This window comes from Klebsiella sp. 141161 (genome assembly GCF_050600815.1).
Lineage (GTDB): Bacteria > Pseudomonadota > Gammaproteobacteria > Enterobacterales > Enterobacteriaceae > Klebsiella > Klebsiella aerogenes.
On sequence record NZ_JAQIRN010000006.1, the window covers coordinates 1 to 112,958 of the forward strand.

The 112,958-nt window shown below is 56.7% G+C and carries 115 protein-coding genes, 3 tRNA genes and 1 rRNA gene (1 of these 119 running past the window's edge); 47 read left to right on the forward strand and 72 right to left on the reverse strand.

The annotated features are described in order from the left end of the window. The 3 genes from rrf to PGR79_RS16030 all read left to right on the forward strand — a co-directional run. Positions 1-86, forward strand: a 5S ribosomal RNA gene (gene rrf / locus PGR79_RS16020); the annotation flags it as partial. A 354-nt stretch (positions 87-440) separates the two neighbouring features. Continuing rightward, a complete protein-coding gene (locus PGR79_RS16025) occupies positions 441-716 on the forward strand; it encodes a DUF2574 family protein (protein ID WP_020079736.1) in 276 nt (91 codons plus the stop codon). A 324-nt stretch (positions 717-1,040) separates the two neighbouring features. Then, a complete protein-coding gene (locus tag PGR79_RS16030) occupies positions 1,041-1,358 on the forward strand; it encodes a hypothetical protein (RefSeq protein ID WP_020079735.1) in 318 nt (105 codons plus the stop codon). A gap of 28 nt (positions 1,359-1,386) precedes the next feature. On the opposite strand, the gene PGR79_RS16035 is transcribed toward PGR79_RS16030, so the two are convergent. From PGR79_RS16035 to PGR79_RS16045, 3 genes are read right to left on the reverse strand one after another with little or no spacing between them, the layout of a single operon-like run. Continuing rightward, the gene (locus PGR79_RS16035; protein WP_430922027.1) at positions 1,387-2,511 is read right to left on the reverse strand and encodes an ABC transporter permease; all 1,125 of its coding nucleotides are present in this window, start codon (positions 2,509-2,511) and stop codon (positions 1,387-1,389) included. Beyond that, positions 2,511-5,270, reverse strand: a complete 2,760-nt coding sequence (rbbA, locus tag PGR79_RS16040; RefSeq protein ID WP_430922029.1) for a ribosome-associated ATPase/putative transporter RbbA — start codon at positions 5,268-5,270, stop codon at positions 2,511-2,513. Before rbbA ends, PGR79_RS16035 begins: the two co-directional genes overlap by 1 nt. Then, positions 5,267-6,331: an HlyD family secretion protein gene (locus tag PGR79_RS16045; RefSeq protein WP_113374576.1), complete on the reverse strand. Its 1,065-nt coding sequence runs from the start codon at positions 6,329-6,331 to the stop codon at positions 5,267-5,269. The genes rbbA and PGR79_RS16045 overlap by 4 nt, the downstream gene beginning before the upstream one ends. A gap of 372 nt (positions 6,332-6,703) precedes the next feature. Here PGR79_RS16045 and PGR79_RS16050 point away from each other — a divergent pair, with 372 nt between their 5' ends. Then, positions 6,704-8,098, forward strand: coding sequence for a diguanylate cyclase (locus tag PGR79_RS16050; RefSeq protein ID WP_113374513.1), 1,395 nt, complete (start codon positions 6,704-6,706; stop codon positions 8,096-8,098). 46 nt (positions 8,099-8,144) lie between these two features. Here the strand turns inward: PGR79_RS16050 and trpS are convergent, their stop codons facing one another. The 24 genes from trpS to dagR form a co-directional block, all read right to left on the reverse strand. After that, on the reverse strand, positions 8,145-9,152 hold the full coding sequence (gene trpS / locus PGR79_RS16055) for a tryptophan--tRNA ligase (RefSeq protein ID WP_430922031.1): 1,008 nt from the start codon (positions 9,150-9,152) through the stop codon (positions 8,145-8,147). A gap of 200 nt (positions 9,153-9,352) precedes the next feature. Next, on the reverse strand, positions 9,353-9,682 hold the full coding sequence (locus PGR79_RS16060; protein ID WP_004204123.1) for a DMT family transporter: 330 nt from the start codon (positions 9,680-9,682) through the stop codon (positions 9,353-9,355). Between the two features lie 17 nt (positions 9,683-9,699). Further along, on the reverse strand, positions 9,700-10,113 hold the full coding sequence (locus PGR79_RS16065; protein ID WP_087859652.1) for a DMT family transporter: 414 nt from the start codon (positions 10,111-10,113) through the stop codon (positions 9,700-9,702). A gap of 31 nt (positions 10,114-10,144) precedes the next feature. Next, entirely contained in the window at positions 10,145-10,813 is a 669-nt protein-coding gene (locus PGR79_RS16070; RefSeq protein WP_430922033.1) for a hypothetical protein, read from the reverse strand. A gap of 12 nt (positions 10,814-10,825) precedes the next feature. Continuing rightward, entirely contained in the window at positions 10,826-11,446 is a 621-nt protein-coding gene (locus tag PGR79_RS16075; RefSeq protein WP_430922035.1) for a phosphate propanoyltransferase, read from the reverse strand. Further along, on the reverse strand, positions 11,443-11,841 hold the full coding sequence (locus PGR79_RS16080; RefSeq protein WP_213317787.1) for a BMC domain-containing protein: 399 nt from the start codon (positions 11,839-11,841) through the stop codon (positions 11,443-11,445). Before PGR79_RS16080 ends, PGR79_RS16075 begins: the two co-directional genes overlap by 4 nt. Positions 11,842-11,853: 12 nt before the next feature. Further along, entirely contained in the window at positions 11,854-12,801 is a 948-nt protein-coding gene (cutD, locus tag PGR79_RS16085; protein ID WP_045395444.1) for a choline TMA-lyase-activating enzyme, read from the reverse strand. A gap of 85 nt (positions 12,802-12,886) precedes the next feature. Next, complete coding sequence (cutC, locus tag PGR79_RS16090) at positions 12,887-16,273, reverse strand: choline trimethylamine-lyase (protein WP_430922037.1); 3,387 nt, start codon at positions 16,271-16,273, stop codon at positions 12,887-12,889. Between the two features lie 25 nt (positions 16,274-16,298). Further along, entirely contained in the window at positions 16,299-17,453 is a 1,155-nt protein-coding gene (locus PGR79_RS16095) for a 1-propanol dehydrogenase PduQ (protein ID WP_430922039.1), read from the reverse strand. A gap of 17 nt (positions 17,454-17,470) precedes the next feature. Next, complete coding sequence (locus PGR79_RS16100) at positions 17,471-17,728, reverse strand: EutN/CcmL family microcompartment protein (RefSeq protein ID WP_015368471.1); 258 nt, start codon at positions 17,726-17,728, stop codon at positions 17,471-17,473. Positions 17,729-17,752: 24 nt separating this feature from the next. Beyond that, positions 17,753-19,354 carry an acetaldehyde dehydrogenase (acetylating) gene (locus PGR79_RS16105; RefSeq protein ID WP_126027705.1) on the reverse strand — a complete coding sequence of 534 codons (1,602 nt, stop codon included), beginning with the start codon at positions 19,352-19,354 and terminating at the stop codon, positions 17,753-17,755. 53 nt (positions 19,355-19,407) lie between these two features. After that, complete coding sequence (locus PGR79_RS16110) at positions 19,408-19,686, reverse strand: BMC domain-containing protein (protein WP_004146125.1); 279 nt, start codon at positions 19,684-19,686, stop codon at positions 19,408-19,410. 12 nt (positions 19,687-19,698) lie between these two features. Next, complete coding sequence (locus PGR79_RS16115) at positions 19,699-19,983, reverse strand: BMC domain-containing protein (protein WP_002442227.1); 285 nt, start codon at positions 19,981-19,983, stop codon at positions 19,699-19,701. Between the two features lie 17 nt (positions 19,984-20,000). After that, positions 20,001-20,279, reverse strand: coding sequence for a BMC domain-containing protein (locus tag PGR79_RS16120; RefSeq protein ID WP_012542984.1), 279 nt, complete (start codon positions 20,277-20,279; stop codon positions 20,001-20,003). A gap of 446 nt (positions 20,280-20,725) precedes the next feature. Beyond that, the gene (locus PGR79_RS16125; protein ID WP_015368469.1) at positions 20,726-21,244 is read right to left on the reverse strand and encodes a FidL-like protein; all 519 of its coding nucleotides are present in this window, start codon (positions 21,242-21,244) and stop codon (positions 20,726-20,728) included. Further along, positions 21,241-22,044, reverse strand: a complete 804-nt coding sequence (locus PGR79_RS16130; RefSeq protein WP_430922042.1) for a winged helix-turn-helix domain-containing protein — start codon at positions 22,042-22,044, stop codon at positions 21,241-21,243. The genes PGR79_RS16125 and PGR79_RS16130 overlap by 4 nt, the downstream gene beginning before the upstream one ends. A 21-nt stretch (positions 22,045-22,065) precedes the next feature. After that, positions 22,066-22,650, reverse strand: a complete 585-nt coding sequence (locus tag PGR79_RS16135) for a TetR/AcrR family transcriptional regulator (protein WP_015704263.1) — start codon at positions 22,648-22,650, stop codon at positions 22,066-22,068. 167 nt (positions 22,651-22,817) lie between these two features. Then, entirely contained in the window at positions 22,818-23,564 is a 747-nt protein-coding gene (gene dagF, locus PGR79_RS16140; protein WP_430922044.1) for a 2-dehydro-3-deoxy-phosphogluconate aldolase, read from the reverse strand. After that, positions 23,551-24,660, reverse strand: a complete 1,110-nt coding sequence (dgaE, locus tag PGR79_RS16145) for a D-glucosaminate-6-phosphate ammonia lyase (protein ID WP_049060889.1) — start codon at positions 24,658-24,660, stop codon at positions 23,551-23,553. The genes dagF and dgaE overlap by 14 nt, the downstream gene beginning before the upstream one ends. A 3-nt stretch (positions 24,661-24,663) precedes the next feature. Then, positions 24,664-25,524 carry a PTS system mannose/fructose/sorbose family transporter subunit IID gene (locus PGR79_RS16150; protein WP_161799897.1) on the reverse strand — a complete coding sequence of 287 codons (861 nt, stop codon included), beginning with the start codon at positions 25,522-25,524 and terminating at the stop codon, positions 24,664-24,666. Next, on the reverse strand, positions 25,521-26,270 hold the full coding sequence (locus tag PGR79_RS16155) for a PTS mannose/fructose/sorbose/N-acetylgalactosamine transporter subunit IIC (RefSeq protein ID WP_015368463.1): 750 nt from the start codon (positions 26,268-26,270) through the stop codon (positions 25,521-25,523). Before PGR79_RS16155 ends, PGR79_RS16150 begins: the two co-directional genes overlap by 4 nt. Before the next feature lie 25 nt (positions 26,271-26,295). Further along, the gene (locus PGR79_RS16160) at positions 26,296-26,781 is read right to left on the reverse strand and encodes a PTS system mannose/fructose/N-acetylgalactosamine-transporter subunit IIB (RefSeq protein ID WP_015368462.1); all 486 of its coding nucleotides are present in this window, start codon (positions 26,779-26,781) and stop codon (positions 26,296-26,298) included. A 10-nt stretch (positions 26,782-26,791) separates the two neighbouring features. Beyond that, a complete protein-coding gene (locus PGR79_RS16165) occupies positions 26,792-27,220 on the reverse strand; it encodes a PTS sugar transporter subunit IIA (RefSeq protein ID WP_015368461.1) in 429 nt (142 codons plus the stop codon). A 119-nt stretch (positions 27,221-27,339) separates the two neighbouring features. Further along, the gene (gene dagR / locus PGR79_RS16170; RefSeq protein WP_430922159.1) at positions 27,340-30,141 is read right to left on the reverse strand and encodes a transcriptional regulator DagR; all 2,802 of its coding nucleotides are present in this window, start codon (positions 30,139-30,141) and stop codon (positions 27,340-27,342) included. Between the two features lie 177 nt (positions 30,142-30,318). Between dagR and PGR79_RS16175 the strand changes: the two genes are divergently transcribed. After that, on the forward strand, positions 30,319-30,738 hold the full coding sequence (locus PGR79_RS16175) for a FosA family fosfomycin resistance glutathione transferase (protein WP_271031606.1): 420 nt from the start codon (positions 30,319-30,321) through the stop codon (positions 30,736-30,738). 77 nt (positions 30,739-30,815) lie between these two features. Here the strand turns inward: PGR79_RS16175 and PGR79_RS16180 are convergent, their stop codons facing one another. Beyond that, the gene (locus tag PGR79_RS16180; RefSeq protein WP_430922046.1) at positions 30,816-32,228 is read right to left on the reverse strand and encodes a PLP-dependent aminotransferase family protein; all 1,413 of its coding nucleotides are present in this window, start codon (positions 32,226-32,228) and stop codon (positions 30,816-30,818) included. Positions 32,229-32,405: 177 nt separating this feature from the next. On the opposite strand from PGR79_RS16180, the gene PGR79_RS16185 reads away from it, so the two are divergent. From PGR79_RS16185 to PGR79_RS16200, 4 genes are all read left to right on the forward strand, one after another. Then, positions 32,406-32,570, forward strand: a complete 165-nt coding sequence (locus tag PGR79_RS16185; protein ID WP_015704272.1) for a DUF1127 domain-containing protein — start codon at positions 32,406-32,408, stop codon at positions 32,568-32,570. Positions 32,571-32,718: 148 nt separating this feature from the next. Next, a complete protein-coding gene (locus PGR79_RS16190; RefSeq protein WP_049047305.1) occupies positions 32,719-33,183 on the forward strand; it encodes a MarR family winged helix-turn-helix transcriptional regulator in 465 nt (154 codons plus the stop codon). Positions 33,184-33,189: 6 nt separating this feature from the next. Then, positions 33,190-34,257 carry an HlyD family secretion protein gene (locus PGR79_RS16195; protein ID WP_015368453.1) on the forward strand — a complete coding sequence of 356 codons (1,068 nt, stop codon included), beginning with the start codon at positions 33,190-33,192 and terminating at the stop codon, positions 34,255-34,257. Then, positions 34,247-35,311 carry a DUF2955 domain-containing protein gene (locus PGR79_RS16200; protein ID WP_213317802.1) on the forward strand — a complete coding sequence of 355 codons (1,065 nt, stop codon included), beginning with the start codon at positions 34,247-34,249 and terminating at the stop codon, positions 35,309-35,311. The genes PGR79_RS16195 and PGR79_RS16200 overlap by 11 nt, the downstream gene beginning before the upstream one ends. Here PGR79_RS16200 and PGR79_RS16205 read toward each other — a convergent pair. The 6 genes from PGR79_RS16205 to PGR79_RS16230 all read right to left on the reverse strand — a co-directional run bounded on the left by PGR79_RS16205 (position 35,308) and on the right by PGR79_RS16230 (position 40,442). After that, the gene (locus tag PGR79_RS16205; protein ID WP_213317803.1) at positions 35,308-35,562 is read right to left on the reverse strand and encodes a DUF3343 domain-containing protein; all 255 of its coding nucleotides are present in this window, start codon (positions 35,560-35,562) and stop codon (positions 35,308-35,310) included. The two genes, PGR79_RS16200 and PGR79_RS16205, sit on opposite strands and share 4 nt — an antisense overlap. Then, entirely contained in the window at positions 35,559-36,326 is a 768-nt protein-coding gene (gene yjiL, locus PGR79_RS16210) for a putative 2-hydroxyacyl-CoA dehydratase activator YjiL (RefSeq protein WP_087858260.1), read from the reverse strand. Before yjiL ends, PGR79_RS16205 begins: the two co-directional genes overlap by 4 nt. 9 nt (positions 36,327-36,335) lie before the next feature. Continuing rightward, positions 36,336-37,487 (reverse strand): double-cubane-cluster-containing anaerobic reductase, encoded by a 1,152-nt coding sequence (locus tag PGR79_RS16215; protein WP_213317805.1) that lies wholly within the window; start codon positions 37,485-37,487, stop codon positions 36,336-36,338. Positions 37,488-37,584: 97 nt separating this feature from the next. After that, entirely contained in the window at positions 37,585-37,824 is a 240-nt protein-coding gene (locus PGR79_RS16220) for a DUF2164 domain-containing protein (RefSeq protein ID WP_430922049.1), read from the reverse strand. A gap of 24 nt (positions 37,825-37,848) precedes the next feature. Then, complete coding sequence (gene mdtM / locus PGR79_RS16225) at positions 37,849-39,093, reverse strand: multidrug efflux MFS transporter MdtM (protein WP_411325771.1); 1,245 nt, start codon at positions 39,091-39,093, stop codon at positions 37,849-37,851. A 56-nt stretch (positions 39,094-39,149) separates the two neighbouring features. Continuing rightward, a complete protein-coding gene (locus PGR79_RS16230; RefSeq protein WP_430922161.1) occupies positions 39,150-40,442 on the reverse strand; it encodes a DUF445 domain-containing protein in 1,293 nt (430 codons plus the stop codon). Positions 40,443-40,647: 205 nt separating this feature from the next. On the opposite strand from PGR79_RS16230, the gene PGR79_RS16235 reads away from it, so the two are divergent. After that, positions 40,648-41,598: an Rpn family recombination-promoting nuclease/putative transposase gene (locus PGR79_RS16235; protein WP_430922051.1), complete on the forward strand. Its 951-nt coding sequence runs from the start codon at positions 40,648-40,650 to the stop codon at positions 41,596-41,598. Between the two features lie 167 nt (positions 41,599-41,765). Continuing rightward, positions 41,766-43,136, forward strand: coding sequence for an NAD-dependent succinate-semialdehyde dehydrogenase (locus tag PGR79_RS16240; protein ID WP_430922053.1), 1,371 nt, complete (start codon positions 41,766-41,768; stop codon positions 43,134-43,136). A 57-nt stretch (positions 43,137-43,193) separates the two neighbouring features. On the opposite strand, the gene yjiA is transcribed toward PGR79_RS16240, so the two are convergent. The 14 genes from yjiA to PGR79_RS16310 form a co-directional block, all read right to left on the reverse strand. Then, a complete protein-coding gene (yjiA, locus tag PGR79_RS16245; RefSeq protein WP_015368442.1) occupies positions 43,194-44,150 on the reverse strand; it encodes a GTPase in 957 nt (318 codons plus the stop codon). Positions 44,151-44,161: 11 nt separating this feature from the next. Next, a complete protein-coding gene (locus tag PGR79_RS16250; RefSeq protein WP_002887451.1) occupies positions 44,162-44,365 on the reverse strand; it encodes a YbdD/YjiX family protein in 204 nt (67 codons plus the stop codon). 109 nt (positions 44,366-44,474) lie between these two features. Further along, positions 44,475-46,625 (reverse strand): carbon starvation CstA family protein, encoded by a 2,151-nt coding sequence (locus tag PGR79_RS16255; RefSeq protein ID WP_430922055.1) that lies wholly within the window; start codon positions 46,623-46,625, stop codon positions 44,475-44,477. 300 nt (positions 46,626-46,925) lie between these two features. Beyond that, positions 46,926-47,438 carry a 4-hydroxyphenylacetate 3-monooxygenase reductase subunit gene (locus tag PGR79_RS16260; RefSeq protein ID WP_002887467.1) on the reverse strand — a complete coding sequence of 171 codons (513 nt, stop codon included), beginning with the start codon at positions 47,436-47,438 and terminating at the stop codon, positions 46,926-46,928. Between the two features lie 19 nt (positions 47,439-47,457). After that, a complete protein-coding gene (hpaB, locus tag PGR79_RS16265; RefSeq protein ID WP_002887473.1) occupies positions 47,458-49,020 on the reverse strand; it encodes a 4-hydroxyphenylacetate 3-monooxygenase, oxygenase component in 1,563 nt (520 codons plus the stop codon). A gap of 225 nt (positions 49,021-49,245) precedes the next feature. Next, positions 49,246-50,136, reverse strand: a complete 891-nt coding sequence (gene hpaA / locus PGR79_RS16270) for a 4-hydroxyphenylacetate catabolism regulatory protein HpaA (protein ID WP_004182836.1) — start codon at positions 50,134-50,136, stop codon at positions 49,246-49,248. A gap of 9 nt (positions 50,137-50,145) precedes the next feature. Then, the gene (gene hpaX, locus PGR79_RS16275; protein ID WP_411325768.1) at positions 50,146-51,504 is read right to left on the reverse strand and encodes a 4-hydroxyphenylacetate permease; all 1,359 of its coding nucleotides are present in this window, start codon (positions 51,502-51,504) and stop codon (positions 50,146-50,148) included. 21 nt (positions 51,505-51,525) lie between these two features. Further along, the gene (gene hpaI, locus PGR79_RS16280; protein WP_213759903.1) at positions 51,526-52,323 is read right to left on the reverse strand and encodes a 4-hydroxy-2-oxoheptanedioate aldolase; all 798 of its coding nucleotides are present in this window, start codon (positions 52,321-52,323) and stop codon (positions 51,526-51,528) included. Positions 52,324-52,333: 10 nt separating this feature from the next. Continuing rightward, complete coding sequence (hpaH, locus tag PGR79_RS16285) at positions 52,334-53,137, reverse strand: 2-oxo-hept-4-ene-1,7-dioate hydratase (protein WP_002887487.1); 804 nt, start codon at positions 53,135-53,137, stop codon at positions 52,334-52,336. 137 nt (positions 53,138-53,274) lie between these two features. Beyond that, complete coding sequence (locus PGR79_RS16290) at positions 53,275-53,655, reverse strand: 5-carboxymethyl-2-hydroxymuconate Delta-isomerase (RefSeq protein WP_015368431.1); 381 nt, start codon at positions 53,653-53,655, stop codon at positions 53,275-53,277. Between the two features lie 9 nt (positions 53,656-53,664). Further along, positions 53,665-54,522 (reverse strand): 3,4-dihydroxyphenylacetate 2,3-dioxygenase, encoded by an 858-nt coding sequence (gene hpaD, locus PGR79_RS16295; RefSeq protein WP_009485358.1) that lies wholly within the window; start codon positions 54,520-54,522, stop codon positions 53,665-53,667. Between the two features lies 1 nt (position 54,523). After that, a complete protein-coding gene (hpaE, locus tag PGR79_RS16300; protein WP_430922058.1) occupies positions 54,524-55,990 on the reverse strand; it encodes a 5-carboxymethyl-2-hydroxymuconate semialdehyde dehydrogenase in 1,467 nt (488 codons plus the stop codon). Further along, on the reverse strand, positions 55,987-56,751 hold the full coding sequence (locus tag PGR79_RS16305; protein ID WP_020079698.1) for a fumarylacetoacetate hydrolase family protein: 765 nt from the start codon (positions 56,749-56,751) through the stop codon (positions 55,987-55,989). Before PGR79_RS16305 ends, hpaE begins: the two co-directional genes overlap by 4 nt. Then, the gene (locus PGR79_RS16310; RefSeq protein ID WP_015704295.1) at positions 56,748-57,380 is read right to left on the reverse strand and encodes a fumarylacetoacetate hydrolase family protein; all 633 of its coding nucleotides are present in this window, start codon (positions 57,378-57,380) and stop codon (positions 56,748-56,750) included. The genes PGR79_RS16305 and PGR79_RS16310 overlap by 4 nt, the downstream gene beginning before the upstream one ends. A 287-nt stretch (positions 57,381-57,667) precedes the next feature. Between PGR79_RS16310 and hpaR the strand changes: the two genes are divergently transcribed. Then, on the forward strand, positions 57,668-58,102 hold the full coding sequence (gene hpaR, locus PGR79_RS16315; RefSeq protein WP_271031600.1) for a homoprotocatechuate degradation operon regulator HpaR: 435 nt from the start codon (positions 57,668-57,670) through the stop codon (positions 58,100-58,102). Between the two features lie 104 nt (positions 58,103-58,206). Here hpaR and PGR79_RS16320 read toward each other — a convergent pair whose 3' ends face one another. Beyond that, a complete protein-coding gene (locus PGR79_RS16320) occupies positions 58,207-59,568 on the reverse strand; it encodes an MFS transporter (RefSeq protein ID WP_113374537.1) in 1,362 nt (453 codons plus the stop codon). 179 nt (positions 59,569-59,747) lie between these two features. Further along, positions 59,748-60,662 (reverse strand): GntR family transcriptional regulator, encoded by a 915-nt coding sequence (locus PGR79_RS16325; protein WP_113374538.1) that lies wholly within the window; start codon positions 60,660-60,662, stop codon positions 59,748-59,750. A gap of 139 nt (positions 60,663-60,801) precedes the next feature. Here PGR79_RS16325 and PGR79_RS16330 point away from each other — a divergent pair, with 139 nt between their 5' ends. Further along, positions 60,802-61,824 (forward strand): zinc-binding alcohol dehydrogenase family protein, encoded by a 1,023-nt coding sequence (locus tag PGR79_RS16330; RefSeq protein ID WP_113374577.1) that lies wholly within the window; start codon positions 60,802-60,804, stop codon positions 61,822-61,824. Between the two features lie 11 nt (positions 61,825-61,835). After that, entirely contained in the window at positions 61,836-63,281 is a 1,446-nt protein-coding gene (locus PGR79_RS16335; RefSeq protein ID WP_113374539.1) for a tagaturonate reductase, read from the forward strand. A gap of 258 nt (positions 63,282-63,539) precedes the next feature. Here the strand turns inward: PGR79_RS16335 and PGR79_RS16340 are convergent, their stop codons facing one another. Beyond that, entirely contained in the window at positions 63,540-64,760 is a 1,221-nt protein-coding gene (locus PGR79_RS16340) for an amino acid deaminase (protein ID WP_113374540.1), read from the reverse strand. Between the two features lie 43 nt (positions 64,761-64,803). Next, positions 64,804-64,983, reverse strand: coding sequence for a hypothetical protein (locus tag PGR79_RS16345; RefSeq protein ID WP_113374541.1), 180 nt, complete (start codon positions 64,981-64,983; stop codon positions 64,804-64,806). On the opposite strand from PGR79_RS16345, the gene PGR79_RS16350 reads away from it, so the two are divergent. The 5 genes from PGR79_RS16350 (at position 64,961) to PGR79_RS16370 (ending at position 69,945) form a co-directional block, all read left to right on the forward strand. Further along, the gene (locus PGR79_RS16350; RefSeq protein WP_113374542.1) at positions 64,961-66,400 is read left to right on the forward strand and encodes a D-aminoacylase; all 1,440 of its coding nucleotides are present in this window, start codon (positions 64,961-64,963) and stop codon (positions 66,398-66,400) included. The two genes, PGR79_RS16345 and PGR79_RS16350, sit on opposite strands and share 23 nt — an antisense overlap. Positions 66,401-66,410: 10 nt before the next feature. Continuing rightward, positions 66,411-66,803, forward strand: a complete 393-nt coding sequence (locus PGR79_RS16355) for a RidA family protein (protein ID WP_015368415.1) — start codon at positions 66,411-66,413, stop codon at positions 66,801-66,803. Between the two features lie 186 nt (positions 66,804-66,989). After that, a complete protein-coding gene (locus tag PGR79_RS16360; RefSeq protein ID WP_045358907.1) occupies positions 66,990-68,477 on the forward strand; it encodes a sodium:solute symporter family protein in 1,488 nt (495 codons plus the stop codon). A gap of 9 nt (positions 68,478-68,486) precedes the next feature. Further along, positions 68,487-69,359: a 2-dehydro-3-deoxygalactonokinase gene (locus PGR79_RS16365; protein WP_308958516.1), complete on the forward strand. Its 873-nt coding sequence runs from the start codon at positions 68,487-68,489 to the stop codon at positions 69,357-69,359. Beyond that, a complete protein-coding gene (locus tag PGR79_RS16370) occupies positions 69,346-69,945 on the forward strand; it encodes a 2-dehydro-3-deoxy-6-phosphogalactonate aldolase (RefSeq protein ID WP_032713256.1) in 600 nt (199 codons plus the stop codon). Before PGR79_RS16365 ends, PGR79_RS16370 begins: the two co-directional genes overlap by 14 nt. Here PGR79_RS16370 and PGR79_RS16375 read toward each other — a convergent pair. Then, positions 69,942-70,805: a MurR/RpiR family transcriptional regulator gene (locus tag PGR79_RS16375; protein ID WP_015368411.1), complete on the reverse strand. Its 864-nt coding sequence runs from the start codon at positions 70,803-70,805 to the stop codon at positions 69,942-69,944. The two genes, PGR79_RS16370 and PGR79_RS16375, sit on opposite strands and share 4 nt — an antisense overlap. Before the next feature lie 81 nt (positions 70,806-70,886). Beyond that, positions 70,887-71,420 carry a GNAT family N-acetyltransferase gene (locus tag PGR79_RS16380; protein ID WP_113374543.1) on the reverse strand — a complete coding sequence of 178 codons (534 nt, stop codon included), beginning with the start codon at positions 71,418-71,420 and terminating at the stop codon, positions 70,887-70,889. A 32-nt stretch (positions 71,421-71,452) separates the two neighbouring features. Between PGR79_RS16380 and PGR79_RS16385 the strand changes: the two genes are divergently transcribed. Continuing rightward, positions 71,453-72,268 (forward strand): GNAT family N-acetyltransferase, encoded by an 816-nt coding sequence (locus PGR79_RS16385; RefSeq protein ID WP_430922063.1) that lies wholly within the window; start codon positions 71,453-71,455, stop codon positions 72,266-72,268. A 27-nt stretch (positions 72,269-72,295) separates the two neighbouring features. Here the strand turns inward: PGR79_RS16385 and opgB are convergent, their stop codons facing one another. The 6 genes from opgB to PGR79_RS16415 form a co-directional block, all read right to left on the reverse strand. Continuing rightward, positions 72,296-74,587 carry a phosphatidylglycerol--membrane-oligosaccharide glycerophosphotransferase gene (gene opgB, locus PGR79_RS16390; protein WP_430922065.1) on the reverse strand — a complete coding sequence of 764 codons (2,292 nt, stop codon included), beginning with the start codon at positions 74,585-74,587 and terminating at the stop codon, positions 72,296-72,298. 256 nt (positions 74,588-74,843) lie between these two features. Then, positions 74,844-75,335, reverse strand: coding sequence for a DUF2501 domain-containing protein (locus tag PGR79_RS16395; protein ID WP_015368407.1), 492 nt, complete (start codon positions 75,333-75,335; stop codon positions 74,844-74,846). Positions 75,336-75,400: 65 nt separating this feature from the next. Continuing rightward, a complete protein-coding gene (gene dnaC, locus PGR79_RS16400) occupies positions 75,401-76,138 on the reverse strand; it encodes a DNA replication protein DnaC (RefSeq protein ID WP_026612409.1) in 738 nt (245 codons plus the stop codon). Positions 76,139-76,140: 2 nt separating this feature from the next. Beyond that, entirely contained in the window at positions 76,141-76,680 is a 540-nt protein-coding gene (dnaT, locus tag PGR79_RS16405) for a primosomal protein DnaT (protein ID WP_087858226.1), read from the reverse strand. 85 nt (positions 76,681-76,765) lie between these two features. Then, complete coding sequence (locus tag PGR79_RS16410) at positions 76,766-77,239, reverse strand: threonine/serine exporter (protein WP_015704312.1); 474 nt, start codon at positions 77,237-77,239, stop codon at positions 76,766-76,768. After that, positions 77,230-78,006 carry a threonine/serine ThrE exporter family protein gene (locus tag PGR79_RS16415; protein WP_087858225.1) on the reverse strand — a complete coding sequence of 259 codons (777 nt, stop codon included), beginning with the start codon at positions 78,004-78,006 and terminating at the stop codon, positions 77,230-77,232. The genes PGR79_RS16410 and PGR79_RS16415 overlap by 10 nt, the downstream gene beginning before the upstream one ends. A 270-nt stretch (positions 78,007-78,276) precedes the next feature. On the opposite strand from PGR79_RS16415, the gene pobA reads away from it, so the two are divergent. The 4 genes from pobA to bglJ all read left to right on the forward strand — a co-directional run bounded on the left by pobA (position 78,277) and on the right by bglJ (position 81,978). Further along, positions 78,277-79,461 carry a 4-hydroxybenzoate 3-monooxygenase gene (gene pobA, locus PGR79_RS16420; RefSeq protein WP_113374546.1) on the forward strand — a complete coding sequence of 395 codons (1,185 nt, stop codon included), beginning with the start codon at positions 78,277-78,279 and terminating at the stop codon, positions 79,459-79,461. Positions 79,462-79,485: 24 nt separating this feature from the next. Further along, a complete protein-coding gene (locus PGR79_RS16425) occupies positions 79,486-80,355 on the forward strand; it encodes a helix-turn-helix domain-containing protein (RefSeq protein ID WP_087858223.1) in 870 nt (289 codons plus the stop codon). 259 nt (positions 80,356-80,614) lie between these two features. Beyond that, a complete protein-coding gene (locus tag PGR79_RS16430) occupies positions 80,615-81,337 on the forward strand; it encodes a helix-turn-helix transcriptional regulator (protein ID WP_087858222.1) in 723 nt (240 codons plus the stop codon). Further along, on the forward strand, positions 81,298-81,978 hold the full coding sequence (gene bglJ, locus PGR79_RS16435) for a DNA-binding transcriptional activator BglJ (protein ID WP_228306553.1): 681 nt from the start codon (positions 81,298-81,300) through the stop codon (positions 81,976-81,978). The genes PGR79_RS16430 and bglJ overlap by 40 nt, the downstream gene beginning before the upstream one ends. 8 nt (positions 81,979-81,986) lie before the next feature. Here bglJ and PGR79_RS16440 read toward each other — a convergent pair whose 3' ends face one another. Then, positions 81,987-82,445, reverse strand: a complete 459-nt coding sequence (locus PGR79_RS16440) for a YbaK/EbsC family protein (RefSeq protein ID WP_430922067.1) — start codon at positions 82,443-82,445, stop codon at positions 81,987-81,989. 336 nt (positions 82,446-82,781) lie between these two features. Between PGR79_RS16440 and PGR79_RS16445 the strand changes: the two genes are divergently transcribed. Continuing rightward, entirely contained in the window at positions 82,782-84,125 is a 1,344-nt protein-coding gene (locus tag PGR79_RS16445; protein ID WP_213317829.1) for a PTS sugar transporter subunit IIC, read from the forward strand. 37 nt (positions 84,126-84,162) lie between these two features. On the opposite strand, the gene fhuF is transcribed toward PGR79_RS16445, so the two are convergent. Next, a complete protein-coding gene (gene fhuF / locus PGR79_RS16450) occupies positions 84,163-84,951 on the reverse strand; it encodes a siderophore-iron reductase FhuF (RefSeq protein WP_087858218.1) in 789 nt (262 codons plus the stop codon). 112 nt (positions 84,952-85,063) lie between these two features. Beyond that, positions 85,064-86,110, reverse strand: a complete 1,047-nt coding sequence (locus PGR79_RS16455) for a GGDEF domain-containing protein (RefSeq protein ID WP_113374549.1) — start codon at positions 86,108-86,110, stop codon at positions 85,064-85,066. Between the two features lie 265 nt (positions 86,111-86,375). Between PGR79_RS16455 and PGR79_RS16460 the strand changes: the two genes are divergently transcribed. Next, on the forward strand, positions 86,376-86,615 hold the full coding sequence (locus PGR79_RS16460; RefSeq protein WP_123273287.1) for a DUF1435 domain-containing protein: 240 nt from the start codon (positions 86,376-86,378) through the stop codon (positions 86,613-86,615). Positions 86,616-86,636: 21 nt separating this feature from the next. On the opposite strand, the gene PGR79_RS16465 is transcribed toward PGR79_RS16460, so the two are convergent. The 4 genes from PGR79_RS16465 to rsmC all read right to left on the reverse strand — a co-directional run bounded on the left by PGR79_RS16465 (position 86,637) and on the right by rsmC (position 88,154). Next, a tRNA-Leu gene (locus PGR79_RS16465) sits at positions 86,637-86,723 on the reverse strand. A gap of 29 nt (positions 86,724-86,752) precedes the next feature. Continuing rightward, a tRNA-Leu gene (locus PGR79_RS16470) sits at positions 86,753-86,839 on the reverse strand. A 28-nt stretch (positions 86,840-86,867) separates the two neighbouring features. Further along, positions 86,868-86,954, reverse strand: a tRNA-Leu gene (locus tag PGR79_RS16475). A gap of 171 nt (positions 86,955-87,125) precedes the next feature. Beyond that, on the reverse strand, positions 87,126-88,154 hold the full coding sequence (rsmC, locus tag PGR79_RS16480; protein ID WP_430922069.1) for a 16S rRNA (guanine(1207)-N(2))-methyltransferase RsmC: 1,029 nt from the start codon (positions 88,152-88,154) through the stop codon (positions 87,126-87,128). Positions 88,155-88,256: 102 nt separating this feature from the next. Here rsmC and PGR79_RS16485 point away from each other — a divergent pair, with 102 nt between their 5' ends. The 12 genes from PGR79_RS16485 to deoD all read left to right on the forward strand — a co-directional run bounded on the left by PGR79_RS16485 (position 88,257) and on the right by deoD (position 99,396). After that, a complete protein-coding gene (locus PGR79_RS16485) occupies positions 88,257-88,670 on the forward strand; it encodes a DNA polymerase III subunit psi (RefSeq protein ID WP_430922071.1) in 414 nt (137 codons plus the stop codon). Continuing rightward, complete coding sequence (gene rimI / locus PGR79_RS16490; RefSeq protein WP_087858214.1) at positions 88,639-89,085, forward strand: ribosomal protein S18-alanine N-acetyltransferase; 447 nt, start codon at positions 88,639-88,641, stop codon at positions 89,083-89,085. Before PGR79_RS16485 ends, rimI begins: the two co-directional genes overlap by 32 nt. 14 nt (positions 89,086-89,099) lie before the next feature. After that, the gene (gene yjjG / locus PGR79_RS16495; RefSeq protein ID WP_045395924.1) at positions 89,100-89,777 is read left to right on the forward strand and encodes a pyrimidine 5'-nucleotidase; all 678 of its coding nucleotides are present in this window, start codon (positions 89,100-89,102) and stop codon (positions 89,775-89,777) included. A 91-nt stretch (positions 89,778-89,868) separates the two neighbouring features. Next, a complete protein-coding gene (prfC, locus tag PGR79_RS16500) occupies positions 89,869-91,458 on the forward strand; it encodes a peptide chain release factor 3 (RefSeq protein ID WP_045395922.1) in 1,590 nt (529 codons plus the stop codon). A 217-nt stretch (positions 91,459-91,675) separates the two neighbouring features. After that, positions 91,676-92,287 (forward strand): molecular chaperone OsmY, encoded by a 612-nt coding sequence (gene osmY, locus PGR79_RS16505; protein WP_020079668.1) that lies wholly within the window; start codon positions 91,676-91,678, stop codon positions 92,285-92,287. Between the two features lie 123 nt (positions 92,288-92,410). After that, the gene (locus PGR79_RS16510) at positions 92,411-92,572 is read left to right on the forward strand and encodes a DUF1328 domain-containing protein (protein WP_015368384.1); all 162 of its coding nucleotides are present in this window, start codon (positions 92,411-92,413) and stop codon (positions 92,570-92,572) included. 151 nt (positions 92,573-92,723) lie between these two features. Beyond that, on the forward strand, positions 92,724-93,797 hold the full coding sequence (locus tag PGR79_RS16515; RefSeq protein ID WP_047065126.1) for a patatin-like phospholipase family protein: 1,074 nt from the start codon (positions 92,724-92,726) through the stop codon (positions 93,795-93,797). Beyond that, on the forward strand, positions 93,794-94,579 hold the full coding sequence (locus PGR79_RS16520) for a TatD family hydrolase (protein WP_213795019.1): 786 nt from the start codon (positions 93,794-93,796) through the stop codon (positions 94,577-94,579). The genes PGR79_RS16515 and PGR79_RS16520 overlap by 4 nt, the downstream gene beginning before the upstream one ends. 408 nt (positions 94,580-94,987) lie before the next feature. After that, positions 94,988-95,767 carry a deoxyribose-phosphate aldolase gene (gene deoC, locus PGR79_RS16525; protein WP_015368381.1) on the forward strand — a complete coding sequence of 260 codons (780 nt, stop codon included), beginning with the start codon at positions 94,988-94,990 and terminating at the stop codon, positions 95,765-95,767. Positions 95,768-95,880: 113 nt separating this feature from the next. Then, complete coding sequence (gene deoA, locus PGR79_RS16530) at positions 95,881-97,203, forward strand: thymidine phosphorylase (protein WP_087858282.1); 1,323 nt, start codon at positions 95,881-95,883, stop codon at positions 97,201-97,203. 52 nt (positions 97,204-97,255) lie between these two features. Continuing rightward, entirely contained in the window at positions 97,256-98,479 is a 1,224-nt protein-coding gene (gene deoB / locus PGR79_RS16535) for a phosphopentomutase (protein WP_045395913.1), read from the forward strand. A 197-nt stretch (positions 98,480-98,676) separates the two neighbouring features. Continuing rightward, positions 98,677-99,396, forward strand: a complete 720-nt coding sequence (gene deoD, locus PGR79_RS16540) for a purine-nucleoside phosphorylase (protein ID WP_002887789.1) — start codon at positions 98,677-98,679, stop codon at positions 99,394-99,396. Between the two features lie 79 nt (positions 99,397-99,475). On the opposite strand, the gene lplA is transcribed toward deoD, so the two are convergent. Together lplA and PGR79_RS16550 are read right to left on the reverse strand one after the other, a co-directional pair. Then, positions 99,476-100,492, reverse strand: coding sequence for a lipoate--protein ligase LplA (gene lplA / locus PGR79_RS16545; RefSeq protein WP_316425158.1), 1,017 nt, complete (start codon positions 100,490-100,492; stop codon positions 99,476-99,478). A 17-nt stretch (positions 100,493-100,509) separates the two neighbouring features. After that, positions 100,510-101,142, reverse strand: a complete 633-nt coding sequence (locus PGR79_RS16550) for a YtjB family periplasmic protein (RefSeq protein WP_015368377.1) — start codon at positions 101,140-101,142, stop codon at positions 100,510-100,512. A gap of 104 nt (positions 101,143-101,246) precedes the next feature. Here PGR79_RS16550 and serB point away from each other — a divergent pair, with 104 nt between their 5' ends. The 3 genes from serB (at position 101,247) to nadR (ending at position 104,910) form a co-directional block, all read left to right on the forward strand. Further along, entirely contained in the window at positions 101,247-102,218 is a 972-nt protein-coding gene (gene serB / locus PGR79_RS16555) for a phosphoserine phosphatase (protein ID WP_430922074.1), read from the forward strand. 9 nt (positions 102,219-102,227) lie between these two features. Beyond that, positions 102,228-103,610 (forward strand): DNA repair protein RadA, encoded by a 1,383-nt coding sequence (radA, locus tag PGR79_RS16560; protein WP_015368375.1) that lies wholly within the window; start codon positions 102,228-102,230, stop codon positions 103,608-103,610. 67 nt (positions 103,611-103,677) lie between these two features. Then, positions 103,678-104,910: a multifunctional transcriptional regulator/nicotinamide-nucleotide adenylyltransferase/ribosylnicotinamide kinase NadR gene (gene nadR / locus PGR79_RS16565; RefSeq protein ID WP_020079664.1), complete on the forward strand. Its 1,233-nt coding sequence runs from the start codon at positions 103,678-103,680 to the stop codon at positions 104,908-104,910. Between the two features lie 97 nt (positions 104,911-105,007). On the opposite strand, the gene ettA is transcribed toward nadR, so the two are convergent. Then, positions 105,008-106,675, reverse strand: a complete 1,668-nt coding sequence (gene ettA, locus PGR79_RS16570; protein WP_015704325.1) for an energy-dependent translational throttle protein EttA — start codon at positions 106,673-106,675, stop codon at positions 105,008-105,010. Between the two features lie 219 nt (positions 106,676-106,894). Here ettA and sltY point away from each other — a divergent pair, with 219 nt between their 5' ends. Together sltY and trpR are read left to right on the forward strand one after the other, a co-directional pair. Continuing rightward, entirely contained in the window at positions 106,895-108,832 is a 1,938-nt protein-coding gene (sltY, locus tag PGR79_RS16575) for a murein transglycosylase (protein ID WP_308958249.1), read from the forward strand. Positions 108,833-108,919: 87 nt separating this feature from the next. After that, complete coding sequence (trpR, locus tag PGR79_RS16580) at positions 108,920-109,246, forward strand: trp operon repressor (protein ID WP_015368371.1); 327 nt, start codon at positions 108,920-108,922, stop codon at positions 109,244-109,246. On the opposite strand, the gene yjjX is transcribed toward trpR, so the two are convergent. Continuing rightward, positions 109,233-109,748 carry an inosine/xanthosine triphosphatase gene (gene yjjX, locus PGR79_RS16585; RefSeq protein WP_113374555.1) on the reverse strand — a complete coding sequence of 172 codons (516 nt, stop codon included), beginning with the start codon at positions 109,746-109,748 and terminating at the stop codon, positions 109,233-109,235. The genes trpR and yjjX overlap by 14 nt on opposite strands. A gap of 113 nt (positions 109,749-109,861) precedes the next feature. Between yjjX and gpmB the strand changes: the two genes are divergently transcribed. Next, entirely contained in the window at positions 109,862-110,509 is a 648-nt protein-coding gene (gene gpmB, locus PGR79_RS16590; protein ID WP_015368369.1) for a 2,3-diphosphoglycerate-dependent phosphoglycerate mutase GpmB, read from the forward strand. Here the strand turns inward: gpmB and robA are convergent. Next, entirely contained in the window at positions 110,506-111,375 is an 870-nt protein-coding gene (robA, locus tag PGR79_RS16595) for an MDR efflux pump AcrAB transcriptional activator RobA (protein ID WP_087858208.1), read from the reverse strand. The two genes, gpmB and robA, sit on opposite strands and share 4 nt — an antisense overlap. 208 nt (positions 111,376-111,583) lie before the next feature. On the opposite strand from robA, the gene creA reads away from it, so the two are divergent. The 3 genes in view from creA to creC are tightly spaced (at most 12 nt apart) and all read left to right on the forward strand, a layout consistent with a single transcriptional unit that may run on beyond the window. Then, on the forward strand, positions 111,584-112,057 hold the full coding sequence (gene creA / locus PGR79_RS16600; RefSeq protein WP_045378970.1) for a protein CreA: 474 nt from the start codon (positions 111,584-111,586) through the stop codon (positions 112,055-112,057). Between the two features lie 12 nt (positions 112,058-112,069). Further along, positions 112,070-112,759, forward strand: a complete 690-nt coding sequence (creB, locus tag PGR79_RS16605; RefSeq protein ID WP_213317874.1) for a two-component system response regulator CreB — start codon at positions 112,070-112,072, stop codon at positions 112,757-112,759. Next, positions 112,759-112,958: the 5' portion of a two-component system sensor histidine kinase CreC gene (creC, locus tag PGR79_RS16610; protein WP_113374557.1), read on the forward strand. It continues 1,225 nt past the right edge of the window; the window shows 200 of its 1,425 coding nt (coding positions 1-200); its start codon is at positions 112,759-112,761; its stop codon lies off the right edge, out of view. Before creB ends, creC begins: the two co-directional genes overlap by 1 nt.

Here is a 112,958-nt window from a genome sequence, read left to right on the forward strand (position 1 = left end):
GACCCCATGCCGAACTCAGAAGTGAAACGCCGTAGCGCCGATGGTAGTGTGGGGTCTCCCCATGTGAGAGTAGGGAACTGCCAGGCATCAAATAAAACGAAAGGCTCAGTCGGAAGACTGGGCCTTTTGTTTTTGTGTTTTGCGGCCAGACGCGCCGCCATTCCCCCGGTGGCGCTGCGCTTACCGGGGCTACAGACCGCGTAGCAACCCGTAGCCCGGGAAAGGCGCCTCGCGCCGCCCCCGGGAAAATACCCGACCCGGCCGCCTGGTTCGTTAACATCAGTAATACCTATCGCACTAATAGCTCTCAGTATAATTGTCCTTATTAATTATATGGATTATCTTTCCTGCGTGATGACATCAACGCATCACCTCTCCTGAGGGAGAAAAATAGAAAGCAAATCGCTTATTTCTCATCCTGTTAACTGGTTATAAATTCAATGAAAAAACCGCTAATTGGGATTCTGACATTAGCTTATGGATTGAGCTTGCCTGCATTCGCTGCTGATACCGCTACATTAACGATCTCCGGGCGTGTGGCGACACCTACCTGCAGCACCAATATCATTAACGAAAAGGCTCAACAGCGTTGTGGGCAAAATACTTACCTCATTAACACGCAAAATATGGCAGTCCCTTCTCATGGGGTGGTTACCCAAACGGTGAATTTACCGAATGATGCGAACAGGAAAATAATTATCAGTAGCTACGATTAATCACCCACTTATATTTCCGCGCCATTATATTGCCCAGCGGCGAAATAATGGCGCGCTGCTATCAGCTATAAAAATCAGCCACTTGTAGACTTGAAAATTTATTCCCACCGCTTAATACTTCTCTCCCCACTTATTTCCACGATCGACAGGTGTTATCCACTCTTTTGGCGGTAATGAGAGACATCATTAACACTTTGTTAACTTGATCTGGTTTAAGTGACGGTAAATTTGATATACAAATAGGGTAGATTGCCTGTATGGATGCTGCCCGAAGTGCCTTGCGATGAATGTTGCAGGTCATCGGCTGGCAATATGAGAATATAAATGAAAATCCTGCTTAACTGGCCGCCGTTGCGCCAGATCGTTACTTACATTCAGGAGCGCTTTACCTTTCTGGTTCTGCTCTGCTGGCCGGCGATTATCTGGCTGTTCTGCCGGGTTGGCGTGTGGCTTACCGATAGCGCCTATCAACTGCTGGGGAAATCGCCTGCCCACTCTTTCACCGTTTATCTTCAGCCATTTATGACGCCCGGCACGTTGCTGCGCATTTCTATCAGCTGGATTGTGCTGTTATTCATTCTTTTCAGTATGGCGATGGCCTTCACCTGGGGTCTGCGCCGCTTTATGAATCGTCAAAAATAAGCCATCGGCGCAGCGCCAGCTCCAGGTTTTATGCCATCTCACCAATTGTCTTGCGAAAACGCAGCAGCGCAATGGTAAAGAAAGCGCTGCCGATAGCGAACAAGATTAAAAACTGCGGCCAGACGATGGCAAAGCTGGCGCCACGGTAAAGTATCGCCTGCGCGAGGCTGACGAAATGGGTGGTCGGCATGGTCAACATAATGTCCTGAACCAGCTGCGGCATACTCTCCCGTGGCGTGGATCCGCCGGAGAGCATCTGCAGCGGCAGCAGCACCAGGATCATTAGTAGCCCCAGTTGCGGCATAGAACGGGCGAGCGTGCCCATAAAAATGCCAATGGAGGTGGTGGCGAACAGGCTGAGCGCAACTCCCAGCATAAACAGCGGAATCGACCCCTCAATCGGTACCTGCAAAATTCCCTGCACCATCAGCAGTAGCGACAGCCCGGAGACAACCAGTACCACTAGCCCCATCGACCAGATCTTGGCCATCATTATCTCAAACGGCGTTACCGGCATCACCAGCAGGTGCTCAATGGTGCCGTGCTCTCGCTCGCGGATAAGCGCTGAGCCGGTGAGGACAATTGCCAGCATGGTGATGTTGTTAATAATCGCCATCACCGCGCCGAAGCGCTCTTGTTCAAGGTTAGGGTTAAAGCGCATCCTCACCGCCAGCTCTACCGGCAGCGAACTGTTGTCGCGATAGCGGGCGACAAAACTGTTCACTTCACCGCTGATAATATTCTGGATATAGCCGTTGCCGGTAAAGGCCTGGCTCATTCGCGTGGCGTCGACGTTAACCTGTACCTCCGGCTGACGACCGGCCAGCACATCGCGCTGGAAGTTTGGCGGAATATTGATGGCGAATGTGTATCGTCCCGCATCCAGCCCGGCATCCATTTCATCGGCGCTGATCAACTCCGGCGTTAAAAACCACGGCCGATAAAAGCCGTTAATGATCCGCGATGAGAGCTGTGATTTATCCATATCGGCAATGGCGATAGGCGCCAGGTGCAGAGAGCCGGGCATTACCGTGGCCGAGGAGTAAACCGACACGGTAAAAGCAAACACAATCAGCGCCAGCATCGCTTTATCGCCGAGCAGGCTGCGCAGCTCTTTGATGCCGAGGTTATAGATATTGCGTAATCCGCGCATCATCCCTCCTGTTTCTTCAACAGAAACAGGCTCAGCCCGAGCACCAACGGCACCGCAATCAATAGTGGAATGAACGAAACCCACAAATCGCTAATATTCAGCGCCTTGGAGAAGGTGCCACGGGCGATGGTCAGGAAATGGCTGGTCGGGTAGATTTGCCCGATCCAGCGACCTGGCCCTTCCAGAGATGCCACCGGATCGATCATCCCGGAGAATTGGGTGGCCGGAATCAGCGTAATAATCGCGGTACCGAAAATAGCGGCGATTTGGCTCTTCATAAATGTCGAAATCAGCAAACCCAGCCCGGTGGCGATGGTGACATACAGCAGCGCCGCCAGGGAGAGGGTCAGGAAACTCCCCTTATGCGCGACACCAAATACGAAGACCGATAAAGCGCACAGTAGAAAGAAGTTAAACATCCCCAACACGATGTAAGGCAGCTGTTTTCCGAGCAAGAATTCGCTGCGGGTGGTCGGCGTCACGTACAGGTTGATGATCGAACCGAGCTCTTTTTCACGCACTACGCTCAGCGCGCTGAGCATCGCCGGGATCATCATCAGCAGCAGCGGGATCACCGCCGGGACGATGGCCGGCAGGCTTTTCACGTCCGGGTTATAGCGATAGCGGGTCTCGATGGAAATGAGCGAGGTCTCACGATTCGGGCTACTTTGCCGCCCGGCCATCTCCTGCAGCCAAGCCAGATGCATCGCCTGCACGTATCCGCGCACCGTTTCCGCGCGATTCGGCATTGCGCCGTCCACCCACACGCCAATCTGCACCGGCGTACCGCGAGCGATATCGCGGCCAAAGTTTGGCGGGATTTCTATTGCCACCGCCAGCTCGCCGTTACGCATTCGACGATCCAATTCGTCATAACTCTGCAGTGGCGCCTGCTCGATAAAGTAGCGTGAGCCCGCGATATTCTGCGACCAGTTCTGGCTGCTGATCGTTTGATCGCGGTCGAGGACGGCAAAGCGCAGATCCTCGACATCCATGCTGATCCCATACCCCATGATAAACATCAGGATCACCGTCCCCAGCAGCGCCAGCGTCGATCGCACCGGATCGCGGCGCAATTCCAGCGCTTCGCGGCGGCTATAGCTAAACAGGCGGCGCAGGCTGAATGACTGGCGTGGGGACGCATTCTTCTGCTGTGATGCGGCAGCAGGCGGCGCGGGCGTTGTAGAGACAGAAACGGTCGGTTGCGCGGCATCCGCCGCTTCCTGCAGCCAGGCGATAAACGCCTCTTCGAGGCTGGCGGAGCCACGTTGCTCAACCAGCACCTGCGGCGTATCGCTGGCCAGCACCTTTCCGGCGTGCATCAGCGAGATACGATCGCAGCGTTCCGCCTCATTCATAAAGTGGGTAGAAATGAAGATGGTGACGCGATCCTGCCGCGCCAGGTCGACCATCAGCTGCCAGAACATGTCGCGTGCCACCGGGTCAACGCCGGAGGTGGGTTCATCCAGGATCAGCATCTCCGGGCGATGGATTACCGCTACCGCTAATGACAGACGCTGGCGGATCCCCAGCGGTAAGTCAGCGGGAAGCGCGTCTTCAACCTCGGTCAGCATAAAGCGTTTGCTCATTTCTGCGACCCGGCCAGCTATTTCATGGTCCGGAATGTGAAACAAGCGGGCGTGCAGCTCCAGGTTTTGCCGTACGCTCAGTTCGCTATAGAGCGAGAAGGCCTGCGACATATAACCCACTCGCTGTCGGGTGGCGATATCTTTCGGATCGACCGGTTGGCCAAACAGCCAGGCCTCGCCTTCGCTGGCGGGCAACAGGCCGGTTAGCATCTTCATGGTGGTGGATTTGCCGCAGCCGTTAGAGCCGAGGAAGCCAAAAATTTCGCCACGGGCGATACGAAAGTTAACGTGGTCGACGGCGACAAAGTTGCCGAAGCGCATGGTCAGGCCGCGCGCTTCAATGGCAATCTCTTCCTCACTGCTGTCGCGCGGCGGGATGACCACGTCTTTATGCGCCAGGCGCTGCGCTTCCGGCAGCAGGGCGATAAATGCCTGCTCCAGGGTCTGGCTGCCGGTCTGTTTTTTGAGCGCCGCCGCGCTACCGGTCGCCAGTATTTCGCCGGCGTTCATCGCCACCAGCCAGTCGAAGCGCTCGGCCTCTTCCATGTAGGCGGTGGCGACCAGCACGCTCATTTCCGGCTGGCGCTGGCGAATGCTGTCGATTAGATCCCAGAACTGCGCGCGGGAGAGCGGGTCGACGCCGGTAGTGGGTTCATCAAGGATGAGTAGCTGCGGGTCGTGGATCAGCGCACAGCACAGCCCAAGTTTTTGTTTCATTCCACCGGAGAGTTTACCGGCGGGGCGATCGCGAAACGGTGCCAGCCCGGTGCTCTGCAGCAGTTCGTTGATACGAAGTTCACGCTCGGCTTTATCGTGACCAAACAGGCGAGCGAAGAAGTCGACGTTTTCATAGACCGATAGCGTATGGTAGAGGTTTTTCCCCAGGCCCTGCGGCATCCAGGCGATTTTCGGGCATACCTGCTGGCGGTGACGAACGTCGCGCATATTGCCGCCGAGCACCATCACGTTACCCTGCTCGATGGCCCGCGCCCCGGCGATAAGCGAGAGCAGGCTTGATTTGCCGACCCCATCCGGGCCAATCAGGCCAACCATGCGCCGCGCCGGAATCGCCAGGTTGATATCGCGCAACGCGATGGTAGCGCCAAACTTCTGGCCAACGTTTTCCAGCAGGGCGACGGGGGGCGAAGTATCCTGCGGCGTCAGTTTCATTGCGGCAACCTCACCGTCAGCGCTTCAGGCCAGCTTTTCTGCTTATCCAGTCGTACCCAGGCCATCCCAGGCAGGCCGGTTTTGACATATTCCAGATGCTGCTCCAGTAGTTCTGGCGGAATGCGCGCCTTGACACGGAACATCAGCTTGAGCCGCTCGTCGCTGGTTTCTACCGTTTTCGGCGTAAATTGCGCGACGCTGGCGACAAAGCTGATATTTGCCGGGATCACTAGCTCTGGCGCGGCATCCAGGATCAAGCGCGCTTCACTGCCGAGCGCCAGGAGACCCGCCTGTTCCGTTGGCAGGAAGAAGGTCATATAGACGTCAGCCAGGTCGACCATGTTCAATACCCGCCCCCCGGCGGCCAGCACTTCGCCTGGTTCAGCAACGCGATACTGGATGCGGCCGTCGCGCGGCGCTTTCAGCTGGCTATCGTCGATATCGGCGAGGATCCGCCGCTCGGTGGCTTCGGCGGCTTCAACGCGGGTTTTGGCCTGAATGATGCTGGTACGGGCGGCTTCAATGGCGGCGCGGGCGGCAGAGACCTGCGCTTTCGCCGATTCCAGCGCCGCGCGGGCGCTTTCAGCGGCCGCGCGATCGTCATCCAGCTGCTGAGCGGAGACGGCGCCACGCTGTGAAAGGGTGCTGGAACGGACGTGGCGTTTAGCGGTGGAGTCTAGCTCCGCCTGGCGTTGCTTCACCACCGCTTCGGTGGCGCGCATTTCGCTCTGCCGCTGGTCGAGTAACGCGTTGGCGGCGGCAACCGCGCTTTGCGCTTCTTTGATTTGCGCGGCGGCTTCGAGGCGCTGCTCGTTAAGTACCCGCGTATCCATCCGCGCCAGCACATCGCCTTTATGGACGAACTGCCCCTCTTTGACCAGAATCGTCTCGATACGCCCGGCAATTTTGGTGGCGATATCGACTTCCGTCGCCTCGATGCGGCCATTACTGGCGGCGAAGCCCGGCGGTAGCCCGGCCGGGCGCAACATCCACCATGCTGCGGCGATGATTACCGCTGCAACTACGATATACCCGGTCCAACGTCGTTTGTTCTTGTCCATACGCGACTCGCTCTGTTCCATATTGCTGAGTGGTGCGCGTTTCGCTATTTCGCCCGGCGGGACGATAAAAAAAGAAGAGATAAGGCCCGTCCGGCGCAAAATCCTGTTACGTTGCCAACCGGTGGGGAAGATGTGCTTTTAGAGTGGTCATCATCAGCAATCCTGGCCTTAAATGAAACACGCATATTTATAATCTGGATACTAACATCGGTTGCGCCAAAGTCCATATATAAACTATGGAATTGCGAGCCCCTCACTGTAATGGCTGAGAACTACGCTATCCCTATGATTTTCTTCGTCTGGTTGACCTGCGGCAACTCATGTATGATCGGCAACCCCGAAATAGACTAACGCCCGGCGAGCGCTTTATTCATGAACGATGAAAGCAAAAAATATATCTCTGTTATTTTTAAGGAGTGGCTACCTCTGTATGACAGCCTGACGCCAGCCGTTAAGGAGGTACTTAAAAATATCGCAGAGGAGCAATCGGAAGCGTTAGCGGCCCGGTTTTATGATTTTATTTTTCAGGATCCGGATATTGCCCGCCACCTGACTTATGATTTAGTTCAGGAGCGTCTGAGCCGCTCGCTGGCGCTATGGGTGAAGGAGATCCTGACCAGCGATAAAGCGCAGTTGCCGGCGTTGGCGGAACGGCAATATCAGATTGGCAGCATCCACGCGCGGATCGGCATCCCGGCGGAGGCGGTTCTGCGCGGCGCCCGGCAGATTAAGGCCGGGCTTATCGAGTATATCCGCGGCCACGTTAGCGACCGCCAGATTGCCGTCGATGCCATTTATTACGCTATTATGGCGATTAATATGGCCGTTGAGATGATGTGCCACGCCTATACCTTATCGCACTATCGGGCGACCAAAAACGAAGAGGCTTATCGCCTGTATAGTTTGATGGACAATGTCCCGATGGAATATGGCAAACAGCAGGCGGCGCTTTCCGGTTGGGAAAATACGGCGATTTTTAATATTGTTAGCGAAAATAAAGCACATACTAACGCTACGTTATTATCTGAGTCGGAATTTGGCCTATGGTTCCGCCATAAGTGCGTGCGCTATTTTAACAAAAATAGCCAGATGGACGAAATCGCCGCATTAATTTCGCAGGTCGACGACTTATTAATAGGATGGCGGGCATCCGCCTCTGCCATGGATTATAAAAATACACAAAACCTGATTCAGGGGATACATATTCATTGCCAGCAAATAGGCAGCCAACTGGGCGTAATTTTTAGCAGCCTGTCGCAGATGCAAAATGGCAAAGATGCGTTAACCAGCCTGCTTAACCGCCGCTATTTGCCGGTGGTGCTGAAGCATGAAGTGACGCTGGCGATGGAGCATGAGTTGCCGATGACGGTGGCGATCGTCGACATCGATCATTTCAAAGGCATTAACGATAACTGGGGCCATATGGTCGGCGACCGGGCGATTAAACATGTCGCGGAACTGCTCAGCGATAATATCCGTTCCAGCGACTATATCTTCCGCTACGGCGGGGAAGAGTTTCTGCTGGTGCTGGTGGAGACCGGCGTGTCAGAAGCGTTTACCATCCTCGACCGCCTGCGCAAGAAAATTAGCCAACTGGCGTTTAACGTTGGCGGCGATACGCAGATCCCGATCACCGCCAGCATTGGCTATGCCGTGCACTCCGGCCATCCCGATTACAACCTGCTATTGCGCGATGCCGATAATGCGCTGTACGCCGCCAAACGCGAGGGGCGCAACTGCGTGAAGATGCATAAAGGCAGGGTGTAAAACGAGCCCCGGTAAACGTAGCGCGACCGGGGCAGGGCTCTGAAGCTCAGAACAGTACCGGCAGCCCCAGCCCGCGCTTCACTTCATGCAGCGTCCGCTGCGTGAGCTGGTGGGCGCGTTCGCTGCCCTGGCGCAACAATTCCAGTAGCATTCCTTTATCCTGACTGTAAGTGGCCCGGCGTTCACGGATCGGCGCCAGTAGCTCCTGCAAGCAGGTTTCCAGTTCATTCTTACACTGGCGATCGCCCAGCCCGCCGCGTTGATAGTGGGCTTTCATCTCAGCAACCAGCGCCTTATCGCTATGGAAAGCGTCGAGATAGGTGAACACTACGTTGCCGTCGACATGCCCCGGATCGCAGACTCTCAGGTGTGTCGGGTCGGTATACATCGCGCTGACCGCGCGGTGAATCTCCTCTTCACTGGCCGATAACGTCAGCGTATTGCCCAGCGATTTCGACATTTTGGCATTACCGTCGACGCCCGGCAGGCGGCTCACTTCGCTGAGTAGCGCTTTGCAGTGGCGCAGCACCGGTTCGCCGGTGAGGCTATTCATTTTGTGGACGATTTCGTTGGTCTGCTCAATCATCGGTAGCTGATCGTCGCCCACCGGCACCAGCTCGGCCTTGAAGGCGGTGATATCGGCGGCCTGGCTAATCGGATAGGCGAGAAAGCCAACCGGCAGCGAGCGGGCGAATCCCTTCTGGGCAATCTCATTTTTTACCGTCGGATTACGTTCCACGCGAGCGACGGTGACGATATTCATATACAGCGCGCTGAGCTCAGCCAGCGCGGGCAGAGCGGACTGCAGGCAAATAGTGGTGAGCCTGGGGTCGATGCCGACGGCCAGATAATCGGCCATGACTTCGAGGATATGGTGGCTGATTTTTTGCGGGTTGCTGCCGTTATCGGTGAGCCCTTGCAGGTCGGCGATCAGGATAAACTGCTGGTGGTCGTGCTGCAGCGCGACGCGCTGGCGCAGCGAGCCGACGTAGTGGCCAAGATGTAGTTGGCCGGTCGGGCGGTCGCCAGTGAGGATGGTTTGTGGATGGTTCATCAGGGACTCCTTATCAGACTGTTCAGCCGAAAGACGTCCTGAAAATAACAAAGCCGCCTTCCGGCGGCTTTGAAAATGGAAACGTGTATCGTGCCGCCTGTTATGCAGGCAGCCACCAACGACGGGGGTAGGTAACGATAACGTTTCTGTTCATCTTTTTATCCTGCCACGAAATCACGGCGGGGTAAACCCGCCTTGTATTACATGGTCGAGAAGACGTTCATGATCACGCCGCCGGAGATAATCAGCGCCATGGCGATAATGGCCGCCAGGTCCGGCTTCTGTTTATAGAGGATCATGGAGCAGATGGTGACGCCGACGATACCGAAGCCGCACCACAGCGAGTAGGCTACGCCCACCGGGATGGTGCTCATCGCGCGGGTGAGGGCGAAGTAGCACAGGCCGTAGGCGCAGACCACCAGCACTGAAGGCGCCAGCTTGCTGAAGCCGTTGGTCTTTTTGATCATCGAGGTGCCGGTGATTTCGGAGCCGATAGACAGCGCCAGCCATAAAAATCCGAGATTAAACATAGGGTATTCCTTTCCTGTTAGTTGGCGATTTTCTTATCCATAGACGCGATTGGCGCGGCGGGCGCGGCTTCTTCGCTCTCTTCAGAACCCATTTTCGAGAACAGGTTCATGATAACGATGCCGCTGGCGATGACCGCCATGCCGATGATGGCGGCGGTATCCGGGTGCTGGCCGTAGAAGGCCATTCCCAGCGTCGAGACCACCAGGATGCCGGTGCCGGACCAGGTGGCGTACGCCAGGCCGACCGGGATATCTTTCACCGCCCTTGAGAGCGAGTAATAGCAGGTGCAGTAGAGGACAATCAGCAGGCCGAGCAGCAGCATTTTTGTGCTGCCTTCGCTGCTACCGAACATTTTTAACGTCGAGGTTGCCGAGGTTTCGGAGAGGATAACCAGCAGCATCCATAACCAGCATTTTGTTTTCGAAGACATCGTTAAGCTCCAGGTTCATAGTTGGGTAAGGTCATATCTTTCTGTTTTTTAAATAATCAATGGCCGCATCGGTCAGCTGCGCGTGCGGAGCCGCCGCCAGCGCCGGATTATTCACCACGTCTGTGACGGTGAGATAACGGCGCGGTTCGCTGCTGGCGGCGGCTGGCGCGGTGGGCGCGTCCAGCGTCGCCAGCAGCTCATTCATGGTGCCGAGGAAGACGCCGCAGGCTTCCAGACGAGCCAGCGTGGCTTGCAGATGCCCGGCATAGGCGCTGTCGGCCTGAGCGCCGCTTAGCTGGTTGAGTTCGCTGAGCGGATCGCAGTGATAGCGCAGCGCCAGCACGGGAATACCCTTCAGCAGCGCCTCATGCGCGCAGCGGGCGAGCGGGCTGCTGAGCGTGCCGTTCAGCAGGTCTGAAGCCAGCGGATAATCGAGAAACGGCAGCAGTACCGCCCGCCACGGCGCTGACGGCAGGGCATCCTGCCAGGCCGAAGAGGGAATTATCTCCCCGACCTCCCGCCACGCGGCGGCGTCAGCGAGGCCATCCTCCAGCGCGAGGCGTAGCGGATAGCCGCTTCCCGCCAGGCGTTGGCGGATAGCCGCGCGATAGCCATCAGCGGCGGTCACCATCACCAGTACCGGCGGGCGCAGGCGCTGCAAAACACGCGCAACTAAACCTTCAATCTGTTCGTCGGTCATGGCGAGCCTCCGTTAGCCGATGAGCGTCACCTGCGCGCCGTTTTTCAACCCGGCGGCATTGGCTTCTTCAGTGTCAATATGAAACTCCAGCGCGAAGTCATCGCGCACCCGCACCACCACTTCATCGAAAGTCAGCTGGCGCTCGCCGTTACTGCGCACGCTGACCTTCTGGCCATTGCTAACGTTGAGTCGGCGTGCGTCCTGCGGCGACATATGAATATGCCGCCAGGCGCAGATCACCTGTGAATGGAGTTCAACGTGGCCAGCGGGCCCAATCAGCAGCGCGCTACCGGCATTCTCCAGCTGGCCGGACTCACGAACTGGCGCCTTAATCCCGAGCGTGAAGCAGTCGGCGCGCGACACTTCCAGTTGCGAAACCGGGCGGGTCGGCCCGAGGACACGGACGTTGGTCAGCGAGCCCTTCGGCCCGACAACGGTCACGCACTCCTGGGCGGCGAACTGCCCCGGCTGGCGCAGCGGTTTAAATGGCGTCAGGCTGTAGCCTTTGCCGAACAACGCCTCGACGTCCTGTTGCGTGAGATGGACGTGGCGGTTGGAGATCCCCACCGGGATCGCCGGCGCCGTTGCGCTCAGGCGGGCGGCGATTTTTTCGCGAACCAGGGTGTCGATCATGACTTCTTCCCTTTCTTCAGCGCCGGATGTTTATCTTCCGTTTCGTTCGGGGCGGCAGGGGGGGCGATAGGTTCCGGGGCGGGGATAACCACCGGTTCGGCCGTTTTTTGCTCGCGCGGCGGGTTGCCTTTGAGGTTGCTTAACGCTTCAACCACGCAGCGCTCCGGGCGGGCAATCACCAGCGACTTCACGGTGTGCTCGGCGCCAGCCACCGCCACGCCGCGTTCGATAGCGGTGTGGATGGCGCTGATTTCCCCTTCAAAGCAGACGCTCACCAGCCCGGAGCCTGGTTTGCGATAGCCAATGCAGGTCACTCCCGCGGCTTTACAGGCGGCGTCGACGGCCTGAATGGCGGCGACCCATCCTCGCGTTTCAATTACGCCTAAACTTTTCATGGTCGGCTCCTGTTAATGGCGGACTAAGCGAATATCAAAATCAAATTGCTGGAAGAAGGTTTCCAGCCGGTCCAGTTCGTCCGGTGAATAAGACGGGTCCTGGGTAATCGGGTAGGGCATATCCAGGCGTTCATACTTTTTGCGTCCCAACTGGTGGTACGGCAGCATGTCGATGCGGCGGATATTTCCACGCTTCGCCAGCTTCTGTACGTAATCAATGGCGCCGGTAATGGCGTCGAATGAGTCGTTGTAGCCGCGAATGAGCGGCATACGCACAATGACGTTGGCGCCGGAATCCACCAGCCATTCGAGATTGCGGCGGATCCCTTCGTTGCCGATGCCGAGCATCGCCTTGTGGTGTTCGCTGTTAATTTGCTTAATGTCGAACAAGAAGGTGTCGGTGACCGGCGCCAGCTTCTGGTAGTTGGCAAGCGGGGTGGTGCCCTGGGTTTCGACGGCGGTGTTAATCATCATCTTTTTGCATTCGCTGAATAAGGCGACGGCAAAATCGGTCTGCAGGCTCATCTCGCCGCCGCCGATGGTGACACCGCCGCCGGAGGAGATGTAGAAGTCGTAGTCCTGCATGATGATCTCCATCAGCTCGCTAACGGTGACGTCCTTGCCCATAATGTCCAGCGCGTTCTGGGTGCAAATCTCTTCGCATTTGCGACAGCCAATGCAGTCTTTATTGCGGTCGACGAAGTGCTTCATTTCGCCGTTTTCTTCCGCCCGATAATGAATACCCGCCGGACAGACGCTGACGCAGTCGCCGCAGTTAATGCATTTGTCGTGCGAGAACATCACCTGGAACTGACTGCTCAGCCCTTCCGGGTTGGCGCACCACGGGCAGCGAATGTTGCAGCCCTTAAAAAACACCAGCGTGCGAATGCCATCGCCGTCATAGATCGAATATTTCTGGATATTGAAAATTCGGCCCGTTAATTCTTGTTTTGCGATCACGCTTGCCTCCCGCTCCGTCCCGTTACGGGACGGAGAACTTCCGGTTATTTCTCAAATACAGCTCATTTAATTCTCTTTAAGAGAACTAGAACTTCTCAATCACCGTACGGCTGATGATCTCGTCCTGGACCTCTTTGCACAGCTCAACGAAGTAGGCGCTGTAGCCGGCAACGCGAACGATCAGGTCGCGGTATTTCTCCGGCTCCTGCTGCGCCTTCTTCAGTACTTCGTTATCGACGTAGCTGAACTGCATCTGGCCGTTGCCGAGAATCGAGGCGGTACGCAGCAGGGTAATCAAGCCATGGCGGCCTTCCGGGGTATCCAGCAGCCCTTTGAGGAACTTGAAGTTGTGCACCATGCCGATGTTCATGGTTTCCACGTTCATCTTGCTGACCGACTTGATAATCGCTGTCGGGCCTTGTTTATCCGCGCCCTGGGTAGGGCTGATGCCGTCGGAGAGCGGCATCCACGCCAGGCGGCCGTTCGGCGTGGCGTTGGTCAGCTCGCCGATTGGCGTGTTGTTGGAGATAGACAGGGTGCCGTGGCTGAGGGTCGAGTAGAGCATTTTGTATTTACGGCACTCTTTCTCGGTCCATTCGGTAATATCCAGCGCGTACTGGTCGACGTAGTTATCGTCGTTACCGTATTTCGGCGCGTTCAGGCAGTCGCGGCGCAGCGCTTCGTAACCTTCAAAGTTGGCCAGCAGCGCATCGCGGATCTGCTCAAGGGTGTATTTCTTCTCTTCGAACACCAGCTTGCGGATCGCCGCCATCGAGTCGACGTAGGTCGCCAGACCGGAGAAAATCAGCCCCGGACCGTGGTTGACCATCGCGCCGCCGGCGGCGACATCTTTGCCGCTCTCCATGCAGCCTTCGACCAGTAGCGACATCAGCGGCTTCGGCGCCACATCGCGATGGACGCGCTGGCTAATGACGGTGCCGATGGCCGACAGGCGCACGATATGGGCGATCTGCTGTTTTACCGCCGCGTCGAATTCGTCGAAAGTGCGCAGGTCGCGCAGGTCGCCGGTGTCCAGCCCCTGATAGCTATCGAACAGCACCATCCGCCCGCGGTTGAGCACGAATTCAATCGCGATAGGCCACTGGGTGTAGCCGGTGGAGGTCCACTGATAGATGCGCCCGGATTTCTGCGGCTCAACGCAGCCCATCAGGCAGTAATCGCGGGCGTCTTCAAAATCGAAGCCTTTGCGCAGCATCATCTTGATGTGGGAGTCATCGAAGTGGCAGGCCGGGAAGCCCATTCCCGCTTTCACCACGTCGACGATTTTTTCCATGTATTTCTGCGGCGACTGGTTGTGGATACGGCAGGCCAGCGACGGCTGGTAAACCTTCACGAAACGCACCGCGTCCATAATCAGATAAGTCAGATCGTTACAGGCATCGCCGCCGCTACGTTTCTGGCCGCCAACGGTGAGATTGATAAACGGCTGATAACCCGCGAAATATTTCGCTCCCAGCTCGCTCGACATCCACATCAGTTCAGCGCATTTGATGATGAACGCCTGCAGCAGCTCCAGCGCGGTCTCGTGGGTCAGACGGCCTTCGCGGATATCGGCTTCGAACATCGGGTAGCAGTACTGGTCGACGCGCCCCAGTGACAGCCCGGTCTGGTTCTCTTCGATTTCAAACAGCGATTCGACGGTCCAGATGCTCTGCAGCGCTTCCTGCAAGGTCTTCGGCGGATTGGCCGGCACGTTTTCGTTCACTTCGGCGATGGTCAATAGCTCGGCGCGGCGCTGGGTGTTTTGCTCTTTAGCCGCCAGTTCGCGGGCGTGGGCGGCGATGCGGCGGGCGTAGTTGACCACACCTTCACAGGTTTCAATCGCCGCTTTGTAGTAGTAGATACGGTCGATATCTTCCGGGTTTTCCATGCTCAGGCTGGCCAGATGCGCCTCGGCATCGGCTTTAATGCCGTTCATCCCTTTGGTGAACAGCAGCACGTCGTAGCCCGGACAGGTATCGCCGCCGCCGTTAATCTGGTGATAGGAGAGGTCGCTGACGAAGGTCTCGCCGCTGAAGGCCCAGACGCCGGCCTCACGGTATTGCGCTTCGCAAATCTCATCCAGCGAACGGCCTTCCCAGAACGGCACGATCTCTTCGCGAATGGTTTTTTTATCCGCTTCGCTGATTTCAAACGGATCCTGCGGGCGGGTGCTCATGGTGTCGAGCTCATCCCGTACCCAGCGCCAGGCGATATCCGGCGAGAAGGCGCCCGCGCGCGGCTTGCCGCACGGATGGCCGACGATCAGCTCATCGTCCTGAATCAGAATCGGCGCGGTTTCGCAGGCGTGGCGGAAAGCTTTGGCGCGCAGCAAAATGGTCGGCATGCCAGGGTTGGCTTTGACCACTTCGGTAAAGGCCAGCGCGCGATAGATAGAGACGCTCGGGCGTACCGTCAGGTAGTGGTTACGCAGGCGCTGCATACGCGGGGTTAAGCCTTCTATCGCCGGCGTGTCGGCGCAGGCCGCGAACGGCGCGTGGCTGACCTGTTGTGCGCCGCTAAACAGACGCACCGGCAGATTCAGCGCGCTGAGGTTGCGCTGGGCGCTGATAAACATCGCCGAGAGTTCGTTCACTTCGGCGTTGTCAAAAGAGGCGCCGTGCAGCATGGCGTCGAGCATCGGATAGCCGTCAATGGCGCAGGCGGCGCGGACTTCGCTCAGTTCCGCCAGCTTGAACCACAGGCACTCCACGATTTCATAGGCCTGCTGGTTATTCAGCGCGCCGCTGTTGATATCGCGCTGGAAGTAAGGCAGCAGCGCTTTATCCGCCCCTTGCGGGTTAACCGCATAGCTGCCGTTATCCAGCTGTAGCGCCAGCTGGAACAGATAGAACGCCTGGCAGGCTTCTTTGAAATTACGCGCCGGATGGGCCGGAACGTGGTGCAGAATGGCCGCGCTATCGAGCAGCTCGGCTTTGCGATAAGTATTGGTTTCTGCGGCTGCCAGCTGCTCGGCGCTGTTGGCCAGATTTTGCGCCAGCGCGAGCAGGGCGTCGCAGGCGTAGATGGCGGCGCGGCAGCCGTTGACTTCATCCATACCGCTGCGGCTAACGGCGCTACCGAGGGCGCGGGTTTTCTCTTCCAACTGGTGCTTAATCGCCAGCACGCCTTTTTCGACGACCAGGTTGTAGTCCGGTGAATCGAGATCGCTGTTGAGGTTGAGGAACTGGAATACGGATGGCCGATGCGCGGCGCTTTCATCATGGAAAATCGCCCCGTGCGGTTTACGGGTCTGGTTACCGACGATCAGTTCGTCGGCGCTAATGGTCAGCGGCAGCTGGCGCATCAGTTCATAGAAACGGCGAGCCGGTTTGACGGCGGCGGGAATGCCTGCGATATCGCTATCCAGCGCGCTGAGGATCGCGGCGTGCTCGGTGCACAGGCTGCTTGCCTGCGAGCGTAAACGGTCTGCCAGCACTTTGACGCGCGGCGTTAAGCTGTAGTGTGCCATGGGTAAGGTTCTCCAAATCTTGTTATCAGTGGCCCTGTACGGGATGACCGGACCAGGCCCGGCGATAAAGCTCGGTTAACGCGTTAGCGTCCGGCGCGCGTGGGTTGGTTGGGGTACAGCTGTCGCGCAGCGCCTGGCCGACCATCTCCGGCAAACGGCGTTCGAATTCAGCCGCCTCAATGCCGGTGTCGCTAATGCCGGAGGGCATGCTCATCTCTTCTTTTAAAGCCTGAATGGCGACCAGCAGGCTGGCGACGCCCTGGCGCGGCGAGGCGGCTGGCAGATCCAGCAGATGCGCCAGACGGGCATATTTCGTTGCTGCAAGGGTGTCGCACTGGCCGTCGAAATCGGCGTTCCAGGCGACGACTTGCGCCATCAACAGGGCGTTGGCGCGGCCATGTGGCACGCGGAAGACGCCGCCGAGGGCGTGGGCCAGGCTGTGGGTGATCCCAAGCGAGGCGTTGGTGAAGGCCATCCCCGCCATGCAGGAGGCGTTATGCATCTTTTCACGCGCCTGTAGGTTGTCGCCGCTGCGCCAGCAGGTCGGCAGATAGCGAAATACCTGCTGCACCACTTTCTCCGCCAGCGCGTCGGAAAAGTCGCTGGCGGCGCGGGAGACGTAGGCTTCCAGAGCGTGACACAGCACGTCCATGCCGGTGTCGGCGGTAATCGCCGGCGGCACCGAAGCCACCAGCGACGGGTCAAGAATGGCGATATCCGGCAGCAGCGACGCATCCACCAGTACCAGCTTTTCCGCGTTGGCTTTCACCACCGAAAAGGCGGTGACTTCCGAGCCGGTACCGCTGGTGGTGGGGATAGCGACAAAGCATGGACGCGGGCGGTCAGTCTGCGGACGGGTTTGCGCCAGGGAGAAAATAACCGCTTTGGCGGCATCGATTACCGAACCGCCGCCGAGCGCGATAACCAGATCTGGATAGTGGTTATCCATTAACTTCATGCCGCGCACCACGGTGGCGATATCCGGATCCGCCACTACGTCGTCCCACATCTGCCAGGCGATCCCGCGCTGGCGCAACAGGGCGGTGACGCGCTCGGCGAGACCAAACTTCACCATCGCTTTATCGGTCACCAGCAGCACGCTGCGGGCGGAAAGTTCGTTCAGCACCGAGAGGGCGTCCTGACCGAAGCAAATCCGCGGTTTCAGTAAAAATTCACTCATTGGGCTACTCACTCCTGTTAGGCGTCCCGAAACACGTTCTCGACAATGGCGACCACCGACATCGCTTTGTAGCGGTCTTTATTGAGCGCGAAGTACTCTTCCGCCAGCACGATGTCGTGCATGCCGGCGCCGACGTTATCGACGGCAACCCAGGTCTGGTCTTTCATCGGCTGCTGTTTGTCATCTAAGCGGGTGATCAACAGCAGGTTGCTGCCGCGTAGCTCATCGCATTTTTGCGTGGCGACGACATGGCCGGTTACCTTTGCGAGAATCATCGTTTATCGCCTTATATCAGTGCGTTACTTAGCGAGGCGCTCCAGCACCTGGCGAATAACGCGTTCCACGTTTTGTTCGTTGATTTCACCTTCCATACTGGCGGCGCCTGCGCTGGCGAAACGGTCATCGTTGCCTGCGGAGCACGCTGGCGCGGCATTGGCCGGAGCGTTGAAACGCACGTCATCAAGAATGCTGCGCTGCGGATCGCTCGCCGGAGTAACGATGGTCGGCTGGGGCTCAGGGCGGCTGCCCGGCGCGCGAAGCTCGTCAATCGAACGCACGCCATAGCCGACTTTGCGGATATTGAGCAGGTTCATCGGGCCGACGTTGTCGGAGCTGGAGCCGCCGCCGACCGCGCCGCAGCCGAGAGTCAGCGCCGGAGAGATGTTGGTGGTCGCGCCGATCCCGCCGAGCGCCGCCGGAGTATTAATCAGAATGCGGTTGACCGGTTTTTCGAGGCTGAACTGGCGGATGACATCCTGATTACGGGTGTGGATCACCAGCGTATGGCCGAGTCCTTCGTTGGTCAGCAGCTCCACCACGCGGTGGCAGGCGGCTTTCCAGTCTTCTTCCACGTACAGGCCGAGTACCGGGCACAGTTTTTCGCGCGAGTAGGGGTTTTTCGGCGATACGGTGGTTTGCTCGGCGATCAGCACTTTAGTGCTGGCCGGTACGCAGAATCCCGCCATCTGGCTGAGGTATAGCGCGGTTTTGCCGACCACTTTCGGGTTGATGGTGCCGTTCGGGCGCAGCAGCAGCGCCGCCATTTTCGCCGCCTCATCTTCATTCATGAAGTAGACGCCCTGCGCTTCCAGCTCGCGGTGAACCTCGTCGTAAATGCAGCGTTCGACGATAATCGACTGCTCAGAGGCGCAGATCACGCCATTATCGAAGGTTTTACTGGTGACGATATCTTTCACCGCGTGGTGGATATCGGCGCTGCGTTCGATAAACGCCGGGCCGTTACCCGGGCCGCCGCTGATGGTCGGGGTGCCGGAAGCGTAGGCCGCCCGCACCATGCCTTCGCCGCCGGTGGCGAGGATCAGCGACACGTCTTTGCTGTGCATCAGTTCGGAGGTGGCTTCGAGCGTTAACTGGGTGATGCCGTCAACACTGCCTGCCGGGGCGCCGGCCGCTTCTGCCGCGCGTTTGACGATTTCAATCGCCTTCCAGCTGCACTGACGCGCGCCCGGATGCGGGGAGAAGATAATGGCGTTGCCGGCCTTGAGGGCGATCAGCGCTTTGTAGATAACCGTAGAAGTTGGGTTAGTTGAGGGGACCAGCGCGCAAATTACGCCGAGCGGCACGCCCACATCCATCACTTTTTTTACCGGGTCGTCATGAATGATGCCAACGGTCTTCATATCTTTGATGGCGTCGTAGACGCGCAGCGAGGCGAAACGGTTTTTCAGCACTTTGTCCTGCCAGTTGCCAAAACCGGTCTCTTCCGCGGCCATTTTCGCCAGCGCTTCGGCGTGGTGCGCTGCTTCCTGGGCCACGTTTTTCACGATGGCGTCGATTTGCTGTTGCGAAAAGGTGGCCAGAATCGCCTGCGCCTTTTTGGCGTTGCGCACCAGTTCCCGCGCGTTCTGCCGGGATTGCAAATCGTTATCCAGTTCAATCATGAGTCTATCCTTCATCAGACGAAAAGAGTGGAGACGGGGCGCGCCCTGTCAGGTCATGCTTTGTGCTGCGCCGCGATTTTTTCGATGTCGTTATGTGGACGCGCGATGACGCGAGAACTGACGACTTCGCCAATGCGTTTCGCCGCTTCCACGCCGGAGTCGACCGCCGCGTTGACCGCGCCGACGTCGCCTTTCACCATTGCGGTGACGAGGCCGGAACCGACGTTTTCATAGCCGATAAGCTCGACGTTGGCGGCTTTACACATCGCGTCCGCGGCTTCAATGCAGGCCACCAGACCTTTGGTTTCGATAAGACCAAGCGCTTCTTTCATCAGGTTTCTCCGTTAGTCCGCAATTTTGTAATGCGAGACGATTTTGTTGATGTCGTTATGCGGACGGGCGATAACCAGCGAGGTCACCACTTCGCCGATGCGCTGCGCCGATTCCACACCGGAATCCACCGCCGCTTTCACCGCGCCGACGTCGCCTTTCACCATCGCGGTGACAAGGCCAGAGCCGACGTTTTCATAGCCGATAAGCTCGACGTTGGCGGCTTTACACATCGCATCCGCCGCTTCAATGCAGGCCACCAGACCTTTGGTTTCAATCAGACCTAATGCATCACCCATTTGCGTTCTCCTGGCCTTCAGGCCTTGTGTTTAATGACGATTTTGTTGATGTCGTTATGCGGACGCGCGATGACCAGCGAGGTCACCACTTCGCCGATGCGCTGCGCGGATTCCACACCGGAATCCACCGCCGCTTTCACCGCGCCGACGTCGCCTTTCACCATCACGGTGACAAGGCCAGAGCCGACGTTTTCATAGCCGATCAGTTCGACGTTGGCGGCTTTACACATCGCGTCCGCTGCTTCAATACAGGCCACCAGACCTTTGGTTTCGATAAGCCCCAATGCATCACCCATCGTGATTTCCTCCAGAACAGGTTTTGTTATTCGGGAAAACCGTCCGCGTAACGGCATCAACACGCGGAAGCGGCGTTCGGGGTTCACTATAGGGAATGGGGAAAGAAGTGAAATTTAAATCCGTGGAGATGAATATTTTAGGTTTTTACTCTGTGATTTAGCCTTATTTAGCCTTCCATTTATCTTTTCGTTCTGTTTTATGCGTGTTGATTTTTATGATGATATGGCGCTTTTTTAGGCTATTTATCGGCGAGAGGTGAATGTTAATAAGATGCTAATTACTTGCCAGCAGGCGGTAATATAGCCGCGTGATAATTGTGGGTATGCGCAAGTTTTGGCGTCGAAGATAAATACAAAACGTGCGCTTTTAGCATCGTGGAAAGAGGGGGCAATAACGGAGCGTGAGCGAGGGCGCATTTTCCTCGCGGCGGTACAGAGGGGACGGGTTAGTTAAGCGTGCTGCCGGACTTCAGCGTGCAGATGTAGAGCGGTGAGTTGATAGAGCTCAGCAGGATAGCTTTGTCGTTAAGCTTCTGCGCGTTGAGGAACAGGCCATCGTGGCTGTCGGACATCTCGCGCATGAAGTAGTCGAAGATGACATTCGGCGATTCGTCGATGGACGAGGCGCTGGATTCCCATTTTTTAATCCGATAGTGGCGTTCGGTTGCCGAGATACGTTGGCTGGTGTAGCTGAATTTGACGTAGCGCTGCAGGTAGAGCCAGCCGGCGGCGGAGTCGGTATAGCCTTCCACCACCATCGAACCGTTACCGTTGGCGGCAAAATTAAAATGGATATTGCCGTTCACATTCTCTTTTTCCATGTTTTCAAAGCGCATGATCGCTTTGGTGGAGCAGCTCATCACGCCATCGTTGGCATCCGGCAACAGGCGCCAGGCGCTAAAACCGGCTGCGGCGATAAACGCCAGGGCGGAGAGGGCGAAAAAGGGGCGGGGCGCGAGTCTCATTGCGGCTTCCAGGAGTAGTAAAAGTAGTTATCGCAATAGCTAAATGGGTTGTCTTCGTGCATCGCGCAGTGGGCGAGAAATACCCGGCCCAGGCCGTTAGTCTCCAGCCGGTCGCCGTAGAAGAAAACGAAACGCTCCCCCGGCTTGCAGCTGAGCTTCAGCCGCTGACGCACCTCATCAAAATTCTTCCCGTAGGCCCTCGCGGAGACCGAACGCAGCATCTCATCGCTGGCCAGCAGTTCGCACTGGCTGTGGCTCATCAGCGTCAGATTGATTGGCCGGGCGACGTGGGTGCCGGCGAGACTAAATGCCACCAGCAGCAGGGCGATGAGCAGCAGACAGCCGCCGGCCAGATACCAGCACATACCGCGCGCATGTAGAGAAGCGGTGGGCGGCGTTGGCGCCGCAGGGGGAGCGGATTCGTCAGGCGTAGCGCATGTGAGAACGGCATCGGCGGGCGTCGGCTCGGCGTCGAGCAGTTCGATGCTGAGATCTTGATTCAGCTGCAGCATGCCGCGCGATACGGTGACAATAATGTTATCGATATCGTAGTGGCGGAAGGTTTTGCGCAGCATGCTCAGGTATTGATTGAGATTGCTGTTGGATGAGGTTAAGCCGTTATCGTCCCAGACCTTTTTCAACACTTCATCGCGACTGACAACGCCGGTATGGCGAAGAAAAAAATAGAGCAGCGCGTTGGCGGTAATGGATAGCTGGCTATCCGGCTCATTGCCGCCCGGTAATGTTAGGGTGCCGTCCGTTGCGTCATAAATGAGACGGGCATTGATGTTGTAGCGCATCGCGGCCTCACTCTACTCGCTTCACGCGGGAAGCGTCATTTTTGTCAGATCGTTTACCAGCGCCTGACGGTGTTCGCTGCTCATGGTGCGCCCTTCGGTCAGTTCCGATAACCAGATGCCGTCGGCGGCATAGCGCACCAGCGTGCCGGTCGGGCCGTTATCGAGCGCATCGCCCTGCGCCAGATGATCCAGCATCCAGTCGCGCCAGCATTTTCGCAGCACCGGTTCGTCGGGCATTGCCAACGACAGCACCATCAGTTGCCGGCTTTCGTGGGTATCCGTCAGCTCCGGGTTGGACAGATAGCGCAAATAGGCGCGGGTAAAGCGCCCGTAAGCGATGTTATCGGCGGCCATCAGCTCGCTAATCGCCTTTTCCATAATCGCCAACAGCCGGGCGAACAGGGCGAAAATTAGCGCCTGTTTATTGGGAAAATGGTGCATGAGCCCGCCTTTGCTGACGCCAGCTTCGCGGGCGACGGCGTTCAGCGACAGGGCGGCGATACCGTCCCGGCCGGCAATCATCGCCGCCGATTCAAGCAGTTGACGATGCAGACGGACGGGGTCTTTTTTACGATGCTGGGCTTCCATGTTCATGGCCCGGATCATACCGACCAGACGGTATGATTATTCTTGATCGCTATCAATATGAGAGGGCGCTTTGCACAGCGGGATGCGGTTATTGCGTGGATGCTCACAGATTGACAGCGACCTTCAGCAGATCAGGCAGTTAGCGCGTGCGGTAATCGTGACCTACACCGCACGCGCGGGGGGGATTAATCGACCAGTTCCTTGACGATGTTCATCAGAGCATGGACATCTTGCGGGCGGGTATTGCCGCTTTGCGGATCGATAATGGAACTATAAATATGCGGCATGACCTGCGCGACGCCGGCCTGCAGGCAGGTTTGCAGAATCAGCGCAAAGTTATCGAGATCGATGCCCCCGGTGGGCTCAATCAGCGTCATACCGTTTTCTGCCGTGCTTTGGGCGAGCGCTTTCAGCTCCGCCAGCGACTTTTCGCCCCCCATCGGGAAAAATTTAGCCGCGTGCGCGCCCATATCCTGCATCATTCTGACCGCCGCATCGCAGGATACCTGGGCCGGGATGCCCTTGGCGCTGCGCACGCCGGTGGAGATACGTACTTCACCGGGCGTGCCGCTGGGGCTGACCAGCGCATTAATAAAGGTTTGCTGGCCTCCGGTCGCCGCCAGCGCCCCGGCGGCAAAGCCGCTGCCGGTGAAGGTCTGGTTGACGTGAGCGGGATGGACCTGCGCGGCGATCATTGCCGCTTTGTAAAACTGCGCCGGATCGCCGGCGCCGAGACCGACGGAAATAGAAGGCACTTCCGCCATCCAGCGGCGCACTTCTGCAACGCCTTGCTCAACGTCGGTAAATTGCGCCGAGAGTACGCCAATCACCGCGTGCCCTTCAGCGGCGTCATAGATTTCCCGGGCGTTGGCGATGTCCTTCGCCAGCACGTTAATCGCCACCCGCTGGCGATAAAAGTTAATCCGCTGCATGCTGCGTAATCTCCTGTAAGCGCGCGACGATGAGCGACATTTCTCCTTCGCCGACGGTGCGAGGGTCAAGGCTAAAATGGCCCTCATGCAGATAGTAGCGGCGGGCGTAAATGGCGATATCGCCGCCGCGTAGCTGGGCTTCAACCTCATGGGCGCTGAGTCCCAGTTCATTGGCGTCGACGCTGACACGAATGCGCCAGATGGCGCGCCCGGCCTCATCCTGCTCGATATCGGCGCGCAGGCCGGGTAGCGCGGAGATCGCCTCGGCGAATGGACGCAGCGCGGCGGCGTCGGGCGCCGGTGCCGCCGTCCGGTAACGGTCCAGCGCGTAAACGAGACCGACCATATTCTCTTTGCCGATTTTCATCGCCCGCGCGATGCCGTAATGCTGGGCTTTACAGGCGGCGATCCAGTTACGCTTGCCGCTAATAAAGCCTGAGGTTGGGGCGTTAAAGGCTTTCGCCCCGCTGTAGATAACCATGTCCGCGCCGCTGGCGACCCACTGGCGCAAGTCTTCTTCGGCGGCGGCATCGACGATCAGCGGCAGATTATGCTGGCGGGCGACCTGCACGAAATCGTCAATACCGAGCATCCCTTTTTGCACGCAATGGTGGGATTTCACATACAGTAGCGCCGCCGTGCGTGCGTTCACCGCGCTCTCCAGCTGCCAGCGTGCCGCCAGATTGCTGGAGCCGACTTCGACAATGCGCCCGCCGCCGAGGCGGATGGCGCTGGTGATTGGTGCGCCGTAATCGACATTATGCCCACGCAGTATCACTATCTCGTTCGGCCACTGGCTGCTGTCCGGCATCTGCGCCACCTTTTCCGGCTCGCCGCGGGTGATAGCCGCCGCGACGGCGATGGCGATACCGGCGGAGGCGCAGGAGGTGATATAGCTGTCTTCCGCGCCGGTGTGGGCGGAAACCAGTTCGCCCGCGCGGTCGGTTAATTTATCGATTTCGACGAAGGCTCCCGCCGCCTGCGCGGTGGCCTGCATCACTTGCGGGTCGACGGCGGACACGCCGAGGATGGTCATTTTGCCGCAGGCGTTAATCACCCGTTTTAAGCCCAGTTGCTGGTAGATATTGCCGTTCATGATTTACAGCACTCCCAACAGCGAGCAGACGATGCTGATAGCGACTATCGACAGTAAAATGGTGGTGTAGCGCGGCCCTTTTTTCAGTAAGTAGAAATAGATAGCGAACACCGCCGCCAGCGGCAGCAGGCCGGGGGCAATTGAGTCGAGGATCTGCTGGACCACCACTTCCGAGCCTTTAAGCGCGCTGATTTTCAGCGGGGTGGTGATTTTGACGTAGCTTGCCGACAGCGCGCCCATCATGATGAGACCCAGTACGTTGGCGCCGTAAATCAATTCTTTAATTCGCCCCCCTTGCAGCAGGCCAATAATGGAGTCACGGCCGAGGGTGTAGCCTTTATGCACCAGTCCGTAGCTTATCGCCATGGTGATCGCCGGGTAGAGGATCAGCGGGGCGATCCCGCCGAACGCGCTGCCGCTGGCGGCGAAGGGGATGAAAATCGCAATCAGCAACGGCATCACCGCGGCCCAGATGATCGAGTCGCCCATCCCGGCCAGCGGCCCCATCAGGCCGGTTTTGATCCCGGTGATTGAAGCATCGCTGATCGGCTCGCCGCGGGTTTTCTGCTCTTCCATGGCGATGGAGATACCCTGGATAACCGAGCCGAAAGTTTGCTCCGAGTTAAAGAAGTTCAGGTGGCGTTTGAGCGCCTCGGCCTGCTCCTCTTTTTCCGGGTACAGCTTTTTGATAATGGGCGTCATTGAGGCGCAGAAAATCAGGCTCTGCAGACGTTCGTAGGAGCTGGATACTTCCGCCCCCAGCCAGTAAATCAGCCAGGCCTTGGTGATATCGGCTTTGCTCAGCGCCTGGGTTTCGCGGGCGCGTTCAACCAGTTCATGTTCCATTACATCGCTACTCATCATGCAGCTCCTTCATTTTTGGCCAGGCCTTTAATCAGGAAGGCGACGCAGGTGCCGAAAATCGCCATCGCCATGATGTCCACCTTCAGGTAGAGCACCGCGAAAAATCCGCCGATAAACCACGGCAGCAGGCTCTTTTTGCCGATCACCATGATGGTGATGGCAAAGCCCAGCGCTGGCAGGATACCGCCCATAATTTCAAACGAGTGGGTCAGCCAGTGCGGCATCAGTTTGAGGAATTTTTCCACTACGCTTTGGCCAAAGTAGTTGGCGGCGAAGACCACCGGGAAGCGCAGCACCAGCCCCAGCAGCGCCGGATAGATAAAGGCGCAGCGCATGATGCCCGCCATGTTGGCGCTTTCGGCGTGTTTGTCGGCCATATGCACCCACGCGGCGTTGAGCGTGCGGCGCAGCTGATCGAGGAATACCCCGATGACGCCAAACGGGATCGCCAGCGCGATCGCCAGGTTGGGCTCCATCCCGGCCTTCACGGCGATCGGAATGGCGATACAGGCGGCCAGCGCCGGGTCCGACGGCACGTTGCCGCCCGGTGTGGAGGTGACCCCAAGATAGACCAGCTGCATGCCTGCGCCGATGATCATCGCGGTTTTCATATCGCCCAGCAGCAGTCCGACGAATACGGCGATCACTACGGGCTGCAGCAACATGGCGGAGAAGGTATAGCCTAAACGTAATCGGGCGAACCAGTAATACAACCCCATCAGGCTCGCAAAAAGTAAGGTATCCATAGTTTTTTACCTTTTTATCAACTGGTTAGAATTTTTTCAGGATGTCGTCCAGTGACTGTGGTTTATCTTCCGGGATGGTCTGAAAGAACACCTGAATGCCGCTATCCTTCAGAGCGCCGAGGATGCCGACATCTTTTTCATCAAGGGTGATGTTCTGGAACACGGCCTTGCGGTTCGGCCCGCCGCCCAGCCCGCCAACCTGAATCGTCTGCACGTCAAAGCCCAACTGGACGGCTTCCTGAACGGCTGACAGCGACGGGAATAGCACCAGCACATTGCCATCGCCGAGCTGATTCTCTTTCCAGGCGGCGGCGAAGCTGGCGTTGCCGTAACAGTCGACTTTGATGTTCGGCGGCGCGGCCATTAAATAGATATTTTTCATAAACGGATCGGCATCCAGCTCGTCGCTGACCACGGCGATACGATTGGCCTGCGACTGGCCGACCCATTTGGTGACGACCTGACCGTGGATCAGACGGCTATCGATACGACATAAAACGATTTTTGCCATGATGGGCTCCTTAAGAGGTTAACTGGTTCACGTGGGCGACAACGTCGCGGCAGCTGCTGCGTCCTGCTTCGACCAGCGCATTAACGCAGCCGGTGAGCGGGCCCTGCTCGCGCAGATCCAACGCCTCCAGCAGCAGCGAGGCGTTGAGCCCGCAGACGACGGCGATGGGGTAATCCGCGCTCAAGCGCGCGGCGACGTTGGAGGTAGTGCCGCCGAGAAAATCGGTCAAAATCAGCGAGCCTGCCGGCATCGCCTGCACGGCCGCTTCGACGCGCTGATAAAACTCGCCGAGGGTATCGACCGGCATAAGCGCGATTTCGCTGACGCCGGCGATTTCGCCGGTCACCATGCGCAGACTGTCGCAAAGTTGCGTGCCCCAGCCGCCGTGCGTCAGCAGCAGAATTTGGGGTAACTGGGTGGTAGGTTCAGTGGATGACAAAGTGGCCTCCTGGCGCCGAATCGTTGACGCACTAATAAGAGCAAAGCGCGTGCCACAATTTGTGTCATCTACCGAAGAGGAAAAGGCTGGCGGGCCGCAAAGCCGCGCCAGAACAGGCGTTAACTAAATAATAATTCGTAGATATAAATGTACTCGGCATCGGATAAACGGATGGCGTAGGCCTCCTCAACCGGATGGAAAGCCGATTTAATGACACTAAATGCCTGAGCGTCCATATCCGGCCGCGTTTCCAGCGCCATCTGTAACGGTTTCCGGTTAATCACGATACGCTCGACCATACAGCAGCAGTGGATCAGAAAGCGTAGTGTCACCTGGCGGTTAGGCGCGATGGCCAGCGTGTTCCTGAGCTGGTTCAGGATCCCTTCCATTTCTTTTAATATGCGCTGCGGATTGAGCACCGAAATATGGTTGATAATGCTTTCCATGGTCAGGGCGCTGATAAACCGTGAAGCGCTGCGCTCCATCTCCAGACGGCGCTCGCTGCTGGATAAATCCGGGGTCAGCAGGCTGAGCACCAGCTCCGGCCCCTGCTCGGAAAACAGCTCCTCCAGCGAGATAAACGGGATATCGGGCAGCCCCGGCTGGAATGTCCCGACAATACCCGCCAGCCGTTCATGCGCCCTGATTGCCTGCTGTAGGCGCTCCGGGCTGCGAACTTCGTTGTAATCGAGGATCACCATCCGGGTATCCTGCGACATCAGCTCGCCAAAGCTCTCCTCCAGCACCTTTTTGATTTTTTCCGCCGTGCCCATGCCGGTAATGCAGGAGATAACCAGCACCTTGCCGGCGTTCTCCTGCTGCGGCGTGCACAGCTGGCTGGCGATGCCTTTTTCCTGCATCAGATTGACCAACCGCGGCAGGTCGCCGGTTTCGTAGCTGAGATCGAGACCGATCTCCAGCAGGCTGGTCAGGGTGATATTCGGCATCAGCAGGACATCGATCTGGAACAGTTTGCTGATGGTGCTACCGAAATGAACCAGCGATCCGATGTCTACCATCAGGATCAGCCGCTGCCAGCCTTTGCTGTGGATCAGTTGGATCAGTTTTTCCAGCGTATCGTGCACCGATTGTTCGAACGGCATGTCGATAGCGTTGAACAATTCGCGCTCCAGCACCCGATTGACGTACTGCGCCATGCTGGTGGCGGTGGTGGCGCCATGGGCTATGAGGATCGCCCCGCAGTCCGGGCTGGCGTTGATGCGCTGGCGATAATGGCGGCACTCTTTGAGGAACAGGCACAGCCAGACCACCTCGGTGGCCGGGCACTGGATATGCAGCAGATCGTTGATCTTCTTGCACAACAGAGTGGCGTTATCGTATTCATCTTTGCAGCGATCGAGGATCAGGCTCGAAGAGTATAACTGCGGGATCAGGCCGCGTTGTACGTAGCTGATGAGAGCGAGAAAGTGTTTACGCAGCGGGTTGACCAGGTTTTCCGGCAGGGCGAAGCCGAGTACCTGCTCAACGTAACCGATAAGCAGAGCCACCCGCTCTTCAATCCGATCGCCATAGCGCGGGGCATGGCTGGCGTTATCGCGGCTATAGAGGCCATATTCAAAAATCGAACTGAGCTTATTTTTAAGGATCGCCAGCGTCTCGGCGGGCGGCACGTTGCTGTTGCGCAGGTTAACGTACTCGCGGGTCAGGAAGCTGTAGAACAGGTCGCTCTCCTCGACGCTGTCATCGGCCGCTGAACTTTTCAACTGCGGAAGAGTACGGGCATCGATGTTTAGCAGGGGACGGCCGTTAAACAGCGCATCGACCAGCTGTCGTTGCTCCGGCGTGGCATTGATCGGGCCGTCCGCCAGTTTGCTATCCAGTAGCAATACTTCGTTATGGGCCGCCATCCCCGAGGCCCATGCCTGGGCGCACAAAAACTGGATATCGCTTTTGAGCTGGCCGATATTGCCCTCCAGCGGCTTGTTCAGCAGCCACAGCAGCAAGGGTTTATCTACGCTTACCGTGCGTTCGATCTTGCGGCTTTCACGTTGTAAAAAGCCGATGATCAGTTCAATCTGCTCCTCAACCGAACGCTGGCGGATACCGGGTAGATCGATGGTGACCTGAATACGCCGCTGGAAGGTGCGTAATAGCGATGAACTGATGGGCTCGGTGGTGGCGCAAATCAGACGTACGGCGATATTGCGCGCCGGGCCGCTGGCGCCGAGCGGGCGATATTCGCCTTTATCCAGCAGCGAGAAGAGCTTTTCCTGCCCTTCATAGGGCAGGCGATGCACTTCATCCAGCAGCAGATAGCCGCCGTCGGCCTGTTCGATCAGCCCGCTTTTGTTTTCCGTCGCCCCGGTAAAGGCGCCCTGACGGTGGCCAAAGAGATGCGATGACAGCAGTTCCGGGTTGTTGGCGTATTCCGCGCAGTTGAAGTAGACCAGCGGCGGCCGTTTTTCACCGCCATGCTCGCAGGCGTAGCGGTGCATCAGCTCGGCAAAAAAGGTTTTACCCACGCCGGAGGGGCCGGTCAGCAGGACGTGCAGGCCGTGGGGATACAGCACCGCGGCTTTCCCTTTTTCCACGGCATCGTGCAGGCTGCGATCGTGGCCGATCAGCATGGCGAACGGGTCGACAGCCTCATTGTTATCTTGTGGCTGCGGCAGGAGATCGGCGAGTGTTGCCGGCTCGCGTTCGCTTTCCGTCAGCGTACGGTCGAGTAGCGTTTCCGTCGTCCGGCGATGTAAAAAGAATACCGGGCGGCCGCGCGTTTTAATCACCAGCCCGTCGCTCCATAGCTGATTGAGATCTTTACTCACCGAGTTGCGCGCCAGCCCGAGGTTAAAGCCGATTTGCTCTGCGGTGAAGGCGTTCGAGCCCCTGGCTAAATCCTCCAGCGTCACGGCCTGGCTCAGCCTCTCCAGCTCCCGCAGTACTATCTCAATACGTCTCATCTCGTTACCGGGTTGTTCAATGTCGATAGTTGAGAACATACACTATTACGCGGCGTCAGAAAGAGACCGGGGGCGAAGTTGCCGGTCTTAGCGGCCAGCAGGGTGTCCTTTCGCTGCCACAATGGTGGTTTAGGGTGAGAGTGGGTATGGTTAACGTCTCTCACCGGAGGAACAGATATGTTGAGCGGATTGAATCATCTGACCCTGGCGGTCAGCCAGCTGGCGCCGAGCGTGGCGTTTTATCATCAGCTACTCGGCATGACGCTGCACGCGCGCTGGGATAGCGGCGCGTATCTTTCCTGCGGCGATCTGTGGCTGTGCCTGTCGCTGGATCCGCAGCGGCGCGTCACTCCGCCGGAGGAGAGCGACTACACCCATTATGCGTTTAGCATTAGCGAGGCGGATTTTGCCAGCTTTACTGCCCGCCTTGAGGTCGCTGGCGTAGCGGTATGGAAGCTAAACCGTAGCGAAGGCGAATCGCACTATTTCCTCGACCCCGACGGCCACAAGCTGGAGCTGCACGTTGGCAGCCTCGCCAAGCGCCTGTCCGCCTGCCGTGAGCATCCTTATAAGGGGATGGTGTTTTTTGGCGAGTGATAGAGAGGCTCCTGGAGGCGGCGCTTGCCGCGCCTTTTCCGGGCTACCTGCTCGCAGACAGGGGGGAAGACAAAGCCTCACTCCATCGCCACCTTCACCGCTTCCCCCAGCTTCACCATTACCTCTTTATGCTTCTCAATCGGCGGCAGGGCGCAGTTGATCCTTAAGCAGTTGCGATATTTCCCGGATGCCGAAAACAGCGAGCCCGGCGCGACCTGGATCTTCAGCCGACACAGCTGCTTGGCGACGCAGACCATATCCACCTGCTCCGGTAGCTCGACCCACAGCATAAAGCCGCCTTTCGGCCGGGTAACGCAGATCCCGCAGGGGAAAAACTCCCGCAGCCAGCAGGTATAGATCTCCATATTACGCTGATAGATCTGCCGCATCCGCCGTACGTGGCGGTGGTAATGGCCTTCGCGAATAAAGTTACAGGCCGCCAGTTGGGTTGAAGGGACGTTAGTGCCGCTGGCGGCGTACTTCATCTGCAGCAGACGATTGTAGTAGCGACCGGGGGCAATCCAGCCGATGCGCAGGCCGGGGGCGATGGTCTTGGTAAACGAGCTGCAAAGTATCACCCGACCGTCGATATCCCATGAATGAATCGTACGCGGGCGCGGGTATTCGGTCGCCAGCTCGCCGTAAATGTCATCTTCGAAAATCACGATATCATGGCGCTGGGCGAGGGACAGCATCGCGCGTTTGCGCGCGTCAGGCATGATGTATCCCAGCGGATTGTTGCAGTTAGGCACCAGGATCACCCCTTTGATTGGCCACTGATCCAGCGCCAGCTCTAAGGCCTCGATGCTGATCCCGGATTCCGGATCGGTTGGGATCTCAATGGCTTTCAGCCCCAAGCCGCGTAGTATCTGCATGGTGCCGTAGTAGCAGGGGGATTCGACGGCGACGATATCGCCGGGATGACACACCGACAGCAGCGCCAGCGATAGTGCGCTGTGGCAGCCGCTGGTGATCAGTAGATCGTCGGCGGTGACGACCGATCCGCCGTCGAGCATCAGGCGGGCGATCTGTTCGCGTAGTTCGCGACGCCCGGCCAGTTCGTCGTAGTTGAGCACTTCGCTGAGGTTGTGCTGAATTGCCCGGCTCAGTTCGCGCCAGATAGGCTTAAGGCTAGGCTGGGTGACGTCCGGCGAGCCGCCGCCGAAAGTAATGATTGATTTATCATTGCGCGCATCGAGCATGGTCAACACTTGGTCCCACTGGGTGATCTCCACCGGGCGCTGCACCGGGCGCGACATCGGCGGCACCGGCGCTTGGGCTTTGCGCGGGGCGACGAAATAGCCGGAGCGCGGCTGCGGCACGATCAGCTGTTGCTGTTCCAGCGTCTGGTAGGCCTGCTGAACGGTACTGATGCTGACGCCATGCTCCTGGCTCAGGCTGCGCACCGACGGCAGCTTTTCGCCGTGGCGATACAGCCCTTGTTCGATACGCTCAGCCAGCAGGCTGGCCAGATGTTGGTAACGGGTCATGCTGTATCCTTAATTATCGCCATACAGATAGATAAACCAGTACAGATGGCGGTCAAAAATGGGGCATGGTGTACGTTTTAGCCAATCTGTATGTTAAAGAAAAGTGTTTTGTGAATCTGTATTGTTCAGGCCCGGATCCGTGAAGATAAAGCCTCTGGCAAGGCGAGGAGGTAGAGGATGGAATTTCACGAGAATCGGGCAAAACAGCCGTTTATCGGCTGGGTATTTCTGGCGCGAGCAATTAGAAAATGGTGGCTTCGTGGGCAAACGCGCAAAATATTGCAGCGAATGAGCGACGAACAGCTGAAAGATGTCGGGTTGCGCCGGGATCAGATCAATTAAAAAGTGCTTTTTTGTAGCCCCGGTAAGCGTCAGCGCTACCGGGGAATTACATTCACAAAATTTATCAATTGATGCTTCTACTCCCATTGTTTCTTGATACTTACCATGATAAGTATTATTTTCCCCACAGCTAAGTGAGGAAAGTAACATGACCGAAGACGAACTATTTGCCCGCCGCCCGATGGGGATGCGTATGGCGATGGTGGTGCGCCAGTGGCGCGCGATTATCGACAGCGCCATTACCGATACCGGCCTGACCCAGTCAAGCTGGACGGTGCTGATGCAGCTGCATCAGCTGGGGTGCAACGTCTCGGTAAGCGAACTGGCGGAAGTGCAGGGTATTGAACTGCCGCCGCTGATGCGCACTCTCACGCAGTTGGAAAAGCAGGGGTATCTACTGCGCTCAACATCGCCATATGACAAACGCATCCGCCTGCTTACGCTGACGGCAGAAGGCCGTACTATCCTGGAAAAGCTGAACCGCGTCATTGAGACTTATCAACAGCGCGTGACGGAAACCATCCCCGATGCGGACCTCGACACCTTCAGCGCCACGTTAAATCAAATCGCCTGCAACTTGCGGACAATCCGCGAAGAAGATAACAAGATCTAAAAAACTATGATGACGCCAGAACAAAAATTTGCCCGCTGGGTAAGGGTAAGTATTGCCGCTTTCCTGGTGATATTCGCCTGGTTTATCGTTGCCGATATCTGGATCCCGCTAACCCCGGATTCCACCGTGATGCGCGTGGTGACTCCGGTCTCGTCGCGGGTCTCCGGCTACGTCTCGCACGTCTATGTGCACAACAATAGCCAGGTGAAAAAGGGCGACCTGCTGTATGAGCTCGATCCCACGCCATTCATTAATAAAGTTGAAGCGGCGCAAATCGCCCTTGAACAGGCCAAACTGAGTAACCAGCAGCTGGATGCGCAAATCGCCGCCGCTCGCGCCAACCTTCGCACCGCGCAGTACACCGCGCGTAATGACAAAGTTACTCTCGACCGCTACCAGCGCCTGAGCACCATGCAAAACGTGTCGCAATCGGATCTCGATAAGGTGCGCACGACATGGCAGACCAGCGAACAATCGGTCAGCGCCCTGAATGCGCAGATTCAGAACCTGCTGATCCAGCGCGGCGAGCGCGACGACAAGCGCAACGTGACGCTGCAGAAATACCGCAACGCGCTGGAAGAGGCGCAGCTCAACCTCGGCTGGACCCAGGTGCGCGCCGAGACCGACGGTATGGTCAGCAACCTGCAGCTTAATCCGGGTATTTACGCCACCGCCGCCACCGCCGTGCTGGCGCTGGTTAACAACAACACCGACATCGTCGCCGACTTCCGTGAAAAAAGCCTGCGCCACACGGCGGTGAATACCGATGCGGCGGTAGTGTTCGATGCCCTGCCGGGTAAAGTCTTCCCGGCGCACGTGACCAGCAGCGACGCCGGTATTCTTGCCGGTCAGGAAGCGGTGAATGGCCAACTGTCGCAGCCTGAGCAGTCCACCCGCTGGGTGCGCGATGCCCAGCGCATGCGGATCCACGTCGCGCTGGATCAACCGCTGGATAAGCCGCTGCCGACCGGCGCCCGCGCTACGGTGCAGTTGTACAATAGCGACGGCCCCTTCGCCCGCACCTTTGCCGGCCTGCAGATCCACCTGGTGAGCTGGTTACACTATGTCTATTAACACCCTGGCGCACGTCTTTACCCCGCACGGCAATATCGTCTACACGGCCAATGATTTTCGTCAGACGGTACGCATTGCCGTCGCCGGGACCATCGCACTGAGTATTTCGACTTTCTACGACGTGCAGTACGGCGTGTTTTTCGTGGTTTATCCACTGATGCTGATGTCGCTGGTGCCGGTGTTCAACCGCCACGTCGCCCGGCAGTTTGTGTTCAGCGCGGCGGTCAATTGCGTCGAAATGGTGCTCATCGTCGGCTATCTGTCGCAGTGGCCGGTAATTATGACATTAGTCGTCTTTGGTCTGTACGTGATGCGTTTTCGCTTTATGAGCCAGGGGCCGCTGTTCCTGCTGGGATCGATGGGCGTGGTGTGCCAGAGCACGATGCTCAATTTTATGAGCTATCCCACCAGCAACTGGCACACGCTGATGTTCTCCAATATGGAGGCCTGCGTGATGGCGGTGGCGCTGAGCGCGCTGCTGCACTATTTGATCCCGGATGTTGAACCGCGTAAGCCGCCGCCGCGCATAGAGAAAGACGCCGCGCGGATCCGTCATGAATCGCTGCTTTCCGGCACGGTTGCGACCATTATCTTTGTGATCTTTCAGATCTGCGATCTGAGCGATTCGCTATCGGCGCTAATGGCCGGGGTGCTGATCCTGTTTCCGATGCACTATCGCGGCGCGGTGATAAGCTCGATCTGGCGTGTGGCGGGGGTCGTGCTGGCTTGTCTGTACATTCTGGTGGTGCAGCTGATTATCTATGATTTCAGCAACCACATGATCCTGATGATGCCGCTAATTGGTCTTGGCCTGGCCTTTAGCGCCCGCCTGCACGTGATGGAAAAAGTGGGCGCGGGCGTAGGTTTCGCCAGTATCACCACCATCGGTATTATGTTTGGCCAGAACCTGCATCCGAATCAGGATCTGGTGTTCAGCGACCTGTACCGTATTACTTCGGTCACGGTCTCGCTGGTGGCGACGCTGACCATGGTGTTTCTGGTCCATCGGGTACTGAACTGCTTCGCGCCGACGCGGTTTGTGATCACCGATTAATCCTCCTGCGGGAAGCGGGCGATGCAGCGCCACGCTTCCCCGTTTTGCTGATAAAGCGCCGCAGTATGCCCGGCGATTATCCAACTTCGCGCTGTTTTTTCGCCCCCCTCAATCAATACGCACAGCCCGCAGCCGCTGCGCAGCTGGCGGGGAATATCTTTTACCTCGAAGGTCATCCCTGCCGCCTGCAGGGCTTTGCGCATCCGCACGACGCCCACCGTTGAATGGAATAAGAATAGATATTTGCTCATCCGCGTCTCCGCTGGCGCTGGCCGATCAGCGCCGCGCCGATCGCCCCGGCAAACTGGGCGTCGGGATGGGTCGCGACCGGCATGCCAACATGCTTCTCCAGCATGCGGGCGAAGGCGACGCAGCGGCTGACGCCGCCGGTAAACAACAATGGCCCCTGTGCCGATAAGCGGCCAATAAAGTTCGCGCTGCGCCGCGCCATGGCGTTGATCACCCCGGCCAGAATTGACTCCGGCGCGACTCCGGCGGAACGCAGGCTGATGACTTCCGATTCGGCAAAAACCGTACACATGCTGGTGATGGCGTGCGGTTCTACGCCTTCGGTAATAGTGTCCAACTGGTCGACGCTGGCGCCGAGGGTCCGTGAAATAACTTCCAGAAAGCGCCCAGTACCAGCGGCGCATTTGTCATTCATCAGAAAGTCGCTGAGGTTGCCCTGCTCATCAAGCTGGATGACTTTGCTGTCCTGGCCGCCGATATCAATCACCGCGCGGGTTTCCGGCGCCAGCAGGCGCGCGCCGAGCCCGTGACAGGAAATCTCGGTGACTTGTTTATCGGCGAAATCGACCAACTGGCGACCATAGCCGGTGAGGGTTAAAAAAGGCGTTGTCGCGAGGTCCGCGCGCAGCGTCTCCCAGGCCTCGTGAATGGCATCGGCGGGGCGAAAGGGCGTCGGAATGAGGAAACGGCGCACGATGGCGCCGTCTGCCAGTAGGATGCCTTTGGTGGCGGTGGAGCCGGAATCAATACCTACCGAGTAGATCACGCTTGCTCCTTATAGCATTTCGATAAACGCGGCGACGCGGGTACTGAGCTGGCCGAGATCCGCCGTCGAATAATCGGTCTCGATCGCGATATAAGGAATGTCGTGCCGCTGGCGAACGTGACGCTTAATCGCCAGCGATTCCACGGCGTAGGTATGGCAAGCCTGCAGAATGACATCGACCACGCCGTCGGCCTGGTATTCCTCAACCATCTGGCTTAGCAATTGCAGGCGCTGGTCGTTAGGTGAAATACAGGAGCAGCCGATGGCGAGATATTTATCGGTTAAGGCATCGTAGACGTCGCCATCTTCCGCCACGCAGCGCTCGGTGGCCTTCGCGCCGGTACAGTTCTCGTAGCCCACCACCCAGCCGCCGTTTTCTTCGATAGCGCGGACGACTTTTTCCGCCGCGCCGCCGATCGGGCAGCCGGTGATCAGAATACGCGGACGAGACGCCAGCCGTTGGCCTCCTTGCCATTGCTGATGGATACGTTCCGCCATCGCGTTCAATTCGTCAATCAGCGCGCTTTTGTCGAAGCGGAAGGTCGCGCCATAAACCACCTTCAGAATATCGCTGCCGCTAAGCGCCGGCGGATTGAGTTGCCCGAGGCGATAGAAGTTGGCCAGCGCCCGGCGTTCGCAATTTTTCAGTATGATGGCTTCACGCAGCGCCGCTTCGCTAATGGGCGTGGCAAACCGGGTTTCAACGACCTGCTGCAGGCGTTTGATTTCCGCTTTCCACAACGCGCGGGAGGTGGCGTCGCTGGCGCTGTTCGGTAGTTGCATTACGTGTACTGCCTTGAATTCGGCCATGTACTCGTACATCTTCTTTTTGCCGTCGCAGGTGGTTTCGCCGACCACCAGATCGGAGAAATAAAAGTAGGGGCATTTATCGGTTTTGCCGAAGCCGTAGCTGCTTTTAATCAGTGGGCAGAGGTTGCGCGGCAGGTCTTTCTCCGCCTCTTCAATAGTTTCATCAGAAGTGGAACACAGCGAGACGACCACGGCGCCCGCCGCCATGGCTATCTCCTGGGGCATAAAAGTGCAGTAGGTACCGACCAGCGGTACGTTCTGCTCTTTGAGTTCCATTACGCTGAGAAAGCCTTTCTGGCGAGCTTCTGAGAATTGATCGAAGAGGGCGGGTAGATCGGTGATGAGCGACATGATTTTCCTTCCCCGTACACGGGAGATGATGAAAGAGTCGCCATTATAACCATGTTATTTGTGTGTATTTATTGATCTCCCGCCCATCCCGGTGGCGTTAATAGACCTTCTTCAAATCCATTTCTTCCTGAATGCGCTCGCTCCATGCCAGGTGGGTGCGGATGGCCTCTTCAATGCCGGCGTTGTAGAACAAAGGCCCCAGCTCTTTAGCGATAAAGTCGACAAAAAACTCGGCGTCGAACTGTTCCAGCTCCAGGTTAAAGGTCCCTTCGCAGTACTTGCTTAGCCGCTCGCGCAGCAGATCGCGCTGCGCCGGGCTGAGTTCAATATCGCTCATGCGTGGTTAATCTCGGTGAGTTAGTCAGGATTGTCGGGCTTCGATGACCGCCTCTGAACGCTGGCGCAGATTGCGGAGTAGCCCCGCCAGACAGCAGGCGGCGACGATCCCGGCGGCCACTGCCAGCAGGTGGAACGGCAATCTGCCGCCATGGAACCATAACCAGCGCGCGCCTTCAATCGACAATGCGCTGACGCTAAGGATCACGATATTCAGCGAGGCGGAAACGGTCCCTTTCGGCAAGTCATTGGAAAAAAGGGTAAAGCGGAACAGCGTCGGGAAAATCAGCCCGATGCCGAAGGCGTAGAAGCAGGTGCCGAGCACCGACCACAGCCAGACGTGCGGCCACGTCAGATTACCGATAATCAGGATCGCCAGACCAACCATCTGGATGGGGACTGCGCTTAACACAAAGCGCGGGCGAGTCGGGTCTTTCACCCAGCGCGCCACCGACAGATTAGCGATAATCACCGCACTGAAAACCGGCACCTGGCTCCAGGCAAACTCGCTGGTGGTGAGCCCGCCGGCGTCCATTAAAATCACCGGCGACACCGCCACCCAACTCATCAGCGGAATATAGCTCAGCGCCAGCGTGGCGGCGCCGAGTAAAAAGATGCGGTTGCGGAAGACGTCGCGAAAATCGCGCACCACGCCGAGCGGGCTGAACGGCACGTCGCCGCGACGCACCGTCTCCGGCATGTTAAACAGTAAACCCAGCCAGGCCACCAGCCCCATCGCGGCGATAATGCCAAACAGCGCTTTCCAGTGGATAAAGTGCATCAGCGCCGCGCCGGAAAGCGGGCCGACGATCGGCGCCACCAGCACGATGGAGGTAATTACCGCCATCAGCTTAATTGACCGCTTTTCGTCAAAGGCCTCCTGCACGGTGACGTAACCAACGGTGGCGATAAAACAGATGCTGGTGCCCTGCACAAAGCGGGCAATCAGGAACTGGGTCATTGAGGTCGTCCACAGGGTGGCGAAGCAAGCGAGGGTAAAAATCAGCGCGCCGCTCAGCAGTACCGGCCGGCGGCCAATACGGTCGGAAAGCGGCCCCAGCAGCCACTGCAGCGCCATCCCGCCGGCCATATATAAACTCACCGAGGCTGGAGCCAGCGCCACATCGGCGTTGAAATCCCGCACCACGTGCAGGATCCCAGGCTGGATGAGATCGGTGGTCAGGTAGGCGGAAAAGTCATACAGGATCAGCGCCATCGGAAAGAACAGCGATGCGCCGTAGCGGGCGCTCAATCGCGAAATCCATGACATAACCTTCTCCTTGCCGTCGGGTAGTGATCGTCAGAATAGTTATGATGCTACCATTGTCAGCCAATATGCAGATGCAGCAGCGCCGGAATTTGCGATAACAGCCACAGGCCGAGGCCGATAGTGCCGCCAACCAGCGTGCCGTTGATGCGAATAAACTGCAGATCCTTGCCGATGTTGAGCTCGATCTGACGCGACATATCGCGCGCGTCCCAGCTTTTGACCGTGTCGCTGATATGGCGAGTCAGGAAGGCGGCGAATTCCGGCGCCACCCGATGCGCCGCCTGCTCCAGATGCTCATTCAGCGATTCACGCAGCGCGTCGTCGCGCACCAGCGTTTCGCCGAACCACTGACCGGCCTCGGCGATCCGCTGCTTGATGCGCGAATCGTCACTGCTGATATCGTTTTTCACCCAACCGCGCAGATCCGCCCACACCTCGCCGAGATAGCGATTAAAGGTCTCATCGTTTTTCAGATACGCTTTGATGTTATCGGCTTTTTGCGCCATTTGCGGATCCGATTTCAGATTGTCGATAAGCTTCTGCGCCGCGCGGTCGAAGGCCTGACGAATTTGATGCGTGCGGTCCTGAGTGACTTCATCGAGCAGCGTATTCACGGCGTCTGTCACCATTTCGGCGCTGTGCTCGCCAAGCCACTCGGTGGGTAACAGTTTGGCCTTCAGCGGGTGTTCGGTCTCCAGCCAGTGCACGATGCCGCGGGCGATAAAGGCGCGGGAGCTGTCGCGCTGTAGCAGGGCGATAAGCTGGCTTATCAGTGAATCCAACAGCTTCTGATGACGATTGTCGCGGGTCAGCCCCTCCAGCATCATGGCGCTGGTCTGGGTCAGGTCGACCTTATCGATAGCCTTGTGCACCGCGCGCCGCAGCAGACGCTGAATGCGGGTGTCATCGGTGAGCTCGAGAAAACCGCTCATCACCTGTAGCAGATGTTGGCCGACACGGCGGGCGTTTTCGGGCTGACTGAACCAGTTACCGAGCATCAGGGCCGGTTCGTAGCGGCGGATCAGCGCCACCAGAGATGGGGTATCAAGAAACTTCTCCTGCACGAAATGGCCAAGATTATCGGCGATCCGGTCTTTATTGCGCGGAATGATCGCCGTATGGCGGGCGACAAACGGCAGCGGAATGCGGCGAAACAGGGCCACCACCGCAAACCAGTCGGCCAGCGCCCCGACCATCGCCGCTTCGGAAATAGCCTTCAGCGCGCTGACCCATGGCGTCGGCGGTAGCAGCAGCGTAGTGATAAACAGCGCCGCCGCAATCAGCAGCAGCGACAGCGCCAGCAGTTTGGCGCGTTTTAATTCAGCGAGTTTTTCCATAGGCTTAAGCATATAACCTGACGGCGAGGTCATGCAAAAATCGGCACAACTTCCTGTATGCGCGGGTCAATTTGCGAGTGGGCTGCCAGGGTAAGATAACGATTGCAGCACGCAGAAATTAGCTTTCGGCACGGCTCGAGAAAACGCTTTTTGCCAGGTGTCAGAGGGAGATCTGCAGCGTAGAGTCGCAGCAGAATTGGCTGGCAGGGGCGAACACATGGAAAGGTCCACAACGTCTACGCCGCATGATGCGGTTTTCAAAAAGTTTCTTACGCAGGCTGATACCGCCCGTGATTTTCTGGCGATCCATTTACCGCCCGCGCTACATCAGATCTGCGATCTCAATTCGTTACAGCTTGAATCGGCTAGTTTTATTGAGGAGAACCTGCGAGCCTGGTATTCGGACGTGCTGTGGTCGCTAAAAACGGTTTCTGGCGAGGGCTACATCTATGTTGTTATCGAACATCAGAGTTCACCCGATGCGCAGATGGCGTTTCGCCTGATGCGTTATGCTATTGCTGCGATGCAACGTCATCTCGACGGCGGCCATAAAACCTTGCCGCTGGTGGTACCTATGTTGTTCTACCATGGTTCCGTGTCTCCGTATCCGTGGTCGCTTAACTGGCTCGATAGGTTCGCTGACCCACAACTCGCGAAGGCGCTTTATTCGTCACCCTTTCCGCTGGTAGATATCACCGTTATCCCGGACGATGAAATTGTGGGACATCGACGCGTGGCGCTATTAGAACTTATGCAAAAACATATTCGTCAGCGCGATTTAATGGGCATAGTCGAGCAGCTAACGTCAATTTTACTTAGCGGTTACGCTAATGACAGGCAGCTAAAAACGCTATTTAATTATTTACTGCAAACTGGCAACGCGCGCCGATTTGGCCGGTTTATTCGCGAAGTCGCGCATCGGGTTCCTCAACACAGGGAGAGATTGATGACCATCGCAGAAAGATTACAGGAAGTTGGCCGCAGAAAAGGCAAACGTGAAGGGCGGCTTGAAGGCAGGCAAGAAGGACGGCAAGAAGGACGGCAAGAAGGGCGGCACGCCGAGGCGCTGCGGATTGCGAGGATGATGCTTGCCGACGGTATTGCACGTGAAACCGTGCTGAAAATTACCGGTCTGGCTGCCGAAGAGATAGCCACGTTACCACATTGATAAAGCCGTTATGCCGGGGCGCCCTTAGGGGCGCCCCTGCTATCCACTCTCATGGAATATTCCGGATATACCTAACTTTACCCGCATCGCCAGCTATCTCGACTACCCTTAATATCCTTAGCGGCATTTTTGACTGCGTTAATAGCGATAACAAGGAGACATGCGATATGGCTTATCAGACAGTGAATCCTGCGAATAATCAGCTTATTAAAAGCTATCCCGCACACAGCGATGCTGACGTGGAGGCAGCGCTGCAGCAGGCAAATGCGCTTTATCATTCTGCGTGGGCGAAAGGCGATATTGCGCAGCGTCTGCCGGTGCTGCATAAGCTTGCCGACCTTATCGACAGCCGAACGGAGGAGCTGGCGAAAATCGCCAGCCAGGAGATGGGCAAACTCATTAAACAGAGCCGCGGCGAGGTCAAACTCTGTGCGCAGATCGCCCGCTATTATGCCGACAACGCCGAACGGTTCCTGGCACCGGTGAAGTATCCCTCCGAGCTTGGCGAAGCCTGGGTTGAGCATCATCCCATCGGCGTCTTGATGGCGGTGGAGCCGTGGAACTTCCCCTATTACCAGTTAATGCGCGTGCTGGCGCCAAATCTGGCGGCCGGTAACCCGGTGATTACCAAGCATGCCAGTATCGTCCCGCACTGCGCAGAGACCTTCGCGCATCTGGTGCGCGAGGCTGGCGCGCCGGAAGGGGCGTGGACCAACTTGTTTATCTCTCAGGATCAGGTAGCGAAAATTATCGCGGATGACCGGGTGCAGGGCGTGGCGCTGACCGGCTCGGAAAAAGCGGGCGGCATCGTGGCGTCGCAGGCGGCGAAGCATATCAAGAAAGCGACGCTGGAGCTGGGCGGCAACGATGTGTTTGTGGTGCTCGAGGATGCCGATCTGGAACGCGCGGTGAAAATTGGCGTACAGGCGCGGCTGAACAACGCCGGGCAGGTTTGCACCGCCGCTAAACGCTTCATTCTGCATGAAAAAATCGCCGAGTCGTTCCTGAGCAAGTTTAGCGACGCCTTCCGCCAGGTGAAGATCGGCGATCCGCTCGATGAAAGCACTACGCTTGGCCCGCTCTCCTCGAAAGATGCGCTGGAAACCTTAAGTAAGCAGGTCGACGAGGCGGTGAAGCATGGCGCCAAATTACACCTCGGCGGCAAGCCGGTTTCGGGCGAAGGTAACTTCTACGAACCCACCATTCTGACGGGAATTACCCGTGATAACCCGGCGTACTTCGAGGAGTTCTTTGGCCCGGTGGCGCAGATTTACGTGGTGAAAGACGATGATGAGGCGATTGCGCTTGCCAACGACTCTCACTACGGCCTGGGCGGCGCGGTGTTCAGTCAGGATATTGAGCGGGCGAAGCGCATGGCTTCGGGGATTGAGACTGGAATGGTCTATATCAACTGGTTAACGGATACCGCGCCGGAACTGCCTTTTGGCGGCGTGAAGCGCTCCGGCTTTGGCCGCGAGCTTTCCGACCTCGGTATCAAAGAGTTTGTGAATCAGAAGCTGGTGGTCGTTCGCCGCTAAACCACCCATCATGAAGTATCCCTCTCCCATCGGGGGAGGGATACATCCTTGCGTCGGCTATTTACGGAGCCCGGCAAACGCGGCGCGGATTTCCTCTTCCGGCAGCTGAATGCCGATAAACACCAGCGTGCTGTGCGGCGTTTCATCGCCCCACGGGCGATCCCAGTCGGCGCTGTAGAGGCGCTGCACGCCCTGGAACAGCAGGCGATTTGGCTCGCCGTCGATCCACAGCATGCCTTTATAGCGCATCAGTTGCTCGGCGAAGGAGAGCAGCAGGTTTTCCATCACCCGTGAGACTTCACTGATATCCACCGGATAGTCGAGTTCGACCACAATCGACGAGACGTCGTTCTGTTTTTCCGCCACGAAGTGAAAGCGCGGTGTGGCGCTTACGACCTTCTCTTCCAGCATAAAACCGCTGGTATTAAAGAGCAGGCTTAAATCGATATCGCCGTGGATGACGGTATAAATTGGCGCCCGCGCGTTGATGCGCGCCAGCCGTTCGCGCAACTTTTCGGTGTCGCCGGCGACATCGGTTTTGGTTAACAGAATCCGGTCCGCATAGCCGACCTGCGACTGGGCAATGGTGAACTGATCCATCTGCTGGTCGGCATGGACGGCGTCAACCAGGGCGATCACGCCGTCCAGCAGATAGCGTTCGCAAAGCACCTCATGGGAGAAAAAGGTCTGAATAATCGGCCCCGGGTCGGCCATGCCGGTGCACTCAATCACCAGTCGGTCGAAGGCAATCTCGCCGCGATCGCGGCTGTCGAGCAGATCGAGCAGGGCATCTTCCAGTTCGTTGGAGCGCGTGCAGCAAATACAGCCGTTGGTCAGGGTTTTAATCTGCGTGGCGCGGTCGCCGATCAGCTGATCGTCAACGGACACTTCGCCAAATTCATTTTCAATCACGGCAATTTTGAAACCGTGCTGCTCGTTAAGAATATGGCGCAGCAGGGTGGTTTTTCCTGCGCCGAGAAAACCGGTTAATAGGGTGACTGCAATCGGTGCCATTATTGCCTCCATTAACAGCAGCGTACGCCGCCTTTGCCGTCGCCGCCGTAGCGGGCCTGCTGGCGTTCGCGGAAGAATTCTTCATAAGTCATGTACGGCTGATCCGGATGGTTGGTTTGCATATGGGTGACGTAGTTGTCGTAATCCGGAATGCCGATCAGCATTTTCGCCGCCTGACCGAGATATTTTTTTGCCTGACCTAAGTTACCAAACATTGTAAGTTCCAGATAACGAATAAAGCCGGATGGCGACTCGCGCCTTATCCGGCCTACGTTAATGCGTTTTTGGTAGGCCGGATAAGCGTAGCGCTATCCGGCATCAGGGTTAATGATGTGACGAGGTTTTCACGCCGCCTTCCGGTACCGGCACGTACGGAGTCTCTTTGTCGGTACGCACCTTATTGTTGCGGACATTGAGCCAGGTTTTGATGCCGTAAAAGATGATGCTGTACACCACCACCAGGAACAGGATGCTCAGGCCGGCGTTGGTGTAGTTGTTAACCACGATATGGTTCATGTTGGCGACCTGCTGCGCGGTCAGCTCGCCGCCGGCGGCAATCTTCTCTTTATACTGCTGAGCCATAAAGAAGAAGCCTTCCATCTGCGGGTTGGTGCTGAACAGTTTCAGACCCAGCGCCCAGGTTGTGCATAGCAGCAGCCACGCAGCCGGAATAACGGTGACCCAGATATATTTGGTGCGCTGCATTTTGATCAGCACCACCGTGCCGAGCACCAGCGCCACCGCGGCCAGCATCTGGTTAGAGATACCGAACAGCGGCCACAGGCTCTTCACCCCGCCCAGCGGGTCGACCACGCCCTGATACAGCAGGTAACCCCACAGGCCGACGCAGCCGGCGGTACCGATAATACCGGCGACCAGCGAGTCGGTTTTTTTCAGGAACGGCACGAAGTTACCCAACAGATCCTGCAGCATAAAGCGGCCTGCGCGGGTACCGGCATCCAGCGCGGTGAGGATAAACAGCGCTTCAAACAGAATACCGAAGTGGTACCAGAAGCCCATATCCGCCATCGGGATGATTTTGTGGAACACGTGAGCGATACCGACGGCCAGCGTCGGCGCGCCGCCGGCGCGGTTCAGTACGGAAGGTTCGCCGATATCTTTCGCCGTCTGCAGGATCTGCTCAGGTGAAATCACGAAGCCCCAGGAACTGACGGTCGCCGCCGCGTGGACGGTCACTTCTTTCAGCTGTGCGGCGATCATCGCCGCGTTTTCACCGCCCATTTCATGCAGGTTCGGCATGACGATGCCAAGGCCTGCCGGCGGGGTGTTCATGGCGAAGTAGAGACCCGGTTCGATAATTGATGCTGCGACCAGCGCCATGATGGCGACGAACGACTCCATCAGCATCGCGCCGTAGCCGATAAAGCGGGCGTCGGTTTCGTTGGCCAGCAGCTTCGGCGTGGTGCCGGAGGCGATCAGCGCGTGGAAGCCGGAGACCGCGCCGCAGGCGATGGTGATAAACAGGAACGGGAACAGCGCGCCTTTCCACAGCGGGCCGGTACCATCAATGTACTGGGTCACTGCCGGTATTTTCAGGTCCGGGTTGAGGATAACGATCCCCAGCGCCAGGCCAACGATCACGCCGATTTTCAGGAAGGTAGCCAGATAGTCACGCGGCGCCAGAATCAGCCATACCGGCAGCAGCGCGGAGATAAACGCGTAGCCAATCAGAGTAAAGGTGATGGTGGTGTCTTTAAAGGTCAGCGCCGGGCCCCAGTACGGGTCGTGGGCAATGATGCCGCCAAACCAGATAGATGCCACCAGCAGCACGATACCGATAACCGAAACTTCGCCGACGCGGCCAGGGCGCAGGAAGCGCATATAAATACCCATAAACAGGGCGATAGGCACCGTCGAGCAGACGGTAAAGACGCCCCACGGGCTCTCCGCCAGCGCTTTCACTACGATGAGCGCCAGCACCGCGAGAATGATGATCATAATCAGGAAGCAGCCGAACAGGGCGATAGACCCTGGTACCGGCCCCATCTCCTGTTTAATCATCTCGCCCAGCGAAGCGCCGTTACGCCGCGAGGAGATAAACAGCACCATGAAGTCCTGTACCGCGCCCGCCAGCACCACGCCGGCCAGCAGCCAGAGGGTGCCCGGCAGATAGCCCATCTGCGCGGCCAGTACCGGGCCAACCAGCGGACCAGCGCCGGCAATAGCGGCGAAGTGGTGGCCGAACAGCACGTAGCGGTTGGTCGGCACGTAGTTCAGGCCATCGTTATTAATGACCGCCGGCGTCGCGCGCGTTGGGTCAAGCTTCATCACCTTCTGCGCGATGTACAGGCTGTAATAACGGTAGGCGACGAGGTACACGGAAACCGACGCGACGACGATCCACAGCGCACTGACGTGCTCACCGCGGCGCAACGCGACGACTGAGAGGCAAAATGCCCCGATGATTCCAAGAATCACCCAGGGTATGTGCTTGAGTAGTTTTTTGGTATCCATAGTAAAACCTGGCGTTAATTAGATTAATAATTGGCCGAAGCCGTCTGGTTTTGTGTTTGGGTTGGTGGAGGTATTGATTAGCTAGGCTAGCGTCGATCTTGCCAGAACTGCGCGCGCGTAAAGTTGGGTAAATGAGTGAGTGGTTGTATGGGGGGTTAAGCGGTCGCTAGCTGGGGTAAGCGGTTGGCTATGAAGTGAACAGGAGATAAATATGTGATTGAGATCACAGGGGATTGTGGCCGAGAAGATGGTCATGAAAGATAAGGCTCCTCCCCGGGCGGAGAGGAGCAGGCGAGGCCATTACACCGCGACTTCCATTTCCATCATCACCGGGTGGAAACGGCGTTTAAAGTAAATCAGGCCGTGCCCTTGCGGGCTCAGGGTAATATTGCGGATCTCCACCAGATACACCAGGTGGGTACCAATGGTTTGCACCTGGCTAATCTCGCCTTCGAGACTGGCCAGCGAACCCTTCAGCACCGGCTGTCCGAGCGCGCCCTGCTGCCAGCCGCTGAGGGCAAACCGCTCTTCCATCGTCACCCCGGTCATCCCGGCGAAATGACGGGCCATGATTTCCTGTTCGTGGTTCAGCACGTTGATGCACAACTTGCCGTTGCCCTGAAATACCGGGTTCATCGCGCTGTTGGCGTTGATACAAACCATCACCGATGGCGGCGTATCCGTCACCGAGCAAACCGCCGTGGCGGTAATGCCGCAGCGGCCGGCTTCACCTGCGGTGGTGACAACGTTAACCGCCGCCGACAGGCTGGCCATGGCATCGCGAAAACGCAGGCGTTGTTCATCTAATTGCATTATGACCTCCCGCTGTGAATTACTTCAGCAGCTTATCCAACATGTTGATATCAGCGTTATTGTGCAGATGCGGCACCGTCCAGCCGTTCTGGTCGTACTCGGACAGGCAGCGGTCGACCATCGCCATCATTTTGTCCATATTGCCGGAGCTCTGCGCCTGACGCAGACACTGCAGGCGAATTTCATCCTGGCTACCGGAGTAGTTGATTTCATACAGTTCATGACGGCCGCCGAATTCGCTGCCGATCGCGTCCCACATCAGTTTGAGGATCTTGATACGTTCAACGTGATCCATACCGTTGGAGCCGCGCACGTATTTCGCCAGATACTGGTCGATCTGCGGGTTGTTCAGATCGCGGGCGCTGGACGGCAGATAAATCAGGCCGCTGGTGACGTTACGCTCGATGATGTTCTTGATCTTGGCGTAGGCCATCGGCGCCATCACGCGGTAGGTCTGCAGCGCGGCGTGATCCGGCAGCCATGCGCCGTTGACCCACGGCGTCGCTTCCGAGCACATGGAATCGCTTAACGCCCAGAACATGTTTCGCCACGCCACCACTTCTCCGAGGTCGGCCTGTACGCCGCGGAATTCGAGGGTGCCGGTACATTCCAGAGAACGCTTCAGCAGGGCAGTGATAAAGTCCAGTTTTACCGCCAGACGCACGCAGGCCTGCAGCGGGTACATGCGGGCGAAACCCCCTTCCATCGTCCAGCGGCGGCAGCGGTCAAAGTCGCGATAAATCAGCACGTTCTCCCATGGGATCAGCACCTTATCCATTACCAGAATCGCGTCGTTCTCGTCGAAACGGCTGGAAAGCGGATAGTCGTACGGGGATCCGGTCGCGCCGGCGACCATTTCATAGGAGGCGCGGGAGATAAGCTTGACGCCTTCGGCATCCATCGGCGCGACGAACATCAGCGCGAAGTCCGGGTTCTCGCCCATCACCTGTGCGGAGCCGAAACCGATCATGTTGTAGTGGGTCAGCGCCGAGTTGGTGGCGACCACTTTCGCGCCGCTGACGATGATCCCGGCATCGGTCTCTTTTTCCAGCTTGATGTAGACATCCTTAACTTCATCAGCCGGCTTGTGGCGGTCGATCGGCGGGTTGACGATAGCGTGGTTAAAGTACAGGCCGGTTTCCTGAATGCGGGTGTACCAGTTGCGGGCGTTCTGCTCGAACTGGCCGTAAAACGCCGGGTTGGCGCCCAGCGCGCAGCCGAAGGCGGCTTTATAGTCCGGGGTGCGGCCCATCCAGCCGTAGCTTAAGCGCGACCACTCGGCGATGGCGTCGCGCTGCTGGCGCAGGTCGTCGGCGCTTTTCGCCACGCGGAAGAATTTATGGGTGTAGCCGCCGCTACCGGTATCGGTGCCCCAGCACAGGGAATCCTGCATCTCCGGTTTGTGCAGCGCATCGTACAGCTGAGCGACAGAAGCCGCGGCATTACGGAAAGCCGGGTGCGTAGTGACATCCTTCACGCGCTCGCCGTAGATATAAATTTCGCGGCCATCCTGCAGGCTTTTTAAATACTCTTCGCCAGTTAACGGGCGCTTCGCGTCGGCGCGAAAATCTTCAGGTTTCATAGGGGCCTCTTCAGTATTTATCGGAATAATAATGTTAAATATATGTTTTGTTTTTGTTGTTTAATTGAAGCGGTTATTGCGCTTGTCGTGAAGGGACGTTTGCGACAACGGCGGGTACTTTTCAGGCGGGAGTAAATTTTGTGATCTCTGCAGCTTTTGGCGGGTGGCGCGGCGCTAACTGGCCCTATGGACCGTAGCCCCGGCAAGCGCAGCGCCACCGGGGAATTACGACACCGGTACTTTTTGCGCCCGGTAGCTGCTGGGCGAGCAGCCGACCTGGCGGCTAAAAAAGCGCGCAAAATAAGCGGGATCTTTAAACCCCAACTGCCAGGCTATCTCATTGACCGCGCTATCGGAAAACAGCAGCAGCCGCTTAGCCTCGCGTAGCTGGCGGTCGAATATCAGCCGCTTCGGCGGGCGGTTGGCGAAGCGGCGGCAGATGTCGGTCAACCGCGATTCGGTCAGATGCAGTTCGTTGGCGTAATCCGGTACCGTCCAGTGCTGATGAAAGTGGCTGTCGATCATCTGGTTAAAGCGCTGGAATAATTTCAGCTCGCCGCGCATCCCGCTGGCGGCATGATCGTCGAGCCTGGCGTTGCGCAGCAGCAGGGTAAATACCGCCTGCGCCAGCAGCGCCAGGGTATGCTCGCGCCCCGGCAGCTGAGCGGTGGATTCACGGCGAATCAGCTGCCAGTAGTGCGCCAGCGCCGCCAGCTCGTCAGGTTTATCCGCCAGCGACAGGCAGATCCCCGGCAGGCCGAAGGTCTCCCGCGTGCCGGGATAAAGCACCTCCAGCAGCGGCCAGATGAGTTCTTCGTGCACCGTCAACACGTGACCATCGCTATCGGACTCGGTAATAAAGGCGTGCGGCACCGAAGGCGGCGTTATCACAAACAGCGGCGCCTGCACCGAATAGCGGTGGTCATCAAGCTGTAGCTCAATCTGTCCGGTATCAAGAAAGTGCATCTGAAAATAACGGTCGTGGCGATGCGCCTGCATGTCGCGGCCAAAAAAGGCCGCCATGCGGGCAAACGACTGATAGTGCACCTCTTCGGTGCCCAGACTCTCGTCGTAATCTTTATTGATGTCGATGTTGGCGATTGAATGCTGGCACATACCCGCTCCTTAGTGGCCTTTTTGCGCCGCTAAGCCCGGCGCGGCGGCAGCGTCCTCACGCTGGCTCATCGGAATGCGGGTGAGCACCAGCGCGCCGACGATCAGCAGCCCGGCGACAAACCACAGCCCGGAGCTAAAGCTGCCGGTGGTATCGCGCAAAATGCCGATCAAAAGCGGGCTGACGGCAGAGCCGACGTTGCCGATGGCGTTGATCACCGCCAGCGCTACCGCGCGCGACTGCAGGCTGATCACCCGATCCGGGGTGGTCCAGAAAATGGCCATCGCGGTAAAAGATCCCACCGAAGCCATAATAATGCCGATCAGCTGGATCAGACTGTGGTGCGTTGCCGAAGCCAGCAGCCAACCCGCCGCGGCGAACAGGTAGGGCAGGATGGTATGCATCTTGCGCTCTTTGCGCCGGTCGGAGCGGCGGCTCCACCAGATCATGCCGAAAATGGTGCAGAACTGCGGGATCGCCGCCAGCAGGCCAATCATGATGTTGCTACTGCCGGTGTTGAAGCTCTGCAGGATCTGCGGCGTCCAGATATTAATGGCGCTGAGGGTATTGGTCAGGCAGAAGTAGGCGAGGGTATACATCAGCACCGCTGGCGTCAGTACTTCGCGCAGCGTGGAGCGCGGCGAAGCCGGGACGATCGCCGCATGTTCCCGCTCGCGATCGATCATCGCCTTCAGCGCCTGTTTCTCTTCGTTGTCCAGCCAGTTGGCTTTATCCGGCGTGTCGTTGAGGAAGAACCAGGTGACGACGCCGAGCACCACCGACGGCAGGCCTTCCAGCAGAAACAGCCACTGCCAGCCCTTCAGGTTCCACAGGCCGTCGAGCGCCAGAATATAGCCGGAAAGTATCGAGCCGAGCATCATGGTCACCGGCATGGCGATCATAAACAGGGCGTTGGCGCGGGCGCGATGGTAGGCCGGGAACCACCAGGTCAGATAGACGAGGATCCCCGGCAGAAAACCGGCCTCGGCGATGCCGACCAGCATGCGCAGGATGTATAGCGTATGCGGGCTGGTAGCGAACATGGTACAGGTCGAGGCGATCCCCCAGACCACCATGATCCCGGCGATCCAACGGCGCGCGCCAACTTTCGCCAGCATGATATTGCTGGGGATCCCGCACAGCACGTAGGTGACGTAGAACAGCGTCGCCGCCAGGCCGAACATGGTGGAGGTCAGGCCGAGATCTTTACCCATCGTCAGGCCGGCGAAGCCGATATTAATTCGATCCAAAAATGAGAAAACAAAGAGAACAAACAGGAAGGTGATCAGGCGGCGGAACAGCTTTTTGATCACCCGGTTTTCTACTTCAATGGATTTATTATCATTGTGTTGCAGGGTAGAGGTAGTCATGTTGCGCTCCACATTATCCGTTCAATAGACGGATTTATTGTTATCGGTTGTGGTGGTTGCGGTGTGGGTAAAACGGGCCGCCAGCGCTTCTGCGCCGCGGGCCAGCAGGGTGGTATCGACGCCGACGGCGACGAACAGCGCGCCCAGTTCAAGATAGCGTTTCGCCAGCTGTTCATTGGCCATCAGGATCCCCGGCGCCTTACCGGCCTGACGGATTTGCTGGATGGCATCTTCAATGGCGGCCTGCACTTCCGGGTGTTGTGGGTTGCCGCCGTGGCCCATATCAGCGCTCAGATCCGCCGGGCCGATAAACACGCCATCCACCCCTTCGACATCGAGGATCTGCGGCAAATTTTTCAGCGCTTCGCGGGTCTCAATCTGTACCAGTACGCACATGGCGTCATTGGCCTGGTGGATATAATCAGGGACGCGATTCCAACGCGAGGCGCGGGCCAGCGCGCTGCCGACACCGCGGATGCCGGCAGGCGGGTAGCGGGTGGCTCTGACCGCCAGCCGCGCTTCTTCGGCGTTCTGCACCATTGGCACCAGCAGGGTTTGCGCGCCGACGTCCAGCAGTTGTTTAATTTGTACCGGATCGTTCCACGACGGACGCACCACCGGCTGGCTGGGGTAGGGCGCGATGGCCTGAAGCTGGGTCAGCACCGTTTGTACATTGTTGGGCGCGTGTTCGCCGTCGATAAGCAGCCAGTCGAAGCCCGCGCCGGCCAGCAGTTCGGCGCTGTAGCTGCTGCACAGCCCGAGCCACAGGCCGATTTGCGGACGCCCGGCCTTGAGCGCCTCTTTAAATGCGTTGTTCATGTTGCTCTCCTCAAACAAAGCGGCAGCTGATGGCGCCCATGTTGCCGTAGTCGACGTGGAAGGTATCGCCCTTGCGCGCCGGGACCGGGCGGGTGAAGGAGCCGCCGAGGATAATCTGCCCGGCTTCGAGCTGGACATCGTACGGCGCCAGCTTGTTGGCCAGCCAGGCCACGCCGTTGGCCGGATGATTAAGCACGCCCGCGGCGACGCCGGTCTCTTCAATCACGCCGTTGCGATACAGCAGGGCGGAGATCCAGCGCAGGTCGAGCTCGTCCGGTTTAATCGGCCGGCCGCCGAGGATCACCCCGGCGTTGGCGGCGTTGTCGGAGATGGTGTCGAACACTTTACGCGGACGCTGGGTTTCCGGGTCGATGTTGTGGCAACGCGCGTCGATAAGCTCAAGCGCCGGGATAACGTAGTCGGTAGCGTTGTAGACATCAAACAGCGTGCAGTTCGGGCCGCGCAGCGGTTTGGCCAGCACGAAGGCCAGCTCGACTTCGATACGCGGCACGATAAAGCGGTCGGTGGGAATATCGCTGCCGTCGTGGAAGAACATATCATCGAGCAGCGCGCCGTAGTCCGGCTCGCTGATCTGCGAACTGGCCTGCATCGCTTTAGAGGTCAGGCCGATCTTATGGCCTTTGAGCACGCGGCCTTCGGCGATCTTCATTTCGACCCATTCGCGCTGGACGGCGTAGGCGTCTTCAATGGTGATCGACGGATAATCCAGCGAGATCGCGCGGATCTGTTCACGCTGTTTTTCGGCCTGGTTCAGCCGCTGGGCAATCAGGGTTCGGGTCTGTTTATCGAGCATAGTGATTCCTGTGGCATTACCGGAAATGTGCACAATCGAGTAGCCCGGGCGAGGCGTTTACGCCGACCCCGGGGTGGCCCGGAGCAAACCCCGGCGTCGCGTTGCTCGGCCGGGCTACCTGCTTGAGCCTCGATGTATTATTTAAATAACGCGTGCACGTTGTTTTGTTTGTAGTTCAGCGTCGGGTCGAGCTCTTCCATGGCGAACGACAGTGCTAGATAGCGGCTCTCCATCAGCGCGGCAAAGTGGGCTTTAATCAGCGCGAACAGCATTTCCCCCACCTCCTGACGGCTCTCAAGGCTGCGCCCGGCACCGATCTTCAGGGTCATATGCACGAAGGCGTAATCATGCTTGCCGTCGGCCATCTGCCAGGTATCGAGCCAGTGGGCGCGGCTACGAATACCGCCAATCGGAAAGATGCCGGTGGCGGCCAGCGCCTCGTTGACTTTGGCGAACAGGCCCGGTAAATCAGCCTGTTCGCGGATATTGTCGCTACACTCGGCGATAAAATGCGGCATATGGCCTCCTTACGCCTGCGCCGGCAGCGGGAACACGGCGTTCACCTGGCCGGTACCGGAACTGGCGAATAGCTCGGTGATAAACTCCACCTTGCCGTCGTATTTATCCCAACCCAGCAGGCCGAGCAGCATCACCGTGTCGTGCATGTTGCCTTCGCCGTAGCAGTAGTCGGCGTACTCCGGCAGCATGGTGCAAAACTCTTTGAATTTGCCTTCGCGCCACAGTTTCACCACGCGCTCATCCATCTGATGATCAAACTCGCGGGTATAGCTGTTCATCCCCTCTTCGGCGCGCTGGTCGTCGATAAAGCGATGCGACAGCGAACCGCTGGCCAGCACCGCCACGGTGCCGTCATATTTGTCGATGGCCTTGAGGATGGCCTCGCCCAGCTTGCGGCTGTCGGCAAAATCGTGAACGGTACAGAAGGCGGAAATGGATACCACTTTGAAATGCTTATCGCTATTCATGTAGCGCATCGGCACCAGGGTGCCGTACTCCAGCTTCAGGCTCGGAATATTGTGCGCTTTGGCGCGTACGCCAAGCTTGACGGCCTCGTCGGCAATCAGGTGGCCCAGCTCCGGGTTGCCGTCGTAGTCGTAGGTCATGTCGCGAATAAAATGCGGCAGTTCGTTACTGGTGTAGACGCCCTGAAAATGGTCGGCACAGTTGATGTGATAGGCGCTGTTGACCAGCCAGTGGGTATCGAACACGATGATGGTATCGACGCCCATTTCACGGCAGCGCTTGCCAATTTCTTTATGCCCGTCGATCGCGCCCTGACGGCAGCCGTGGTTTTTCCCCGGCAGCTCAGACAGATACATCGACGGCACGTGAGTGATTTTTGCTGCTAACGCTAACTTACCCATATCAGACTCCCCATTTCGGGATCGGATGGTCGCCCATCGAGATGCAGACGTTCTTCATTTCGGCGAACACTTCAAAGCTGTACTCGCCGCCTTCGCGGCCGGTGCCGGAGGCCTTCACGCCGCCGAACGGCTGACGCAGGTCGCGCACGTTCTGGGTGTTGACGAACACCATTCCGGCTTCAATACCGCGCGCCAGGCGCAGCACTTTGCTGACGTCCTGGGTCCAGATGTACGACGCCAGACCGTATTCCACATCGTTGGCCAGACGCAGCCCTTCCGCTTCGTCTTTGAACGGCAGCAGGCAGGCGACCGGGCCAAAAATCTCTTCCTGGGCGACGCGCATGCGGTTGTCGACATCCGCCAGTACCGTCGGGCGCAGGAAGTTGCCGGATTTCAGATGCGCCGGCAGGTCGGACGGTTTATCCGCGCCGCCGGCCAGCAGGGTGGCGCCCTCTTCGATGCCGAGGCGAATGTAGCCGGACACTTTCTCCCAGTGCTGTTTGCTAATCAGCGCGCCGACCTGGGTATTCGGATCGGTCGGTTCGCCTACGCGCAGGCGGTTGGCGCGCTCGGCGAAACGCTTAACGAACTCCGGATAAATACTCTGCTGAATGAAAATGCGCGAACCGGCGGTGCAGCGTTCGCCGTTGATCGAGAAGATAGTGAACAGCGCGGCGTCGAGCGCGCGCTCAATATCGGCGTCTTCAAAAATCAGCACCGGCGATTTTCCGCCGAGCTCCATGGAGTACTTTTTCAGGCCGGCGTTCTTCATGATGTTGCGCCCGGTGGCGGTGCCACCGGTGAAGGAGACGGCGCGCACATCATGATGGCGTACCAGCGCGTCGCCAGCGGTGGCGCCATAGCCCTGCACCACGTTGAGCACGCCTGCCGGGATCCCGGCCTCCAGCGCCAGCTCGCCCAGACGATCGGCGGTCAGCGGCGACAGTTCGGACATTTTCAGCACCGCGGTATTCCCCAGCGCCAGGCACGGCGCCACCTTCCAGGTGGCGGTCATAAACGGCACATTCCACGGCGACACCAGTGCGCAGACGCCAACCGGCTGCACGAGGGTGTAGTTAAGCATCTTGTCGTCGACCGGATAGGTCTTGCCGTTCATCTGCTGGCACACTTCGGCGAAAAATTCGAAGTTATGCGACGCCCGCGGGATCAGCACGTTTTTGGTCTGGTGGATCGGCAGGCCGGTATCGGCGGTTTCCATCGCCGCGATCTCCGGGACGTTCTGATCGATCAGATCCCCCAGGCGGCGCATCAGGCGCGCGCGCTCTTTCATCGGCAGGTTAGCCCACTTCGGGAAGGCCTCTTTCGCCGCCGCTACCGCCTGGTTGATTTCGGCTTCACCGCCGGAGGCGACTTCAGCCAGTACCTCGCCGGTGGCCGGGTTGGTGGTATGAAAATAGTCTGCGCCGGCAACGTTTTTACCGTTGATCCAATGGTTAATCTTTTTCATGACAGTGTCTCCTCATACGCTTGCTGGCTGATGATATGGTTGACCAGGCGGCCCACGCCCTCGACTTCAACGATCACCTCGTCGCCCGGCACCACATCGGATAGCCCTTTCGGCGTGCCGGTGGCGATCATGTCGCCCGGTTGCAGGGTCATAAATTCGCTTAAATAAGCGATGAGAAACGGGATGCTGAAGATCAGATCGGCGGTGGTGCCCTGCTGGCGCAGTTCGCCGTTGACCCAGGTGCGCAGGGCCAGATTATGCGGGTCCGGGATCGCCTCTTTGGCGACGATCCACGGGCCGATCGGCGTCAGGGTATCGCGGCTTTTCACCCGCAGGTTCGGGCGGTAGTAGTTTTCCAGATAGTCGCGGATCGCGTAGTCGTTGCACACGGTATAGCCAGCGACATAATCCATAGCCTCGGCTTCGCTGACGCGGCGCGCGGTTTTCCCGATCACCACCACCAGTTCGGCTTCGTAGTGCATGTATTCGACGTTATCCGGGCGTACCGACTGCTGCTGGTGGCCAATAAAGGTGTTCGGCGCTTTGATGAACACCAAAGGTTCGGTTGGCGGTTTAAACTCCAGCTCGCTGGCGTGATCGGCGTAATTCAGCCCCAGCGCGAACAGCGTGCCGTCGGCGGGCGGCAGCCAGCGGAATTCACCTTCTTTCAATACCGTGCCATCGTGCAGGCGCACCTGGTCGCGTTCATCGACCAGCACGTCGCGTACCTGTCCTTGCCATTCAATGCGTGCCTGTTTCATGCCAGCTCTCCTTCTGCGACAACCGGGTTTTCGAGCGCCGGGAAACCGTCGGCGAGAATACGTACGCGGTCGCCGGGGCGCAGCGTAACGCGAGAGTGGGGCGTGCCGATAAGGATCGCGTCGCCGGGATTGAGGGTGGCGAACTCGCTCAAGGCGCTAAGCAGCTGCGCGGCGTTACGCTGCAGATCGCCGGTATGCCAGCTATCCGCCTCGCGGCCGTTGATTTCGGTGATGATGGTCAGGTTATCGACGTTGCGCACCGCCGACAGCGCGCCGATGGGGCAGAAGCCATCGCGGCATTTGGCTTTGATCGCCGGGCGATAAAAACTTTCTTCCGGCAGGCTAACGTCGTTAGCCAGCGCGTAGCCGGCGATATAGTGCGCCGCCTCTTCCGCCGCCACTTTACGCGCGGTTTTGCCGACAATCAGCGCCACCGTCGCGCCGCTTTGTACGGTCTCGCCCTGCGGATGGGGAATGGCTTCGCCATCGCCAATCACGGTATTACGGGGTTTGATGAACCAGACCGCGGTTTTCGGCGGCGTCTTGTAGGGGGCCTGTTGAAACGCTTCGCGCCAGGCGTCGAGCTGGCTGCGATGATTGAGCGCAACGGCGAAGATGGTACCTTTCATTCACCACTCCTCTGGTACTGATTATCGATTCGAAGGGATTTCATTAATATGTTAATGATCATCTTTTATTCTTTGCGCGCCGGTTTGGCAAATAGAAGTGAATGTTTTGTGATCGGATTAACACAATATTTACATGTTTTTTATTTATATCTTATATATCAATTACATATATTTATTTTTGATAGCGACTGGTACTTTTCAGGTGCAGAAACCGGTTGTACATGGCAGGATTAGGGCCAATTATTAAATTGTTAATAAGTTTTGGTGAGCGTTGTTGAGGGGATACCATGCATGATTCATTAACCATTGCGCTGCTGCAGGCGCGAGAAGCGGCGATGGGCCATTTCCGGCCGATCGTTAAACGCCACAATCTGACCGAACAGCAGTGGCGTATCGTGCGTATCCTTGCGGAAAACCCGTCGATGGATTTTCACGACCTGGCCTGGCGCGCCTGCATTCTGCGCCCCAGCCTGACCGGTATTTTGACGCGCATGGAGCGCGACGGTTTAGTACTGCGTTTAAAGCCGGTCAACGATCAGCGCAAGCTCTACCTGTCGCTGACGCCCGCAGGGCTGGCGCTGTATGAGAGCGCCCAGGCGCAGGTGGAAGAGGCCTACCGGCAGATAGAAGCGCAGTTTACGGCGGAGAAGATGCGCCAGTTGACCACGCTGCTGGAGGAGTTTATTGCGCTGAGTAATGGCGCGGGGGAAGAGGAGTCATAAGAGACCCCATAGGCAGAACAATGTCCGGACTGATGCGCCATTGGCCTTAAAGCGGATTAAGATGGTGGGATTTTAATGCCCTGCCGTCAGCAGGGCTATAAGGTTTAGCTGTTACGCGGGTCGCTAATCGGCTGGCGAACCAGGAAAATGTAGGCCAGCGCGCCGAGTGCGGTCACGCAACCGCAGATAATCAGCGCCAGCTGGAATGAGTGGGTAGTATCGACGATAAATCCTGTCACCACCGGCGCGAAGGACGCGCAGATAAAGCTGGCGAAGTTCTGGATGCTGCCGACGGAAGCGGTCATCCTTGACGCCACGGCAACGTGAATTAACCCCCAGCAGGAAGTCCCGGCAAAGTGGATGCAGAACAGCGCCATACCGATTAACAGCACCGCGGCTATTGATGTTGTGGCCTGTGGTACGACGAGCGTAAACGCGGCGGAGCAGAACATTCCGGCAATAATGCAAATTTTGCGGCTTTTAATTGGCACCATACCGCCTTTGACCAGCCAATCGGTGACGTAGCCGTTGATGAGCATACCGGCGGCACCGAACAGGAAAGGGATGGCGGCCATAAAACCGGTGCTTTTCAGATCGAGGTTGTACGCCGTTTGCAGATAACCCGGAAGCCAGGCGAGATACAGCCACGCGGTATAGTTGATGCCGCTGAAGCCGAGCATCATTCCCCACATGGTCTTGTTTTTGAACAGGCTGCGCCATTCGGCAAAGCTTAGCGGGTCACGGCGAACGTTGACGCTTCCGGCGTTCAGGTAGGCCTGCTCGTCGGCGGTGAGGTTAATATCCTCCCGGTTGCGATAGAGCATATACCAGCCGATAGCGACGAATATCCCCAGCACGCCGATAGTGATAAACATCCCGCGCCAGCCCATCATTAGCATCATCGCGGCCAAAATCGGTGGGCTGATGGCGACGCCAATGGTTGAGGCGGCGTTAAAGAAACCCATCGGACGTCCGCGTTCTTTAATATTAAACCAGTCGTTGATCACCTTGACGCCGCAAGGGTTCATCGGCGCTTCACCGATCCCCATGCCGATACGTACCAGGACGAACTGGGTAAAACTGTGGACCATCCCTGAGACCGCCTGAAACAGCGACCAGAAAAACATGCCCAGCCCCAGCATGATGCGTGGACCTTTGCGGTCCAGCAGCGGCCCACAGGGAAGCTGCGCGATACCGTAGGCCAGAGAGAAGACTGACAGCAGCGCGCCGATTTCGGTGGCGCTGAGCCCTAACTCTTCGCGGATGGTTAAGTTAGCGACGGATAATGAACTTCTGTCGAGATAGTTAATGACCGCCGCCAGAAATAGTAGAATCATTGCCGTTGTCTGAATTGTTTTAATCCGAGCACTACGTTGTAATGTATTATCTAACGGAACTGAAATCGTCTCCGCTTTCCTTTCTTCAAAGGTTGTCTGCGGGTCGATGGCTATATTTCTTTGTTCCACGCCTGACTCCTGGCTATTCTATTTGAACGACAAGTGACATCGAATGGTTTAAACACCACCCACATATTTCACAGTAAAGTAAGTCGACTTGTTTTCAGCATAAATAACCTTTTTTATCGTATCGGATTACGTTTTTAGATTTGTGCTGCTGATAATCATTTTCTGTTTTTAATCGGTACTTAATAAAGCGGGGACGCATTCTGCTTAAGGGAGTTAATCATTGATTGCTTGGCGGAGTTCAGGTGGTTACGCAGCGCCAGGTTGGCGTCGAGGTCACTGCGGCAGATAAGCGCGCTAAGAATGGTCATATGTTCGTCAATGGCGATGATATTTCGCTGTTTAAGATCGCTTTCATCCCACTGATAGTGAAAGTGGAAGATAACTGAAATAATCTCAAGTGATTGATTAAAAAATATATTGTCGGCAGCGGAGAGTAATAATGTATGAAAATCACGATCGAGCTGCGAGAACATACGAAAACTGTCGCCGATGCTGTCTCTTAGGGCGCGATGTCGCTCAAGCAGGGTTCTTGCCTGCAGCCAGCGGGTGTCGTTGTCCGGTAGGTTGAGGAAGTGCTGGAGCGCGTGGGTTTCCAACATCTCCCGCAGCTCAAACAGCTGTTCCGCCCAGGATTGCTCAAACTTCTTCATGCTCCACTGGCCGCGCTTTTCACTTTCAATCAGGTTATAACGGCTGAATTTCAATAAAAACTCTCTGACCACCACCGGGCTGACGCCCGCGGCCCGCGCCAGCTGTAGCTCGGAAAACATTTCTCCGGCACGCAGCTGGCGCTGGTTGATCATAGTGAAAAACGCCTGCTCGAAGATGCGGTTCTGTTCGACCAGTGAGGCGCTGGAACCCTCGAAGCCGTCCCGCATTTCGGGCAGCCGGAGGATCTGGTAATCCTGATTGACCCGACTTAGCACGCCGCGTTCGCATAAGTGGCCGAGGATATGGCGTACGGTGGTGCGGCTGATGTTGTACATCTCAGCCAACGCGCTTTGTGAGGGCAGCGGCGAGGGGATAAATCCGCGGGCCATATCGTTAATGACCTGGTTAATCACGTTGTGGCGAAGGTTTTGTGAACGGCTCATGGTGGTTTTTTTCCTTTTTGGATATTAAAACCGGATTTAAAACAGTTTTGTGCGCGGAGTTTCACAATTTTTGCAATGACTTTATCCTGGATTGTTTTTTTCATCGATATCTAAGCCAACAAATACGGAGGCAATAATGATGACGTCGATGAATACTTTAGTGTGTCAGGAACCTAAAAAATTTAGTTGGGAAAAACGCCAGATCCCAATTCCGGGTGATGATGAAGTTCTGATTAAAATAAAAACGGTGGGTATTTGTGGGACGGATATTCATGCATGGGGCGGTAATCAACCCTTTTTTAGCTACCCGCGAGTACTCGGTCATGAAATATGCGGTGAGATAATTGGCTTAGGTAAAAATATTCTTAACCTGAAAAGCGGTCAGCAGGTCGCCGTCATTCCTTACGTGGCGTGTCGTCAGTGTCCGGCTTGTCTGAGTGGGCGGACAAACTGCTGCGAGAAGATTTCCGTGATTGGCGTACATCGCGATGGCGGATTTAGCGAATACCTCAGCGTTCCGGTAAAAAATCTGCTGGTGGTGGATGATGTTGACCCTGAGGCCGTAGCGCTGATTGAGCCGTTCGCCATTAGCGCCCACGCGGTGCGTCGCGCGGCTATTCAGCCAGATGATCAGGTGCTGGTGGTTGGCGCGGGACCGATTGGACTGGGTGCGGCGGCGATCGCTAAAGCTGACGGGGCGCACGTGGTGGTGGCGGATACCAGCCCGGCTCGACGCGATCATGTGGCGCAGCATCTTGGCCTGACCACTCTCGATCCCTCGGATCCGCAGTTTACCGACCAGTTGTGTGAGACGTTTGGCGGCTCTCTGGCGCAGAAAGTGATCGACGCGACGGGGAACCAGCATGCCATGAATAACACCGTAAATTTAATTCGCCACGGCGGCAGCATTGTTTTTGTCGGCCTGTTTAAAGGCGAACTGCAGTTCTCAGATCCGGAGTTTCATAAGAAAGAGACGACCATGATGGGTAGCCGCAATGCGACGGAAGAGGATTTCGCCAAAGTCGGGCGGCTGATGGCCGAAGGGAAAGTGACCGCCAGGATGATGCTGACCCACCGTTACGATTTTAAATCGTTGGCTGATATCTACGAAAGCGAAGTCATTAACAATCGCCAACTGATCAAAGGCGTCATTCATTTTTAGCAGGGAAGGCCATGAAAACGTTAAACAGAAAAGATTTTCCCGGGCCGCAGTACCCAACGCGCGTGATTCAGTTCGGCGAGGGTAATTTCCTGCGGGCCTTTATTGACTGGCAGCTGGATCTGTTGAATGAGAAAACCGATCTGGCGGCAGGTGTGACCATTATTCGCCCGATCAACACCGAGTTTCCGCCGTCGTTAAATACTCAGGACGGGCTCTATACCACGGTGATTCGCGGGCTGGATGAGAGCGGCGAGGCGGTGAGCGAAGCGAGGATCGTTCGTTGTGTGAATCATGAGATCAATCCCTGGCAGGATTTTGCCGGTTATCTCGCGTTGGCGCGTAATCCGGATATTGAGTTTGTGTTTTCGAATACCACCGAAGCGGGCATTAGCTACCATGCCGGAGATCGGCCAGACGATATGCCACCGGTGAGCTTTCCGGCGAAGCTGACCCAGCTCCTGCTCGAACGGTTTCACCATTTCGACGGCGCAGCGGATAAGGGCTGGATGATGATTCCCTGCGAGCTGATTGATTATAACGGCGAGGCGCTGAAGGCGCTGGTGCTGCGCTATGCCGAAGAGTGGCAGTTGCCTGCGGCTTTTAGCGACTGGATTGAAACGGCCAATACCTTCTGTTCTACGCTGGTTGATCGCATCGTGACGGGCTACCCGCGCGATGAGGCGCAAAAGCTGGAAGCAGAGCTGGGCTATCACGATGCGTTTCTTGATACCGCCGAATACTTCTGGTTGTTCGTTATCCAGGGGCCGCAGGCGTTGGCGAAGAAACTGCGGCTCGACCGTTGCCCGCTTAATATTCATATCGTCGACGATATTCGGCCTTATAAAGAGCGCAAAGTCGCCATTCTCAATGGTGCGCACACTGCGCTGGTCCCCGTGGCGTGGTTGTGCGGCGTAGATACCGTTGGTGAAGCGATGCAGGACGAGGCCATTCGCCATTATGTGCAGCAAACCATCAGCGAAGAGATTATTCCGGCGCTTGATTTACCTGCCGACGAGTTACGGCAGTTTGCGGGTGCTGTCACCGGGCGCTTTCGTAATCCGTATATCCGTCATCAGTTGCTGTCTATCGCCCTGAATGGGATGACCAAATTCCGTACCCGGCTCCTGCCGCAGCTGCTGACGAATATTCGCCAGCATAGCGCGATTCCGCCGCGGCTAACGTTTGCTCTGGCGGCGCTTATCGCCTTCTATCGCGGCCAGCGGGAGGGGCAGATGTATCCACTACAGGATGATGAAGCCTGGTTAGCCCGCTTTGCCGAAGGGTGGGCGCAGGTGGCGAACGGTCGCCCATTACATGAACTGGTTGTGGAGGTTTTGCAGGATAAAGCGCATTGGGGTGAAGATCTGATGGCGATCCCCGGACTGGCTGAACAGGTTACGCGGTATCTGGAGGTGATCCTGACCGCAGGAATGCGCGAGGCCCTGACGCGGCTATAGTCGGTTTATTGTGTGGCGTCCGCGGGGACTGTTATCGGTTTGCAACTTTTTTAAGGGGTTTTCCCGGACGCGGCGCGTTGCGCCTTCTCCGGGCTACCAAATCGCAAAGCGCTGTAGCCCCGGTAAGCGGCAGCGCCACCGGGGGATTTTGAGATCACCAGCACCAGTAGTGTCAGCCAGCGTGGTGAAGAAATTAACGGCAGGTTGCACGGACCGTAGGCCGGGTAAGGCGCGAAGCGCCGCTACCCGGGATGCCTGTCAAAATAGCGTGTCGAGCTCGTCCAGCACGTTGTAGTCGTCATCGACCAGCAGCAGCGTCTTCCACTTATCAAAGGTCAGACACGGGTGCGAGGTGCCGAACAGCAGAATATCGCCGACCTGCACATCGCTGCCAGGCGCCAGGCGCAGCATGCAGTGTTGATCCATGATGCCGATACTGACGATCGACTCCGCGCGCAGCGCTAACTGCTGGCCGTTACGATAATGGGCGATCGGCTGCGGCAGCCCGGCGTCGAAAGCGCAGTCGCGCTTGCCGAAATTCACCACCGCGCGATCCGCCTCCGGTACCGATTGCACCATCGCCATCAGCTCCAGCGCTGAAGCGAGATCGCCGGCGAGATCGCAGGCAATTGGATCGCGGGCGATCAGCTCTTGTTGTGCGAGATCGTAGATCCCGCGATCGTGGGTGATATAACAGCCAGGGCGGATGACGATACGGCAGCGGCGCGGTTTTGCCGCCGCCAGCCAGATGTTGCACACCACGTCATACCAGACGGTGCCCGCGCCGGTGAGAATAAATTCGCCGTCAACCAGCGGCTCCATGCGGCAGGCAAGCGCCGCGGCCTGCTGTAATAGCGCTTCCACCTGCGGCTGCGGATCGTCGCCGTGCAGCACCCCTTCATACAATTCCAGCCCGCGTAGCCGTAACCCCGGCAGGTCGCTTACCCGCTGCGCCAGCGCCAGCGCGTCATCGACGCTACGACAGCCGCAGCGCCCGCCCGGCACGCCAAGTTCAATCAGCACATCCAGCGTTTGTCCTTGGGCGGCGAAAAACGCGGAAAGGGCGCGCACGTTGGCCTCGCTATCGACGCAGCAGATAAAATCCACTGCCCGATAGTGGGCTTTTAGCTGCGCGACCACCTGCATATTGGCCTTGCCGACCAGCTGATTGACCATCAGGACGCGTTGGATGCCGCTGGCCATTGCCGCGCTGGCCTGCCAGGCGCTGCCCACGCCGATCCCCCACGCTCCCGCTCGCTGCTGCGCCTGAAATATCCATGGCGTCATTGTCGTTTTACCATGCGGCGCCAGCGACACGCCGCGGGCGTCGGCATAGCGCTGCATCCATGAAATATTGTTTTCCAGCGCCGACTTTTTTAACAGCGCGGCGGGCAGACAGACCTCTTCCGCCAGCAGATTAGCCGGCGCGGACATGAGGGCGGATTTGTGCGGGATGAGCGGTGCTGAATGGTATTTCATAACACTATCCTTTCAGAGTTTATAATCGGTTAATCGCTGGGTATCATTTATAACTATTTGATAAATATATTTTTAATATAAAAATGTTATTCGATTTGAATAAAAGTATCACAAAATGATCTGGGTTTTGCGTAGTTTTCCACTGTTTTTTGCGCTTGTAAATGGTTAACTTATCGGCATGTCGAAAGGGAGTAATTGCTATGAAAGTTGACTGGCTTTTCAAAAACGTCACGGTGATCGACGGGAGCGGCGGGCCGCAATACCGTGCCGATGTGGCGGTGAAGGGCGACCGAATAATGGCTATCGCCCCGGCGCTGGACGTCGCGGCGGAGCAGGAAATTGAAGGCCAGGGGCGGGTACTGGCGCCGGGCTTTATTGATGTGCATACCCATGATGATATCAACGTTATCCGCATGCCAGAGTACTTGCCGAAGCTCAGCCAGGGGGTGACGACGGTGATCGTCGGCAACTGCGGGATCAGTGCGGCGACCGCTACCATGCGCGGGGAAGTGCCGGACCCGATGAATCTCCTCGGCGAGCAGCAGCACTTTATCTATCCCACCGTGGAGGCTTATGCCCATGCGGTGGAAGCGGCGCGGCCGTCGCTGAATGTCGGCACGTTAATCGGTCACACCGCGCTGCGCAATAACCATATGGACGATCTGTTTCGTCCGGCGAACGAGACGGAAATCGCCGGCATGCGCGTACAGCTACGCGATGCGCTGCGCCAGGGGGCGTTAGGTCTCAGTACCGGGCTGGCCTATGCCAGCGCTTTCCAGTCGACCACCGAAGAGGTGATGGCGCTGGCGGAAGAGCTGGCAGCCGGGAAGGGCGTCTATACCACCCATTTACGTTCAGAGTTTGAGCCGATTCTTGAGGCGCTGGACGAAGCCTTCCGTATCGGCCGCCACGGCAACGTGCCGGTGGTGGTTTCGCACCACAAGTGCGCCGGGGCGAAAAACTGGGGGCGTACCAAAGAGACGCTGGCGTTTTTCGATGAGATGCGCCAGCAGCAGGATATCGCCTGCGACTGTTATCCCTACTCCGCCAGCTCGTCGACGCTGGATATGAAACAGGTGACCGACGAGTTTGATATCGTGATCACCTGGTCCGAAGCGCAGCCGGAACAGGCGGGGAAAACGTTGCAGCAGATCGCCGATGAGTGGCAGGTGAGCCTGCACGACGCCGCGGCGCGGCTGATGCCGGCGGGCGCTATCTACTACAACATGGATGAGCAGGACGTACGGCGAGTGATGCGCTATCCGGTCACCATGATTGGCTCTGACGGGCTACCGAACGATCCGATGCCGCATCCGCGCCTGTGGGGCGCCTTCCCGCGGGTACTCGGCCACTATAGCCGCGACGAGCAGCTATTCCCGCTGACTACCGCGGTACACAAGATGACCGGGCTGTCGGCGGCCCGCTTCCAACTGGCGGATCGCGGGCTGGTGAAAATTGGCTACTTCGCCGACCTGGTGCTGTTTGACCCGCAGACGGTGCGCGATGTTGCTAGCTTCTCCGATCCGAAACGACCGGCGGACGGCATTGAGGCGGTGATGGTCAACGGCGTGATGAGCTACGGCAGTGATAAGAAAATTACCGGGCGGGCAGGGCGTTTCCTGCGCCGTCGGATGGACTAAGGAGTTGAATATGAGTATCAAACGTTATGGCGTAGAAGGCGGTACCGGAACCGGCGGTCAGCATCTGCCGTTCGCCCGCGCGGTGGAAGCCGGCGGCTGGCTGTACGTTTCCGGGCAGACGCCAATGAAAAATGGCGAAGTCGTAGAAGGCGGCATCGTCGAACAATCGCGGCTGGCGATCCAGAACTGCGTCGACATCATGAGCGAAGCCGGCTACGGCCTGGCGGACGTAGTGCACGTCAAAGTGATCCTCACCGACGCGCGCTATTTCCAGTCGTTCAATAAGGTATTTCGCGAGTTCTTTGGCGATAATCCGCCAGCGCGCATTTGCTGCGTGGCGGACCTGGTGGTGGATTGCAAAGTTGAAGTGGATGTGACCTGTTTTAACGCTGCGCGACAATAACGCTCGAAACCTAAAAATAAATCCCTCCCTTTCCGGGAGGGAGCATCAAAAAAGTGTGATATCGGCACCAGAGTGAATAAATAAATCGGTGCCACTGGGTTCGCTATGCCTTTTTTCAGGCATGGTTCCTGTTAACTCATAATATTCAGCGGCACGAATATTATTTATTACGTCTGGATGTGAGCCATGAATAATATGTCATTTATGATTTGGTTTTCCGTTTATGCCTGCGCGATGATTACCTTAGGTTGGTACGTTTCGCGCAAACAGAAAACCGGCGAAGACTTTTTACTTGGCGGCCGTTCGCTGCCGATGATCCTCACTCTCGGCTCGACGGTCGGCACCATGGTGGGCACCGGCTCCAGCGTCGGCGCCGTCGGCTTTGGCTACAGCAACGGCTGGGCCGGGATGCTTTACGGCCTCGGCGGCGCGGTGGGGATTCTGCTGGTGGCATGGTTATTCGCTCCGGTACGCAAACTTCGCTTCATGACCATGAGTGAAGAAATGTCGTATTACACCGGCGGCAGTAAAATAATTAAAAACCTCGTCGCGATACTTATTTTTATTGCTTCTATCGGCTGGCTGGGGGCGCATATATTAGGTGGCGGATTATATCTGGCGTGGGCCAGCGGCATTGATATTAATGTCGCAAAAATTATTATTGCGCTGGCTTTTGTGGTTTATGTCGGTATTGGCGGCTATTCCGCGGTGGTGTGGATCGATACCATTCAATCGATTGTACTGTTCGTCGGCTTTATTTTAATGGCGGTGCTGGCGGTTCATCACGTTGGCGGCTGGAGCCATATTCAGCAGGCCGTCGATCCGGCGGCGCAAAGCTTGTTCGCGGTCGATAAATTAGGCGTGTTGCCGGCGCTATCATTGGCGATGGTGATCGGCGTCGGCGTGCTGGCGACGCCTTCTTATCGTCAGCGTATTTACTCGGCGAAGACCGTCTCCTCGGTACGTCAGTCCTTCACGATTACCGGCCTGCTGTATCTGGGCTTCTCCTTCCTGCCGGCGATCATCGGTATGGCGGTATGGACCATGAACCCGCAGTTGGAAAACAGCGGCTTCGCCTTCTTATTTGCCACCCAGGTGCTGCCGCCGGTGCTGGCGATGGCGATCCTGATTGCCGGCATGTCGGCCAATATGTCTTCCGGTAGCTCTGATGCCATCGCCGCGGTGTCCATCATGCTGCGCGACCTCTACACCCTGGTGACCGGCCATATGCCCGCGCCGGAGAAAGCCATTCGCCTGTCGCGGATCTTCCTGGTTCTGGTGATTGCGCTGGCGCTGCTGTTTGCCCTGACCTCCAATGACATCATCAGCTATATCACCAAAATGATCTCGATGATTATGTCCGGCATGTTTATCTGCACCATGCTTGGCCGCTTCTGGAAACGCTTTAACTGGCAGGGCGCGGTCGCCGCGCTCGCCGGCGGCGCCGGAGCATCGGTTGCGGTGCTGGTGGATAGCGACTGGCTGGCGTTCTGGGGCAACCCGTGTATTCCGGCGGTACTGACGAGCCTGGTGGCTTCGGTTGTGGTGACGTTACTGACCCCGGCCAGCAGCATGAGCCGCGAGCAGGCGCTGGAGATGATTACCCACGAACGTGAAAGCCGCCCAACGCCACCGCCGTTGCCGATTGGCAAACGTCATACCTCACGCGGGTAAGGGGTAATCATGAACGAGTATATTGCCGTCGATTGGGGCTCTACGCAGCTGCGGGCATGGCGGATGCGTGATGGCGAATGCATCGACAAGCTGAAGCTGCCCTGCGGCATCACGCGCCTGAACGGGCAGCGCCCCGAAGCGGTATTTCAGCAGCAGTTGGCGCCGTGGCGCGGCGACCCCGCGCTGCCGGTGGTGATGGCGGGGATGATCGGCAGCGATGCCGGTTGGCAACCGGTGCCATATCTGGCCTGCCCGCTGGCGCTGGAGGCGCTCAACGGTCAGTTACATGAGGTGGCGGAAAACGTGTGGATCGTGCCGGGGCTGAAAGTGGCGCAGGCCGCAGATTACGATGTGATGCGCGGTGAAGAAACGCAGCTGCTGGGCGCCTGGCAACGGATGCCCGCGGAGTGTTACGTGATGCCCGGCACCCACTGTAAATGGGTGCAGGTGCAGAACGGCGTGGTGCGCCAGTTCGCCACGGCGATGACCGGCGAACTGCATCACCTGCTGCTTAATCATTCGCTGCTCGGCCAGCAACTGCCTGTACAACAACCTGATGACGCCGCTTTCGCTCTCGGTATGGAAAAAGGGCTAAATCAGCCGGCGTTGTTGTCCGGGCTTTTTAGCGCCCGTGCCGCGCGGGTGTTAGGGGCGCTGGCGGCGACTTCGGTGAGCGATTATCTCTCCGGGCTGTTGATTGGCACGGAGGTGGCGACCTTTAGCGAGCGCTATCGCGCCAGCCGCGTGGTGCTGGTTGGTGAGCACTCGCTTAGTGCCCGTTATCAGCAGGCGATGGCGGCGCGAGGGTTGACCGTTTCCTGTTGCTCCGGCGAGGCGGCGTTTCTTTCGGGTATAGCGAGGATGATTGATGGACAAGGTTAAACTGGTGGCGATTTTACGCGGTATTCAGCCCGGTGAAGCGGCGGAGCATATCGCCGCGCTTATCGATGCAGGTTTTCGCTATATTGAAATTCCGCTTAACTCGCCGGACTGGCAACAGAGTATTCCGGCGATGGTGCGCCAGTTTGGCGAACGGTCGGTGATTGGCGCGGGGACGGTGCTGAAGGTTGAGCAGGTTGATTTTCTGGCTGAAGCCGGGGCGAAGCTTATCGTGACGCCCAATACGGCCCCGGCGGTGATCCGCCGCGCGGTAGAAAAGGGGATGCTGGTGTGCGCCGGCTGTGCCACGGCCTCCGAGGCGTTTAGCGCGCTGGATGCCGGGGCGCAATGGCTGAAAATCTTTCCGTCATCGGCATTCGGCCCGGACTATATCCGCGCGCTGAAAGCGGTGTTGCCGCCGGAGGTGCCGGTGCTGGCGGTCGGCGGCGTGACGCCGGAAAACCTGCACAGCTGGCGTCAGGCGGGCTGCGCGGGGGCGGGGTTAGGCAGCGATCTCTACCGCGCCGGGCAGCCGTTGGCGCGTACCCGCCAGCAGGCGCAACGCTTTATCGCCGCCTGCGGCGATTAATCGCCGAGCGGCAGTCGGTCGACGCCGTCGCGGTGGTCGTCGAGCGCCAGCTTAATGCGGCGCAGGCGGTCTTTCGCCTGCGGTTTATTGGCCATCGCCAGTTCGGTGGCCAGCACATCTACCATCGCCAACATCGCATAGCGTGAAGCGCTGGGCTTGAAAATATAGTCGTTTTCGCTCACCAGCAGCGGTAGCACGATATCGGCCTGCGCCGCCAGTGGCGTTTCCGGCGGGGTAATGGCGACAATTTTCGCCCCATATTGCCGGGCGATGGCGGCGCTTTCAATCATCTCTTTGGTATAGCCGCCGAGCGACAGCACAATCACCACATCTTTCGCCGTCACCGCTGAACTCATCATGCGCACCAGCAGGCCGTCGCTCTGGCTGACTACCGGCAACCCGAGGCGGAACAGGCGATACTGGATCTCCTGCGCGCAGATGGTCGAACCGCCGCCCATACCCAGCGCAAGCACCTGACGGGCGTCGCTAATCCATTCCACCGCGCGTTTCAGCGCCGCAAGGTCCAGCGCCCGGCGGTTGGTTTCCAGCACGCTGATGATTGATTCATAAATTCCCTGTACGCCTTCCAGATCCGGTACGTCGAGAATAAAGCGCTGACCAATGGCCAGCGACTGGGCGAGCTTCATTTTCAGTTCGCGCACGTCTTTGCAGCCCAGCGCACGCGCAAAGCGCGTCACCGATGCCTGGCTGGTGTCGGTCAGGCGTGCCAGTTCGGCAATCGGCATTTCCGCCGCGGCGGCGACGTCGTCGAGAATAAACTGCGCAATGCGCTTTTCGGTCGCGGTCAGCGCCATAAAGCGGTCGGTGATGCAGGAGATGATATCGATCGAGTAGGCCATTCCGGGTATCAGGTTATGTATTAGGAATGGTACTTTGTACCATAGACCGGTGACAAAATCAGCGCGGCGCCTCTCGCGGCGTTAAAAATCAAGGCGCATCGCACAGCGGGTTTCCGCCGTCAGGCCATGCTCCGTTTCCAGCGCGCGTTTCGCCGCCAGCCCTTCGGGTAGGTGCAGTTCATTGAGGATGGTGAAGCCCAGCCGGGTATAAAAGGGCGCGTTCCACGGCACCTCGCGAAAGGTGGTGAGCGTCACCGCCGGGAAGCCGTCGCGGCGGGCGTTGTCGATAGTTTGGCTAAGCAGGACGCGGCCAATACCCTGGCCCTGCCACTGCTGGTGGACGGAGATTTCTACAATAAACAGGGCATCGTCCAGCGGCTCGCTCAGCAGGAAACCAACGGGCCTGTCGTCAGCAAGCGCCAGCAGGCTATGGCCGGTTTCCAGGTATTGCCGGTGCTGTTCAACGCTCATTACCGGGCTTTCCGCCAGCCAGGCGAAAGCGGGAATGCGCGCAAAGGATTGTGCCGCCGAACGCTCCAGCGCGGGCAGCAGCGGCAGATCGCCTTCTTCGGTCAGGCGAAAAGTGAAAGTGGGGTTTATAGTGTTAGTTTTCATCGCCTCAGCATAGCAGCCTCAGGGAGAAATGCATGGAGTTCACCGCCGTTCCTGCCGTCCAGTTTAGCGGCGCGCAGTTGACTACGATTTTGAATGACTGCTTTGCCGATTATTTGGTGCCGGTATCGATGTCGGTAGATCTGTTTGTACAGCGCTTTAGCGCCGAAGGGTTAAACCTGTTGCAGTCTAAGGTGTGGCTGGCAGGAGATGAACCGGCGGCTATCGGGCTCATCGCCCGCCGCGGGCGCGATGCGCGACTGGCGGCTTTTGCTATTCATCCCGGATTTCGCGGCAAAGGACGAGGGCGACAATTGATGACCTCGCTTATCGCCGATTTACGCGCTCAGGGCGTACAGCGAATGTGGCTGGAGGTGATCCGCGATAATCACCGGGCGGTGGCGCTGTATCAGTCATTGGGCTTTACCGTGCGTCACGGGCTGTGCGGCTATCTCAGCGCGGGGCAAGCGGAGCCGCGTGAGTCTCCCCTGGAGGATTACGATTTGCTGAGTCTGCTGCGTCATGCAAGCCTGGAGCAGGAAGGGCAACTGCCGTGGCTGCTGGATCCACTGACCTTTATTACCTTGCCATGTCGGGCGTTGACGCTGCAGCAGCAGGCCTTCGCCGTGCTGGCAACCACTGCCAGCAAGCCGCAGCTGCAGTTTTTATGGCTGACGCCGGCGGCGCGCGGACGCGGGCTGGGGCGGGAAATGCTGATCGCGCTGGCTCAACAGTTTCCGGGATTAAGCACTTCGGTGACCATCCCGGAAACCTTCACGCCGCTGTTTAAATCGGCGGGTTATGCGCCGCTGGCGCTGCAGCAGTACGAGATGTGCCTGCGCTTGAACTAGCCCGGCGCAGAAGCCGGGCCGTAGGTGTTAACCTTCGCGACCGACGATTTTAATATCCACCATGCCAATGCCCAACTGGCGCGGCGCGTGGCCGACAATATTGCCTTCGTTGGTGGACTGCGGCTCCGGCGGAGTGATAGTTAAGGTGTTGCTGCGTGCCGGGTTCTCGAAATGCAGCGTCGTCGTAGTCACTTCATTGGCTAAAGTAAGTACTTGCTCACTTTTCCCGACGCGCACCGGTATTGGCTGGTTGGCGTTCGGGCCGAAGGCCTTGGCGGTGATCACCAGATCGAATTTTTCCGGCAGCGGTTCTTTATATTCAATCTTCACTTCGTCACCGAGCTGGGCGTTGGACCAGCGTCCCCACAGCTCAGGCCGCGAGATGCCGCTGAACTGTTTGACCTCCTCCGGCGCGCCGGCGACATTAAACACAAAGCTATCGGCTTTATAGCGAATATCGTTATCGACAATTTTCAACGTATCGACGTTGCCTTTGTAGCGCTCCATATCGATAACGGTATCTTTGAAGACGGTTTTGCCCTGCCATTGCGGCTTGTCGACGTGCTGTACCTGCTGTTGGCCGCCCAGCTGACCTTGCGAGACGCACCAGTCGGTGGACAGCGCCAGTTCCGGCCGCCACAGTTGGCCCATCTTGTAGCAGCGGTCGACCCATACGAAATTGTCGCGTGGGGCGAAGTCCGCCAACTGGAAGCGCAGCGGCGCGGAATACTCGCTTTCCGGAATCGGCTCGACGCGCTGATCCGAGACCCGTAGCAGCAGCGGCAGACGGAAATGGCTACCGGAGAATGAGATCATGTTCTTCTGCGAGTCGATGCTGAAGCTCTTAATCTCCTTCGGGAAATTCCACAGACGAATGACGTCCGGTTTCCATGCCAGCACTTTCTCTTTCATGTTCATGAAGATAGTGGAGAGCGATTCTGCGGAAAGGCTGCTGCGGCCAAGGCCGATATAGTTATCGCCGCCGAGAATATCCAGCACCGTCGCGCCGTTATCCATGGTATTACGCTTCACGGCCAGCACATCCTGCTGAGGCTGGTCGCCGCGCAGGATAAAGAACAGATTACTGCGATCTTGTTTGTTCAGATAATCCCAGGCGCTGTTTTTCATCGCCAGATGATCGGACGAGACCACGATGACCGTATTTTTGAAGTACGGCGAGGCCTTAATCTTTTCAATTAGCGCGGCGATGTGCTCCTGGCTACAGGCCACGGCGCTGAAGGAGAGATTCTTTTTGCCATCCATGTCATAGCGTTTACGCTCGCAGGTGCGCGAAATAAAGCCGTCAGGATGGTGGGTATCGACGGTGAGGGCGAACAGCGAAAAGCGTTTGCCGGATTGGGAGAGCTCTTCGAACTTTTTCCACGTTTCGTCGAGCACGGTGTCGTCGTAGAAGCCCCAGTCGTTGCGGTAGGACGGGTCGGCCACCGTCGTTTTCAGCTCTTCCGCACCGTACAGGTGATCGAAACCGTGGGATTTGAGGAAAACGTCTTTACCGGCGAAGCGCAGGTTGGCGCCCTGTACAAAGTAGTTTTCGTAACCGGAATTTTTCAGGATATCGCCGAGACAGATATTTTGCGGGAAGAAGCTGGATACCGCCGCGGAAGCGTTGCCTTCGAACGGCGCGAACAGCGGAATACCACACTGGGAAGCGACCATACCGGCGATGGTGTAATCGGTGCCGGGAAGCTGCGCGGTATTGCTGAAATCCAGTCCTTCGCTTTTGATTTTACCCAGTTCCGGCGTGAGCTCCGGGAAAGCCTCGTTATTGAAATAGGTGCGCTCCAGGCTCTCGCCGTAGATATAGACCAGATTCAGCTGCGGATTGTTGATGCTTTTCGACGGCTCTTTGTAGTAAGCCGTGAAGTCCGGATCGCCGTCGCGGGACTGCGATTTCACGAGTTCGGTGATTTGGCGGAACGCCGGGCTGGCGTCGACGGAGGCCAGCGCCAGTACCAGCGCTATCAGGCTGTAGCCAAAGTGATGCGGATGGTGGCGGCGACGGCGTAATATCCAACCGAGGGCGCCAAACACGGCGACCAGCGCCAGCACCAGACCGATACCCGGCAGAATATATTTACTGACGCCCGCGCCGGTCAGGCTGTTGGTCAGGGTATAGAGTACCGCGTCGTTAATACCGTCGCCGGTGAAGTAGTCGCTGGCGTAGAGGGTGATATTGAGCACAACAAACAGCCCCAGCACCGCAAGAGTGGCAGAGAACCACCAGGTATTGCGACCGGCTTTCCAGGCATAGATCACCACCGAGGCGAGAAACAAGGCGATGGATAACAACTCTGACACAGCTAACCCTCATGTGCGCCAGCGGCGGGCTGGCCGGATAGATCGATTTTCACGCTACACTGTAATGGCAGCGTCTTTCTGCTGCAATTGTAGTGTCATGAAAGTGTGCTGTGATTCAGAATTGGTTTAGAAAGCGTCTTTTTTGTACGATGTCTCATCCTGTCGTCACGGGGAAAACAGGAGCAGAAAAGTAAAAATAGCGATTGCGGCCGCGCTGGCGACGCTAAAGCGCCAAACGCGGCATCGGCGGGGAAATTTAAGACAGGAAGTTAACGCCCTGTTTCAGTACCAGGTCACAGGCTTTGGTCTTCACTTTTTCAGCCAGCGGGCTGCTGCCCAGGGTGTTGAGATTCAACTGCTGGCCGTTATTACTGCTCAGCAATCCCTGTAGCCCTTCCAGATAACCGGTATCCTGTTTCTGTTTCTCCGGCGTGCTCAGGCCAAGCTTATCCAGTACCTGGTTTTTCACGTTGTCGGCGTTGGTGACCGAGGTCAGTTTTTTTTGCGCGCAATAAGAGAGAACGCCGGCGGCATTGTTCATGCTGCTGGAGGTGAGCGCCTGGTTGCCGCCGTTGAGCAGGCTGGTTAAGGACGACATCGACATACCGCCGCCGCTTTGCTGGGAACTGCTGCTGAGCTGGCTGGCGGCGCTATTGAGTGAGTCCTGCCAGGAGGCGGCGTAGGTGGGGGCCGCCATCAACGCGCCGGCTGCGATAGCGGCGCAAAAAGCTGTCTGCAAAGATTTCATAAACGTACTCTTCGTCGTTACTTAAGAATCTCTTCAGTATAACGCCGCTTGAGCTCGGAAATCTCTCAATACTCTTTACCGGTAACGCGATCGCGGTAGCTATCCCAGGTGAAGTTTACCCACAGGCTATTACCAAGGCGCATGCGATCCATGACGCGTTCGCCGAGCAGTTTGTTCATTTCATCCATGGTACTGTTGGTCAGCATGCCGGTCGGGCGTTTCGAGGAGGAGCGACGATCGACAATCTGGTTGATGATCACTTTCTCGTAGCGCGATTCGGTTTGCATACCGATTTCGTCGATAACCAGCAGATCGACCCGGCTCAGATCGCTTAGCAATTGCTCTTCGCTGGTTTCCCGATTACCAAAGGTATCTTTCATCGCCGACATAATATCGGCGACGGTGATGATTAATACCGATTTACCGCGCAGCAGCAGCTCGTTGCAGATAGCGGCGGCAAGATGATTTTTACCGGTGCCCGGCTTGCCGGAGAAGATAAAGCTCGCAATATTGCCGTCAAACTCTTCAACGTACTGGCGGGCGCGGGATAGGGCTATCATCTGCCCGTCGTTTTCGACCCGGTAATTATCAAATGAACAGTTCTGATGTAATGGACGGATCCCGGAGCGATTAAAGGTGCGCTGCATTTTCATCGCCCGATTTTCCCGCTCCAGCGCCTCTGAACGCAGCTTACCTTGCTCTTTTTGCCAGGCCAACAGCTCTTCGCCGGTTTTAAACGCCGGTTGCACGTGGGCTGGCATCATTTTTTGCAGGCGCTTCATGAGATCGCCAACGTTTTTCATGCTCATCCTCGGAAACCTCGCGGGATCTGGTTATCGGGTTCGCTAATGGTGTTCACATCGCGCTTCGGCTGCCCGCCGTTGCTGGCGCGGCCGATTTGCACGCTACGCGCCAGCTTTTGCTGCCACTGCACGTGGTGGAAAACTTTGCCTTCCGCCTGCCAGTAGGCGACAAAGGCAGCCAGTTCTTCAGGGGTGACCGGCTGCGTCAGGGCGATGCCCCACAGCGCCGCCAGACGCTGAAAATCGGTATCCGGCTGCCAGCCGGCATACATGGCGAATTTCCCCATCGGCACGGCGACGGGCGCGGCGCTCGGCTCGTCAAAGAACTGCGCATCCAGCGCGATATCGCTGGTGGGGCGCGCCAGTTTCGCTTCCAGTTCCAGCAACTGCGCCAGGCGCTCCGGCGTCAGCGCGTAAAACGCCGGGGCGTTATTGGCAAACACGGCGACGGCGCCGCTGGCTGATTTTTGCAGCCTGGCCGCGTGGTTCTCGACGAAATCGTCAAGACCGCAAAAGTCGGTGGTTAAAATTCGTGAAGACATAACGCTATCTCAACTCTGAACAGCAAAGAGTGGGGGAATTGCTGACATAGTAGCATAGTGCGAGGCCAGGAAGCAGCGCTGCCGGTTATACGCGCGGGCGTTTGCGATAGAGCCACAAACCGGGAATAGATAGCCCGATAGAGAGCGCCCCGACGATGGAGGAGGCTTTTAAAAAGTTGCTTAACAGCATAATCATCATCTCTTCGGAGTAACCAAAATGGCTGATTTTGACGGCCGAGATCATCGCCGTATAAGCCGAAATCCCAGGGAACATCGGGATCACTGCGGCGACGGTAAATATCTTCGGGTGCGCCAGATACCAGCGCGACCATTGAATGCCGATACTGCCGACCAGTAACGCGGCGAGAAAGGTGGCCCATTCTATATTGAAGCCTGCGCTCATCATTACCATCCGCGAGCCGTGGCCGATAGCCCCCAGTAATGCGCACCAGCGCAGCGCGCGCTGTGGAACGTTGAACACCATCGCAAAGCCGACGGCAGGGATGGCCGCCAGCGCCATATCCTGCGCCAGGTCGAAAAGGTAAGAGATTATGCCCATCCGCGTAGCCCCCACACGGTCATTGCCATCACCACCCCAATACAGGTCGCCAGCGTCAGCAGGCTGGCGATCGCCCAGCGGGCCAGCCCGGTATTAATATGGCCCTTGAACATATCGGCCACGGCGTTAATTAACGGAAAGCCGGGAACCAGCAACAGCACGCTGGCGGCCATGGCGATAGTCGGCGTGTCGCTAAAGGCCGGCAGACGCAGCATCAGCCCGGAAATCGTGGTAGCGACGAAGGCGGTAATGCAGAAATTAATCTGCGGATGCATGGAACGATGGGTCAGCAGCTGGCGAATATACATGGCGACGGTGCTGGCAAAGAAGGTCACCACCGCGCCATCCCAGCCGCCGTTGTTCAATTTACAAAAGCAGGCGCAGGAGAGGCCCACCATCAATACCAGCAGCCAACGCGGGTAGCGCAAGGGTTTGATCTGCGAAAAGCGCTTCTCGACATCTTTGTAATCCAACAGCTTATGTTCGGCCATGATCACGATATGCTGTACCTCCGTCACCACGTGCATGTTAATTCCGCGATCGCTGTTTTTGCGGGTGGAAGTCAGGCATTCACCATTTTTAATCGTGGTGAGCACAATCGCGTTAGAGGAGATGGCGCTCTCAACGCTATCCATACCTAACGCTCGCCCGAGGCGGGTAGAAAGCTCCTCAACCAGCGCGCTTTCCGCACCGTGCTGGAGTAAGTAAAGGGCACACTGGATGCACAACCGGGTGACGGCGCGCTGCTCTGATTTATCTGCCTGCATAAGTACCTGCTGTCCGCGTCTCTATTAATACTTGTACCTGAACTCCACCCCGTTGTGCGGCGTGCCGGATCAAACAATGTGCAAAAATTGCTCCATCAATGGCGTTGGCTGAAATTTGAACCGCGCCACACTTTCACCACTTCGTTGGAAAGTGCAATTTTTACCGCCATTCATCCCTTCTTTTTCCCGTTTGAGTTATCAAAAATGCATCTGTGAACTTTTAATAAACAAAAAATAAACAAACAATTAACTTTCGAGAGCGAGTACCCTATGAGAACACAGGTTGCCATTATTGGCGCGGGCCCTTCGGGGCTGCTGTTAGGCCAACTGCTGCATAACGCTGGTATTCATACCGTCATCCTTGAACGTCAGAGTGCGGAATATGTGCTGGGGCGCATCCGCGCGGGGATACTTGAAAACGGTACCGTCGAACTACTGCGTGAAGCGGGAGTGGCGAAGCGCATGGACGCGGAAGGGCTGGTTCATCATGGCGTGGAGTTTTTATTTGAAGGCCAGCGGGTACCGGTACCGCTTAGCGAGTTGACCGGCGGTAAAAGCGTGATGGTTTACGGTCAGACTGAAGTCACCCGTGACCTGATGGCGGCAAGACGCGACAGCGGCGCGGCGATTATCTATGGCGTTAGCGAGGTGGCAATCGAGGATGTTAAGAGCGACCGGCCGGTGGTCTCCTACGTGAGCGGCGGCGAAAAGTGTCGACTGGAGTGTGACTTTATTGCCGGTTGCGATGGTTTCCACGGCGTTTCGCGGCAAAGTATTCCACGTGACATTCTCAAAGAGTATGAAAGCGTGTGGCCGTTTGGTTGGTTAGGTTTGCTGGCGGATACGCCGCCGGTGAATCCGGAGCTGATTTACGCTCATCACGAACGCGGATTTGTATTGTGTAGTCAGCGCTCACTCACCCGCAGCCGCTATTACCTGCAGGTGCCGCTAAGCGATAGCGTCTCGGCGTGGTCTGATGAACGCTTCTGGGATGAGCTAAAACGCCGCCTGCCGGAGGATCTGGCAAATAAGTTAGTAACTGGTCACTCACTTGAGAAGAGCATTGCGCCGCTGCGCAGTTATGTCGTTGAGCCGATGCAGTACGGCAGACTGTTTCTGGTCGGCGACGCCGCGCATATCGTGCCGCCAACCGGCGCAAAGGGGCTGAATCTGGCGGCGTCGGATGTCAATTATTTATGGCGGATCCTGCGCGAATATTATCACCATGGCCGGGTGGATCTTATTGCCAGCTATTCGCGCTTTGCTCTCGACCGCGTGTGGAAAGGAGAAAGATTCAGCTGGTTTATGACTCGCCTGTTGCACGACTTTCCTGAACAGAATGAATTCGATAAAAAAATGCAGGCCGCCGACCGCCGCTACTATCTGGGTTCTCGAGCCGGGCTAACGACCATTGCCGAAAATTATGTGGGGCTGCCGATGGAGCGCGTCACGTAACGACAAACGAAAACTGGAGAGACCATGTTAACCGCGAACACGATTCCCGTTTTTACCCTGTATGGCGAAGAGCGCGGTTGGCCGACGCCGGATCTGCTGCATTGCGAATCCATTTTGCAGCGCAGCAGCCTTTATGAGTGGCATATCCGCGTACATCAACATGCCGAAATGGTGCAGCTTTTATATCTGCATAAGGGGCGCGCTGAAATTGAAATCGAAGGCGTCACCAGGGTGATGACCGAAGCCTGTATACAGGTCGTGCCGGCATTATGCATCCATGGCTTTCGTTTCTCGCCCGGCACGCAAGGGTTTGTCCTGTCGCTGTCGCAGCCGTTGCTGAGCCGCTTTGAAAGCCAGTTTGGGCGCACGCTTGATGTGCTATCGCAGCCGCAGTGCGTGGCGGTGAAACGCTCCCGCGGCCATATTCGTTCGTTGTTTACCGCCTTACGTGAAGAATATTGCGAAGAGCATGATGCGCGCGAAATGATGCTCCATTCGCTGCTGGGAGCGCTATTAGTATGGTTAAACCGCCAGTGCCGGCCGACACCCGTGACAGAAGACAAAGCCGAACGTAAGCGCAGCGTCATGCGCCATTTTTCCCGTCTGATTGAAAGCCACTACCGGGAACATCTGCCGCTGGCTGAATATGCAAAGCTAGTGGGGCTTTCCGCAACGCATTTAAATTATTTGTGTCGTGAATTTCATGGCTGCAGCGCATTAGGCGTATTACATCAACGTTTAATGTTGGAAGCGCGGCGTAACCTGCAATATACCAGCATGACTATCACCCAACTTTCTGATTATTTGGGGTTTACTGATGCTGCTTATTTTTCGAGATTCTTTCGACGATATAGTGGGGTCTCACCGAAAGCATTTAGGAAAGAAATTAAATAAATTATTTATTTAATTCTTAAGGTAATTTTTCTAATGAGGCTTTTAATTTTTTCTAATTTATTGATGGCATCATTTTGTGTTAGGGTAAATCGTTGGTGAGAGTAATGCAAAAATATCCCTCACGGTTATGGAATTAACTTCAGGGCATACGTCATGCCCACCAGGGACGATAAAGATTCAATTGGCGAAATAATATTATAGTAGCCATTCATCCGTTATTTATTTCGGGTGTGAATCTTTGACAGGAGGTGGAGGTTTTATGTTGCCAGGACAAGGTAAATTTGGCGTCATCATTAGTAGAATACCGGTTATGCAATCGGGTTTGAAGGCTATTTTAAGGGAGCATCTCCCTGATTACGATCTGAGTTTCTGTGGTTCACAGGATGAACTCACGCTGCTTCAGCTTCGCCGCGCCGTGCTGGTTCTCGTCGACCTCTCCGGTCACATTGAACGCCCGCGAGATATTTGTGAGCATTATTATTCGTTAATGAATCAATACCGGGATATTCACTGGATCTTTATGGTTGGTCACTCCTGCTTCCCACTGGCAGTTGAGTTTCTGATGCGGCCGGAAAGTTCTCTGATTTCTGATAGCGAGCCGGTCAAACGTTTCATTGAGGTTATCCGAGCTGGTAAAGCTTCTGCCGAAAGAATTAGCCAGACACTCTTTTCACCCGAGATGGACAACTTAGGTGATGATGCTAGCGATACGGTCATCTTAACCTTTTCAGAACGCAAAGTGTTGCGGCTACTGGCAAAAGGGTGGGGAATTAACCAGATTGCTGCCTTGTTGAAAAAAAGCAATAAAACGATAAGCGCGCAGAAAAATAGCGCCATGCGCCGACTTTCGTTACGCAGTAATGCAGAAATGTATGCCTGGATCAATAGCGCTCAGGGAATGAAGGAACTGAATCTGTATTCAGCCTATGGAGATAACACGGAATGGAAAAAAATCTCACAACACGATGTGTCGCTATCGTAGAAAAATGCGCAATGACTGAGATGGCGCTTCGTTATATTTTAGATAATGAAGCAGGTAAAAAATATAGCATTCATTTTTATAAAGATACTCAGGCCTTAAAGCGTGAATTCGCTTCCAAAAACTTTATCGCCGTTATTTTTTCTCTTTCCGGTAGCCGACGTATTCGTCTGGAAAGCCTGCTTTTTTTACATGAAATAGCGCAAACGCGACCCGAAATACAGCGAATTGTACTGGCGGATAATACGGCGGAAATGCGTCTGATCAGTCATCTGACACCTTCAAGCCCGCAAACTATTCTGAATAAATCATCTTGCCTTACTCGTCTGCAGGAACGTTTACTGCAGCTGATCGAGCAGGCGCCATTGGATAAAGAAAGCATTCTGGAGCGCAGCTACAGCTCCTGTGGGCAAATTCTTAGCCCGACGGAGCATACGATACTGCGTTATATGACCTATGGCTATTCATTGCCCGAAATTGCCACCCAGCTTGATAGAAATATCAAAACCATTCGCGCACATAAATTTAACGCGATGACCAAACTGGGCGTTAACTCTGATATTGGCCTGCTTAGCGCGGCGGACATTCTGCTGTGTCTGCCGGCGAATAACGACGATGGGCCAGGAATGTGCCTGGCGCAATAACCGGCAAGTTACAGGCAGACGTCCACCCAATCGGCTTCTGTCAGTTGTGCCATGCGCTCAGGCGAAATTCGTACCGCACTATGAATTGCCCCTGCTGCCGGTAGAACTTCGGCGTACTGCTTGAGTGAAACATCGCAATAGACCGGCAGAGGGTTTTCCAGGCCAAACGGACAGACGCCGCCAACGGGGTGGCCGGTTAGCGTAACGACTTCATCACTGCTGAGCATCCGCGCTTTTGCCCCGAAGGCGTCTTTCAGCTTCTTATTATCAAGGCGAGCATCGCCTTTAGCGACGATCAATATAACCCGTTCTTTTACCTTTAAGGATAAAGTCTTAGCGATTTGCCCCGGCTCGACATGATGCGCGGCGGCGGCAAGCGCAACGGTCGCCGTACTTTGATTCAACTCGATGATTTCAATATCGGGGGCATGCTCAGCAAAAAACTGCCTCACGGACTGCAGACTCATGGGGTTCTCCTGGTAGTTATCCGCTTAAATCTGTCACAAGGCCGGAAATCTGTAAATATTGTCGATGGATAATCAGGAATTATTCTGATTTCTGGATCTTCTTCACAATCGCCGCAACCGGTTACTGTAACCGGTTGCAGGATCGCGCTCGTCGATGAATACTGACATGGTAACTCCCTGTACCAAAGATAACTAACAGCCGCGCATGAGATGCTCCTGCTGGCATTATGGCAACCGTCAGTCCCGGTCAGCCACAATCCGTCTGCAGTTAATTTCAGCATAGCGGCAAGATTACCGTTGTTGGTCCTGTTTCGATAGCCTGTCAGGAGGGCTGCTATGTCTGCAAACCATGCTGCGTTTAATCTGATATTTCGCTTTGTAGAGAACTATATAAGTCCCGTTGCCGGGCGCATTTCATCGCAGCGCCACGTCATGGCTATTCGTGACGGATTTATCTCGGCCATGCCGTTTATGATTGTAGGCTCCTTTCTCTTGGTCTTCGCCTATCCGCCGTTTTCACCGGATACCACCTGGGGCTTCGCCCGCGCCTGGCTGGATTTGGCCAAAGAGTTCGAAGGACGCATTCTGACGCCTTTTGATATGACCATGGGCATCATGTCTATTTATATCTGCGCGGCGATTTCCTACAACCTGGGCAAACATTATGAAAAGGCGTACCAGCTCGATCCTTTCATGTGCGCCATGCTGTCGATCATGGCCTTTCTACTGATCGCTGCGCCAAAAACCAACGGCACTCTGCCGGTTGATAGCCTGGGAGGTACCGGGATCTTTACCGCGATCCTGGTGGCGATTTACTGTGTGGAGATGATGCGTTTCTTAAGGGCGCACAACATCGGGATCCGCCTACCGGATCAAGTGCCGCCGATGATCAAAAACTCTTTCGATCTGTTGATCCCGGTTCTGGTGGTGGTACTGACGCTCTATCCTCTGAGCTTGTTTATCCAGCATCATTTCGACCTGCTGATCCCGCAGGCCATTATGGCTATCTTTAAGCCGCTGGTATCCGCCGCGGATTCATTACCGGCTATTCTGCTGGCAGTGTTGATTGGCCACCTGCTGTGGTTCGCAGGGATTCACGGGGCGGCGATTGTTTCCGGTATGCTGCAGATGTTCTGGCTCACTAATCTGGGGATGAACCAGCAGGCTCTGGCGCAGGGCGCGCCGCTACCGCATATTTTCATGGAAGCGTTCTGGACGTTCTTTATTGTCGTAGGCGGTTCTGGCGCCACGATGGGCTTGGTGTTCTGTTATCTACGCAGTCGCTCTGCGCATTTGCGCTCTATTGGTCGTTTAAGCGTGGTGCCAAGCCTGTTTAACATTAACGAGCCGGTTATCTTCGGTACGCCTATCGTCATGAACCCGGTATTCTTTATTCCGTTCCTGCTGGCGCCGATGGTTAACGCGGTGATTGCCTGGGCGGCCATGAAGTTGGATCTGATAGGCCGAGTTATCTCTGTCGTACCGTGGACGGCGCCGGCGCCGATTGGCGGCGCATGGGCTCTGGGATGGGATTTCCGCGCGGCGATCCTGGTCGTTATTCTTGCCTGCGTATCGGCAATCATCTACTTCCCGTTCTTTAAGGTGTACGAAAAGCAACTGCTGGCGCAGGAAGCTGAAGAGGCGCAGCGCGCCGAGCAGGAGAACGAGCAGACCGCATAAAATAACAACGGGCGGCATATTGCCGCCCGTCAGATGATTACTTTAACGTGCAGTCGCCGCATTGCTGAACGTCCGGCAGGCGATAACGTTGACAGCAAGTTCGGCGTACCAGTAGCCCTTCGCGCACGACTACCGTCCGCCACAGCGGATTATCCTCGCCACTGGCCTGCTGTTTTGCAAAAAAGCAGTGTTGACGTAGCGCGTTAACCTGCTCGTCGCCAAGCAGATTTTTCATTTCACCGAGATACCAGTTAATCAAATAGCCGGTATTGCTCCAGATAAGCTTACCGTTAATGTCGCCGGTAGCTTCCAGCGCTTCCACCACCGGCTTCAGGGCTTTATTGACCAACATATCCATACGCGCTTGCGCGGAAAGCATTAGCGCATCATGGTCGGCATGCACGTCAATCCAGAAGCAAGCCGCGCGCCCGCTTTCATGGAACTCAACGCGAAAATGCTCCGGTTCAAGGCTAATAGCTTGTTCTTCTGTTAGTAACGCCAGCATCAGCGGCGGTACCAGCAGGCCGATATACCACTGCGCCCAGAGTGACAGCAGGGGTTTTTGTTCACGCGGCTGGCCGGGCTGATGGCGATAAATATGATCGGAATAGGTGGCCAACAACGAAATGAGGGTGGTGGGTTGCGACCATTCCGCGAGGGTCAGGGTAAGCGGCGGCGCTTCTTCATCCAGACGCAGGAAATCCAGCAGATGCGGGCGTACCGCCGCGATCTTTTCCCGTATCGCATTCGCCAAAGCGTGCTCGACGGGCGCAAGCGGCGCACGCCAAATAATATCATCGCTGAAGGAGAAGGTACGGTAAGCCATCAGATTTCCAGATACAAATCTAAATGATAATGATTGCTGATACTAGTTGTTCACCGCAGGGAGCGCAAGCGATTTGTCAGCGCCGCGTATCCCTTGCGGCGGGCTGGAAGCGTTAGTTGACGAGAATGATATTACGCCCCTGATTTTTGGCTTCATATAGCGCGCTATCGGCGCGTTTTATCGCACTGTCGATATCGCCATCCACCAGCGGGGTCATACCGATACTGATGGTGACATTGGTAGCGACGCTCTCGTTAAAACGATGCGCGATTTTTAAATCGTAAACCCGCTGGCGAATGCGTTCTGCCGTCTGGAAGGCGGTTTCCGCCGTGCTACTGGTCAGCACGACCATGAACTCTTCACCGCCAAAGCGAGCGACGATATCGCGTGAGCGCACGGAATTACGAATCGCCGCCGATACCTGGATTAACGCCTGGTCGCCCATCATATGGCCATAGTTATCGTTGTAGGCTTTGAAATGGTCAATATCCAACAGCAGGATGAAATGTTCGCGCGAATCCACTGCCAGGATGTTATCCATGCGGTTTTGCAAGCCGCGACGGTTATAAAGGCCGGTCAAAGGATCAAGCATACTGAGATCGTTCAGGGTGTTACGCTCTTGCAGCAATTTATCCATTAGCCCTTGGGTAAAATTATCGCTGCGCTTTTGCATAATGTTTTGCAACGTAATCCCGGCAACAGGCAGGACAAAGCAGTAAAACATCCGCAGCCATTGTTCACCGCCAGCCAGCGCCAGACACACCATAAAAGTCGGTAGAGAATGTAGAGTAAAGGCGATGATATTGTTAGAAAAAGCGATAGTTCCAATAAACAGGATGCTTAATAAGGCAATAACCAGAAAGTTAAAATGCGGAGGGGGTAACAATGAGGATTTTATTACGATGTGCCAGGCCCATAGCACGCCAAATAACAGAGAAATAACAGGAATATTTATTTTCTGTTTTGGGAATTTCCAATTCCATAACAATAAGCCCAGGCTGGCCGCACAGATCAGCGCACTCGGCAATGTGACGGTGACAATGGTAAACAGCGGGCTGAACAGCGCCAGAGCAGCAGAAACACAATTAAGTAATAAAAAAAGTCGTAAGGAATACTGATATTTTTGCTCATAATGAGCCCGCCAGGTTTGTGCAGTCATATAGGTACTATCATTATTAGTAGTTAAGTTTCAAGATGATGGCTGCCAAAGGGGGAAAATATAAAACAATGCATAATATAAGGATATCTGCGCAAATGATCAGACAATTTAATATATAGATTTAATTTGCTTAATTTATCATCCCAATGAATGTATGTCATTACCCCTGAGTGCAAGAGTAATAAAAGTTGAACGCCCTGAGATGACAAATGATAAAAATTATCATATGATATTGGTTATCATTATCGTTGTAAGAGGCAAAACCATGTTGCAGCGAGCTTTAGGGAGTGGTTGGGGAATTCTGCTGCCGGGCGTTCTGGTGATGGTGTTAGGCATGATTGGTCTGCCGGTGGAAGCCTGGCGCGTGATGATTGCTTTGGGGTTATTACTATCGGCGGCTATGATCTGGCACCGTCAGTTGCGTCATTTCGTACTGTTGCCGTCAAGCGTAGCGTTGGTTAGTGGAATAATGCTGATAATGTTGAATTTGAAGCTGATGGGATAAAACAGAGAAGGGTAAGAATATTGGTGCGAGGGGGGGGACTTGAACCCCCACGTCCGTAAGGACACTAACACCTGAAGCTAGCGCGTCTACCAATTCCGCCACCTTCGCACAGTATTCTTAATCTGATATCGCCTCGTTGGTGCGAGGGGGGGGACTTGAACCCCCACGTCCGTAAGGACACTAACACCTGAAGCTAGCGCGTCTACCAATTCCGCCACCTTCGCCCAGTGCGAGCAATATCAACGTGGATTATGGTGCGAGGGGGGGGACTTGAACCCCCACGTCCGTAAGGACACTAACACCTGAAGCTAGCGCGTCTACCAATTCCGCCACCTTCGCATACCATCGACACTAAAAAGTATCGTTACCACGGAGGCGCATTCTAGTGGTTTTCGGCGACACGTCAATAGTTAATTATGCAGGTTTTCTCGATTGCTGCAAAAATGGGCTATTCAGAGCGAAGGGAAGGCCTGGCGGCACGTCGAGCATGCCGCCGATGGGAAAAGAAAATTATTTCCTGGCCTGGCGAGTCATCACCGTGCGGTAAACTTTGAAACGGCCGGTTTGGGCGATCACTTCGTGGAAGCCAAACGTCTCATCCAGCACCTGCGGATACGGCAGGAAGGCGTTAGCAACGATACGCAGTTCGCCGCCGCTGTTCAGATGGCGGACCGCGCCGCGGATCAGCGCCTGCGCCGCTTCAAGACTGGTCTGCAGGCCGTCGTGGAATGGCGGATTTGAGATGATCATGTCAAAACGGCCGTTGACTTCAGAGAAGACGTTACTGGCAAAGACCTCGCCTTCAAAACCATTCGCGGCAAGCGTCGCGCGGCTGGCTTCGACCGCCGGAGCGCTGACGTCGCATAGCGTCAGGCGTACCTTCGGTGAATGGCTGGCCAGTACCGTGGCAAGCACCCCGGCGCCGCAGCCGACATCGAGCACTTTACCTTTGGTGTGCGGTTGCAGGGTCGACAGCAGCAGCTGGCTGCCGACATCGAGGCCGTCGCGGCTGAACACGCCCGGCAGCGTTTTAATGGTCAGATTATCGAGCGTGTACTCGTTCCAGTACTGTTCGGCGTTGAAGGAGGGCTGTTTTTCCAGACGGCCGTGGTAGAGACCGCAGCGGCGGGCGCTATCCACTTTATTTAGCGGCGCGTATTCGGCGAGCATTTGCTCGGCGCTACGTACGCCGCTGCGGTTTTCGCCGATCACAAAAATATCGATCCCCACCGGCAGCAGAGAGAGCAGGTTCATCAGTTGGAACTGCGCTTCTGGCTTGTTCTTCGGCCAGTAGTAGATCAGGGTATCGCAATCGGCGACGTCGGCGGCCTCGGCCACTAAGCTAAAGCGAACGTTGTCGCCCATCTGGCGATTCAGGACCTGCCAGTGGTGGAATTGTTGGGTGTGAGCGCGGCTGGCCGCGATATCCAGACGTGCAGGCAGGTCATCCTGCAGGTCACCGGCAAACAGAACGCGGGCGGACTCGAAATCATCACTGTGGCGCAGCAAGACTTCACTTGCCGGGGTAAAAGCTGACATGAAACACTCCTTCAATAAGACTGGCGCCGATTATAGTAGTTTGTTGGCGCAGATACGACGGATTTGCTATATTGCGCGCTTGTTTAACAGGAGTGTTTCGCTATGACTTCCCGACGAGACTGGCAATTACAGCAACTGGGAATTACCCAGTGGTCGCTGCGTCGCCCGGGGGCGTTGCAGGGCGAAATCGCTATCTCGCTTCCTGAACATATTCGTCTGGTGATGGTGGCGGAAACCCCGCCGTCGCTGACTGAACCGCTCATTAGCGATATTCTGCTCGCGCTCTCGATTCGCGCCGATCAGGTACTGCAGCTTACGCCGGACCGGGTAGCGATGCTGCCGCAAAATAGCCGCTGCAACAGCTGGCGACTGGGCTGCGAGACGCCGCTGTCGCTGGCGGGCGCCCAGGTCTCGACGCCCGTTTTTGATGAACTTCAGAGCAGCGCGCCGGCTCGCATCGCGCTCTGGCAACAAATCTGCGCACATGAACACGATTTCTACCCTCAGCACGGCTGATTTATCCAAAGCCTGGCAAATCGAAAAACGCGCCCACGCTTTTCCGTGGAGCGAACAAACCTTTGCCAGCAATCAGGGTGAACGTTATCTGAATTACCAACTAGCAGTCGATGGGGAAATGGCGGCATTTGCCATTACTCAGATTGTTCTTGATGAAGCGACGCTTTTTAACATCGCCGTCGACCCCGCATACCAGCGCCGCGGCCTGGGACGGGAACTGCTGGAACATGTTATTGATGAAGTTGAAAAACTCGGCGTCGCCACGCTGTGGCTGGAGGTGCGGGCATCGAATGTCGCCGCCATCGCGCTCTACGAAAGCTTAGGCTTTAACGAGGCGACTATCCGCCGCAATTACTACCCTACGGCCGACGGGCGTGAAGACGCAATTATCATGGCTCTGCCAATCAGTATGTAAGACAAGGTGAAACGATGAAATGGGACTGGATTTTCTTTGATGCCGATGAAACGTTGTTTACGTTTGATTCTTTCAGCGGCTTACAGCGGATGTTTCTCGACTATAGCGTGACATTTACCGCCGAAGATTTTCAGGACTATCAGGCCGTTAATAAGCCGCTGTGGGTGGATTATCAAAACGGCGCCATCACCTCGCTACAATTACAGCATCAGCGTTTTGATAGCTGGGCGGAACGGTTGAACGTCCCCCCGGGCGAACTGAACGACGCTTTCATGAATGCGATGGCAGAAATCTGCGCGCCGCTGCCGGGCGCCGTATCGTTGCTGGATGCGCTGCAGGGCAAGGTAAAAATGGGCATCATCACCAACGGTTTTACCTCGTTGCAGCAGACTCGTCTGGAGCGTACCGGCCTGCGCGATCATTTTGATTTGCTGATTATTTCTGAGGAAGTCGGCGTCGCGAAGCCGGATGCGCGTATCTTCGACTATGCGCTGGCGCAGGCGGGTAATCCGTCGCGCGACAGGGTATTGATGGTCGGCGATACCGCCGAGTCGGATATCCGCGGCGGCGTCAATGCCGGGCTTGCCACCTGTTGGCTGAATGCGCACCAGCAAACGCTGCCGGCAGACCTGCAGCCCGACTGGACGGTGACCTCTTTAAGCGAACTGGAGCAACTCCTGTGTAAACACTAATTGCCTCCCCCCCATTGATGGGTAAAATAGCCGCAATTTTTCGTATTCCACATGCGCGGCCCGTTGCCGCGTTTACTTAGAAGATTGAATTATGACGTTGTCTCCTTATCTGCAAGAGGTGGCCAAACGCCGCACTTTTGCCATTATTTCTCACCCGGATGCCGGTAAGACCACCATCACTGAAAAAGTGCTGCTGTTCGGACAGGCGATTCAGACCGCCGGTACCGTGAAGGGCCGCGGCTCCAGCCAGCATGCTAAATCCGACTGGATGGAGATGGAAAAGCAGCGTGGGATCTCAATTACCACCTCGGTGATGCAGTTCCCGTACCATGACTGCCTGGTTAACCTGCTGGATACCCCGGGGCACGAAGACTTCTCCGAGGATACCTACCGTACCCTGACGGCGGTTGACTGCTGTCTGATGGTTATCGATGCGGCGAAAGGCGTCGAAGATCGTACCCGTAAGCTGATGGAAGTTACCCGTCTGCGCGATACGCCGATCCTCACCTTTATGAACAAACTCGACCGTGATATCCGCGATCCGATGGAATTGCTGGATGAAGTCGAAAATGAGCTGAAAATCGGCTGTGCGCCGATTACCTGGCCTATCGGCTGCGGCAAGCTGTTTAAAGGGGTTTATCATCTTTATAAAGATGAAACTTACCTCTATCAGACCGGTAAAGGGCACACCATTCAGGAAGTGCGCGTGGTTAAGGGGCTGAATAACCCTGAGCTGGATGCCGCGGTGGGCGACGATCTGGCGCAGCAGCTGCGCGATGAACTGGAACTGGTACAGGGCGCTTCGAACGAGTTCGATAAAGATCTGTTCCTGGCGGGCGAAATTACTCCGGTGTTCTTCGGCACCGCATTAGGCAACTTCGGCGTGGATCATATGCTGGATGGCCTGGTGGAATGGGCGCCAGCGCCGATGCCGCGTAACACTGATACCCGTGAAGTGACGGCCGCAGAAGAGAAATTCACCGGCTTCGTGTTTAAGATTCAGGCCAACATGGACCCGAAACACCGCGACCGCGTGGCCTTTATGCGCGTGGTATCCGGCAAATACGAGAAAGGCATGAAGCTGCGTCAGGTGCGTATCGGCAAGGACGTGGTGATTTCCGACGCGCTGACCTTTATGGCGGGCGACCGTTCGCACGTTGAAGAAGCCTACCCTGGCGATATCATTGGTCTGCATAACCACGGCACCATTCAGATTGGCGACACCTTTACCCAGGGCGAAATGATGAAGTTCACCGGTATTCCGAACTTCGCGCCGGAACTGTTCCGTCGTATTCGCCTCAAGGATCCGCTGAAGCAGAAACAGCTGCTGAAAGGGCTGGTACAGCTCTCTGAAGAGGGCGCGGTACAGGTCTTCCGCCCTATCGCTAATAACGATCTGATCGTTGGCGCCGTCGGCGTGCTGCAGTTTGACGTGGTAGTAGCGCGTCTGAAAAGCGAATACAACGTTGAAGCGATTTACGAATCTGTCAACGTGGCCACCGCGCGTTGGGTTGAATCAACAGACGTGAAGAAATTCGAAGAGTTCAAGCGTAAGAACGAAGTTCAACTGGCGCTGGATGGCGGCGATAATCTGACCTATATCGCCCCGACGATGGTGAACCTGAACCTGACGCAAGAGCGTTATCCTGATGTGGTGTTCCGCAAAACGCGCGAACACTAATACCTCTCTGGAGCGCGGCGATGCTGCGCTCCAGCCTGTTTTGCTCGTCTTCCTCCTTACCATAGAAAGTTCTTAAATCTGCGCAAATCGTAGCTTTTTTATTCAAACCCTCCGCCGCATCTCCGCTCATCTACTATATTTATTAAGCACTTTTCAGAAACCTGGCTGAATAAATAGCCATTTGTTTTACCAAAGCAGACATCGTGAGGGCATACCAATGACCAGACTAAAGAGCGCCAGGCTATTGCTGCCTCTCTTCTTAGGCTCAGCGTTGATAAGCGCCTCGACCTATGCGGAAACCACCGCAACCGATAGCGCGAAGGCCGCCGCGACCAGCGCCGGAGAAAGCGTCGATAAATCGATCAACAAGGTTGGCGATTTTATGGATGACAGCACGATCACCGCCCGTGTCAAAGCGGCGCTGATCGATGACAAAAGTATCCGTAGCACCGATATCTCGGTGAAAACGGAAAACAAAGTCGTGACCTTAAGCGGGACTGTTGAGAGCGCTGAGCAAAAATCACAGGCCGTTAGCGCGGCGAAAGGCGTCGAAGGGGTGAGTTCGGTAAGCGACAAGCTGACCGTGGCAGGTGAAAAATCGGCAAGCCTGAAGGGCTATGCTGGCGACACCGCTATCACCAGCGAAGTCAAAGCCAAACTGCTCGCGGACGATATCGTTCCGTCGCGTAAGGTGACGGTGGAAACCAGCAACGGAGTAGTACACCTCTCCGGAACCCTGGAATCGAGCAAACAGGTCGATCGTGCGGCAGACATTGCCAAAGCGGTAACCGGTGTTAAGAGCGTGAAGAACGATCTTAAAGTGCAGTAAGGGTATTCATTAAAAGATATTCGCCAGCGGCGATACCGCTGAGTGAGTTGTACGCAGGGTTGATGTATGCGCGGCCTGAGCGCGCAGAAAAGCGACCGTTAATCATATGGTAAGGAGAACAGTATGTTTAGATGGGGCATTATTTTTCTGATCATCGCGTTGATTGCCGCCGCATTGGGTTTTGGTGGTCTGGCGGGTACCGCGGCGTGGGCGGCTAAAATCGTCTTTGTTGTCGGTATTATCATTTTCCTGGTCAGCCTGTTTACCGGGCGAAAACGACCCTAGAGGCCATGTGCCGAAAGGCGTGAATCAATAACCGCGCAGTGATGACATAACGTCTTACATAAAGCCAGTCAATGTGACTGGCTTTTGCGGTTTCAGGGGACGACAATTTGCGTTACTTTAATGATACAAAATAGACAAACAGGAAAGCAGGGTGGGGCAGCGCATTCCCGTGACGCTGGGCAATATCGCCCCGTTAGCGGTAAAACCCTTCCGTCCGGGCAAACTTGCTCTGGTGTGCGAAGGCGGTGGTCAGCGAGGTATTTTCACAGCCGGGGTTCTGGACGAATTCATGCGCGCCGGATTTAACCCTTTCGACCTGATGCTTGGTACTTCCGCTGGCGCGCAAAACATCTCCGCTTATATCTGTAATCAGCAGGGCTACGCCCGTAAAGTCATTACGCGTTATACCACCTCGCGGCAGTTTTTCGACCCGATGCGCTTCGTCCGCGGCGGCAATCTTATCGATCTCGATTGGCTGGTCGATTCCACTTCACAACAAATGCCGCTGGCGATGAACTATGCCGAGGAGCAGTTCGCGCTGGGTAAAGAGCTGTGGATGTGCGCCTGCCGCGGTGACGATTACACGGCAAACTATTTTTCCCCCACCCGTCAGACCTGGCTTGATCTGATCCGCGCCTCCAGCGCCATTCCCGGTTTTTACCGTAGCGGTGTCCTGCTGGATGGCGTGAACTACCTCGATGGCGGCGTCAGCGATGCGATCCCGGTGCAGGAAGCGGCGCGGCGCGGCGCGCAGACTATCGTGGTGATCCGTACTGTCCCTTCGCAGATGTTCTACACTCCGCAGTGGTTTAAACGAATGGAACGTTGGCTTGGGGAGAGCAGTCTGCAGCCTTTTGTGAACCTGGTGCAACACCACGAAACCACCTATCGCGCGACGCAGCAGTTTATTGAAAAACCGCCGGGTAAACTGCGGATATTCGAAATCTATCCGCAACGGCCGCTGCGCAGTATGGCGCTTGGCAGCCGTCTGCCGGCGCTGCTGGAAGATTATAAAACCGGGCGCCAGTGCGGCCGCTACTTCCTCGCCACGGTAGGGAAGCTGCTGACCGAACAACCGCCGCTGTTACGCCATGCGCCGCGTGTGGCAAGGCCGACCCCGGTGGTGGTGCCGCCGCTGCCGGTAGCGAATGAAGCGCCGCAACAGGCGATTATCACCGCGCCGCAGGCCAATGACCCCAGCTTTAATAACGAGGATCTGGCGTGACATTACGCTTTATTGATACCCACTGTCACTTCGATTTTCCCCCGTTTGAAGATGATGAACCCGCGAGTATCGCGAGGGCGGCGCAGCTGGGCGTTGGGCGTATTATCGTGCCGTCGATATCCGCCGGGCGCTTTGCTCGCGTGCTGGCGCTGGCGGAGCAACACGAGCCGCTGTATGCCGCGCTAGGGATGCATCCTATTGTTATCGAACAGCATGATGACCGCGGGTTAGCGCAACTGGAAAGCTATCTTGCACAGCGTCATCCAAAACTCGTGGCCATCGGAGAGATTGGCCTCGATCTCTACCGCGACGATCCACAATTCGACCGCCAGCAGGCGCTGCTGGAAGCGCAGTTGCGGCTGGCGAAGCGTTACGATTTACCGGTGATCCTGCATTCGCGGCGCACGCACGATAAACTGGCGATGATGCTAAAAAAACATAACCTGCCGCGTGCCGGGGTGGTGCATGGTTTTTCCGGCAGTCTGCAGCAGGCGGAGCGTTTTGTACAACTGGGCTATAAGATTGGCGTTGGCGGCACCATTACTTATCCCCGCGCCAGCAAAACTCGCGATGTCATGGCGCGCCTGCCGCTTTCTTCACTGCTGCTGGAAACCGATGCTCCGGATATGCCGCTGAATGGTTTTCAGGGGCAGCCAAACCGTCCGGAACAGGCGGCCCGCGTCTTTGACGCGTTATGTGAACTGCGCGCGGAACCAGCGCAGGAAATTGAAGCGGCACTACTGGCGAATACCAAAAGCCTCTTTACCGCGCTCACTCTCTAACGGCCCACCTTCTGGGCAAAGTCGTCCCCGGCTCTGGCGGGGTGTGATAATCCCATCATTTTTTGTAAATATAAAATCTATTACATTTCAATTAGAAAGTATATTTATGGCCAGTGGTTGCACAATTTGTGCGCCATGGCGTCGAGATAATTCGTTTTGATATGTTAGAATAATAACATCGATAAGAACTTAGGTTTGCCGATTATGCTTAAACAAGACATGACCGGTAGATTGGCGGTAATCGATGGTTAATTGTGAGTTATGTCACGTTACAGTAATGCAAATTAGTAATTAGTTTTCATTAACTGTGATGAATGTCGAAGTGTAATGGCGAGCGGTTGTTACAATAGTAACAGGCTCGCAAGGTGAACAAACTATTGAACCGGCAATACGCCGTCGGAGTATTAAATGACTGATTTGAAAGCAAGCAGCCTGCGCGCGTTGAAACTGATGGATCTGACCACCCTGAATGATGACGACACCAATGAGAAGGTGATCGCGCTGTGTCATCAGGCGAAAACCCCGGTGGGCAATACCGCCGCTGTCTGTATCTACCCGCGTTTTATCCCGATTGCCCGTAAGACGCTGAACGAACAAGGAACGCCGGACATCCGTATCGCGACGGTGACTAACTTCCCGCATGGTAATGACGATATTGATATCGCGCTGGCGGAAACCCGCGCGGCAATCGCCTATGGCGCGGATGAAGTGGATGTGGTTTTCCCGTACCGCGCGCTGATCGCTGGTAACGAGCAGGTTGGTTTTGATCTGGTGAAAGCCTGTAAAGAAGCCTGTGCGGCGGCGAATGTGCTGCTGAAAGTGATCATCGAAACCGGCGAACTGAAAGAAGAAGCGTTGATTCGTAAAGCGTCTGAAATCTCTATTAAAGCGGGCGCGGATTTCATCAAAACTTCGACCGGTAAAGTGCCGGTAAATGCGACGCCGGAAAGCGCGCGCATCATGATGGAAGTCATCCGCGATATGGGCGTTGAGAAAACCGTTGGCTTTAAACCTGCCGGCGGCGTGCGCAGCGCGGAAGACGCGCAGCAGTTCCTGGCGATTGCCGATGAACTGTTCGGCGCCGATTGGGCTGATTCCCGTCACTACCGTTTCGGCGCATCAAGCCTGTTGGCTAGCCTGCTGAAAGCCCTGGGTCACGGCGACGGTAAGAGCGCCAGCAGCTACTAATCCCTTGATATGCCGGATGGTGCTTCGCTTATCCGGCCTACGAATTGATGCCTGTAGGCCGGATAAGGCGCTCGCGCCGCCATCCGGCGATTTATACCATTTGGGAGGTTACCGTGTTTCTCGCACAAGAAATTATTCGTAAAAAACGTGATGGTCATGCATTAAGCGATGAGGAGATTCGCTTTTTCATCAACGGCATCCGCGATAATACTATCTCTGAAGGACAGATCGCCGCGCTGGCGATGACCATCTTCTTCCATGATATGTCTATGCCGGAACGTGTTTCGCTGACCATGGCGATGCGGGATTCAGGAACCGTTCTCGACTGGAAAAGCCTTAACCTCAACGGCCCGATCGTCGATAAACACTCGACCGGCGGCGTGGGTGACGTCACCTCGCTGATGCTGGGGCCAATGGTTGCCGCCTGCGGCGGTTACGTACCGATGATCTCCGGGCGCGGTCTCGGCCATACCGGCGGTACGCTTGATAAACTGGAAGCGATCCCGGGCTTCGATATCTTCCCGGACGACGCGCGTTTCCGCGAAATTATTAAAGATGTCGGCGTGGCGATCATCGGGCAGACCAGCTCGCTCGCCCCGGCTGACAAACGTTTCTATGCCACCCGCGATATTACCGCGACGGTGGATTCCATCCCGCTGATTACCGCGTCTATTCTGGCCAAGAAACTGGCGGAAGGTCTGGATGCGCTGGTGATGGACGTCAAAGTCGGCAGCGGCGCCTTTATGCCGACGTATGAGCTTTCTGAAGCGCTTGCCGAAGCGATCGTTGGCGTCTCCAACGGCGCCGGCGTGCGCACGACCGCGCTGTTAACTGATATGAACCAGGTGCTGGCCTCCAGTGCGGGTAACGCCGTTGAAGTTCGCGAAGCGGTGCAGTTCCTGACCGGTGAATATCGTAACCCACGCCTGTACGACGTCACCATGGCGCTGTGTGTGGAAATGCTGATTTCCGGCAAGCTGGCGGCGGATGACGCCGAGGCGCGCGCGAAATTGCAGGCGGTGCTGGATAACGGTAAAGCTGCCGAAGTCTTTGGCCGTATGGTGGCGGCGCAGAAGGGGCCGAACGACTTTGTCGAAAACTATGCGAAATACCTGCCGACGGCAATGCTGAGCAAAGCCGTCTATGCTGAAGGCGCCGGATTTGTCTCTGAAATGGATACCCGCGCGCTGGGGATGGCGGTGGTGTCGATGGGCGGCGGTCGTCGTCAGGCTTCCGATACTATTGACTACAGCGTTGGCTTTACCGATATGGCGCGCCTTGGCGATAAAGTCGATGGCGAACGTCCGCTGGCGGTGATTCATGCGAAAGATGAATCCAGCTGGCAGGAAGCGGCCAAAGCCGTGAAAGCGGCAATTAAACTGGACGCTCAAGCCCCAGAAATTACACCGACGGTCTATCGCCGAATCACCAAGTAGCGATATACTGATCTGATCGCTTTTTTGCAGCGCATGATGTATGGAGAACAAGATGAAACGTGCATTTATTATGGTGCTGGACTCCTTTGGGATTGGCGCAACGGAAGATGCTGACCGCTTTGGCGATGTGGGCGCCGATACCATGGGCCACATTGCGGAAGCCTGCGCCAAAGGTGAAGCTGACAATGGTCGTAAAGGCCCGCTGAATTTACCTAACCTGACCCGTCTGGGCCTGGTGAAAGCGCATGAAGGTTCTACCGGTAAAATTGCCGCCGGTATGGACGGTAATGCCGAAGTCGTTGGCGCCTACGCCTGGGCGCATGAACTCTCTTCCGGTAAAGATACGCCGTCTGGCCACTGGGAAATCGCCGGCGTGCCGGTGCTGTTTGATTGGGGCTACTTCAGCGATCATGAAAACAGCTTCCCGCAGGAACTGCTGGATAAACTGGTTAAGCGCGCGAACCTGCCGGGCTACCTCGGCAACTGCCACTCATCCGGTACCGTGATTCTGGATCAACTGGGTGAAGAGCATATGAAAACCGGGAAACCGATTTTCTATACCTCTGCTGACTCGGTGTTCCAGATAGCCTGTCACGAAGAGACTTTCGGTCTCGACAAGCTGTATGAGCTGTGCGAAATCGCCCGTGAAGAACTGACCGAAGGCGGCTATAACATTGGCCGCGTGATTGCGCGTCCGTTTGTTGGCGACAAAGCCGGTAACTTCCAGCGTACCGGTAACCGTCACGACCTGGCGGTCGAACCGCCGGCGCCGACCGTGCTGCAAAAGCTGGTCGACGAGAAAAACGGTCACGTGGTTTCCGTGGGTAAAATCGCCGACATCTATGCCAACTGCGGCATCACTAAGAAGGTGAAAGCCACCGGGCTGGACGCGCTGTTCGACGCGACCATCAAAGAGATGAAGGAAGCGGGCGACGAGACTATCGTCTTCACTAACTTCGTCGACTTTGACTCCTCCTGGGGTCACCGTCGTGACGTCGCTGGCTACGCAGCGGGTCTGGAACTGTTTGACCGCCGTCTGCCGGAGCTGATGGAGCTGGTTGGGGAAGACGACATTCTGATCCTCACCGCCGACCACGGCTGCGACCCGACCTGGACCGGTACCGACCACACTCGCGAGCACATTCCGGTGCTGGTGTACGGTCCGAAAGTGAAGCCGGGTTCGTTAGGCCACCGCGAAACTTTCGCGGATATCGGCCAGACGCTGGCGACATACTTTGGTACGTCGCCGATGGCGTACGGTAAAAACATGCTGTAATACCCGTTGTCTTTCGCGCTGTAGATGCGTTGACTTCATTCGCTCACCCCGGTCACATAGTTAATCTATGCTCCCGGGGATTCACGAATTCGTCGCCTTCCTACAACGCGAAATCCTTAGGGTATTTGAATACGTTTTGTAGGCCTGACAAGGCGTAGCCGCCATCAGGCTCGAACAATTTATATAAGGATAAAACGATGGCTACCCCACACATTAACGCAGAAATGGGCGATTTCGCTGACGTAGTTTTGATGCCGGGCGACCCGCTGCGCGCGAAGCACATTGCAGAAACCTTCCTCGAAGACGTGCGTGAAGTAAACAACGTGCGCGGCATGCTGGGCTTCACCGGTACCTACAAAGGCCGCAAAATCTCCGTGATGGGCCACGGTATGGGTATCCCATCCTGCTCTATCTACACCAAAGAGCTGATCACCGATTTCGGCGTGAAAAAAATCATCCGTGTCGGCTCCTGCGGCGCGGTACGTGAAGATGTCAAACTGCGTGATGTGGTTATCGGCATGGGCGCGTGCACCGACTCTAAAGTCAACCGTCTGCGCTTCAAAGACCATGACTTCGCGGCGATTGCCGATTTCGGCATGGTACGTAACGCGGTAGACGCAGCCAAAGCGCTGGGCGTTGACGCGCGCGTCGGCAACATCTTCTCCGCTGACCTGTTCTATACGCCGGACCCGTCTATGTTCGACGTGATGGAAAAATACGGCATTCTGGGCGTGGAAATGGAAGCGGCCGGCATTTATGGCGTCGCGGCGGAGTTCGGCGCGAAAGCGCTGACCATCTGCACCGTTTCCGATCATATCCGTACCCACGAGCAGACCACTGCCGCTGAGCGTCAGACGACCTTCAACGATATGATCAAAATCGCGCTGGAATCCGTACTACTGGGCGATAAAGAGTAAGACCTGTTGTGCCGGGTGGCGGCTTCGCCTGACCCGGCCTACGGTTTCCCAGGCCCGCTAAGCGCAGCGGGCTTTTTTATCAGCGCACCGCGCCGGCCATCCACGCCGACAGTTCTTTTAGTTCCGCTTCCTGCTCCGGGAAATCGGCGAGCAGCGCCTCACACTGCTGCTGTAATATTTCCGCCCGATACTGACAGCCGACTAATCGTGCCGCCAGCGCCTCGAGCGGCGCCGGGTTCAGGCTATCGGTAAAAGCCTGCGCGCGGGTGATATGGCCCTTCTCGACGTCAAAATGCAGCTCGACGCCGCCCCAGCTAAAGCGCTCATCCAGCAGGTGAGAGAAAGCGGGCGCCTGACCGAAGTTCCACTCCCAGCTGCTCTGGCGGGCGAAGGTCTCGGCAAAATTCGGCAGATCCGGCGTGTTGTCCGGCGAAATGACTTCCGCCGCTACCCGTTCGCCATAATGGTTGAAGAATGCCTCCTGAATGGCTTCGCAAATCTGCTGGTGGGTAATGCCCGGTAGGAGTTCAACCAAGTTCGCTACGCGCCCGCGTACCGAGGTAATGCCCTTGGCCTGCAGCTTTTTTTTGTCCGGATTAAGATAGTTGGCGAGACGGCTTAAGTCGGCGTTTAGCAGCAGAGTGCCGTGATGAAAACCGCGGTCCATCGTTTCGCGATAGGCGGAGCCAGAAACCTTGCGATCGCCGTTGTCGGTTTTGACCACCAGATCGTTGCGCCCGGAGGCCTCCGCGGTCACGCCAAGCGAATTCAACGCCGCCAGCACGATAGCGGTAGAAACGGTTTTGTCGTATTCCGGTTTGCCCGCCATAAAGGTAAAGCAGGTATTGCCAAGGTCGTGGAATACCGCGCCGCCGCCGCTGCTGCGACGGGCCAGCCGCACGTGATCCTCTTCCATGCGCCGGGTATTACACTCCTTCCACGGGTTCTGCGCGCGGCCAATAACCACGGTGTCGGCGTTACGCCACAGAAACAGCACCCGTTGGGTGGCCGGCATCTGGCGGAAAATACACTCTTCTACCGCCAGGTTAAACCAGGGGTCGTAGGAGTCGGAGAGCAACAGGCGGAGCGTCGGCATAGGATATCCTTGTCTGGTTAATCTTTATCTTCGTCCTGGACGGGCTTATTGGCGGTGAGCAGGAAGGGCGATTGCTGCCAGCGGGTACGTTTACCCTGCAGCAATGTGCGGGTCAGCACCACGCCGATTGCCAGCGACAACAGCAGCATCAGGCGTAAGATATTGGTGGTATTATCCACCTGTTTCGCCTCAGTGGCCAACGTGTGGGTATCCAGCGTCAGGCGCAGATAGCCGACCGGGCCGTTTTTGCCGAGGATCGGCTCGACGATTTGCTGGTTAAAGTAGCCGCCGGCTTTTTTGCCATCCAACGCCAGGCGGTCGCGCACGTCGACGCTTTCGCCGGAGCGAGCCACCAGATCGCCCTGTTCATCATATACCCCGGCATCGAGCACCCGGCTTTTATCCGTCAGCTGTTCCAGCAGGCGGGTAATGCGCTTTTCGTCGGGCGTTTCGCTACGCATCAGCGGCGCCAGGTTCAGCGTAACCTGCTGCGCCAGCGTTCGCGCCAGCTCTTCCAGCTGCGGATTACGCTGCTTTTGGCTATTCTGACTGAACCATGAGGCGCCCTGCATCAGCGCGACGAGAAGCGCGAGACAGATCAGAACAATGACGGCGCGATGCAGTCGGAATTTCAGTTTTGCTCGTACCATATTCCACCTTTGAAAATTTGCAGCTTAATGTTGCCAGAAGCGCTGGTTACAAGGTAGCCTCATGCGTTATTTTCCTCGCCTGAATGAAGAGATGTGGAGCCGTAATGCCTAACAGTTTGACCTGGTGCGACCTGCCCGAAGATGTTTCCTTGTGGCCTGGGTTGCCGCTTTCCCTGAGCGGCGACGAGGTCATGCCGCTGGATTATCACGCCGGGCGCAGCGGCTGGCTGCTGTATGGTCGCGGTCTCGATAAACGTCGGCTGACGGCGTGGCAGCGCGAGCTCGGCGCGGCGCTGGTCATCGTCTCTTCCTGGGTCGTGGAGGATTATCAGGTGATTCGCCTGGCGGGTTCGCTGACGCAGCGCGCCACGCGTCTGGCCCACGAGGCCGGGCTGGACGTCGCGCCGCTGGGAAAAATCCCGCATCTACGCACGCCGGGCCTGTTGGTGATGGATATGGACTCCACGGCGATTCAGATCGAATGTATCGATGAAATCGCTAAGCTTGCCGGCACCGGCGAGCTGGTCTCGGAAGTGACCGAACGCGCGATGCGCGGCGAGCTCGACTTCACCGCCAGCCTGCGCCAGCGCGTCGCCACTCTGAAAGACGCCGACGCGAACATCCTGCTGCAGGTGCGGGAAGCGCTGCCGCTGATGCCGGGGCTGACCCAACTGGTGCTGAAGCTGGAAACGCTGGGCTGGAAGGTGGCCATCGCCTCCGGCGGCTTTACCTTCTTTGCCGAATACCTGCGCGATAAGCTGCATCTCGACGCGGTATTCGCCAACGAGCTGGAAATTATGAACGGGAAGCTCACCGGCAACGTTATCGGCGACATTGTCGATGCCAAATATAAAGCCAACACTCTACGTAAACTGGCGGAAAAATATGAAATTCCGTCGGCGCAAACCGTGGCGATTGGCGATGGCGCCAACGATCTGCCGATGATCAAGGCGGCAGGTCTCGGCATTGCCTATCATGCGAAACCAAAAGTCAATGAACAGGCGGAAGTCACCATCCGCCACGCTGACCTGATGGGGGTATTCTGTATTCTCTCCGGCAGCATGAATCAAAAGTAAGAGGTTAACGTGGCGAAAGCTCCAAAACGCGCATTTGTCTGTAATGAATGTGGTGCGGATTATCCGCGCTGGCAGGGGCAGTGCAGCGCCTGTCATGCCTGGAACACCATCACCGAGATGCGCATCGCCGCCTCGCCGCAGGTGGCGAGAAACGAGCGTCTGTCAGGTTACGCTGGTAATGCCGGCGTGTCGAAGGTACAGAAGCTGTCGGAGATAAGCCTGGAGGCGCTGCCGCGTTTCTCCACCGGATTTAAAGAGTTCGACCGCGTGCTCGGCGGCGGCGTGGTTCCGGGTAGCGCGATTCTAATCGGCGGCAACCCCGGCGCCGGGAAATCGACGCTGCTGCTGCAAACCCTCTGCAAGCTGGCCGAAGGGATGAAAACGCTGTACGTCACCGGGGAAGAATCCCTGCAGCAGGTAGCGATGCGTGCGCATCGTCTCGGGCTGCCGACGGCGAACCTGAATATGCTCTCGGAGACCAGCATCGAGCAAATCTGCCAGATCGCCGATGAAGAAAAGCCGCAGCTGATGGTCATCGACTCCATCCAGGTGATGCATATGGCTGATGTCCAGTCGTCGCCGGGGAGCGTGGCCCAGGTACGTGAAACCGCGGCTTATCTGACGCGCTTTGCCAAAACTCGCGGCGTGGCGATCGTGATGGTCGGCCACGTCACCAAAGATGGCTCGCTGGCCGGGCCGAAAGTACTGGAACACTGTATTGACTGCTCGGTGCTGCTGGACGGTGATGCCGATTCCCGTTTCCGCACGTTGCGCAGCCATAAAAACCGCTTTGGCGCGGTCAACGAACTCGGCGTCTTCGCGATGACCGAGCAAGGCCTGCGCGAAGTCAGCAACCCCTCCGCCATCTTCCTCAGCCGCGGCGATGAAGTCACCTCCGGCAGCTCGGTCATGGTGGTATGGGAAGGCACCCGCCCGCTGCTGGTTGAGATTCAGGCGCTGGTCGATCACTCGATGATGTCTAATCCGCGTCGCGTAGCGGTAGGTCTGGAGCAGAACCGTCTGGCGATCCTGTTGGCGGTGCTGCACCGCCATGGCGGCCTGCAGATGGCCGATCAGGACGTCTTCGTCAACGTGGTTGGCGGGGTCAAAGTCACTGAAACCAGCGCCGACCTGGCGCTGCTGCTGGCGATGGTCTCGAGCCTGCGCGATCGTCCGTTGCCGCAGGATCTGGTGGTTTTTGGCGAAGTCGGATTAGCCGGTGAAATTCGCCCGGTGCCAAGCGGCCAGGAGCGCATTTCCGAGGCGGCGAAACATGGGTTCCGTCGCGCCATCGTCCCGGCGGCCAATGTGCCCAAAAAAGCGCCGGAAGGGATGCAAATCTTTGGCGTGAAAAAACTGGCCGATGCGCTGAGCGTTTTTGACGACTTATAATGATACCCGTCATACTTCAGGGTATGACGGGTAGCAAACCCGAGTTTGCAGGAGGCACGCATAAACTATGTCGTCATTCGACTATCTGAAAAACGCCATTAAGCAAAAGGGTTGTACGCTGCAGCAGGTGGCGGAAGCCAGCGGGATGACCAAAGGTTATCTCAGTCAGCTATTAAACGCGAAAATCAAAAGCCCGAGCGCCCAGAAGCTCGAAGCGTTACACCGCTTTCTCGGCCTTGAATTCCCGCGCAAACAAAAAAGCGTCGGGGTGGTTTTTGGTAAATTTTATCCGCTGCATACCGGGCATATTTACCTGATTCAGCGCGCCTGTAGCCAGGTCGATGAGCTTCATATCATCATGGGCTATGACGACACTCGCGACCGCGAGCTGTTCGAGGAGAGTGCCATGTCGCAACAGCCGACGGTTCCCGATCGTCTGCGCTGGCTGCTGCAAACCTTTAAATATCAAAAAAACATTCGCATCCATGCCTTCAATGAAGAGGGGATGGAGCCGTACCCGCACGGCTGGGATGTCTGGAGCCGTGGGATCCGCGCCTTCATGAGTGAAAAGGGAATCGAGCCAAACTGGATTTATACCTCAGAAGAGGCCGATGCGCCGCAGTATCTGGAGCATCTGGGGATCGAAACCGTGCTTATCGATCCGAAGCGAACCTTCATGAGTATCAGCGGCGGCCAGATCCGCGAAAACCCGTTCCGCTATTGGGAATATATTCCGACTGAGGTCAAACCGTTCTTTGTGCGTACGGTGGCGATCCTCGGCGGCGAGTCGAGCGGTAAATCGACGCTGGTGAATAAGCTCGCCAATATCTTCAATACCACCAGCGCCTGGGAATATGGCCGCGATTACGTCTTTTCACACCTCGGCGGCGATGAAATGGCATTGCAGTATTCCGATTACGATAAAATCGCGCTGGGGCACGCACAGTACATTGATTTCGCGGTGAAATACGCCAATAAGGTGGCGTTTATCGATACCGACTTCGTCAGCACTCAGGCCTTCTGCCTGAAGTACGAAGGCCGCGAACATCCGTTCGTGCAGGCATTAATCGATGAATATCGCTTTGATCTGGTGATCCTGCTGGAAAACAACACGCCGTGGGTAGCCGATGGGCTGCGTAGCCTCGGTAGTTCGGTAGATCGCAAAGAGTTTCAGACGTTGCTGGTGTCGCTGCTGAAAGAAAACGACATCGAATTTGTTCACGTGGAAGAGTCGGATTACGATGCCCGGTTCCTGCGCTGCGTTGAGCTGGTGAAGCAGTTGATGGGCGAGCAGGGGTAGGCTTTTTGCCGGATGGCGGCGTAAACGCCTTATCCGGCCTACAAGTGCTACACGCCTGGTAGGCCGGATAAGCGTAGCGCCATCCGGCACTTACAGATTACTTGGCAATGCGTTTGTACTTGATACGCTTCGGTTCCAGCGCATCGGCGCCGAGGGTGCGTTTCTTGTACTCTTCGTACTCGGTAAAGTTACCTTCGAAGAACTCAACCTTACCTTCATCCTGGTAATCCAGAATGTGGGTCGCGATACGGTCAAGGAACCAACGGTCGTGCGAGATAACCATGGCGCAGCCCGGGAACTCCAGCAGGGCGTTTTCCAGCGCGCGCAGGGTTTCGATATCCAGGTCGTTGGTTGGTTCATCGAGCAGCAGTACGTTACCGCCGACCTGCAGCAGCTTCGCCAGGTGCAGACGCCCACGCTCACCGCCGGACAGCTCGCCAACGCGTTTGCCCTGGTCGACGCCTTTGAAGTTAAAGCGGCCAACGTAGGCGCGGCTCGGCATCTCGGTGTTGCCGATCTTCATGATATCCAGGCCGCCGGACACTTCTTCCCAAACGGTCTTGCTGTTGTCCATCGCGTCGCGGAACTGATCGACGGAAGCCAGTTTAACGGTTTCACCCAGCGTGATGGTGCCGGAATCAGGCTGTTCCTGGCCTGACATCATGCGGAACAGGGTGGATTTACCCGCGCCGTTCGGACCGATGATACCAACGATAGCGCCTTTCGGTACGGAGAAGCTCAGATCGTCAATCAGTACGCGGTCGCCGTAAGATTTGCGCAGATTGCTGACTTCCAGAACTTTATCGCCCAGACGCGCTCCTGGCGGAATGAACAGTTCGTTGGTCTCGTTACGTTTCTGGTATTCGACGTTGTTAAGCTCTTCAAAGCGCGCCAGACGGGCTTTGCCTTTAGACTGACGGCCTTTCGCGCCCTGACGAACCCACTCGAGTTCTTTCTCGATAGATTTGCGGCGTGCTGCTTCCTGAGAAGCTTCCTGCGCCAGACGCTGATCTTTTTGCTCCAGCCAGGAGGAGTAGTTGCCTTCCCACGGAATACCTTCACCGCGGTCAAGTTCGAGGATCCAACCAGCGACGTTATCGAGGAAGTAACGGTCGTGGGTAATCGCCACCACGGTGCCTTCGAAATCGTGCAGGAAGCGTTCCAGCCAGGCGACGGATTCGGCGTCGAGGTGGTTAGTCGGTTCGTCGAGCAGCAGCATGTCTGGTTTTTCCAGCAGCAGGCGGCATAGCGCGACGCGGCGGCGTTCACCACCGGAAAGAGTGGCGATTTTCGCATCCCAGTCCGGCAGGCGCAGGGCATCGGCCGCACGCTCCAGCTGTACGTTCAGGTTATGGCCGTCGTGCGCCTGGATGATCTCTTCGAACTTGCCCTGTTGCGCGGCAAGCTTATCGAAGTCGGCATCCGGCTCGGCGTATTTGGCATAAACTTCGTCCAGGCCTTTCAGCGCGTTAACCACTTCGGCGACCGCTTCTTCAACGGATTCGCGCACGGTGTGCTCCGGATTCAGCTGCGGCTCCTGCGGCAGGTAGCCAATTTTGATACCGGGCTGCGGGCGCGCTTCACCTTCGATCTCGGTGTCGATACCGGCCATGATGCGCAGCAGGGTAGATTTACCGGCGCCGTTCAGACCGAGAACACCGATTTTCGCGCCAGGGAAGAAACTGAGGGAGATATTTTTCAAAATATGACGTTTCGGCGGAACCACTTTGCCGACACGATGCATGGTATAAACGAATTGAGCCACGTTGGACTTCGCCTCTTTCTATTCTGATAGATAGTTCAAAGGCGAAGTGTAGCCTTTTTCGCGCGGTAATCCCAGCGAGGCGACAGGATTCACAGAAGCGTAAAAAAATGTTCAGGACATGGCATGTTTTCAGTTGTCTGATTAGCATAACTAAGCAATACCTGAATTTTTTGAAGCGGCACGATGCCGCGGTGATGCACCAAACTAGAGGAAGAGCTTGTGGAAAAAGCCAAAACTACGGCATGGCGTCTTCTGGCTGCCGGCGTGAGTCTGCTGACGCTAAGCCAGCTGGCACATGCGGATTCACTGGATGAACAGCGCAGCCGCTATGCTCAAATTAAACAAGCGTGGGACAACCGCCAGATGGATGTCGTCAACCAGTTGATGCCCACGCTCAGCAGCTATCCGCTGTATCCCTACCTGCAATATCGACAAATTACCGATGACCTGATGAACCAGCCGCCGCTGGTGGTCACTAATTTCATTGCGGCGAATCCGACGCTACCGGCGGCGCGTTCGTTGAAATCTCGCTTTGTTAATGAGCTGGCGCGGCGCACCGACTGGCGCGGCTTGCTGGCGTTCAGCCCGGATAAACCGGCGACAACCGAAGCGCAGTGTAACTACTACTACGCCAAACTCAGCGTCGGCCAATCGCAGGAAGCCTGGAGCGGGGCGAAAGAGCTGTGGCTGACCGGCAAGAGCCAGCCAAATGCCTGCGATCCGCTGTTCAGCGCGTGGCGCGATTCCGGGCAGCAGGATCCGCTGGCCTATCTCGAACGAATCCGCCTGGCGATGAAGGCCGGTAATACCAGCCTGGTCCGCGTGCTTGCTCAACAGATGCCCTCAAACTATCAGAGCATCGCTTCGGCGGTGGTGGCGTTAGCCAACGATCCCAATAGCGTGATGACCTTTGCCCGTACCACCGGGGCCACTGACTTTACCCGCCAGATGGCGGCGGTCGCTTTTGCCAGCGTCGCGCGTCAGGATGTGGAAAATGCCCGTCTGATGATCCCGTCGCTGGTGCAGGCGCAGCAGTTGAATGAGGATCAAACCCAGGAGCTGCGCGATATTGTCGCCTGGCGCCTGATGGGCACCGATGTGACCGAAGCGCAGGCGGAGTGGCGCGATGACGCAATCATGCGTTCGCAATCGACTTCGCTGGTGGAACGCCGGGTTCGTATGGCGCTGGGTAGCGGCGATCGTCATGGGCTGAACACCTGGCTGGCGCGTCTGCCGATGGAGGCGAAAGAGAAAGACGAGTGGCGCTACTGGCAGGCGGATCTGCTGCTGGAGCGCGGACGCGATGACGAAGCGAAAACGATCCTGCATTCGCTGATGCAGCAACGCGGCTTCTATCCGATGGTTGCCGCTCAACGTCTGGGCGAAGAGTACACCTTCCGCATTGATAAAGCCTCCGGCACTATCGACCCGGCGCTGGCCTCCGGCCCTGAGATGGCGCGCGTTCGCGAGCTGATGTACTGGAACATGGACAACACCGCGCGCAGCGAATGGGCGAATCTGGTAAGCAGCCGGACCAAATCGCAGCAGGCGCAGCTGGCGCGTTACGCTTTTGATCAACACTGGTGGGATCTCAGCGTACAGGCGACGATCGCCGGTAAATTGTGGGATCAGCTGGAAGAGCGCTTCCCGCTGGCGTACAACGATCTATTCGCGCGTTACATTAGCGGCAAAGATATTCCGCAGAGCTACGCGATGGCGATTGCGCGTCAGGAGAGCGCCTGGAACCCGAAAGTGCGTTCACCGGTCGGCGCCAGCGGCTTGATGCAGATTATGCCAGGCACCGCGACGCATACCGTTAGCATGTTCAGCATTCCTGGTTATAGCAGCCCATCGCAACTGCTGGATCCGGAAACCAATATCAACATCGGCACCAGCTACCTGCAGTACGTCTACCAGCAGTTTGGTAATAACCGTATTTACGCTTCCGCCGCCTATAACGCCGGGCCAGGACGCGTACGCACCTGGCAGGGCAATAGCGCCGGGCGCATCGATGCGGTGGCATTTATCGAGAGTATTCCGTTCTCGGAAACCCGCGGGTACGTAAAAAACGTCCTCTCTTACGATGCCTATTACCGCTACTTTATGGGCAAGCAGGATAACTTGCTGAGCGACGCCGAATGGCAACAGCGTTACTGATCGTCCGGAAGTATGTTATTCTTTGTACTCGTTGAAGAGTACATTCGACGGGCAGCCTGGCTGCCCGTCTCAACATGGCGACGTAACATGACCCAACAATCTCCCTATTCAGCGGCCGTGGCCGAACAACGTCATCAGGAGTGGCTGCGCTTCGTGGCGTTGTTGCAGCAGGCCTACGCCGAGGATCTTCACCTGCCGTTACTGCAGCTGATGCTGACGCCCGACGAGCGCGAAGCGCTGGGTACCCGGGTGCGCATTATTGAAGAGCTACTGCGCGGCGAGATGAGCCAGCGCGAACTGAAAAACGAACTCGGCGCCGGTATCGCTACGATTACTCGCGGCTCAAATAGCCTGAAATCGGCGCCGGTAGAGCTACGGCAGTGGCTGGAACAGACGCTGCTTAACGATAAATAGCGTTATGGAATGGGCTTAGCGCCAGCACTACCGCCTGATGGTAAACGCTGCTGCGCGTTAGTTTACCGCCGGTAAAGACGCCGATAGCGCCCTCTTTGCGGCCGATCTGGTCGATCCCGGTATGCTGCGACATGACCGGCCCCAGCGCTTCCCCGGCGCGAACCTGCGCAAGGATCGCCTCCGGCAGCGGCAGGGTTGCCGAGCGGGCTTCGCCGCGCTGCTGGCGGCTCTCAATCACTACCCAACTGAAGGTGCTGCCTTCATCGATCCCGGCTTCTATCGCCACCCAAAAATCAGCCTCCGGCTGCGCGAGCCTGGCATTAGCGACGCGATTTCGTGCGCCAGCCCGCGTTTCCTCGCTGCCGAAGGGTTGTTCCGGCACGCCGCTCTCGACGGCGACGGACTCAATATGGCAGGATCCTTCGCCGAAGATCTCGTTAAAAGCCTGCAGAATTGCCTGAATTTTGGCGGGATTAGTGGTAGCTGAGACAACATGGTGCATAATCAAAACAACTCAGAATTAATTAACGTCATCGCAGTATACTCTAAATCACTCTGGCGGCAGCCGATCGCGCAGCTCGTCGAATGATGAAGGGTTCAGAACGGAAAATAAGCATGTTACAGGTATACCTTGTTCGCCACGGTGAAACGCAGTGGAACGCCGAGCGACGTATTCAAGGCCAGTCCGATAGTCCGCTGACCGCTCACGGCGAGCGCCAGGCATGGCAGGTGGGTGAGCGCGCCAGAACGCTGGGGATTACCCATATTATCGCCAGCGACCTCGGCCGTACCCGCCGCACCGCAGAAATTATCGCTGAAGCCTGCGGCTGCGGCGTCGTTACCGATCCGCGCCTGCGCGAGCTGGATATGGGGGTGCTTGAAAAGCGCCATATCGACTCGCTTAGCGAAGAAGAAGAGGGCTGGCGTCGCCAGCTGGTCAACGGTACGCCGGATGGCCGCATTCCGCAGGGCGAATCCATGCAGGAGCTGAGCGAGCGTATGCGCGCGGCGCTATCATCCTGCCTGGAATTACCGCCAGGAAGCCGACCGTTGCTGGTGAGTCATGGGATGGCGCTGGGCTGTCTGGTGAGCACGATCCTCGGGCTGCCTGCCTATGCCGAGCGCCGTCTGCGCCTGCGCAACTGTTCGATTTCACGCGTTGATTACCAGCAGAGCCCGTGGCTGGCGTCAGGGTGGGTCGTGGAGACCGCGGGGGACGTTTCGCATCTCGATGCCCCCGCGATGGATGAACTGCAGCGTTAACGACGAATCGGAATCAGGTACTCGCAGCGCAGCTGAATTGGCGTAGCCTGGTTCCGGCTTTCATCTTCCGGATAGAAGCGCTCGATATCGAGCCCTTTGCGGCGGGTGAGGTTCAGCATCGGCATACAGGTGCCGTACACCGTCAGGATAAACTCCTGTAGCCCGGTGCCTAATCCTTCGTAAGTGAACATCACATACTCGCCGCCTTCCAGAATCACCGGATGAGAGTTATGCAGGTGCCCGTTCGCCATCTCCGGCGTCAGCGCGGTGGTGTAGAACACCTCCTGTTCGTCATCTTTTTCCAGACTTGGACGCGGTTCATGCAGGCCGTACAGCGTCGGCGGAATGCTGGGCGCGTTGCCGAGGAATTCACGCCAGAACTGAACGCGCATCTGGTTACGGAATTCAGAAATCTCTTCCAGCTTACAGGTATAGCTTTGAGTCACGCCGACCAGTTGCGTGGTGCTCAGGGTGACAAACTCATGCTTCGGCATCGTAAACTCACCGAGACGCAGCGGCGGACGCATACCAAACGAGCTCCAGTCCGGAGAACGGCGATAGAGCGCTGGGGTCAAATTAAACTGTTTTTTAAAGGCGCGGGTGAACGTCTGTTGGGAATCGAAGCGATACTGCAGCGCGATGTCGAGGATCGGACGTGCGGTCAGCCGTAGCGCAACAGCGGATTTGGAAAGACGGCGTGCGCGAATATAGGCACCGATAGCTTGACCCGTGACGTCTTTAAACATACGTTGCAAATGCCACTTGGAATAACCTGCCTTCGCCGCCACATTATCCAACGAGAGGGGCTGATCCAGGTGACCTTCCAGCCAGCTCAGGAGATCGCGAATAATCCCAGCTTGATCCATAAAATGTCCCCATCCTTTAAACTCAGGTACCTATATTAAGGTAGCGGATAATAGCATTTTTTGATGTTTTAGCATTCAGTGTTTTTTTTGCTTTTAAATGCGATTATCTGGTGGATATCGTTGGTAATTTTGTAAAGCTGTGATCTTTAAACCTTTTCCATAGCGTTTGTGATTATCACGCAGCGGAATTTTAAGAAATGGTAACAATATGAAATACAAGAAGTTAGTGGCAGGTTTGTTCTTACTGGCCGCAGGCCAACTGGCGCACGCCGAGCAAATCGGTTCCGTCGATACGGTATTTAAATGGCTGGGACCGGATCATAAAATCGTGGTCGAAGCCTTCGACGACCCCGATGTACAAAACGTCACCTGCTATATCAGCCGGGCAAAAACCGGCGGCATTAAAGGCGGGTTAGGGCTGGCGGAAGATACTTCTGACGCCGCCATCTCCTGTCAGCAGGTCGGGCCGATTGAGCTGACGGACAAAATCAAAAACGGCAAAAGCCAGGGCGATGTCGTGTTCCAGAAACGTACCTCGCTGGTGTTCAAAAAACTGCAGGTCGTTCGCTTCTACGACGCTAAACGCAATGCGCTGGTGTATCTGACCTATTCGGATAAAGTGGTCGACGGCTCGCCGAAGAATGCCATCAGCGCCGTGCCGATCATGCCGTGGAGTAAATAAACGGGAGTCACAATGCAACAGCCACGGATTTGGTTAGTTGAGGATGAACGGAGTATCGCCGATACCCTTGTTTACATGCTGCAACAGGAAGGATTTGACGTGACCGTCTTCGAGCGCGGGTTGCCCGCGCTTGATGCGGCGCTGCATCAGAGCCCGGATTTAGCGATCCTCGACGTCGGCTTGCCGGATATTAGCGGCTTTGAACTATGCCGGCGACTGCTGGCGCGCCATCCGGCATTGCCGTTGCTGTTTCTGACCGCACGCAGCGAAGAGGTTGATAAGCTGCTGGGACTGGAAATTGGCGCTGACGACTACATCGCCAAACCGTTTTCGCCGCGCGAAGTCTGCGCGCGGGTGCGAACCGTGCTGCGGCGACTGCAGAAGTTTGCCGTGCCTTCGCCGGTGGTGCGCGTTGGCGAGTTTGTGTTGGATGAGCTGGCGATGGCAATTAGCTGGTGTGGCCAACCGCTGAACCTGACGCGTTACGAATTCCTGCTGTTGAAAACCCTAATCAACGCCCCCGGCCGCGTGTTCTCCCGCCAGCAGTTGATGGAGCGAGTGTGGAGCGATGCTTACGAGAGTATCGATCGCACCGTCGATACTCATATCAAGACCCTGCGCGCCAAGCTACGGGCGGTGAACCCCGATATTAACCCGATTAATACGCATCGCGGTCTGGGCTATAGCCTGGGAGGCTATTGATGCGTATCGGGATGCGCCTGCTGCTGGGGTATTTCTTGATTGTCGCCATTGCCGCGTGGTTTGTGCTCTCTATCTTCGTACAGGAAGTCAAACCGGGCGTACGTCGGGCAACGGAAGGCACGCTTAACGATACCGCAACGCTACTGGCGGCTCTGGCCCGTGAGGATCTGCTTTCGGTAAATCCACAGCAGGGGAGACT

Coding starts and splice junctions, on each gene's coding strand:
- PGR79_RS16025 (WP_020079736.1), top strand. CDS start 441: ATGAAAAAACCGCTAATTGGGATTCTGACATTAGCTTATGGATTGAGC.
- PGR79_RS16030 (WP_020079735.1), top strand. CDS start 1,041: ATGAAAATCCTGCTTAACTGGCCGCCGTTGCGCCAGATCGTTACTTAC.
- PGR79_RS16035 (WP_430922027.1), bottom strand. CDS start 2,511: ATGCGCGGATTACGCAATATCTATAACCTCGGCATCAAAGAGCTGCGC.
- rbbA (WP_430922029.1), bottom strand. CDS start 5,270: ATGAAACTGACGCCGCAGGATACTTCGCCCCCCGTCGCCCTGCTGGAA.
- PGR79_RS16045 (WP_113374576.1), bottom strand. CDS start 6,331: ATGGACAAGAACAAACGACGTTGGACCGGGTATATCGTAGTTGCAGCG.
- PGR79_RS16050 (WP_113374513.1), top strand. CDS start 6,704: ATGAACGATGAAAGCAAAAAATATATCTCTGTTATTTTTAAGGAGTGG.
- trpS (WP_430922031.1), bottom strand. CDS start 9,152: ATGAACCATCCACAAACCATCCTCACTGGCGACCGCCCGACCGGCCAA.
- PGR79_RS16060 (WP_004204123.1), bottom strand. CDS start 9,682: ATGTTTAATCTCGGATTTTTATGGCTGGCGCTGTCTATCGGCTCCGAA.
- PGR79_RS16065 (WP_087859652.1), bottom strand. CDS start 10,113: ATGTCTTCGAAAACAAAATGCTGGTTATGGATGCTGCTGGTTATCCTC.
- PGR79_RS16070 (WP_430922033.1), bottom strand. CDS start 10,813: ATGACCGACGAACAGATTGAAGGTTTAGTTGCGCGTGTTTTGCAGCGC.
- PGR79_RS16075 (WP_430922035.1), bottom strand. CDS start 11,446: ATGATCGACACCCTGGTTCGCGAAAAAATCGCCGCCCGCCTGAGCGCA.
- PGR79_RS16080 (WP_213317787.1), bottom strand. CDS start 11,841: ATGAAAAGTTTAGGCGTAATTGAAACGCGAGGATGGGTCGCCGCCATT.
- cutC (WP_430922037.1), bottom strand. CDS start 16,273: ATGGCACACTACAGCTTAACGCCGCGCGTCAAAGTGCTGGCAGACCGT.
- PGR79_RS16095 (WP_430922039.1), bottom strand. CDS start 17,453: ATGAGTGAATTTTTACTGAAACCGCGGATTTGCTTCGGTCAGGACGCC.
- PGR79_RS16100 (WP_015368471.1), bottom strand. CDS start 17,728: ATGATTCTCGCAAAGGTAACCGGCCATGTCGTCGCCACGCAAAAATGC.
- PGR79_RS16105 (WP_126027705.1), bottom strand. CDS start 19,354: ATGATTGAACTGGATAACGATTTGCAATCCCGGCAGAACGCGCGGGAA.
- PGR79_RS16110 (WP_004146125.1), bottom strand. CDS start 19,686: ATGAAAGAAGCGCTTGGTCTTATCGAAACCAAAGGTCTGGTGGCCTGC.
- PGR79_RS16115 (WP_002442227.1), bottom strand. CDS start 19,983: ATGGGTGATGCATTAGGTCTGATTGAAACCAAAGGTCTGGTGGCCTGC.
- PGR79_RS16120 (WP_012542984.1), bottom strand. CDS start 20,279: ATGGGTGATGCATTGGGGCTTATCGAAACCAAAGGTCTGGTGGCCTGT.
- PGR79_RS16125 (WP_015368469.1), bottom strand. CDS start 21,244: ATGAGACTCGCGCCCCGCCCCTTTTTCGCCCTCTCCGCCCTGGCGTTT.
- PGR79_RS16130 (WP_430922042.1), bottom strand. CDS start 22,044: ATGCGCTACAACATCAATGCCCGTCTCATTTATGACGCAACGGACGGC.
- PGR79_RS16135 (WP_015704263.1), bottom strand. CDS start 22,650: ATGATCCGGGCCATGAACATGGAAGCCCAGCATCGTAAAAAAGACCCC.
- dagF (WP_430922044.1), bottom strand. CDS start 23,564: ATGCAGCGGATTAACTTTTATCGCCAGCGGGTGGCGATTAACGTGCTG.
- dgaE (WP_049060889.1), bottom strand. CDS start 24,660: ATGAACGGCAATATCTACCAGCAACTGGGCTTAAAACGGGTGATTAAC.
- PGR79_RS16150 (WP_161799897.1), bottom strand. CDS start 25,524: ATGATGAGTAGCGATGTAATGGAACATGAACTGGTTGAACGCGCCCGC.
- PGR79_RS16155 (WP_015368463.1), bottom strand. CDS start 26,270: ATGGATACCTTACTTTTTGCGAGCCTGATGGGGTTGTATTACTGGTTC.
- PGR79_RS16160 (WP_015368462.1), bottom strand. CDS start 26,781: ATGGCAAAAATCGTTTTATGTCGTATCGATAGCCGTCTGATCCACGGT.
- dagR (WP_430922159.1), bottom strand. CDS start 30,141: ATGAGACGTATTGAGATAGTACTGCGGGAGCTGGAGAGGCTGAGCCAG.
- PGR79_RS16175 (WP_271031606.1), top strand. CDS start 30,319: ATGTTGAGCGGATTGAATCATCTGACCCTGGCGGTCAGCCAGCTGGCG.
- PGR79_RS16180 (WP_430922046.1), bottom strand. CDS start 32,228: ATGACCCGTTACCAACATCTGGCCAGCCTGCTGGCTGAGCGTATCGAA.
- PGR79_RS16185 (WP_015704272.1), top strand. CDS start 32,406: ATGGAATTTCACGAGAATCGGGCAAAACAGCCGTTTATCGGCTGGGTA.
- PGR79_RS16190 (WP_049047305.1), top strand. CDS start 32,719: ATGACCGAAGACGAACTATTTGCCCGCCGCCCGATGGGGATGCGTATG.
- PGR79_RS16195 (WP_015368453.1), top strand. CDS start 33,190: ATGATGACGCCAGAACAAAAATTTGCCCGCTGGGTAAGGGTAAGTATT.
- PGR79_RS16200 (WP_213317802.1), top strand. CDS start 34,247: ATGTCTATTAACACCCTGGCGCACGTCTTTACCCCGCACGGCAATATC.
- PGR79_RS16205 (WP_213317803.1), bottom strand. CDS start 35,562: ATGAGCAAATATCTATTCTTATTCCATTCAACGGTGGGCGTCGTGCGG.
- PGR79_RS16215 (WP_213317805.1), bottom strand. CDS start 37,487: ATGTCGCTCATCACCGATCTACCCGCCCTCTTCGATCAATTCTCAGAA.
- PGR79_RS16220 (WP_430922049.1), bottom strand. CDS start 37,824: ATGAGCGATATTGAACTCAGCCCGGCGCAGCGCGATCTGCTGCGCGAG.
- mdtM (WP_411325771.1), bottom strand. CDS start 39,093: ATGTCATGGATTTCGCGATTGAGCGCCCGCTACGGCGCATCGCTGTTC.
- PGR79_RS16230 (WP_430922161.1), bottom strand. CDS start 40,442: ATGCTTAAGCCTATGGAAAAACTCGCTGAATTAAAACGCGCCAAACTG.
- PGR79_RS16235 (WP_430922051.1), top strand. CDS start 40,648: ATGGAAAGGTCCACAACGTCTACGCCGCATGATGCGGTTTTCAAAAAG.
- PGR79_RS16240 (WP_430922053.1), top strand. CDS start 41,766: ATGGCTTATCAGACAGTGAATCCTGCGAATAATCAGCTTATTAAAAGC.
- yjiA (WP_015368442.1), bottom strand. CDS start 44,150: ATGGCACCGATTGCAGTCACCCTATTAACCGGTTTTCTCGGCGCAGGA.
- PGR79_RS16250 (WP_002887451.1), bottom strand. CDS start 44,365: ATGTTTGGTAACTTAGGTCAGGCAAAAAAATATCTCGGTCAGGCGGCG.
- PGR79_RS16255 (WP_430922055.1), bottom strand. CDS start 46,625: ATGGATACCAAAAAACTACTCAAGCACATACCCTGGGTGATTCTTGGA.
- PGR79_RS16260 (WP_002887467.1), bottom strand. CDS start 47,438: ATGCAATTAGATGAACAACGCCTGCGTTTTCGCGATGCCATGGCCAGC.
- hpaB (WP_002887473.1), bottom strand. CDS start 49,020: ATGAAACCTGAAGATTTTCGCGCCGACGCGAAGCGCCCGTTAACTGGC.
- hpaA (WP_004182836.1), bottom strand. CDS start 50,136: ATGTGCCAGCATTCAATCGCCAACATCGACATCAATAAAGATTACGAC.
- hpaX (WP_411325768.1), bottom strand. CDS start 51,504: ATGACTACCTCTACCCTGCAACACAATGATAATAAATCCATTGAAGTA.
- hpaI (WP_213759903.1), bottom strand. CDS start 52,323: ATGAACAACGCATTTAAAGAGGCGCTCAAGGCCGGGCGTCCGCAAATC.
- hpaH (WP_002887487.1), bottom strand. CDS start 53,137: ATGCTCGATAAACAGACCCGAACCCTGATTGCCCAGCGGCTGAACCAG.
- PGR79_RS16290 (WP_015368431.1), bottom strand. CDS start 53,655: ATGCCGCATTTTATCGCCGAGTGTAGCGACAATATCCGCGAACAGGCT.
- hpaD (WP_009485358.1), bottom strand. CDS start 54,522: ATGGGTAAGTTAGCGTTAGCAGCAAAAATCACTCACGTGCCGTCGATG.
- hpaE (WP_430922058.1), bottom strand. CDS start 55,990: ATGAAAAAGATTAACCATTGGATCAACGGTAAAAACGTTGCCGGCGCA.
- PGR79_RS16305 (WP_020079698.1), bottom strand. CDS start 56,751: ATGAAACAGGCACGCATTGAATGGCAAGGACAGGTACGCGACGTGCTG.
- PGR79_RS16310 (WP_015704295.1), bottom strand. CDS start 57,380: ATGAAAGGTACCATCTTCGCCGTTGCGCTCAATCATCGCAGCCAGCTC.
- hpaR (WP_271031600.1), top strand. CDS start 57,668: ATGCATGATTCATTAACCATTGCGCTGCTGCAGGCGCGAGAAGCGGCG.
- PGR79_RS16325 (WP_113374538.1), bottom strand. CDS start 60,662: ATGAGCCGTTCACAAAACCTTCGCCACAACGTGATTAACCAGGTCATT.
- PGR79_RS16330 (WP_113374577.1), top strand. CDS start 60,802: ATGACGTCGATGAATACTTTAGTGTGTCAGGAACCTAAAAAATTTAGT.
- PGR79_RS16335 (WP_113374539.1), top strand. CDS start 61,836: ATGAAAACGTTAAACAGAAAAGATTTTCCCGGGCCGCAGTACCCAACG.
- PGR79_RS16340 (WP_113374540.1), bottom strand. CDS start 64,760: ATGAAATACCATTCAGCACCGCTCATCCCGCACAAATCCGCCCTCATG.
- PGR79_RS16350 (WP_113374542.1), top strand. CDS start 64,961: ATGAAAGTTGACTGGCTTTTCAAAAACGTCACGGTGATCGACGGGAGC.
- PGR79_RS16355 (WP_015368415.1), top strand. CDS start 66,411: ATGAGTATCAAACGTTATGGCGTAGAAGGCGGTACCGGAACCGGCGGT.
- PGR79_RS16360 (WP_045358907.1), top strand. CDS start 66,990: ATGAATAATATGTCATTTATGATTTGGTTTTCCGTTTATGCCTGCGCG.
- PGR79_RS16365 (WP_308958516.1), top strand. CDS start 68,487: ATGAACGAGTATATTGCCGTCGATTGGGGCTCTACGCAGCTGCGGGCA.
- PGR79_RS16370 (WP_032713256.1), top strand. CDS start 69,346: ATGGACAAGGTTAAACTGGTGGCGATTTTACGCGGTATTCAGCCCGGT.
- PGR79_RS16375 (WP_015368411.1), bottom strand. CDS start 70,805: ATGGCCTACTCGATCGATATCATCTCCTGCATCACCGACCGCTTTATG.
- PGR79_RS16380 (WP_113374543.1), bottom strand. CDS start 71,420: ATGAAAACTAACACTATAAACCCCACTTTCACTTTTCGCCTGACCGAA.
- PGR79_RS16385 (WP_430922063.1), top strand. CDS start 71,453: ATGGAGTTCACCGCCGTTCCTGCCGTCCAGTTTAGCGGCGCGCAGTTG.
- PGR79_RS16395 (WP_015368407.1), bottom strand. CDS start 75,335: ATGAAATCTTTGCAGACAGCTTTTTGCGCCGCTATCGCAGCCGGCGCG.
- dnaC (WP_026612409.1), bottom strand. CDS start 76,138: ATGAAAAACGTTGGCGATCTCATGAAGCGCCTGCAAAAAATGATGCCA.
- dnaT (WP_087858226.1), bottom strand. CDS start 76,680: ATGTCTTCACGAATTTTAACCACCGACTTTTGCGGTCTTGACGATTTC.
- PGR79_RS16410 (WP_015704312.1), bottom strand. CDS start 77,239: ATGGGCATAATCTCTTACCTTTTCGACCTGGCGCAGGATATGGCGCTG.
- PGR79_RS16415 (WP_087858225.1), bottom strand. CDS start 78,006: ATGCAGGCAGATAAATCAGAGCAGCGCGCCGTCACCCGGTTGTGCATC.
- pobA (WP_113374546.1), top strand. CDS start 78,277: ATGAGAACACAGGTTGCCATTATTGGCGCGGGCCCTTCGGGGCTGCTG.
- PGR79_RS16425 (WP_087858223.1), top strand. CDS start 79,486: ATGTTAACCGCGAACACGATTCCCGTTTTTACCCTGTATGGCGAAGAG.
- PGR79_RS16430 (WP_087858222.1), top strand. CDS start 80,615: ATGTTGCCAGGACAAGGTAAATTTGGCGTCATCATTAGTAGAATACCG.
- bglJ (WP_228306553.1), top strand. CDS start 81,298: ATGGAAAAAAATCTCACAACACGATGTGTCGCTATCGTAGAAAAATGC.
- PGR79_RS16440 (WP_430922067.1), bottom strand. CDS start 82,445: ATGAGTCTGCAGTCCGTGAGGCAGTTTTTTGCTGAGCATGCCCCCGAT.
- PGR79_RS16445 (WP_213317829.1), top strand. CDS start 82,782: ATGTCTGCAAACCATGCTGCGTTTAATCTGATATTTCGCTTTGTAGAG.
- fhuF (WP_087858218.1), bottom strand. CDS start 84,951: ATGGCTTACCGTACCTTCTCCTTCAGCGATGATATTATTTGGCGTGCG.
- PGR79_RS16455 (WP_113374549.1), bottom strand. CDS start 86,110: ATGACTGCACAAACCTGGCGGGCTCATTATGAGCAAAAATATCAGTAT.
- PGR79_RS16460 (WP_123273287.1), top strand. CDS start 86,376: ATGTTGCAGCGAGCTTTAGGGAGTGGTTGGGGAATTCTGCTGCCGGGC.
- rsmC (WP_430922069.1), bottom strand. CDS start 88,154: ATGTCAGCTTTTACCCCGGCAAGTGAAGTCTTGCTGCGCCACAGTGAT.
- PGR79_RS16485 (WP_430922071.1), top strand. CDS start 88,257: ATGACTTCCCGACGAGACTGGCAATTACAGCAACTGGGAATTACCCAG.
- rimI (WP_087858214.1), top strand. CDS start 88,639: ATGAACACGATTTCTACCCTCAGCACGGCTGATTTATCCAAAGCCTGG.
- yjjG (WP_045395924.1), top strand. CDS start 89,100: ATGAAATGGGACTGGATTTTCTTTGATGCCGATGAAACGTTGTTTACG.
- prfC (WP_045395922.1), top strand. CDS start 89,869: ATGACGTTGTCTCCTTATCTGCAAGAGGTGGCCAAACGCCGCACTTTT.
- osmY (WP_020079668.1), top strand. CDS start 91,676: ATGACCAGACTAAAGAGCGCCAGGCTATTGCTGCCTCTCTTCTTAGGC.
- PGR79_RS16510 (WP_015368384.1), top strand. CDS start 92,411: ATGTTTAGATGGGGCATTATTTTTCTGATCATCGCGTTGATTGCCGCC.
- deoC (WP_015368381.1), top strand. CDS start 94,988: ATGACTGATTTGAAAGCAAGCAGCCTGCGCGCGTTGAAACTGATGGAT.
- deoB (WP_045395913.1), top strand. CDS start 97,256: ATGAAACGTGCATTTATTATGGTGCTGGACTCCTTTGGGATTGGCGCA.
- deoD (WP_002887789.1), top strand. CDS start 98,677: ATGGCTACCCCACACATTAACGCAGAAATGGGCGATTTCGCTGACGTA.
- lplA (WP_316425158.1), bottom strand. CDS start 100,492: ATGCCGACGCTCCGCCTGTTGCTCTCCGACTCCTACGACCCCTGGTTT.
- PGR79_RS16550 (WP_015368377.1), bottom strand. CDS start 101,142: ATGGTACGAGCAAAACTGAAATTCCGACTGCATCGCGCCGTCATTGTT.
- serB (WP_430922074.1), top strand. CDS start 101,247: ATGCCTAACAGTTTGACCTGGTGCGACCTGCCCGAAGATGTTTCCTTG.
- nadR (WP_020079664.1), top strand. CDS start 103,678: ATGTCGTCATTCGACTATCTGAAAAACGCCATTAAGCAAAAGGGTTGT.
- trpR (WP_015368371.1), top strand. CDS start 108,920: ATGACCCAACAATCTCCCTATTCAGCGGCCGTGGCCGAACAACGTCAT.
- yjjX (WP_113374555.1), bottom strand. CDS start 109,748: ATGCACCATGTTGTCTCAGCTACCACTAATCCCGCCAAAATTCAGGCA.
- gpmB (WP_015368369.1), top strand. CDS start 109,862: ATGTTACAGGTATACCTTGTTCGCCACGGTGAAACGCAGTGGAACGCC.
- robA (WP_087858208.1), bottom strand. CDS start 111,375: ATGGATCAAGCTGGGATTATTCGCGATCTCCTGAGCTGGCTGGAAGGT.
- creA (WP_045378970.1), top strand. CDS start 111,584: ATGAAATACAAGAAGTTAGTGGCAGGTTTGTTCTTACTGGCCGCAGGC.
- creB (WP_213317874.1), top strand. CDS start 112,070: ATGCAACAGCCACGGATTTGGTTAGTTGAGGATGAACGGAGTATCGCC.